At 47.3% G+C, this 115343-nt stretch carries 68 protein-coding genes and 2 riboswitches (2 of these 70 running past the window's edge); of the genes, 31 read left to right on the top strand and 37 right to left on the bottom strand.

The window, feature by feature from the left end:
• Positions 1-8758 carry the 3' portion of a non-ribosomal peptide synthetase gene (locus INR79_RS10315; protein ID WP_223094034.1) on the top strand. Its footprint begins 23 nt before the window's first position, so 8758 of the gene's 8781 nt are visible here — the last part of the coding sequence; its start codon lies beyond the left edge, outside the window; it ends in the stop codon at positions 8756-8758.
• A 65-nt stretch (positions 8759-8823) separates the two neighbouring features.
• Here INR79_RS10315 and INR79_RS10310 read toward each other — a convergent pair whose 3' ends face one another.
• Positions 8824-9933, bottom strand: a complete 1110-nt coding sequence (locus INR79_RS10310) for a substrate-binding domain-containing protein (RefSeq protein WP_022606429.1) — start codon at positions 9931-9933, stop codon at positions 8824-8826.
• An 89-nt stretch (positions 9934-10022) separates the two neighbouring features.
• On the opposite strand from INR79_RS10310, the gene INR79_RS10305 reads away from it, so the two are divergent.
• Both INR79_RS10305 and INR79_RS10300 read left to right on the top strand, forming a co-directional pair.
• On the top strand, positions 10023-11141 hold the full coding sequence (locus INR79_RS10305) for a substrate-binding domain-containing protein (RefSeq protein ID WP_022550839.1): 1119 nt from the start codon (positions 10023-10025) through the stop codon (positions 11139-11141).
• Positions 11138-13612, top strand: a complete 2475-nt coding sequence (locus tag INR79_RS10300; RefSeq protein ID WP_004402135.1) for a putative bifunctional diguanylate cyclase/phosphodiesterase — start codon at positions 11138-11140, stop codon at positions 13610-13612. Before INR79_RS10305 ends, INR79_RS10300 begins: the two co-directional genes overlap by 4 nt.
• A 66-nt stretch (positions 13613-13678) precedes the next feature.
• On the opposite strand, the gene otnI is transcribed toward INR79_RS10300, so the two are convergent.
• The gene (gene otnI / locus INR79_RS10295) at positions 13679-14458 is read right to left on the bottom strand and encodes a 2-oxo-tetronate isomerase (RefSeq protein WP_223094032.1); all 780 of its coding nucleotides are present in this window, start codon (positions 14456-14458) and stop codon (positions 13679-13681) included.
• Between the two features lie 125 nt (positions 14459-14583).
• Positions 14584-16290 carry a D-lactate dehydrogenase gene (gene dld / locus INR79_RS10290; protein ID WP_223094030.1) on the bottom strand — a complete coding sequence of 569 codons (1707 nt, stop codon included), beginning with the start codon at positions 16288-16290 and terminating at the stop codon, positions 14584-14586.
• A 478-nt stretch (positions 16291-16768) separates the two neighbouring features.
• Between dld and INR79_RS10285 the strand changes: the two genes are divergently transcribed.
• Positions 16769-17188, top strand: coding sequence for a DUF6559 family protein (locus INR79_RS10285; protein WP_223094028.1), 420 nt, complete (start codon positions 16769-16771; stop codon positions 17186-17188).
• A 38-nt stretch (positions 17189-17226) separates the two neighbouring features.
• Here the strand turns inward: INR79_RS10285 and INR79_RS10280 are convergent, their stop codons facing one another.
• The 3 genes from INR79_RS10280 to INR79_RS10270 form a co-directional block, all read right to left on the bottom strand.
• Positions 17227-17976 carry a helix-turn-helix domain-containing protein gene (locus tag INR79_RS10280; protein WP_223094026.1) on the bottom strand — a complete coding sequence of 250 codons (750 nt, stop codon included), beginning with the start codon at positions 17974-17976 and terminating at the stop codon, positions 17227-17229.
• Positions 17977-18271: 295 nt separating this feature from the next.
• Complete coding sequence (locus tag INR79_RS10275) at positions 18272-18730, bottom strand: carboxymuconolactone decarboxylase family protein (protein ID WP_223094024.1); 459 nt, start codon at positions 18728-18730, stop codon at positions 18272-18274.
• Between the two features lie 103 nt (positions 18731-18833).
• Positions 18834-19289 (bottom strand): Lrp/AsnC family transcriptional regulator, encoded by a 456-nt coding sequence (locus tag INR79_RS10270; RefSeq protein WP_004402221.1) that lies wholly within the window; start codon positions 19287-19289, stop codon positions 18834-18836.
• A gap of 148 nt (positions 19290-19437) precedes the next feature.
• On the opposite strand from INR79_RS10270, the gene INR79_RS10265 reads away from it, so the two are divergent.
• Positions 19438-20352 carry a DMT family transporter gene (locus INR79_RS10265; protein WP_223094022.1) on the top strand — a complete coding sequence of 305 codons (915 nt, stop codon included), beginning with the start codon at positions 19438-19440 and terminating at the stop codon, positions 20350-20352.
• Positions 20353-20456: 104 nt separating this feature from the next.
• Here the strand turns inward: INR79_RS10265 and INR79_RS10260 are convergent, their stop codons facing one another.
• The 3 genes from INR79_RS10260 to INR79_RS10250 form a co-directional block, all read right to left on the bottom strand.
• A complete protein-coding gene (locus tag INR79_RS10260) occupies positions 20457-21101 on the bottom strand; it encodes a copper homeostasis protein CutC (RefSeq protein WP_223094020.1) in 645 nt (214 codons plus the stop codon).
• 43 nt (positions 21102-21144) lie between these two features.
• Positions 21145-21894 carry a copper homeostasis protein CutC gene (locus INR79_RS10255; protein ID WP_223094018.1) on the bottom strand — a complete coding sequence of 250 codons (750 nt, stop codon included), beginning with the start codon at positions 21892-21894 and terminating at the stop codon, positions 21145-21147.
• 85 nt (positions 21895-21979) lie between these two features.
• A complete protein-coding gene (locus INR79_RS10250) occupies positions 21980-22696 on the bottom strand; it encodes a sugar isomerase domain-containing protein (RefSeq protein WP_223094016.1) in 717 nt (238 codons plus the stop codon).
• A gap of 165 nt (positions 22697-22861) precedes the next feature.
• On the opposite strand from INR79_RS10250, the gene INR79_RS10245 reads away from it, so the two are divergent.
• Positions 22862-23719: an AraC family transcriptional regulator gene (locus tag INR79_RS10245; RefSeq protein ID WP_223094014.1), complete on the top strand. Its 858-nt coding sequence runs from the start codon at positions 22862-22864 to the stop codon at positions 23717-23719.
• Between the two features lie 110 nt (positions 23720-23829).
• Here INR79_RS10245 and INR79_RS10240 read toward each other — a convergent pair whose 3' ends face one another.
• Positions 23830-24282, bottom strand: coding sequence for a GNAT family N-acetyltransferase (locus tag INR79_RS10240; RefSeq protein WP_223094012.1), 453 nt, complete (start codon positions 24280-24282; stop codon positions 23830-23832).
• A gap of 79 nt (positions 24283-24361) precedes the next feature.
• The gene (locus INR79_RS10235) at positions 24362-25843 is read right to left on the bottom strand and encodes a carboxypeptidase M32 (protein WP_223094010.1); all 1482 of its coding nucleotides are present in this window, start codon (positions 25841-25843) and stop codon (positions 24362-24364) included.
• 183 nt (positions 25844-26026) lie between these two features.
• Here INR79_RS10235 and INR79_RS10230 point away from each other — a divergent pair, with 183 nt between their 5' ends.
• Positions 26027-26659 carry a LysE family translocator gene (locus INR79_RS10230; RefSeq protein WP_223094008.1) on the top strand — a complete coding sequence of 211 codons (633 nt, stop codon included), beginning with the start codon at positions 26027-26029 and terminating at the stop codon, positions 26657-26659.
• On the opposite strand, the gene INR79_RS10225 is transcribed toward INR79_RS10230, so the two are convergent.
• From INR79_RS10225 to INR79_RS10200, 6 genes are all read right to left on the bottom strand, one after another.
• Complete coding sequence (locus INR79_RS10225; RefSeq protein WP_223094006.1) at positions 26656-27564, bottom strand: alpha/beta fold hydrolase; 909 nt, start codon at positions 27562-27564, stop codon at positions 26656-26658. The genes INR79_RS10230 and INR79_RS10225 overlap by 4 nt on opposite strands.
• Before the next feature lie 145 nt (positions 27565-27709).
• Positions 27710-29086: an alanine/glycine:cation symporter family protein gene (locus INR79_RS10220; protein WP_223094004.1), complete on the bottom strand. Its 1377-nt coding sequence runs from the start codon at positions 29084-29086 to the stop codon at positions 27710-27712.
• 116 nt (positions 29087-29202) lie between these two features.
• Positions 29203-29282: riboswitch (glycine riboswitch) on the bottom strand.
• A gap of 2 nt (positions 29283-29284) precedes the next feature.
• A riboswitch (glycine riboswitch) is annotated at positions 29285-29369 on the bottom strand.
• Between the two features lie 146 nt (positions 29370-29515).
• Positions 29516-30040: a hypothetical protein gene (locus tag INR79_RS10215; RefSeq protein WP_262415331.1), complete on the bottom strand. Its 525-nt coding sequence runs from the start codon at positions 30038-30040 to the stop codon at positions 29516-29518.
• Between the two features lie 212 nt (positions 30041-30252).
• Entirely contained in the window at positions 30253-31638 is a 1386-nt protein-coding gene (locus INR79_RS10210) for a TRAP transporter large permease subunit (protein WP_223094002.1), read from the bottom strand.
• On the bottom strand, positions 31625-32167 hold the full coding sequence (locus INR79_RS10205; RefSeq protein ID WP_223094000.1) for a TRAP transporter small permease subunit: 543 nt from the start codon (positions 32165-32167) through the stop codon (positions 31625-31627). Before INR79_RS10205 ends, INR79_RS10210 begins: the two co-directional genes overlap by 14 nt.
• Positions 32168-32229: 62 nt before the next feature.
• Positions 32230-33306, bottom strand: coding sequence for a TRAP transporter substrate-binding protein (locus tag INR79_RS10200; protein ID WP_223093998.1), 1077 nt, complete (start codon positions 33304-33306; stop codon positions 32230-32232).
• A 213-nt stretch (positions 33307-33519) separates the two neighbouring features.
• Between INR79_RS10200 and INR79_RS10195 the strand changes: the two genes are divergently transcribed.
• The 5 genes from INR79_RS10195 (at position 33520) to INR79_RS10175 (ending at position 37534) form a co-directional block, all read left to right on the top strand.
• The gene (locus INR79_RS10195; protein WP_223096992.1) at positions 33520-34905 is read left to right on the top strand and encodes a cache domain-containing protein; all 1386 of its coding nucleotides are present in this window, start codon (positions 33520-33522) and stop codon (positions 34903-34905) included.
• Entirely contained in the window at positions 34902-35531 is a 630-nt protein-coding gene (locus tag INR79_RS10190; RefSeq protein WP_223093996.1) for a response regulator, read from the top strand. Before INR79_RS10195 ends, INR79_RS10190 begins: the two co-directional genes overlap by 4 nt.
• 143 nt (positions 35532-35674) lie before the next feature.
• The gene (locus INR79_RS10185; RefSeq protein ID WP_223093995.1) at positions 35675-36409 is read left to right on the top strand and encodes a beta-ketoacyl-ACP reductase; all 735 of its coding nucleotides are present in this window, start codon (positions 35675-35677) and stop codon (positions 36407-36409) included.
• A gap of 196 nt (positions 36410-36605) precedes the next feature.
• On the top strand, positions 36606-36764 hold the full coding sequence (locus INR79_RS10180; RefSeq protein WP_223093993.1) for a hypothetical protein: 159 nt from the start codon (positions 36606-36608) through the stop codon (positions 36762-36764).
• 14 nt (positions 36765-36778) lie between these two features.
• A complete protein-coding gene (locus tag INR79_RS10175) occupies positions 36779-37534 on the top strand; it encodes a chromosome partitioning protein ParA (RefSeq protein ID WP_223093991.1) in 756 nt (251 codons plus the stop codon).
• A gap of 54 nt (positions 37535-37588) precedes the next feature.
• Here the strand turns inward: INR79_RS10175 and INR79_RS10170 are convergent, their stop codons facing one another.
• The 4 genes from INR79_RS10170 to INR79_RS10155 are packed head-to-tail and all read right to left on the bottom strand — an operon-like array spanning position 37589 to position 42270.
• Complete coding sequence (locus tag INR79_RS10170; protein WP_223093989.1) at positions 37589-38743, bottom strand: ABC transporter permease; 1155 nt, start codon at positions 38741-38743, stop codon at positions 37589-37591.
• The gene (locus INR79_RS10165) at positions 38740-39888 is read right to left on the bottom strand and encodes an ABC transporter permease (RefSeq protein WP_223093987.1); all 1149 of its coding nucleotides are present in this window, start codon (positions 39886-39888) and stop codon (positions 38740-38742) included. The genes INR79_RS10170 and INR79_RS10165 overlap by 4 nt, the downstream gene beginning before the upstream one ends.
• Before the next feature lies 1 nt (position 39889).
• The gene (locus tag INR79_RS10160; protein WP_223093985.1) at positions 39890-40873 is read right to left on the bottom strand and encodes an HlyD family secretion protein; all 984 of its coding nucleotides are present in this window, start codon (positions 40871-40873) and stop codon (positions 39890-39892) included.
• Positions 40870-42270: a TolC family protein gene (locus INR79_RS10155; RefSeq protein ID WP_223096990.1), complete on the bottom strand. Its 1401-nt coding sequence runs from the start codon at positions 42268-42270 to the stop codon at positions 40870-40872. Before INR79_RS10155 ends, INR79_RS10160 begins: the two co-directional genes overlap by 4 nt.
• Before the next feature lie 217 nt (positions 42271-42487).
• Here INR79_RS10155 and INR79_RS10150 point away from each other — a divergent pair, with 217 nt between their 5' ends.
• The 5 genes from INR79_RS10150 (at position 42488) to INR79_RS10130 (ending at position 49961) form a co-directional block, all read left to right on the top strand.
• Positions 42488-44047, top strand: coding sequence for a sensor histidine kinase (locus INR79_RS10150; protein ID WP_223096988.1), 1560 nt, complete (start codon positions 42488-42490; stop codon positions 44045-44047).
• Positions 44044-44730 (top strand): response regulator, encoded by a 687-nt coding sequence (locus tag INR79_RS10145; RefSeq protein ID WP_004399284.1) that lies wholly within the window; start codon positions 44044-44046, stop codon positions 44728-44730. Before INR79_RS10150 ends, INR79_RS10145 begins: the two co-directional genes overlap by 4 nt.
• A gap of 70 nt (positions 44731-44800) precedes the next feature.
• The gene (locus tag INR79_RS10140; RefSeq protein ID WP_045966637.1) at positions 44801-45763 is read left to right on the top strand and encodes a sugar ABC transporter ATPase; all 963 of its coding nucleotides are present in this window, start codon (positions 44801-44803) and stop codon (positions 45761-45763) included.
• A gap of 303 nt (positions 45764-46066) precedes the next feature.
• Positions 46067-48193, top strand: a complete 2127-nt coding sequence (locus INR79_RS10135) for a methyl-accepting chemotaxis protein (protein ID WP_223093983.1) — start codon at positions 46067-46069, stop codon at positions 48191-48193.
• Positions 48194-48749: 556 nt separating this feature from the next.
• Positions 48750-49961: a DUF3644 domain-containing protein gene (locus INR79_RS10130; RefSeq protein ID WP_223093981.1), complete on the top strand. Its 1212-nt coding sequence runs from the start codon at positions 48750-48752 to the stop codon at positions 49959-49961.
• 144 nt (positions 49962-50105) lie between these two features.
• Here the strand turns inward: INR79_RS10130 and INR79_RS10125 are convergent, their stop codons facing one another.
• The 3 genes from INR79_RS10125 to INR79_RS10115 all read right to left on the bottom strand — a co-directional run bounded on the left by INR79_RS10125 (position 50106) and on the right by INR79_RS10115 (position 53332).
• Positions 50106-51641, bottom strand: a complete 1536-nt coding sequence (locus INR79_RS10125; RefSeq protein WP_004405853.1) for a tripartite tricarboxylate transporter permease — start codon at positions 51639-51641, stop codon at positions 50106-50108.
• Positions 51642-51650: 9 nt separating this feature from the next.
• Positions 51651-52130: a tripartite tricarboxylate transporter TctB family protein gene (locus tag INR79_RS10120; RefSeq protein WP_223093980.1), complete on the bottom strand. Its 480-nt coding sequence runs from the start codon at positions 52128-52130 to the stop codon at positions 51651-51653.
• A 230-nt stretch (positions 52131-52360) separates the two neighbouring features.
• Positions 52361-53332: a tripartite tricarboxylate transporter substrate binding protein gene (locus tag INR79_RS10115; protein ID WP_223093978.1), complete on the bottom strand. Its 972-nt coding sequence runs from the start codon at positions 53330-53332 to the stop codon at positions 52361-52363.
• 226 nt (positions 53333-53558) lie between these two features.
• Here INR79_RS10115 and INR79_RS10110 point away from each other — a divergent pair, with 226 nt between their 5' ends.
• From INR79_RS10110 to queC, 10 genes are all read left to right on the top strand, one after another.
• Complete coding sequence (locus tag INR79_RS10110; protein ID WP_223093976.1) at positions 53559-53870, top strand: hypothetical protein; 312 nt, start codon at positions 53559-53561, stop codon at positions 53868-53870.
• A 217-nt stretch (positions 53871-54087) separates the two neighbouring features.
• The gene (locus tag INR79_RS10105; protein WP_223093974.1) at positions 54088-54768 is read left to right on the top strand and encodes a GntR family transcriptional regulator; all 681 of its coding nucleotides are present in this window, start codon (positions 54088-54090) and stop codon (positions 54766-54768) included.
• Positions 54765-55667, top strand: coding sequence for a methylisocitrate lyase (gene prpB / locus INR79_RS10100; RefSeq protein WP_223093972.1), 903 nt, complete (start codon positions 54765-54767; stop codon positions 55665-55667). The genes INR79_RS10105 and prpB overlap by 4 nt, the downstream gene beginning before the upstream one ends.
• A 101-nt stretch (positions 55668-55768) precedes the next feature.
• A complete protein-coding gene (gene prpC / locus INR79_RS10095; RefSeq protein WP_223093970.1) occupies positions 55769-56899 on the top strand; it encodes a 2-methylcitrate synthase in 1131 nt (376 codons plus the stop codon).
• A 17-nt stretch (positions 56900-56916) separates the two neighbouring features.
• Entirely contained in the window at positions 56917-58368 is a 1452-nt protein-coding gene (locus INR79_RS10090) for a bifunctional 2-methylcitrate dehydratase/aconitate hydratase (protein WP_223093968.1), read from the top strand.
• A gap of 52 nt (positions 58369-58420) precedes the next feature.
• Positions 58421-60307, top strand: a complete 1887-nt coding sequence (locus tag INR79_RS10085; RefSeq protein ID WP_223093966.1) for a propionyl-CoA synthetase — start codon at positions 58421-58423, stop codon at positions 60305-60307.
• A 148-nt stretch (positions 60308-60455) separates the two neighbouring features.
• Positions 60456-60935, top strand: coding sequence for a GNAT family N-acetyltransferase (locus INR79_RS10080; RefSeq protein ID WP_064669382.1), 480 nt, complete (start codon positions 60456-60458; stop codon positions 60933-60935).
• A gap of 44 nt (positions 60936-60979) precedes the next feature.
• Positions 60980-62437, top strand: a complete 1458-nt coding sequence (locus INR79_RS10075; RefSeq protein WP_223093964.1) for a bifunctional NUDIX hydrolase/phosphatase PAP2 family protein — start codon at positions 60980-60982, stop codon at positions 62435-62437.
• Between the two features lie 255 nt (positions 62438-62692).
• Positions 62693-63343, top strand: coding sequence for a 7-carboxy-7-deazaguanine synthase QueE (queE, locus tag INR79_RS10070; RefSeq protein ID WP_038143663.1), 651 nt, complete (start codon positions 62693-62695; stop codon positions 63341-63343).
• A gap of 14 nt (positions 63344-63357) precedes the next feature.
• Positions 63358-64059, top strand: coding sequence for a 7-cyano-7-deazaguanine synthase QueC (gene queC / locus INR79_RS10065; protein WP_223093962.1), 702 nt, complete (start codon positions 63358-63360; stop codon positions 64057-64059).
• Here queC and INR79_RS10060 read toward each other — a convergent pair.
• The 4 genes from INR79_RS10060 to INR79_RS10045 form a co-directional block, all read right to left on the bottom strand.
• Positions 64013-65983, bottom strand: coding sequence for a GGDEF domain-containing protein (locus INR79_RS10060; RefSeq protein ID WP_022599859.1), 1971 nt, complete (start codon positions 65981-65983; stop codon positions 64013-64015). The genes queC and INR79_RS10060 overlap by 47 nt on opposite strands.
• Before the next feature lie 256 nt (positions 65984-66239).
• On the bottom strand, positions 66240-66593 hold the full coding sequence (locus tag INR79_RS10055; protein WP_004405831.1) for a DUF2750 domain-containing protein: 354 nt from the start codon (positions 66591-66593) through the stop codon (positions 66240-66242).
• Between the two features lie 131 nt (positions 66594-66724).
• A complete protein-coding gene (locus INR79_RS10050) occupies positions 66725-67342 on the bottom strand; it encodes an OmpA family protein (protein WP_004405830.1) in 618 nt (205 codons plus the stop codon).
• A gap of 11 nt (positions 67343-67353) precedes the next feature.
• Complete coding sequence (locus tag INR79_RS10045) at positions 67354-68646, bottom strand: TolC family outer membrane protein (RefSeq protein WP_038124861.1); 1293 nt, start codon at positions 68644-68646, stop codon at positions 67354-67356.
• Positions 68647-69055: 409 nt separating this feature from the next.
• Between INR79_RS10045 and INR79_RS10040 the strand changes: the two genes are divergently transcribed.
• Together INR79_RS10040 and INR79_RS10035 are read left to right on the top strand one after the other, a co-directional pair.
• Positions 69056-81607, top strand: a complete 12552-nt coding sequence (locus INR79_RS10040) for a VCBS domain-containing protein (RefSeq protein ID WP_223093960.1) — start codon at positions 69056-69058, stop codon at positions 81605-81607.
• 924 nt (positions 81608-82531) lie between these two features.
• Entirely contained in the window at positions 82532-104734 is a 22203-nt protein-coding gene (locus tag INR79_RS10035; protein ID WP_223093957.1) for a cadherin domain-containing protein, read from the top strand.
• A 52-nt stretch (positions 104735-104786) separates the two neighbouring features.
• On the opposite strand, the gene INR79_RS10030 is transcribed toward INR79_RS10035, so the two are convergent.
• A complete protein-coding gene (locus INR79_RS10030) occupies positions 104787-105983 on the bottom strand; it encodes a class I SAM-dependent methyltransferase (protein ID WP_223093955.1) in 1197 nt (398 codons plus the stop codon).
• A gap of 120 nt (positions 105984-106103) precedes the next feature.
• Positions 106104-107507 (bottom strand): methyl-accepting chemotaxis protein, encoded by a 1404-nt coding sequence (locus INR79_RS10025; RefSeq protein WP_223093953.1) that lies wholly within the window; start codon positions 107505-107507, stop codon positions 106104-106106.
• 87 nt (positions 107508-107594) lie between these two features.
• Between INR79_RS10025 and yccX the strand changes: the two genes are divergently transcribed.
• Positions 107595-107867 carry an acylphosphatase gene (gene yccX / locus INR79_RS10020; protein WP_223093951.1) on the top strand — a complete coding sequence of 91 codons (273 nt, stop codon included), beginning with the start codon at positions 107595-107597 and terminating at the stop codon, positions 107865-107867.
• 7 nt (positions 107868-107874) lie between these two features.
• On the opposite strand, the gene INR79_RS10015 is transcribed toward yccX, so the two are convergent.
• The 6 genes from INR79_RS10015 to INR79_RS09990 all read right to left on the bottom strand — a co-directional run bounded on the left by INR79_RS10015 (position 107875) and on the right by INR79_RS09990 (position 113413).
• Positions 107875-108204 carry a TusE/DsrC/DsvC family sulfur relay protein gene (locus tag INR79_RS10015; RefSeq protein WP_004399706.1) on the bottom strand — a complete coding sequence of 110 codons (330 nt, stop codon included), beginning with the start codon at positions 108202-108204 and terminating at the stop codon, positions 107875-107877.
• Between the two features lie 114 nt (positions 108205-108318).
• The gene (locus INR79_RS10010) at positions 108319-108987 is read right to left on the bottom strand and encodes a Bax inhibitor-1/YccA family protein (RefSeq protein ID WP_004399705.1); all 669 of its coding nucleotides are present in this window, start codon (positions 108985-108987) and stop codon (positions 108319-108321) included.
• 232 nt (positions 108988-109219) lie between these two features.
• Entirely contained in the window at positions 109220-109969 is a 750-nt protein-coding gene (locus INR79_RS10005; protein WP_022550782.1) for an amino acid ABC transporter ATP-binding protein, read from the bottom strand.
• A gap of 22 nt (positions 109970-109991) precedes the next feature.
• Complete coding sequence (locus tag INR79_RS10000) at positions 109992-111089, bottom strand: amino acid ABC transporter permease (RefSeq protein WP_004399703.1); 1098 nt, start codon at positions 111087-111089, stop codon at positions 109992-109994.
• 1 nt (position 111090) lies between these two features.
• Positions 111091-112293: an amino acid ABC transporter permease gene (locus INR79_RS09995; RefSeq protein ID WP_004399702.1), complete on the bottom strand. Its 1203-nt coding sequence runs from the start codon at positions 112291-112293 to the stop codon at positions 111091-111093.
• A gap of 91 nt (positions 112294-112384) precedes the next feature.
• Positions 112385-113413, bottom strand: coding sequence for an amino acid ABC transporter substrate-binding protein (locus INR79_RS09990; RefSeq protein WP_004399701.1), 1029 nt, complete (start codon positions 113411-113413; stop codon positions 112385-112387).
• Positions 113414-113859: 446 nt separating this feature from the next.
• Here INR79_RS09990 and INR79_RS09985 point away from each other — a divergent pair, with 446 nt between their 5' ends.
• Positions 113860-114804 carry a bifunctional precorrin-2 dehydrogenase/sirohydrochlorin ferrochelatase gene (locus tag INR79_RS09985; RefSeq protein ID WP_223093950.1) on the top strand — a complete coding sequence of 315 codons (945 nt, stop codon included), beginning with the start codon at positions 113860-113862 and terminating at the stop codon, positions 114802-114804.
• 87 nt (positions 114805-114891) lie between these two features.
• Here the strand turns inward: INR79_RS09985 and INR79_RS09980 are convergent, their stop codons facing one another.
• Positions 114892-115343: the 3' portion of a YajQ family cyclic di-GMP-binding protein gene (locus tag INR79_RS09980; RefSeq protein WP_004399699.1), read on the bottom strand. 31 nt of this gene lie beyond the right edge of the window; 452 of the gene's 483 nt are visible here — the last part of the coding sequence; its start codon lies off the right edge, out of view — the gene reads right to left on this strand; it ends in the stop codon at positions 114892-114894.

Raw genomic sequence — 115343 nt, 5'->3', positions numbered from 1 at the left:
AGTTGCTTCTCACCCTGATTGCCTTGCCATTGAAGACGGTGAAAGGGCGTTAACTTATGCTCAATTGAACAGGTTAATTGGTGCATTAGCCGCTCATTTTGATGGTTTCGGTATTAAGTCGGGCGATCGCCTTGGGGTTTGTTTGCCCCGTTCCATCGAATTGGTGACGACATTGTTGGCTGCAGTGAAAATGGGCGTGTGCTACGTACCCATTGAGCCAAGCACGCCTCAAAAGCGGCGCGAGGAGTTGTACCAGCAATGCGGTATCGAAACTGTGGTGTCCGAATCAACGATTCTCTCCAAGTGGGTGCGAGAATCCGACAAGGAAGAAACAGTCGCTCTAAAGCCTATCGAGCAAGAGTTTACTGAGTGGCTAAGTAATATAAAGACACTTGAAGCGCCCGTCCCATATCGTCCTAATGCCAATAGCAACGACTTGGCGTGCCTGTTTTTTACCTCGGGTTCAACTGGAGTTCCCAAAGGGGTGTCGGTTCTGTGTACTGGAATTCAAAGCGTTGTGCATCAGCCGAACTACGTGCCGATTGAACTGGGCAGCCGAGTAGGGTGCTTGGCCAATCCAACGTTTGATGCGTTAACCTTTGAAGTTTGGGGAGCATTGCTTAATGGCGCGACCATCGTCGTCGTGAATCAAGAATCTTTGGTAAACCCAGCTCTGCTTGCCAGCAAGTTAAAACATTCTCAAATTGACGTTGCCTTTATGACGACGGGTCTGTTTAATTTGATGGCGTTGGAAGACCCACAGACACTCGCGTCCATTCAACATTTATTGGTGGGTGGAGAAGCATTTATTCCCGCCAACGCAGCGTATTTTTTTGATGCAGACAAAACCAAAAAAGCGCGCTTATACAACGCATACGGTCCAACAGAGTGCACCACGTTCAGTGCGTGTCATCCGATATTGCCTGAGCGGTTACCTGAATACATTGAATCCGGTCGCGTACCCATTGGCAAAGGCATTAACCAAACGCAGATTCACATCGTGGTTGACCGCAATCGTTTTGCACAACCCGGTGAAATTGGAGAGATTGCGATTACCGGTCCCGCTTTGGCAAAAGGGTATTTTGGCGACCAGCAAAAGACCGAAGCACGTTTCCTATTTCTTCCCTGGCTGAACGAAAAAGCGTATCTGAGCGGTGACTTGGGACGAATTAACGAGCTTGGCGAGATCGAATTTCTAGGGCGTGAAGATCAACAAGTCAAAGTTCGGGGGCATCGAATTGAACTGACTGAAATCGAACAAGTCCTTCAGTCACATTCCAGCGTAATGCATGCATCCTGTGTGCCGGTAAAAGATCAAGAAACCGACATCTACGCCTATCTGGTATTAGAAAGTGACGCCAGTAAGGAGTCTCTGAGAACCCACTTAAAGCAGCATTTGCCTGCGTACATGCTACCGCACCGATATTTTGCAATTACCAATCCTCCATTGAACAAAAACGGCAAGCTCGATCGACGCCAACTTCGTAAGATGGAAAACCGAGAAATTACCGATTCAGACAACCGCGTGATAAGCGCGAGGGCAGAGTTACTTCGGCAAGCCCCCGTATCTGGTGAGTACTTTATGTCGCTGACCAAAGAGGTTCTGCACCTGACAAGCGAACCGCATTTGGATGAAAGCTTTGTTGAATGTGGTGGCGACTCGCTGAAAGCCATGCGCCTAGTGGCTAGGCTGCGTGACAAGTGGGATTGTTCACTCAGCGTGGGCGATGTCATGTCGAGCGAATCATTGTTGTCTGTAGCGAAACAGATCGAACAGCAAGCTTTGATACCTCAAGAAGCCGGCGCAGAATGGGATTCAGAAAAGCTAGACGGTTCTCGCCATTTGGCTTCCCCCGAGCAGGCTCGCTTGGCGCTTTTGCAACATTTGAACCCAAGCTCGGTGGCGTACAACGCTCCTTATCACTTTGAAATTCAAGGTGAGTTGGATGTTGATGCATTCAAAAAAGCGTGGGAGTTCACCGTGAAACACCACGGTGCGCTGAGAAGTGCCTTTCTTCAGAGCGACGGTCAAATTGAAGTAGTTGAACGCGACTACGAAGATTCTCTGTTCGGGTGCCAATGGTTGGGAAATCAAACCCATAAGTTGGACAATGTCGCCAACGCGGTATTCGATATTGAAAACGACGCTTTGTGTCGGGCTGCCATTGCTCAATCCACCAATAAAAATACCTACCACTTGGTACTGTGTTTTCACCACTTGGTGATTGATGGCTGGAGTGTCAACGTACTGCTTAAAGCGTTGAGTGATGCATACCATTCAGTTATTAAGAATCGCTCTTTGGCAAAAAATGACGACGAGGATCTGTCTTATTCAAGGATCAATCCCATTTCTTATGCATCGTTCAGTCTCAAGCGTCAGCAGTACCACCAAAGCCGTTCAGCTCAAGTGGCGCGAGCATTCTGGCAGCAGCAAAGCAAATTCTATCCACCCATGTTATTTGGTGAAAGTGCGCCTCTTTGCCAACCCAATAATGCGGATGGCACGCATGAAATCATTTTGGATGATGACTTATGGCATGCCGCAAAACTTTGCGCCAAACAACAAGGCATCTCCTTATACAGTCTTCTTCTGGCGGCGTTCAGCCTGACCTTAAACCGCTACTTTCAGCAAGATCGTGTATCCGTTGCTTCTCCTGTCGCTAACCGTGAGGGCGGAGATTTCGAATCATTGGTGGGCATGTGCGCCAACACCTGTTTGTTCCAGGTGGATATGCCTTCGGGGTTGAGTGTCGACAAGTATCTGGCTTTGGTGAATCAAGTGGTAGTGCAAACCCAGAAACACCAAGAGATAGACTTTGGCGAAGTGGCTGCCCTGCAACGAGATCGAAACCAGGATATCATCGAAGCCATGTTGGTGTTGGAAAACACCGATACTCAAGCCCTCAATCTGGATGGATTGGCGCTCACTGCAAAAACGCTGTTTTCTGGTGAAGCCAAGTTCCCGCTCACTCTGTTCGTGACTGACTTGGATGAAAAAGCCGAATGCGTACTGGAATTTCAAGGCAGCAAACTGAATCTTGAACTGGTGAGCCAGTTTGCGCGCTCGTTTTCTGCTGTGTTGAATAATCTTGCCACGCAGCCGAATTCTGCGATTCATCTGTTGTCCGCATTCAATCAAGAACAGATGACACAGCAAATTGGGTGGGGTGAACAGCCACAAACGGAGAGCCTGCCTTGGGAGCGGCTTGATGAATGGTTTGGCTTTCAGGCATCGGTAACGCCTGATGCTCTGGCGGTTGAACTCGGTGAAGCAAGGCTAACCTACTTCGAACTGCACGAACAGAGCAATCGAATTGCGCAAGCGTTATCAGAATATGTTGAGCCAGACGGCAGCAGTATTGTTGGGGTAAGTTTTCATCGTAGCCCCGAGGTGTTGGCTGCGATACTCGGAATTTTGAAAGCAGGTGCAGCGTACCTTCCTCTTGATCCTGATTACCCAAGTGAACGGTTGGAGAGGATGATTGAGATGTCTGGGGTGGCGCTCACGCTAGGAGGCGCGCATTCTGCACTTCAACACCACTTCTCATTCAAAACCATCGCACAGCTACTTCTGGGTTTCGAAGGGCTGAACACGCCTGATAAACTCCTGAATCTCGCGGAAATGAAGACGGACAGAGCTTACGTGCTTTATACGTCAGGATCGACGGGCACGCCGAAGGGTGTCGATGTATCACACCGTTCGCTACTCAACTACCTTTCGCATTGCACCCATCATTATTACAGCGACGCTGAGCGAGCGGTGGTGTCTTCATCAATAAACTTTGACGCCACGATTACCACCTTATTAGCGCCGCTTGTCGCAGGCAAAACGGTTAAGTTAGTTGAGCAAGATGGCAACGAAATTCAATCCATTATCAATGCGCTGACGAGTTCAGAGCCAGCGGTGTTCAAGCTAACGCCGACCCACTTGAAAGCCTTGAGTTTTTACTTGGATTTAGAACAACCGCTTTTGTCCAATCACACGTTGGTCGTTGGTGGAGAAGCGTTTGATGCGATGACCGCAAAACGTATCGCAAGTTCGCTGCCCAACACCCGAATCATTAATGAATACGGGCCAACCGAAGCCACAGTGGGGTGCACTACGTACTCTTATCGCTACAAAGACATGTTCCATTCCGAGTCTAAGCTAGCTTCAGTGCCTATTGGTAAGCCGATCAGCGGCACGGCAATCTATGTGCTAAATCCATACGCTCAACCCTGTCCTGTCGGTGTTCAAGGGGAAATCTACATAGGCGGAAACGGGCTAGCGAATGGGTATTTGAATCAGCCAGATACCACTCTAGAACGTTTTGTCCGAGTGAACGTGTTTGGGGAAACTCAAAGGCTCTACAAAACTGGCGATCTTGGCTATTGGAACGAGCAAGGCGAGCTGATTTACTGCGGTCGAAACGACGATCAAGTGAAGCTCAACGGCTACCGGATAGAGCTGGGTGAGATAGAAAACGCCTTAGCCAATGTACTGACCAACGCAGCGTGTGCAGTGGTGTTAAAAACCAACTCAGAAGGGATGGAGACTTTAATCGCTTATTGCCAGATGAGTTCTGAACGATTGGCAGAGAACAAAACGCGCTACATCGAACTCTTATCTCAGCAACTGCCGGACTTTATGGTACCGAAGCTATTTGTTGCCATCAATGCATTGCCAGAAACGCCCAATGGCAAGCTGGATCGTGATGCGCTGCCTGTCCCTAAGGAATGGTTTACGGCAATCAAAGAGGTGAGTAATCAAAGTGAGATGACTTCGTCGGTTGGGCAGCGATTACACACTGTTTTCAATGAGCTGCTTGGTCGTTCCATCGACCCAGACAGTCACTTTTTTGAAGCAGGATTTAACTCTTTATCTTTGATGAAAGCGCACAGCCATATCATCAAAGATGACCAACTCAGCCAGTTGACGCCGCCGATAAAGCTGGTGGATCTGTTTGCCCATCCCAGCGTGCGTAAACTTACCGAACATGTCGAAAATACCACGCCAGCGTCGGCATCACATATTCAAAATTCTCCGTCTCAAACCAGTGATATAGCGGTTATCGGCATGGCGGTGAACTTACCCAATGCCGACAATCTAGAGGCGTTTTGGCGTGTGATTCAAAGTGGTGAAGAATGCATTCAGCGCATAGAACAACCGGATGACAATACCGATCCATCTTGGGTTTCCGTTCGTTCAAGCATGGAAGGTGTCGATGTGTTCGATGCGGGATATTTTGGTATTTCAGAGCACGACGCCAAGTTGATGGATCCGCAGCAACGCCATGCGCTGATGAATGCAGTCCATGCCTTGGAAGACGCGGGTATTCAATGGGGCAACGCTAATCCTATCGGTGTGGTAATGAGTGCCAGCGATAACACCTATGGCAGCAAAGTTTTAAGAAACAGCGAAGGAAAGTTGGATGACTACGCTTTATCTCTGCTGAATGAAAAGGACTTTATCTCAACTCGAATCGCTTACCATCTCAACCTGACGGGACCTGCGATCACCTCTCAAACAGCCTGTTCCAGTTCCCTAGTCGCTATTCATCAGGCGTGTCGTCAAATTCAAACTCAGGAGTGTGATATTGCGTTAGCAGGTGGGGTAAATGCAGATTTGGATACGCTGGAAGGCTACGCGTATCGAGAGGGGATGATCCTATCGAAAGACGGTCACTGCAAACCGTTTTCGAAACACGCTGGCGGCACAGTACCTGCGAATGGTATCGGCATGGTGGTACTGAAACGGTTGGATTTAGCCCAGCAAGATGGTGACCGAATTTACGCGGTAATCAAAGGCAGTGCAGTCAATAACGATGGCAAGGATAAAGTCAGCTTTTATGCTCCTTCTGTAAAAGGACAGGCAGACGTCATTGTTCAAGCGCAAAAAAATGCGGGTGTCACTAGCGAGCAGATGGATTACATCGAAGCACACGGCACAGGCACCAAACTGGGCGACCCAATAGAAATTGAAGCGCTAAGCCAAGCGTTTGAACGAAATCGAAGTAAAGGCGTGCAAAACTCAGAGTGTTTAACAGGTTCGACAAAAAGCCAGATGGGGCACCTTGGCAGCGCGGCAGGTGTGACGGGCTTTATCCGCACTGTACTTGCTCTTTATCGAGAGGAGTTGCCAAGGAGTACTTGGAATGACGAACCGAACCCAGACATCGACTTTTCCCGAGCAGGTCTTTTACTGACCAAAGACAGTTACGAATGGAATGGCAACAACCGATTAGCTGGCGTCAGTAGCTTTGGTATGGGAGGAACAAATGCTCATGTGATTCTCGGATCTTATGACGCAGGGAAGACTTCTTCTGTGGGGAGCCTACCGCTTACGGAGTTCCACAAAAAGCCCTATCTGAGTGATTTCTATCATCGTTCCGTGACGGCAGAACCCAGTGAACGCGCAGAGTTTGAAGACTGGTTCAGAGAGGAGTGCTGGCAAAGAGCGACGAAGGTGTCACAGAAAGAAACGGATCTGCCGACATTGGTTTACAACTCAGAACTCACTCATTGCCCTCATCTTTCAGAAGTGTTCCATGCCAATACCGTTGAGGTGACCACCATTGAAGCGTTTAAGGCGTCTTTAGAAACATTGAGCGCCGATCATACCCGTGTGAATGTGTTGTACTGTGTCGATGAAAAAAATCCTCTCTGGCAAGGTGTGGAACTTATTCAGGTTTGTCTATCTGCACCACATAATATGGAAGTCTCTCTGGTCTGCCTGCTTAAAGGCGTTGCTGATATCACAGGCGATGAAGCCCTGATACCAGAGAACAGCACAGTTATCGGGTTGGCGAATACGGTGTCAATCGAACAGCCCAATCTGTCATTGGCGTGCTTGGATGTAACCGATTCGGCATCCACTTCCCAGCTTTCAGCAGGAATTGCCACCTTGTTTGAACGAATGAAAAAGCAAACTGAAGAGAGTGCAGAGCACATAAACCTTTATGCCTTAAGAGGACGCTACCTTTGGAAACCTACGTATCAGCCATATCACTTTGAAAATGAAGCATACCGCTTTGAAAGTGAACCCTATCGCTTTGAAAATAAAGAGGTGGCGATGCCTGACTCAGGTGTGTACATCATAACTGGGGGAACAGGTGGAATAGGGCAACATCTGTGCAAGTATCTAAGCATCCTTAATGAAAATAACGTGGTGATCTCCGTATCACGCAGCGCAAGTGATTCTTCACTTTCAACTCAATCAGGTATTCAGACTGTTCAATGCGACGTCAGTGATTCCGAGCAGTGGCATACGCTTATCGATTCTGTCGCAATCACATTTGGTAAGGTAACGGGCATCGTTCATGCCGCGGGTTCTGCTGGGGGCGCTATGTTGCACTCCGCAACCGCAAGCACCATTGAATCGAGCCAGAACGCCAAAATAGCGGGTGCGCAAAACATCGTAAATTCAGCGCGCCAATATCATCCTGAGTTTGTCGCGTTCTGTTCGTCCATGTCTTCGGTTTATCCAGTGGCAGGGCAAACGGATTACTGCGCGGCGAACACGTTTTTAAATCAACTTGCCGTGTCCGAGAATCAGTCTGGATCTGTTCGATATATTTCTCTGAACTTCCCAACATGGGCAAAGACGGGAATGGCGAAAGCAGTGGAAGACACGGCGTTTGCCATCACACCAGAGGAGGGCGTTAGGGTATTTGAGCGAGCGGTTGAAAGTGGTGAGGGGGTAATTTACGTTTCTCCATTGAAACCAAAATTCGTGCAGGCGTTTTTCCATCGTTTGAATAGCAAACCTGAACGGACTTCAAATATTGAGCACTCTGATTGTGCGAACTCTAATGTGCGCGAACAACTCACTCGAATTTTTTCTGAGGTGCTGGGGATGGACGAAAGCGACATAGAAACGGACGTGTGTTTTTATGATTTGGGAGGAGACTCACTAACGGTTCTTGACCTGTTTGATGAGCTTAATGCGACATTTCCCAACCAATTTTCTCTGGCAGAACTGAACCACAATATCTCGATTGATCGTCTTGTTGAGAAGTTAGAGTGTGGAGCTCAGTCTGACAGTTTGGTGCCAGATGATGGCGAAACTGACGTTGTGATTCATCCCGTTGGCGGTGAAGTTTCTGGCTATCGATACTGGTTAGAAAATTATCCGAAAAATCGAACGGTGTTAACTCTTCGGGATCCACTTTTAGGTGACGAACGCGAGTCTCTATCTACGATTGAATCCTTAGCTGAGCATTACCATAACACTTTGAAGAGTAAGAAAGTTAGCAGAGTTATTGGTTGGTCATTTGGTGCTGTTATTGCACTGGAAATGGCGAAAAACCTCGATCCTGCTGTTGAACTGGTTTTGATTGATCCTCCTGCTTTGGATGACCAAAGGGAGACCGACCAGCAAGAACTCAATCGAGTATTTGTCAGTGAAATCATCCAGCAATATCCTGAACTTGAAGGGCAGCTTAATTCTCAAAGCTCAGTGTCAGACATCGTGAAAGCCTTGTCCCAACAAGGGCATGTTCAAGCCAGTGAACAGACTCAACAATACCTTGAGCAAATAGTGGAGACTTGCCAAAAGAATGCGGCTGCGTTGGCAACTTATCGCTCCACGCACAAAGTCAGCAATCCCACATGCCTATTTTATGCCTCTGAGCATGAAGATGAGGAGCAGCAAAGAATGCTAGCTTCATGGCAAAAACGCCTTTTGAATAGGACCGACAAATTGGTGGATGGAGACCATTATTCAATTCTCAATAATGAAGGGAGTAAAACCATGATTGAAGTGCTGCAGAGCAACTAGGAGATAGGAAAACAAAAGCCCTCTAAATGTGAAGTTTAGAGGGCTTAAAACTTTTAGGGGTTTAGCTATTCGCTGCCTGAGTAGCGGAATGCCTCACGAGTCAGGGTGTTGAGCTCCACATCGCTCATATCACTGTGTGCCACGGTGATCCTTCCCAGATAAATTAACGGAACCTCAGACGCTCGTTTCTCAAGGTAGAATTTGATTGACTCAGCCGTTGCCACGCCTAAATCGTCACTCATGCGCATGGGAGTTGCGTCTAGCTCATCCAGCTTGATTTTTTCAATCTCTTTGGCTGTACCGCCCCAACCGGTGACAAAAATATCATCCAGTTTCTTGGCTTCACGCAGCGCATCAACCGCACCCATGGTCATTGCCGTATTGGCATTGTGAACCATGGTGACCTCTGGGAAATTATCTAATATCAGGCGCACTCCATCTGCTCCCCCAAGCTTCTGGTATTGCCCAAAGTGCTCGTACACGCTTAACCATTCACCTTTATCCTCAACGCAGTCAATAAACCCCTGAGAGCGCTGAGTATCGGTGATTCCTGGAATACCGCGGTTGGCGGCGAAGCTCACGTCATTTCCGAGATGTTTAATAACATAGTCACAAAGTACTTCTGCACCCATCGCGCTGGAGAAATCGAACCAGGCATCCGGTTGGAATTCCCATTCAGGGTTTGGGGTATGGAACGCCCATATAAACGTCTGAAAGTCGGTGGATGCCGCCAGTTTTTGAATATTGCTTGATTGTAATTCCAGTTCCGAAGGACCAAAAATCACAAAATCGTAAGGAACTTCAGCATTCAAAACGGAGTTGGTGTGTTGAGTCTGAAGGGAGTGTTCGATCTGCTTGGATGTGAACTCGGTGACTTCGAACGGAAGCTTCAGAGCTTCCAGTCTTTTTGTCATTGCGGTGTAGTTTCGGACCCAAAAATCAGAAATATCCGCACTGGGATAAATAATTGCGATGCGTATCGGTTTTTCTGGTTTTTTCGTCAGCGGTTCAGGTGGAGCACTTACCGTGATCTGAAATTTCTCCAATTTACCCGCATCTATCTGATGTATCTGGGAGTTCTTAGTGTTTGAACTATCAGCAAGCCCATCCGTAGGTGAAAGTGCCAGAGTTCCGGTTATAGCAGCAAATAAAAATTTATAAATGTGATAGTTCATCACTGTTACCAATTATTAAAATATGTATTAACATTATTGTAATTATATAAAGCCGATTCTTACAAAAAGATACTTTATCGAATAAAATTATGACAAAAATCATAAGGCGAGCAGTAAGCCTGTTTGCTATTGCTTTCAGCTCATCCAGTTTTGCTGATGGTGCCGAAGGGGATTTCCTTGCATATGCGCAGGAAAAAGTTGCAAAGGCGATTGCCAGTAATCAAATTTGGGATGGTCCGACTGATGGACCACGCATTACACGAGACAAGAACATCATTTTCATCGCTTCCGATCTACGTAACGGTGGCGTATATGGCGTGGCAAGGGGGATGTCAGAAGCCATATCAAACCTCGATTGGCACCTGAGGTTTATCGACGGGCTGGGGTCTAAAGTCCGTCAGGGTGCTGCATTGAGGAAGGCGATAGGGTTTGAACCTGATGCCATTGTTCTTGGTGGAATCGATGCCCAGCGGCACCGGGAAACCCTCAAACTTGCAGAAAGTTTGGGGATTGTGGTCATTGGCTGGCACGCGACAGAGCTGGCGGGTGGGAACAAAGATCTCGGTCTGTATATGAACATCACCACCGATCCGCTCGATGTTGCGGAAGTGGCGGCGTTGCTGGCAGTTGTTGATTCTAAAGGCACCGCTAAAGCGGTGGTGTTTAACGACCCTAACTACCAGATCGCAACCATCAAAGCCAATAAGATGGCGCAGACTATCGAGCGTTGCCCGACCTGTACCATGCTCGAAATTCAGCCTCTTCCGCTTGATGAAATTGCCGAGAAAATGCCTGACACCTTCGAGTACTTGTGGAAAAAGCACGACGAACAAATCACTCATATTCTCGCCATCAATGATCTGTACATCGACTATGCGATTCCTTCTCTTGAATCAAACCTTGAGAAGGGAAAACCCGTTCCAAGCAATATATCTGCGGGCGACGGCAGTAAAGCGGCTTACAAACGCATTGATCAGGATTTCTTCCAGCTGGCTACCGTCCCAGAACCCCTTTATTTGCAAGGATGGCAAATTATAGATGAGCTAAACCGAGCTTTTCACCAACTTCCGCCCAGCGGTTACTCCGCACCTGTTCACCTAGTGACGCCCGAAAACGTCGAGGAACTGATCAACCAGGATGACACTGGTATTTATGATCCTGAAAACGGCTATCGTGACGCGTACCTGAAGATATGGAAGGGTCGATGAAATTATCTCAAGTTAGCATTACTCAGCGGATTATCTTCTCCAACCTATTGCTACTGGCTATAGTCAGTGTGGCCATATTTACGGTGATTCGCTCGCTCTACTACGTGGAGTCCACCCTGAAAACGGAAGCGTCTGAACACGTTTCAGTACTAACGGTGAACTCTGAAATCAGCCGACGCGTATTTGCTCTGACATCACGCGTGAAGTTACTGGAACAGACATTTCTGTTCAGTGAAACCACGCTTTCTGAAGAAGCGTTTAATATCGATCTACAGTTGCAACGCTTGAGAGATCTCTCTACCAACCGTGATTTTTCCAAGAAGATGGACTCGTTTATCGATAACTTCCATCGCTTTCTTGGCAGTTCGCTGGCTCTAAACCGCATTCTTAAACAGACGCAGGAAATCGACGACACGCTAGCCGAGCAGCTGGATCAGCTAGAGTTAGTGGTCGCAGACAGCAAGCTCACTAACATCCGTGAACCCGATTATATTCGTTACAACAACGAGCTAGACTTGGTGAACATGTTGCGTGAGGTGTTCCTGACCGTTGGTAAAATGGTCGGCAACATTCACAGCCGAATCACACCAGAGACTGAAAAAGTTCTGATCATCGAAATTCAAAAAGAGCTGGATATCTTCCTTCTTCATCTTGAAAACGTCGATATCGACACGCCACAAGTGTCTGCGCAGAAGAAACGCATGAAGCGCACGGTAAAACGTTACAACGCTGCTCTTCGTCGTATCAGTGCGAATTTAGAACAACGTTGGCTGGTGATGGCGGCGTTAGTCAATGCTCAGAACGAATTGCTTGCCATGGTAGAAATGACCGAAGCAAGGGTGCAGAAGCAAGCGCTAGAGCTCAGTCAGCAACTGGAACAGGAAATTGGAAAATCGCGTTTCAACGCGGTAGTGACTAGTATTCTGGCCTTCTTGTTGTCCATTTTGCTGATCAGTCAGGTGGTGAAACGCCATATTCGTAAGCCGCTGGATGACTTAAAAGAAGGCTTTGAAGGTTTGGAATCGGATGGGGCCAATAAGCCGATCAACCTAGGGCGGACCGATGAATGGAGCCACATCGAAAACGCCTTCAACAAAATGGCAGTCAGGTTGTCTGAGGCGTATTCCGACTTAAACGAAGAGAAGAAAAACTTCGACTTCCTGGCACACCACGATCCACTCACGGGGCTGGCGAACCGCTTGTTAGCCACAAAGCGTCTGGATGACGAAATCGAGAAAGCCAAAAAACAGGATAGCTCGTTCCTGCTGTTGTATCTTGATATTGATGAGTTCAAAACCATCAATGATTCACTTGGTCATGCATCAGGTGACAACTTGCTCGCCAACATTTCAGAGATCCTCGATCAACTGATTACCGATATTGGATTTGTTGCCCGAATGGGGGGCGACGAATTTATGGTGGTGCTTTCTAAGGTAGAAAGCCTTGAAAATGGTGAAGTGCTGGCAGACCGAATTAACAAGGCGCTGCGCAAACCTTATTACATCAACGATAAAACCGTGTTTGTGTCCGCCAGTATCGGTGTGTGTCAGTTCCCACAACATGGTTCGGATGGCGAAACCCTGATTCGAAATGCCGATACGGCGATGTATCACGCGAAACGCAATGGTCGTGACCAATATCGTGTCTATGCCGACAAGATGACGCTCGAAGTGACCGACTTGATCGAGACTAATGTGGGCTTGCATCAGGCGATCAAAAACGACGAACTGGTGGTGTTCTTCCAGCCTAAAATCGATCTGGATACTCAGAGCGTCGTTGGTGCAGAAGCACTAGTGCGCTGGCAGCATCCGAAGCTCGGCTTGCTTCCACCTGTCGATTTCCTTGAAGTAGCAGAAAAAACCGATCTGATTATCGATATTGATAAGTGGGTCTTCCGCGAAGTCGCGAGCATGATCACCCAGTGGCAGCATTCAGGCATTGATTTGGAAGGAATTATCTTCTCGGTCAACTTCTCGGCGAGGATGTTCTTCATGACCGATCTTGCCGACCAGTTGCAAGCCATTCTGGACGAAACAGAGTGTCGACCGGATCAGCTTCTACTGGAAATTACCGAGCGGGATATGATGCGTGATTTTGAAACCTGTGTACGTACCATCGAATCGCTTCGCTCAAAAGGCTACAAGATTGCGATTGATGACTTCGGAACGGGGTACTCTTCACTATCTGTGCTTAAAAATCTTTCTGCGGATTGCATCAAACTCGACAGAGGCTTTATTCAGGAAGTGAACTCTTCCAAACTTGATTACGAGATCACCAGCGCAGTATTGAAAATGGCGCAAGTGCTCGATTTAACGGTGATTGCAGAAGGAGTAGAAACCGAAAGCCACGTCGACGCATTGGTGAAAATAGGCTGTCGCTGTGCTCAAGGTTACTACTTCGCCAGACCTCTGCCTGTCGATGATTGGATTGGTTATCTGACCGATGATCAGAAAAAGCAGAATATAGGGTAAGTTTCCTATCTGTATAGATAAAAAGAAAGAGACCATTTGGTCTCTTTCTTTTTTCTAATCTGCTGTTTAATTTGAATAACGCCTCATCCAACCCAAGCCTTCATTTGTCGTCGTTTTAGGACGATATTCGCAGCCAATCCAGCTCTTGTACCCCATATTTTCCAGTACTTCGAACAGGTAGGGGAAGTTGAGTTCGCCTAAATCGGGTTCGTGTCTGTCTGGGACAGAAGCGACCTGAACATGCCCAATGTAATTGCCACATTTCCTAAGTAAGCGAGTGATATCGCCATCCATAATCTGAGCATGATAGAAATCAAACTGAAGCTTCACGTTTGGGCGATCAATCTGGTGGATAAGCTCAATGGCTTCTTGTTGGTGTGAGATAAAATACCCATGTACATCACGGCTGTTGAGAGGTTCAAGCATGACTTCAATACCCTGTGTTGCAAATGCATCTGCCGCGAAACGAATGTTCTTAATAAAGGTTGATACGTGCTGCTCTCGGGAGAAACAAGACTCTACGATCCCAGCCATGGCGTGGACTTTTTTGCAGTTGAGCGCTTGTGCGTAGCCTAGTGCTATTTCAACACTCTCACGGAACTCGCTTTCGCGATCGGGCAGAGCAGCGATGCCTCTGTCGCCGCTTTTCCAGCTTCCGGGTGGGAGGTTGAACAACGCCAGTTCCAGATCATTCTCTTTCAGCTTCTCCGCGATATCCCTGGCTTCATACTCGTAAGGGAAAAGAAATTCGACCGCTTTAAAACCAGCGCGTTTAGCCAGCTCAAAACGATTCGGGAAATCCACTTCATTAAACAGCATAGTCAGGTTTGCCGCGAACTTTGGCATGGGGTTGTCTCCATTCATCCGTGAATAGCGAAGTTACAATTCTAACAGTGCAGCTCATAGAAAGAAAAAAACAGCAAGCCTGAGCTTGCTGTTTTAGGATCACAATCTCGAAGGGCTGTGAGATTCTAGCCACAACAGCTGCAATTGCGTTTGTACTTGCTCATTTTCCCAATACCGGGGTTAAAGGTATTGGTTGGATCAAGTGAGTGATAAAATGCCTGCAATTGCTTTTCTGCTTCGTATAGATGCCCGACGTTGTGTTCGGCAGGGTATTTCGCACCTTTTTGGGTAAGCAATTCCAACATTTTGGCTTTGATCTTTTTGGTGTCAGCCCCTTTTTTGAAGATGTAATCCTGATGGAAAACATGACACATGAAGTGACCGTAGTAGAGTGCCATGACCATGTCGTTTGTGATTTCTTCTGGCAACTGCTCCACCCAGTCAATGTCGTTTCGGCGTAAAGCGATGTCCAGAGCGAGAATGTCTTCCACCTCTTTCGAATGGATTGTCTCATAGCGTATGGCTGCTCCTGCGGCTGCGAACCGGTGAAGCAGCGCTTTTTTACCCTCGTCAGCCGTACATTCAAAGTAGTCACAGCCATCTTGTTTAGACCAAACGTTGCCCAGATAGGCTTTTGCTTCTTCAATTCCACCATCACTCATCTTAAGAATCAGGTGATGTTCGTATTTATTCCGATAATCCAGCATGCGTTCCGGCAAATGCTGAGGGAAGAGCTTGCTCATCCAATAGAGTAGGGTATCGGGCAGGTCTTTCGAGACAAAAGGAATGCGATTTAAAACCGACTCGACCTTGGCTTTTAAAGCAAAGAACTTGGGGAGTTTGTCTGTGCCTAAATGATGGATAGAAAGGAATACATCTTTACCGTAATTTTCCGCTAAATCGAAAATGTCGCGGTGCATGTATTCGCCCATTTCCGGCAAGTTTTTGAAGTTACTCAGCATTTCACGGCGAAGCATGGTCAGCTTAGCGGGGTCGTTACAGCCAATGTAGAAAAGCTGCTCTTTCTCAGGAACCGGATAGGTATCAACACGCACTGCAAAAACAGCCAGCTTTCCGGCACAGCCACTGGCTTCAAATAATCTACGTGAGTCAGCGTTAAAACGAGAAGGAGTTTCTGCATCTACGTCTCGGACTCGTTCGTCGTATTCTCTGTCTGACGCCATGGCGTCGTTGTGAATGATTTTGCTCGCATCGAAGTTACCTGCTTCGACATTGGCAAGGATCTCTTCTGGTGTTTCTCCAAGCCCTTCAATTCCTAGGTGGTTAACGAGCACCAATTCGCCTTCTTTTGTTACCTGGCCGAACAACGCCAATTCGGTATAAGCAGGCCCCCGTTTCACCAGAGCACCACCAGAGTTATTTGCAATACCACCAACCACAGTAGCGCCAATGGAAGAAGACCCAATCACCGAATGGGGAGCTCGGTTTACTGTTTTCAGCGTTTTCTCAAGCTTGTGCAAGCTCACACCCGGTAAACTAATGATCTGCTTACCATCTTCGATTAAATGGAGCTGGTTGATACGCATGATGTTAATCACAACGACTTCTCGATCATAGTCGCTACCGCTGGGAGCACTGCCTTCCGTCAAGCCCGTTTTCGCCGCCTGCATAATCACAATACAGTTAGCTGCGACGGCTGCCTGCAATAACTTCCATTGTTCCACCAAGCTGCCCGGGAATAGCACAGCGAGTGCTTTTCCTTTACCAGATCGAAAACCCGAGCGGTAATATTCGGTTTTCTTTTCCTGGGTTAAAACGTGCTCTTGCCCGACGATATCGATGAAGGTGTTGATTAGCTCTTGGGTACTCATAGCGTCCTTTTCACAATGTGTGATCGGTTTGTTAATCGTTGTAGTGTGTTTATCTTAATTTCGAATACCAATCTGAACCAGAAGCAGACACCATATATTTGCCAAAAACGCCATTAAAGCTACACGACAGAAATGGCTGATTTGTTTGAAAACAATCAGTTAGTTAGATTTTATTTTGTCATTATTGGAATAAATAACATTGTATTTTTCCAAAAGTGACATAATTGAGTGAGTGTAAAAGTTAAATTTTATGTGAATAGAAAGTGATCTGGTGCAAGGTTTTGAGCGTGGAGACTAAGTGGATACCATTGGTGAAGAAGCGAGGTTATTTTGAATGTTAAAACTCGAACTATGCTGAATTTTGCGTTGAAATCTTCAGTCATTTTTTATTAACTGCTTGATTATTGGAATGTAAAAAAATATTTAAGCTGTGAAGTGTTAGGCTAGTGTTTCTTGTCTTTAAGGGAGTTAAAGCACAATGTTTGATTGGTCAAAAAAGAAGATTGCAAAATCGGTAGCTAAAGAAGTGACCCCTAGGCTAGCTGTAAAATACGGCATAAAAGAGCATTACTCTAAAGAGGAAATAGACTGGGCGTTAGTGGCGCTCGATAAGAAGTCTGATCTAAGCTACAGCAATTATGCTTATGGCATGATGGCTAGCCAAAGCTTATACATGTCTCTTGGTCTAAGTTCATCTTTTGGTGCTCACCCAGATTTTCATCGAGAAGTCAGCGAGATTCTCTTCAATCATCCTTCTGCAACAACAGCGGATAAATATTTGGAATATGCATCCACTCATGGTGTGAGTACACCGAAACCTGATGTATCGCATGATGGTTTTGGTTCTGCTGGTACGGAATCTGATTTTAATTCTGGTGGCGGAGATTCAAGCTTCTAAACGGATCATTCCAATAAAAAGTTAGGAGTAATAACAGGTTATCTATGATTACTTGTATTTATTCTCTCTCTCAGCCGCACACTCAATTCCCCCGGAGTGGTCAGTAAAAAGGTTTTAAATTCTCTGGTCATATGCGCTTGGTCTGAAAAGCCTTGTGCGTATGCAAAGTCGCTGAGCGATACATTCGGGTTTTCTCTTAGTTTTGCCACACTGCTATGCACTCGGCGAAGGCGCTGAAAGTATTTTGGGCTCATGCCGATCCATTCGCGGAACTGCCTTTCCACCTGCCTTTGGTTTTGTTGAAACTGCTCGCCAATTTTTCCGTTTGTTGCCAGATGGATCAGTGAAGAGCGCTTGGCAAAGCTCGGGTTGTTGAGTTCAATATTGCGGCTGCACCATCGGTATAGGGTTGATAAGAGGGCACTATGATTGGTTTGTGTTGTGAGTTGGGTATGGAGTTCAGATAAGAGTGCTTGTGAGCTGGAGGCGTCTGAAAACAAAGATGAAGGCGTCATTCCCGGGTGGAATCGCATACCACAAAGTTCGGCGTTTTCTCCTAACTCAATAAACTGTGTTTGCTTGCTGTATTGCTGAAAGTAAATAGGAGTTTTGATGGGCTCGCCTGCCATGCAGACTTCGCCACTGAGCAAGAAGGTGACTCCTGAACCTCCGTCACAATAAAGAGGTTTGGACGTCGAATCGTGCAAACCTTTTACGACTTTAGCCGACCAGATGGCTTGCACATGGTCGGCTAACTTCTTCTTAGGTTTTATGATTCGAAAATCCATTGCGTTGATAGGGTCTGTTGGCCTTTCGTGGTTAAATTTTGTTCGAGTTCTATGTGTTTTAATCGCGGCGCAAGGTCTTTAGCTTAGTCATTCTAAGCAAATACCTTGCAACAAAGAGTAAAGCGCATAGAACCGAACCCTTCGGGCAGCATTTGTGGCTCCTTTCTACTGTGTTACCGCTTATTGATGTAGAGCGACTACATCGAATAAGCGCTGCCTTGTATAAAGAACCCACAAATGGCTGCAAAAATCAGCTCGAAAGGTCAACAGACCCTAAGTGTTTTTTACCATTTGGTTAACCCGATAAGCTGCCGATTTCGGGCTTGAATGTTTTGGCAATGCGATTCCAGCTATTAATGGCATTCACAGCCAGAGTCAGAATGACGATCCCCTGTTCACCAAACACATTGAGTATCGCGGAATAGTCATCATCCGAGGCATTACCTTCTTTTATCAGAACTTCTGCCCAATGCAGTGCAGCCTGTTCTTGTTCACTATACAACGGCATTTCACGCCACGCACTTAACCCTATCAATCGGTGTTCCGATTCTCCGTTTTTAAGCGCATCTTTACTGTGCATATCGATACAAAACGCGCACTGGTTGATTTGCGAAACACGCAGTTTTACCAACTCCCAAAGTTCAACGGAAAGGTGGGGAACCTGCTCGAACTGAGCTCGAAGATAATCTTCCTGCCCAAGCAGAATCTGAAAGCCCTCTGGGGCTGCGTTGAAATAATCCAATCTAGTTGCCATATGCCTATCTCCTTCATCGTTTAGCTATAGGCTAACCAGCGTTGAAGGCGATTGATTGAAGAAATTCGACATCAGCAAAAAAGACGGAAAATCTTACTCAACCTCACACAAATATCGGCAGCGGGCTTTTACTGATCACCTGCCTTACAGAAAGGTGCGTGTGTATGTCTTTCACGCTGGTTATTCTGTGTAGCTTTCGGGTAAAGGCTTCGTACCCAGCGAGGTTAGGGCTGACGACTTCGAGCAGATAATCGTAGCCACCCGACACAATGTGCGCACTCACAACTTCTTCGATGTTTTCCAGCTCTTCTTCAAATTTTTCTATCGACTCTGCCTGGTGGTTATTGAGGCTGACTTCCACAAAAAAACTCATTGCGATGCCGACTTTTTCCCGGCTCAGGTTCGCCTGATAGTCTTCGATATATCCCTCATCTTCGAGGCGTTTAAGGCGTCTGGCGCAGGGAGAAGGAGAGAGCCCGACTCTTTCGGAAAGCTCTGCGGTAGATAAGCGTCCTTCTTTTTGAAGCACGGAAAGGATGTGGCGATCAATTCTGTCCATAATCTTCTTGGCGATTTTCGTTAATAATTGGACTAATCATGATGGAATCCACCAATCATGGCAAGAAACTGTGCCACATTCGCCGAATAAGTGCGGTTGATCTGATGAATAATTTATCTGTTCGAAATTCTTGTTCAGGTATTTTGTTATGGAAAAAGTCGCCAGCTATTTTCAATCCGCTGTAGGTTTACCAAATGTATCTCCTAATTTAAAGGGGTACGCTGTTATCACATTAGTGCTGTTTATCTGGACAGGATTTGCTCTTTCCATCCGAGCGATTGGATCGTCGCCATTGGCGACAGCGGATGTTGCGTTGATACGCTTCTTGGTACCAGTTGTTTTGCTATTGCCTTTTACCGCTCGTTACCTGGATGAAATCAAACAAATAAAAATGACCGATTTGGTTATGATTTTGCTTGGTGGTGTGCCATTTCTCTTTATTGCTTCTATGGGGGCGAATTACGTTCCTGCTGCGTATGTAGGCACTGTTCTGGCAGGAACTCCGCCATTTTTTGTCGCAGTGATTGGCTGGTTATTCTTCCGTAATGCTCTATCTCTGAAGCGAATTGTTTCGCTGGCTCTTATTATGCTCGGCGTTGCCATTATGGTTGGAGGGCAGGGTATGGGAATTTCTGGCGATTTTCTCAAGGGCATCGCGGTACTGCTAAGTGCGAGTACGGTTTGGGCTGTCTACACCATGAGCTTAAAGCGTTCAGGATTAAGCCCTATTGCTGTCACCATCTTGATTTCCTGGTGCTCCCTGCTGATAACACTTGCGCTGGTTTTAAGTGGCTCCGTATCCAGCCAGTTTGGAAACTTCTCTTTGAGTGATGCATTGCCATTTATTCTGGTGCAGGGGCTTTGTGTGGGCTTGTTTTCCACCATTGGTTATAGCTACGCCATCAGGCAGCTCGGCTCGGAGCAGGCGTCCATCATTGGATCTCTATCGCCAGCGTTAACCGCACTTGCGGCTGTGCCAGTGTTTGGTGAGGGATTATCAATCGCGATTGCAGGCGGGATAAGCTTGACCGTGATAGGGGTAATTTTGTCTAACCGTTCTTAAGGCAATCATCCGATTGTGCTCAACATGAACCTGATTCACTGCGCAGTGATGTCTTTGAATTTCTATAGGTTCTTACGGTTTAGACCCAATTTTTTGCTGGGGTGCTAAAACTCATAGTTGCCTAACTTAACGATATGCGAGCCGTGTACTTCGCTCACATTAAGTTCTCTGGCGATAGCTTCAATATTGGAGTAGTTGATACCGCCACCAGGAACGATGGTTAGCTTACCCTTTGCCATGGCTATGGTCTCTTTCAGATAGGCGATGTCGATGGGCTCTGAAATAGGGCATCCGTGAGAAAGAATATGAGAAACACCCTGCTCATGTAGCCAGTCAATCGTTTCTTGATGCTCCGATCTTGGAATACTGTCAAACGCCATGTGAAATACCGTTTTCAACCCCTCAGCAGATTCGAGCATTTTTAGCGTAGCTTCTTTGTCGATAGAGTTATTCTGGTTTAAACAACCAAAATCAATCGCATCGGCACCGAGTTCTTTGGCAAGTTTAATATCGGTCTGCATAATTTCAATTTCCTGCGGTGTGTATATAAAATTGCCTTTACGAGGTCTTATGCAGACTACTACCGGAATATTATTTTTATGTGCGTATTCAATCGATACTTTCATTACGCCATTACTGACGGTTGTTCCCTGTTCTAAATAATTATCTTTTAAGCTGATTCTGTTTGCGCCATTTTTTATGGCATCCGGTATGGAGGTGAAATTCTCCACACAAATTTCTTTGATCATAATATTTCCTGATTGTCGTTAAGTGATGAATGGGTATTTGGAACTATTTACTTTTAAAGAGGTGAACTACTTCAGAAATAGCCGCTTTATCTGTAACCGGAATCTGATAGTCATCTATATCGTTCGCCCCCATTTTGCTGTGCTCAGAGGTAAACATCATTTTCGTCGGGCGAGTCGTTTTTCCTGAAAGATGCAATTCTTTCACTCTGGTTTTCGCAGCAAGGTCTTTAGCATTACCGGCATTCACACCAGCGCCTGCCATGATGGAAATGCGGTCTCCAGCCTGCTGGACAAGGCTTGCTAACGTGTTTGTACCTAACGGGGCAGTTGCAGCAAATCCAGAAGTCAAAACCCGCTCACAACCGAGGCTGATAATGTCTTCCAACCCTTTTTCTGCGTTATTGCAATGATCAAATGCGCGATGAAAGGTGACACCGAGCTTCAGTTGGTGGGCGTAATCGCAGAGCTTTCTTGCGTGCTGCATATGAATGTGCCCTGTGGATGTTAATGCACCAAGTACAACTCCCTGCAACCCAGCCTGTTTTGCGCAGGTTATGTCTGACATCATAATGTCTATTTCATCTTCGCTATAAAAGAAGTCTCCCTGGCGAGGTCGAATAATAGCGTATACCGGGATGCTCGATATTCGCCCTGCTTGTTGCATTAATCCATAGCTAGGTGTCAATCCACCCAAAGCTAATGCTGAGCAAAGTTCTATTCGGGTTGCGCCTCCAGCAATGGCGCTATAAAGAGACTCGATATTTCCGATCGACACTTCAATTTCCATATCCATAATAAATTCCTCCATTTTCGAATGTAAATTTGATAGAATGAATAATTCTCATATCTGGTTTTATCGATATGAGCGCTTTAATTATTTACATGGACTTTAATCGTGAACCGAAGTGTTGATACACGTAGTCATTATCGAAGCCATCTACATTCTGACTGGAGAAAATTAGCGGTGTGACACCTTGTTTTAAGGCTTCTTTTTGCGATTCGACAACAAGCATATTCATGATCAGAATGCCTGCGATGCTGGAAAATGCCCCCGTTACTTTCCCGTTTACGTTACACAACCCATCACCTGGTGGCACCTGGTTATCAATGACGATATCTGCAATATCCATCAGTTTCAGACCAGAGCTATGACGGCTCGGATACTTAGACGACTGCTCAACCGAGGTTATCGCGATAACCGAATGACCTTTGGACTTTGCGATTTGTGCAAATTCTATGGGAAGTGGATTTCGCCCGGAATTGGAAATCACCATAATCACATCGTTAGGGGAGATGTTCTGATCATTCCAGATGACTTCAGCCAGCCCCGGCAGTTTTTCCATTGCCGATCCTCGGAGTGCTCCATCGTTAGTGAGCAATACCGAATCCAAAATAGCGTTGATGTTGCCAAGACCACCTGCACGAATAAATCCTTCTAAACCAATCATATGAGAATGACCCGTTCCCAGAACCTGTATCATGTTGTCTTCAACGATAGCCTGTGTGAACAGCTCCGTTGCCTGAGACAAAGCTTGCTGATTGGAGTCTACAAGCGAGGTGAGCTTTGGCAGTAAGCGGTTAAAATACTCGGACATATTTTGTTTCTCCTTTACTGTGCCGACTTATTAACCGTAACACTTCCATATTGCGTTCCTGATACTATCCTATCGACTATTGATACTTTTCTTGATTATCACTAATTGTGCGTGGTATCACTGCCAAACACATCGAAGTGATAGGTGAGTGGGAGTCGAATCCAAATGAAAGCAACGATGCAAAAAGTCCCTCAACGGGTCGGTTGGTCTTGGCGCTATAAGATGTTTGAGGAGGTGACGAAGCCAGAATATTGGCATGCCCATCAAGAATTTGAGCTCGTTTTACACAGAAACTTTCAGGGCAAATCGAGAGTTGGGCATTTTGAAGGTCAGATAGAGCACAATGAACTGCTTCTGATTGGTCCGGGTATTGCGCACAGTTTTGAATCGATAAATTCCAGTGAACAAAATCCGTGTGAAACTCACGTTATCTGGTTTCGCGAGGAATGGATTGCCAAACTCATGTACAGCTGCGTCGAACTTCGGCAGTTAGGTCCCGTGATTAAAAATGCGAGCAAAGGTGTGAGGTTTTCCGCAGACACCGCAGAAAAAGTTTTCCAGCATCTTGATAACTTCAACAGCCTGACCCCCATAGGGCAGCTTGCAGTATTAATCCAGATTCTTGGGGATTTGTGTGCCGACCAATCCCACACTACTTTGCTTTCCTATCTTTCGGAAGGGGAAAGAGAAAAAACAAACAGCAATTTCAGCCGAATTGACCAAGTCTGTAAGTACATCGACAACCATTACTCATCCGATATCACGCTAAAGAGCCTTGCGGATTACATGTACGTCAGCGAAAACACCATTCATCGTTGGTTTATTCAACACTTTAACGAAAGCTATACCTCTTACTTGATGAAGCTAAGGTTGAATCACGCATCTCAACTGCTCACAGCCACTTCTCAGCCCATAAGCTTAATCGCAGAAAACGTTGGCTACACCAACCGATCTAACTTCAACCGGCTGTTTAAGAAATACAAAGGTATGTCGCCTAGTCAATATCGGCAGAGATTTAGGTGAAATGACTTTATTTTCAAAAGAATAGCTATTGGAAATACCAGCCACCTTGAACTGAGTAACTGGCATTTTTTATTGGAAAGGTTTTTTGTACTGGTGTGAATTTCCGCGGATTAAAACTTCAGTTCAGCCATCATATCGCCCCATTCACCGATACCTGTTTCAACGAAACCTAAGCTTTTATAGAGACCTTGAGCAGCGTTGTTGGACTCAGAATAGCCAATATGAATGGTCGATGCGCCTTGCTGTTTGATTTCTTCTATGGTCGCTTTCATGGCCTGTCTGGCGTAGCCTTTGCCCTGATGTTCTTTATCGGCCATCACTCGAAATATATAGAATTCTCCGAGCTTTTCTTCTTTCGCCCATGCCGCATCGCGCCATTCGCTGTACATGATAAAACCAACAATCTGGTTATCGACCACAATGGCTCTTGGCTGATAATAAGGATGCAGCCCTGCTTGTGCCATGGACACGGCATTAGAGGAAACGATGCCTTGCTGACTGTCTGCCAATTCAAGGTTGAGAACTTCACGTAAGTTTTCGCGGGTTACTTTTTCTAGCTTCATGAGTTTCGTAAATACTATGTGTTTGAATGATTTTATTGATATTAGTTATAAAAAGAGCCGCGATTGCGGCTCTTTTCGATTACAGGTAGCGCCCTTCTAAATGCGCTTTAAAGTGCTTTGCGTTGAGCACTTCGCCTGTTGCTCGTTTCACCAAATCGTCGGTGGTGTGCAAGCAGCCTTGGCTCCATACTTTCTCTTCTAGCCAATTGAAGATAGGAGAAAGATCCTGGCTGGCGATAACGCTTTCAACGTCGACGGTTTTCTTCATGCTTGCCATCATTTGAGCGGCATACATGGCACCTAGTGTGTAGCTTGGGAAGTAACCGAAGCTGCCGTCTGTCCAGTGAATGTCTTGCATACAGCCATTGGTGAAGTTACCACGAGTATCCAAACCTAGGTAAGCTTGCATTTTCTCAGCCCATAGCTCTGGTACGTCGGTGTGCTTGATTTTCCCGTTCATCAAATCACGTTCGATTTCGTAACGAAGAATCACGTGAGCTGGGTAGGTCAGTTCGTCAGCATCCACTCGGATAAAGCCTTTTTCAACGCGAGTGTATAGCTTATGGAAGTTCTCTGCCGAGAAAGATGCGTCTTCACTGCGTTGGAATTGCTGGCGTGCTTTGTCTGCCAAAATCTGGATGAAAGGTGTGCTGCGACCAATCTGCATTTCAAAGAACAGAGATTGCGACTCATGGATCCCCATAGAACGCGCTTCACCTACAGGTAAGCCTGCAAATTTCTTAGGTAAACCTTGCTCGTAGCGCGCGTGACCCGTTTCGTGCACGGTACCCATCATTGATTGGATAAAGTCGTTTTCATCGTAGCGAGTGGTCAGGCGAACATCGGTTGGAACACCACCACAGAAAGGGTGGACACTTTCATCAAGACGACCGTGATTAAAATCGAACTGCAATAGCTTCATGACATCCAAGCCCAGTGCCTTTTGGTCTGCTGCGCTAAATGTGCCTGTAGGCAGAATCATCTCTTCTTTGGCTTGCTTGTCGATGACTTGGTTGATCAACTCAGGAAGCCAGCTTTTCACATTGCTGAACACCGTTTCCAGGGCTTCCGTTGATACGCCAGGTTCGTAAAGGTCGAGCATTGCATCGTAAGGCGTTTTTCCCGTTGCTTCTGCGCGGATTTGCGCTTCTTCCTGAGAAAGCTTCACTACTTCAGCCCAGTTCTTTTCAAAGCCTTCCCAGTCGTTGTCTCCACGTTGGGTACGCCATGCGTGTTCACACTTAGAACCTGCGAGTGACTGCGCTTCAACAAGATCGTCTGGCAGCACGGTTTTTTGTTGCCAGATGCGTTTCATTTCCGCAAGGCTGGCTTTTTCATCAGAACTCAAAGACTCGGATTCGGCTTTGTCGAACCACTCCGCCAGTTCTGGTTTGGTAGAAAGTTGGTGCAGGTGTACAGAAAGCTCAGCCAACGCTTCAGAACGGGCTTCGTTACCACCAGAAGGCATCACAGCGGCGGCGTCCCAGCTACAGATCGCATCAAGGTGTTCAAAGCGAGATATTTTTTGGCAATGTTTTACCAATTTATTGTAGTAACTCATGGTTTTCCTTGTTACATGGTTGGTGTTTTGACGGAGCCAACTATACCAAGCCTCGCGCATAATCGCATGGAACAAAATCGTAAATATTTTTTGTCCTGTGACCTGAGCCAAGCCGCTCAAAATTTGGGACTGAGGGTGATTTGGGGTATAAATTCACATCGAGCGAATTGATATGGAAATACGATGCAAATCCTGAATATTGAAGCCTTTTTAATTGCGATTACCATTCTGACGTTAACGCCGGGTTTAGACACTGCACTGGTGATCAGAAACACCACAAGGGCAGGGAGTCAGCATGGTTTTCTTACCAGCTTCGGGATTTGCTGTGGTTTGTTTGTTCATGCGACGTTTTCTGCCATCGGAATTTCCGCCATTTTGTTGCAGTCGGCAGAGTGGTTTATGGCGTTGAAGATGGTCGGAGCGGCGTATCTGATTTGGTTGGGCATCAGTTCGATTCGCGCAGTGTTTGGAGCACATGGGAACACCATGACAAGTGCTGAGAAAACGGGTGATGTATCCAGCTTAATTGCACTAAGAGAAGGATTCCTTTCCAACGTTCTTAACCCCAAAACGGCGGTGTTTTACCTTGCATTTCTGCCTCAGTTTATCGATCCACAAGGCAGCGCACTGACTCAATCCATGTTGATGGCGACCATTCATTTTGTGATTGCCATGGTGTGGCAGGGCGGGTTAGTAGTTATGGTCAATAAAGCCAAACAACTGCTGAAAAGTGAAAGCTTCTTAAAAATCATAGAAGGTGCCACAGGGCTGGTGTTGATTGGCTTGGGTGTTAAATTGCTGGTCGACGAGCGTTAAGGCTGGCAATCAAGTAAAAAATCTACCACCAGTTGATTGATAAAGTCGGTGTGGATCAGCAACAAATCGTGACCTGCACCATCTATTGTTTGTACCTCTATTTGCTCATTTAATGCTTTAATTCGTGATTCGGCTTCTCTGGAAGAGTAAATAACGTCATCTTCTGCCAGAATTATTTTGGTTGGGATATCTAAGGTTTTTATTTCCTGATTATTTAAAGGTTCTGCTTTAGGTAACGCTTTAGGATTAATGGGAATAAAACTTCTTGATGATATATCAAAGTCTTGTATAACCGATGAAAATAACTCAGGGTTTTGATTGAATAAATTTTTAAATACCCATTTGAAATAACGGTTTCGAACAAATTTAAATGGGAAAATATGCATTAGCATACTTCGAAATTGATACTTGTTGTCCAAAGGAAGAATAGAACCTGCGGGCGCAACCAGTACCATCTTGGCAATGGATTCTTGTCTTTGTTTTGCGTAGTGACTAGCAAGCCAACCCCCATGACTTGAGCCCAGAATGTGAATGGGTGCGGTAATGCCTAAACCCTTAAGTAATTCGTCTATCCATTTTGCAGCATCATGCTCATTTTTAATGGGTTTGTCTGGAATACTCTTCCCTAAGCATCCAAGGTGAATCAGTCCATCAATGGCATAGGTACGGAAGTGCTTGGAAAGTGTTTCAATATTTAATAACCATTGCAAAGAACAAGTTCCAGCCCCATGAAATAGAATCAATGGAGGAGCGTTTTTATCTCCGTTAATTCGAACATTAGTGATACCAAAATCGGTTTTTATTTGAAGTTCTTTATAGGGCTTTGACCAATGTATTAACTGGGATTGGTAATAATTTAAATATTTTTCTTTGTGCTGTTGGCTTTTAAATGGGAAGTGGTTCATAAGTTATTCTCCTAAGGTGTTTAGAGAATAAACTAAAGAAATATTTTTATAAGATCTAAATAAATTTTAAAATTATTTTCTAATTGATATTTTCTATGAAAATAAAAAAGCCCGGATTTTATCCGGGCTCTCAATGGTTATTTTATTAGTTTTGATGTTTTGCCACTAATTGTGAAGGCTCCGCAACTTTTTCAAAGAAGAGTCGGGTTTCTTCTAATACAACGTGTCGTAAAGCAATCAGACCGATCAGGTTAGGAATAGCCATCAAGCCATTCACGATGTCGGCAATCAGCCAAATCATATCCAGCTTCAGGAAGGCACCAGATGCCACCAGTAAAACAAACACAATCTTATACGGCAGAACCGCCTTGGTGCCCATTAGGTACACCACGCAGCGTTCACCGTAGTAGTTCCAGCCCAAAATCGTCGTGAAAGCAAAGAAGATAAGCCCGACGGAAACCAGCATCGGACCAAAGGTTTCTGAACTTAGCCCCATTGCGAAAGCGGAGGTCGTCATTTCTGCACCCGCCAAATCACCTTGCCATGCCCCCGTCAGAATCAGAGTTAGACCCGTCATGGTGCAAATGATAATGGTGTCGAAGAAGGTGCCCGTCATCGAAATCAGCCCTTGCTTCACACAAGAATCGGTTTTCGCGGCTGCCGCTGCAATAGGCGCGCTTCCGAGACCAGATTCATTCGAGAACACACCGCGTGCTATACCAGATTGAATCGCCAGCATAATGCTTGCACCCAAGAAACCGCCAGTAGCAGCCGTGTTGGTAAACGCAGAGTTCAGTACGAGCTGAATGGCAGGAATGACTTGGTCGGCATTCATTGCCAGCACGCTCACGCACGCGCCAATGTAGAGCAGAGCCATTGTCGGGACGACTTTACCTGCGACGCGTGCAATGGACTGAATGCCTCCAAGCGTGACGAAAGCAACAAGAAGGGTTAGAACAACGGCAGAAATTTCACGCGGTAAGCCAAATGAAAGCTGCGTGGCATCCAATATCGCGTTAACTTGAGGAAAGGTTCCGATACCAAAACACGCCACACCCAAAGCAAAGATCGCGAACAGAGACGCCAGCCACTTTGATCCAACACCGTCACGCAGATAGTACATAGGACCGCCGACCATCTGACCTTTGCTGTCCTTCTGGCGGTACTTCACGGCAAGCAAGCACTCAGCGTATTTGGTCGCCATTCCAAACAGAGCGGCAAGCCACATCCAGAAAAGTGCGCCCGGTCCACCCAATTTGATTGCGGTTGCGACACCCACAATGTTACCGGTGCCGATAGTCGCGGAAAGGGCAGTGCACAAAGCAGCAAAGCTGGAGACATCCCCATTGCCAGAAGACGGATCTTTGCCAAACACCATTTTCAGTGCTTTCGGTAAGTGGCGGAACTGAATCAGGTTCAGTTTGAATGTAAAGTAAGCGCCTGTTCCCACCAGCAGTAAAAGCAGTGGCGGTCCCCAGACCAGATTATCAATGGTAAGTAAAATAGAATGCAGTTCTTGCATGATTTCCCCTTAATTACAACAACATAAGGAGAAGAGAGAAAGGAGGTTTCTACAAAAGCAGATCCCAAAAAACGGATGATTTTCCCAGTAATGGGTTAAAAATGTTGCCTTTCACTCCTCTGTCCTTTTGCCTGAGAGTTTCACTTCTTTCGAAGCTTGCTCCTTCGGCGACCGATTTAACGGTTCTCTCCAGAGGTTCCTCCAACGACAGTCCACTTTGCCTGAAATAATTAATTCTTCGGCGGACATACACTAGGGTATGTCTCTCTCCTGTTCATCTTCACTGGAACAAAAGTCTTTCGACTTTAAGCTGCGCATCGTACAAAAAGAAAGGGGGATTGTCAGTAGTGAAAAATCTGTTTGCTTAATTGATGAGCAATGCAAACGATTGGATGGGATGATGATTTTTTAGAGGAACCAGTGATGCCCTCAAGATCCTGAATAAATGATCGGGGAGTTTAAGATAAGCTCTCTCATGTGCTGACGATTGTGCGTGGGATGTTCTAGATACATGGCGTTTAAGAAGGCCAGTACATCTTCACCTGTCTGCTCGTAAATAATATTCAAGTCTGCACCGTTTCTGACCAACCAGTTAAACCCTTCCAGGTCGTCTTGCAATATTGTGCTGTGAATAGGGGGCATATTGAGACCATCCGTCGGGTTTGGCTGATTGATGTCTACCCCTGATGAGATGAGCTGCTTGGCGATCAAGAACCGTGTTTCTGTATTTGCGCTTAATATCGGGCTAATGCCGTATCCTCTTTGCACAATGTCTTTCAGCTCAGAAGATACGCCGAAAACGTAGAAATATTGGTAGCAGCCTTTTTCGCTTAGCAAGCTGACATCTGCTCCTAAGGCACAGAGCATTAGCCTTTCTTCGGAAACAGAGAATTTAAAAGTAGTAGCGATAACAACAGAGCAAAACAATGCTGTAGCCAAGATTCTCTTCAACATTCAATGACCATAGATTGGGTAGGTTCTAAATGAGTTCGGTTAGTGCGAGATACTGCAAATATGCACTTTGCTCTGCAATCGAAATCATGGTTTCGGGTGGAATGTTACGATGCACTCTTTCTTTCAATGTAACTGATAGAAGCCATTTGCAATTTAGAGACAACAGAGGGTCACGAGCCAGCCTCCAAAGGGGGAGGCTGACGGTTTGAAAATTATCCGTAGGCGACACTCGGGAACCACAAGACGAGCTGTGGCCAAACAACCAAACAGATAAGAGCGATAAGCTGAATAACGATAAAAGGGATAACGCCGCGATAAATGTCCCTGAGTGCAACGCCATCTGGGCAGACGCCTTTTAAATAGAACAACGCGAAACCAACTGGAGGCGTCAGGAAACTGGTTTGCAAAGCCATGGCAACCAGCATAACAAACCACACCAAACTGGGGTTGTCGACCACACCATGGCCGTCTAATTCAATGCCTAAGCTTGAGATGACCGGAGCCAATAAAGGTAACGCAATCAAAGTGATCTCAATCCAGTCCAAGAAGAAGCCAAGCAAAAACACAATCATCAGGATAAAGGTGATGATTCCGTATGGTCCGAAAGGCAAGCCACTCAGGAATGATTCGATGAGTTCGTCTCCTCCCAACTCTCTCAGCACCAAAGCGAAGCAGGAAGCTCCAAGGAAAATCATGAAGATGTAAGCGGTGGTGCCATAGGAAGCAAGAAGCACTTCTTTCAACACTTTCAGGTTCAGTTTCCTATTGTACGCCGCGAGCAATGTTGCCCCAAGAGCACCAATGCCTGACGCTTCCGTAGGTGTGGCGACGCCGGCAAATATGGAACCTAGCACGCACAATATCAACACCACCGTTGGAGTGATGTCTTTGAAAACCTGCAAGATCAAATTCCAGTCGACAGGCTCTACATCGTTAGGGACGGGGGCTTTATCTGGCGTTACTTTTCCAACAAACAGGATATAAAGAATGTACAGGCTACCTAACAATAATCCGGGCATGATGGCCCCCATAAACAGGTCGCCAACAGAAAGCCCAAGCTGATCCGCCATGATCACAAGCATGATAGAAGGTGGCAGTAAGATTCCCAGTGTGCCAGCGGAAGCCACAGTACCAAGCGCAAGAGGAAGGTGATAACCCTGTCGCATCATACTGGGCAGCGACATCACGGTAAGGAGCACAACCGATGCGCCAATAATGCCTGTCGACGCGGCGAGAATAATGCCGATCGCCATAACGGTAATCGCCAGACCTCCATGCACCTTGCCAAACAACGCCTGCATAGACGCCATCAGCTTTTCGGCAATGCCCGATTTGTCGAGCATGTTTCCCATAAAAATAAACATGGGCAGGGCAACCAGAATCCAGTTATCCATAATCTTGTAGATACGGTTGACCACCAGACCCAGACTGGTGTAATCGAGCCCGGTAAACGTATCCAGATAGATATCGGCAAAATAACCTACAGCAGCGAATATGACGCCGATTCCCCCTAAAACATAAGCAACGGGTATCCCTGTGAAGAGCAGCAGGATAAAAGAGCCAAACATGGCGATGACGATCCACTCATTTGCTTCCATGCGTGCCTCCTTTAAATAATGTTTCAATGTTGCGCAGAAGCCTTGCAAGCATGGAGAGAAGCAGAAGACTAAAGCTCAGCGGAATGACACTTTTAATTAGCCAGCGATAAGGCAAGCCGGATGGTGAAGCAGAGCTTTCGTTCACCCGCCAGGACTCGTACGCGAAATCGTAAGAGTGAAGAATCACGATAATGACAAAAGGAATGGCGAGAAACGTCAGTCCAAAGAAGTCGACAAGGGCTTTTCTGCGCTCAGAAAATTTGTGGTAGAACAGGTCGACGCGAACATGAAGGTTTGTCACCTGAGCGTATGCGGTGCCAAACATCACGGCGGTCGCGTACAAATGCCACTGCAACTCTTCCAGTGCAATTTGTCCGTTTGAAAACACTTTCCTGAGAACCACCTGAATGATGATTACGGCAACTAAGGCAAAGTTGGTCCATGCCAGCCATCGGCTGACGGCGGTAATAAACGTCTCTATTTGTTGATAAAGCGGGGGTGTTGGGGTCATAGCAAGCACCTTGTTCATTGGTTACTCCTTACAGCAAATGGTCGGCATCGAGCACCGACCATTCAGCCCAATTCACAGGGTTATTGCTGGTTCTGTGTCGCGCGAGGCAGGAAGCCGTTCGCCTGCCACAGCGCATAACCTTCGCGGAACTCGCTTAGGTCTTTCCACACTTTGGCAAAAAACGGGTCTGCGGCGACTTTTTCATCGACCACATCCAGCCAGGTCGTGCGGAACAGGTTCAGCATCTCATCGTTCCAGTATCGGATTTCCACACCTTGCTCTTTTGCTTTCTGCATGGCGGAGAACTGAAGTGCTTCACCTTCTGCAATGGAATAGGTCATGGTTGCCATGCAGGTGGTCTCTACCGATGCCTGCTGACTGTCACTCATCTTGTTCCAGGTATCTTTGTTGATCAGAAGTTCGAAAACCGTCGATTGCTGGTGCCAGCCCGGGAAGTAGTTGTATTTCGCGACCTTATGAAAACCCAGTCGCTGGTCGATGGCTGGCTGAGAGAACTCAGATGCGTCTATCGCCCCTTTTTCTAAGGCACCAAATATCTCTCCACCCGGTAGCTGAACAGTGCCCACTCCCAGTTTTTCCATCACCGATGCGCCCAGACCAAAGAAGCGCATGTTTAGCCCTTTCAGATCTTCAGGCTTTTCAATCGGTTTGCGGAACCAGCCAGAGGTTTCCGGAGAAATAATGGCACAAGGGAGCACTTTAACGTTGTATCCCCCCTGATCGTACATTTCCTGATACAGCTTTAAGCCATTGCCAAAGAACAGCCACGCCATATATTCACCCGCTTCAGGACCAAAAGGCACGGCAGAAAACAGTGCTGATGCGGGCAGCTTGCCTTGCCAGTAGCCAGCTGTGGAATAACCTGAATTCACCTTGCCGGTAGAAACGGCATCCAGAATTTCGGCGGGATTCACCAGCTTACCTGGTTCGTAGATTTTCATCTTGATGGTGCCGCCCGATGTTTTGGTGATGTGGTCGGCATACCATTGAATCGGGCTGCCCAGTGCAGGAAGGTGGCTGCCAAACGCAATAGGGGTCTTTAGCAGGACTTTCTTATCCTTTGCGTGAGCTGAAATAGCAAGGCTGGTAGCGGCGATAGCGAGTGTGGTTGAGATGGCGACTTTTCTGAACGTCATGGGGCTCTCCTTAGTCAGGTTACTATCCGTGTAAATACCAAGAAATGTGAACGCGGCGTAATCACTTTTGTTAACGCAGTGTTACATTTGATGCTAAGTGTAGAGACGGGACAGATTCCTCTCTATTGGGATAACTGCGCAAATTTTGTCGGTAAAAAGTGCAGTTTTCCGAACAAAATGTCAGTAAAACTACGTACTGTTCTGGGTGAATTAATGGGATTAATCAGTAACCGAAGACTCTCGATAAACATCATTTTGCTGTCTATCGTCCCCCTTGTTCTGGTGGTGATTGTTGTCGCTACGATTCTTTTTACTCAAGCAAAACAATTGGTTGAAGAGCAGGTCTCGCTTACTCGAAACAATGTACTTGCCGTGAAGAAACAAGAATTGAAGCAGTACGTAGAAATGGCAATCAAAAGTATCGAGCCTTACTACCAGGATGAAAGCCTGCCACCGGAAGTTGCCAAGCAAATCGTGACCGAAAAATTGAGCCAGCTCACGTATGGAAGCGACGGTTACTTCTTTGCCTATACATGGGACGGCGATGCACTGGTGTTGCCTTATCAAACAGAGCGAATAGGAAAAAACTGGTGGAATGTTGAAGATGTTCAGGGCAAAAAGCTGTTGCAGGAATTGATACGAGTCGGGCGAGAGGGCGGTGGATTTGTCGATTATCTGTGGCATAAACCGTCGAAGAAAGAGCCGCTGCCCAAACTCAGTTATGCTGTTTCACTGGATAAATGGCAGTGGATGGTGGGAACAGGGGTGTATTTGGACGACATAGAACAACAAGTTGCCCATATGGAAAATGGATTCGATGAAAATATTGGGAAAACCAGCACCGCGCTGTTTGTGGTGATGTTTATCGCCATTTCGGCGATTGCCGCACTTGGGGCGTCGCTCAACCTGAATGTACGTCGCCTGGCGAACCAGCAGTTAAGCATTTTGAATCAGCAGATTATTGATTCTCAGGAAAATGAAAGGCACCGGGTGTCGCGCGAGCTACACGATGGGGTGAATCAACTTTTAGTGGCAGCGAAATACCGTTTAGACAACGTGTCTAAAGAAACCGATGACGGGAAAAAAGAGCAGGAGCTGGATGCCAGCAAAGACGCGATGGAGCTGGCGATTGTTGAACTTAGAAGGATCTCGCGGGATTTAAGACCCCCTCAACTCGACGATTTAGGTCTGGTTGCGGGTATAGAAGCTTTCATCAATGACCTGCGAGAGCGTTCTCAGCTTGAACTGATTTTCGAACATGACATCGAAGGCGTCGATCTTCTGCCGGAAGTGGAGACCACTCTCTACAGAGTAATGCAGGAAGCACTGCACAATGTAGAAAAACATGCCAACGCTCAAGGAGTTGACGTAGTAATGCAGCGAGAAGGGAAGCAGTTAATCTTAACCGTCAGTGACGATGGCAAAGGCATTTCTACCAAAGCACTTAAGAACGGAAAAAAAGTGAAAGCCACTTTTGAGCACATGGGGTTACAAAACATGAAAGAGCGTATTCAGGCAATTGGAGGCTCATTCAATGTCACCAGTACCCCAGGGGAAGGAACGGAAGTACGCGTAAGTTTGAACATGGAGTTTGTATGATTAGATTGGTATTGGCGGATGATCATCGCCTTATGCAGGATGGTCTGAAATCTCGCCTTGAACGGGAAGACAACCTCGACATACTGGCGTGTGTCGGCACCGGAACGGACGCACTGGAAACCACACTATCTCTGAAACCTGACGTTTTGCTACTGGATATCAACATGCCCAACCTTAACGGGATTGAGGTGTTGGAAAAGTTAGAAAGTAGGGCGTCCAAAACGGGTGTCATCATGCTTTCCATGCACGACAGCCGCGACTATGTGGTTCGCTCGGTAAAAGCTGGGGCGAAAGGGTATGTGTTGAAAGATGTCGGGTCGGAAGAGCTGGTGATGGCGATCAATCAGGTCGCGCAGGGAAGGTCTTACCTTTGCCCTCAGGCATCCGATCGCTTGCTGGAGCAAATCAATGAAAAGCCTCAGCCGAAAGATGACACGCTGTCGAAACGTGAATCGGATGTTCTCAAGGCGATTGTAGACGGTGCCTGCAATAAAGAAATTGCCCACTCCCTGCATATCAGTGTTCGTACAGTCGAGACCCACAGGTTAAGGATCAAAAAGAAACTAGGAGCAACGTCAACCGCCATGCTGGTTAAGCTCGCACTTGAAAAAGGGCTGGTACATTGAAATTTAACTCGCGGGTTCAGTATTTAATCCTATGATTAGAACAGTACTAAAAACTGGATCGCGACGTTTTCACGCTGGATTTTAAGCCCAAATTGACCTCTGGCAGTGAAATGCGAATGGATTAGCCCACGAGAGGACACTCAATGTTAAATAATAAAATATGTGTTGTAACAGGTGCTGCCCAAGGAATAGGAAAAGCCATTGTTGAACGCTTTGCGGAGCAAGGTGCACAGATGGTTTATGCCCTTGATATGAATGAACAGGTGTTGCAAGAAGCATTTTCTTCTCATAACAACGTCAAACCCGTCACCGTTAATATCTGCGATCGTGAAGCCATAACCGCTTTGGTTGATCAAATTCGCAGTGAGTTCAGCCGGATTGATGTGCTGGTTAACAATGCTGGCATCACACGAGACGGTCTGATAGACAGATTGACAGAGCAGGACTGGGATCAGGTGATCGACGTGAACCTGAAAGGTGTCTTTAATCTGACTCAGGCAGTTGCTCCCATCATGATTGAAAACAACCACGGTTCCATTGTAACCATGTCTTCGGTTGTTGGAACGGATGGGAACATTGGTCAGACTAACTACGCCGCCACTAAAGGCGGGGTGATTGCGATGACCAAAGGCTGGGCAAAAGAGTTTGCTCGTAAAGGTGCACAGGTTCGAGCAAATTGCGTCGCCCCAGGTTTTGTTGAAACACCCATGACGGCGGATTTGCCTGAAAAGGTGCTGGATATGATGAAAGGCAAAACCCCGCTTGGTCGAATGGGGACTCCAGAAGACATCACCAACGGTGTCGAGTTTCTTGCCAGTGACAAAGCCAGCTTTATTACGGGGCAGGTACTAAAGATTGACGGTGGGCTAGTCATCTAAACCATTCCTCCATTCCGGTAGCTCAATTGCAACTGGCTTCTATCAAAACCGATCAACATGGCAATGTTGGTCGGTTATTAGATTAACTTCGTACAAAACCCCAGCAGTTCAACCATCTATCTGAAATTTTCGGACAGAGTGTTTACGTTATCTACCCGAAAAAGTGGTATAACAGACACAGGGTAAGGAGAAAGATATGACCAGATTAATTGCAATTGCAGCACTGATAGCCATCGCAGTGCTTCTATTTCGCTATAGAACCAATGAAAAGATACAAAAGGGCGTCATTCTTGCATCAATTATTGGGTTTGTAATCTACGTTGTATCGGTCGTAGTCACAGAGCTGGTCACATGACGCCGGAGTAAGAAATGGTAGACAAGAATATCCAAGACGAACGCGATGACGATCAGGAAGAAGAAGTTGTCATCATAGAAGAGCGCAACAAGTCTTCGTATCTCTATATCACAGTGGCAGCCGTATTGGGTTTAGCCATTGGTGGTTTGGGCGGAGCCGTTGTGACTCAAAGCAGTTGGCAGGATGCCTACCTTTCTCAGGAAGAAAAACTTCAAGCGCTGGAAGGCGAAAAAGCGCAGTTGAAATTGCAGTTAGACAACTACGATAAGGATACATCCGAATCTTTAAAAGTAGAGTTAAACAACCAGTCAGATGAAATCACTGAGAAATACGAAGCTCAGATAAAAGAATTAGAAACCACTGTCACCGAACTTGAAAAGGTGAACTTAGAGCAGGAAGCTTTAATCGCTCAGCAGGGCTCACAATTAGAAGAGCTGGGGATTTCGAATCAAAGGTTGAATCGGCAGGCAGATTTGCAGGCGTCAGTATTCGAGCGTTCTCGCGAAGTGTTCCAGCGTGAAATGGCCATTCGTCAGGAACTGGAAAGCCTGTTAAAAGAGCAAAAAGAGCTATTGCCTCAAAAAGAAAAACTTGCCAAAGAATGTGATGAATTTTTGGCGGGCACTTCATGGGATGCCTCGTCGGACGCGTGTGATCGCAGTGATGATGTGAATTCCAAACTGAGCCAGATAACACAAATGATCGAAGTTCACCGATTGGATCTTGAACAAATCAAAGCTTTGTCTGAAGGACTGGGTCTAGGCAACTGATGATATGAAATAGGAAGAACCCCACCATTTGGTGGGTTTCTTCGTTTTAAGCCGTTAATTTATCAAAGGTGACTGCTTTATCGGGAGTGGTTGCATTTTGAGTTTCAACCAGGCGAGAAAGCTCCATATCGCCGCTAAAATCCAGAGCTGTGCGACCACGTCTTTTATCTGCCATATTTCTGCACCCATCTGGTTGATTTTCAAAAAGCCTTGAATGGCAGGTGAACTTGGCAAAACGTTCGCCAGCCAGACCAGTGGAGCAGGGATACTTTCCAAAGGCCAGATAAACCCAGCCGTAAATATCAATGGCATTGAACTGACCAAAACCAACAGTGTCACCAACTCAACGCGAGGCAGAATACCCCCCAGCACAATGCCAATCGAGCCCGCTCCAATCAGAAATGGTACAAGTAAGATAAACAAATCACCAATACCTGCCAGTCGATTGATCTCATAGAAGTTGAAGCTAAAACCAAAGTAATACAGGCTAAGCGCAACATAGAGTAGACCAAAGATCACGATTCTCGTTAGAGTCAGCTCAGTGGCAGAATACTCGTTCCAATAGCCTTTTCGGTTTCTCTGGCTTGCCGTCAGGATGCCAGTCCCCATGATCAGTGTCTGGTGTAGAATCAACACAAACACAGCAGGAACGACGTAATCGACATAGCCCATTTCAGGGTTGAACGTCGGCTTTAAGTTCAGATGCACCGGAGAATAGAGCTCAGCGGCTTGAGACAAAGGCAAGCCATCGGAAACCAATTTAGCCACTTTAGCTTTCGCCGCCAGGGTACCGGAAGCCTGAGCTAACCCCTCGACTACAGTGCCGAAAACTAAGAAGTAAGATGCATCGCCAGCGTAAGAAAGCACTGGGCTTTTACCCAGCATCATATCGCGGTAGAAATGCTCAGGAATCACCAAAATACCACTGACTTCGTGAGCCAGAAATTGCGCCTTTGCGTCTTCAACTGTATGGGTTCTGGATACAATGCTCACCTGTGGTGTGGCATCCACCATGCGTTCTAGCTGATAACTGGTTTGGCTTTTGTCTAAATTCACAACCGTAATCTGTTGCTCCTGCGCAACCTGATTAGCGTAAGGTAGTGGGTAGAGAAATGAATAAAAAAGTGTACCGCCAAATACGGTTAGAACAATTGCAGGGTGGCTGAAGATGGCTTTTAGCTCATCACGGATCAACTGGAATACATTCATCGCAATACCACCTGCTTTGATTTCTTCTTGATAAGAATGAGTAACATCACGAATGGGATAAGGTAACCCAACATTGGAACCAGCTCGTTCAGTGTATCGAGAAAGCTTGCTCCGTAATTAGACTGGTAAACATGGGCTTCGATGTAATGACTGACAGGGAGCATTGATCGCCATGCCTGCGCCCATTGATTCATTTCAGTCACAGGGAAGGTAATGCCCATAAACGCAAAGCTAGGGGCAGTGAATGCGCCGGCAAAACTCGTTGCACGAGTCGCATCCAAACTTATGAAGAAAAACAGGCTCCCCATAATCATACAAGCCAGCACCATCAGAACTTGAGCGATAAACAACACCGCAACGTTACCGTGAAACGGCCACTTCAAACCAAGGTAAAACCACGCCAGCATGCCCAACCCTTGCAGCATAAACACCGGAAAGTAAGGGGCTAGTGAACTCATCACGTGGCGAACAGGCGACTGCCCCAACCATTGTGCTGGTCCCCGCAAGCGCAGATTCGCAGCCAATACCATAACCGTGCCTACCACTATGGCGATCTGCCAGATAGCGGGGACAACGGCGCCAAGCAAAAACTGGCTGTAGTTAGTATTGCTATTAAACAAAGGGGTAATCTGGCTGCGGCTGGGCAGGGCGCTTCCCAATGCCTGTGAGGGTGTGGTGTCACCTTTAGCCAAGGCTTTACCTGCTTCAACTTTCGCGTTAAACGTGCCTTGAGCTTGCAGCAGTGCTGAATTGATCAGCCGACCAATCAGAATGTACTGCGTATTGACGAAGGCAGACACTTGCGGCGGTTGGTTTAATGCGGTTTGCTTAAAGCTATTACGTGGGATCACCACATAACCGTAGATGTCTCCGGATGTGAGTGCCTGACTGGCAGACAAGGTATCTGGATAACTAGCCGTGATTTTCAGGCTCGGAGAGGCGTCGTAATGCCTGATAAGCTGATGAGAAAAAGCGGTATTGTCTAAGTCAACGATGCCAATCTTGAGGTCGCGAGCCAATCCCTGAGCGAACACCGCCCAAATGATAAAAGCGACAACGAGTGGAATCCAGGTCATGGCAGACAAGAGCCACTTGTCTGCTTTAACGATCTCCAATTGCCCCGATAATCGGGTGAGCGTATTCATATTAGAGATTCTCGATAACCACGCTCATGCCCATGCGCAGTCCTTCCACTGGTTCTGCCGGGCGAGCTTCTACCTCAAAAGTTCGCATGTCAAAGCCTTGGCTGGAATCGGTCGAACGCCAGGTGGCAAAATCGCCCATAACCGCCACGTGAGAGACTTTGAACGTCACGTCTTTGCCAAGTGCCGGAACATTGGCAACAAATTCTGTGCCTTTCGTAAATTGGCTTAGCTTATCTTCGCGAACGTTAAATACTGCCCATGCGTCCTGCATGTCCAATACAGTGACAACAGGGAAGCCCTGCGGTGCCAGTTCTCCCGGGCTAAGCAATACCTGAGACACTTCACCCTTAAACCAGCTACGAATTTTGGTGTCGGCGGCAAATGCTTCTACCTCTGCGACTGCGCCAGCCGCCATTCTGGCTTTTTCGGCTGCCGCGCGTTTGGTTTCATCTCGCGCTCCTTCTTTCGCCAATTCGTACATCTGGTAAGCCGCGCTTTCGGTGTATTTTGCTGCTTGCCACTGGGTTAGCGCTTCGTCCCTTTTTTGCTCCGCCACAACGCCGTCTTTGTACAGGTTATTGATTCGGTTGTAGGTCTTTTCCATCAAATCAGATGCGGCTTTGGCTTTTTGCCACTGGTCTTTCGATGCCTGAATCTGTTGCTCTCTCGCCCCTTTTTCGGCTTCTTCTGCCAGCGCGCCAGCGGCTTCTTTACTTGCCAGAGCCTGTTCAAGCTTCGCATCCAGTTCAGGGCTATAGATAGTGAAAATAAGATCGCCATTTGCCACTTCATCACCTTTGCGCACCATCACCTTATCAATACGACCTGCCACTTTGGAGGAGATGTTGTACTGCTGCGCTTCGATCTGCCCTTGCAAACGCATCGGCTGTTCTTCATATGCGACGTTAAAGCTGTGAACCAGCCATCCACCCAAACCCAAGGCAACAATGCCCGCGACCACAGGTTTTAATAGATTTTTTTTCATGAATGGTTCTCCAAAATAGCTCGGTTTTCGTATTGTTCGAAGGTGTTCATTTCATTGCTCAGGGCAAGCAGTTTATTTAAGGCAATCAGGTAGTTGAAACGAGCGGCATGCTGTTGAGTACGAATGCTCGCCAGATAAAGCTGAGCATCGACCACTTCCAGAGAGTTGGATAAACCTTGTGAAAATGCCCGCTGACGAAGTTTGAGGTTCTCTTCCGCCAGATTCAGGCTGGAATCGAGCCCGTTAACTTCTTCTTTAGCCTGTTCGGCTTCCAGATAGGTTTTTTCGACCAGCACCTGCAAGTCTTTTTTGGCTTGCGCTTTGAGGTACTGCACCTGCTGGACTGCACTGTGCGCTGCCTGAGAGCGATCGGAGCGACCAGAAGAATCAATAAGAGGAATGCTCACACCCACGCCGACCATCCAGTCTGGTTTCATCTGACTGGCAAGGCTTTCGTGCTCGTATACTGTGTAGTTCCCGTACAGGTAAACGTTGGGGTAGTACTTGCCGTCTTCGGCTTTAACCAGGTTGCTTGCCTGCTGCGCTTTGGCATCCAGAAGCTGCAAACCCGGGTAGGTGTTCAGAGTTTGATCAACGAATGCAGAAAGCGGCGGCAAGGCATCGTTGATGAAAAGCTGGCTGTCCAGCTCGACGCTGTCGACATTCAATAGTTTCGCTAACGCGGTTTTGGCAATTTCAAGATCGCGCTCAGCTTTTTTCCTGTCGACTTTGGCTTTATCGAAGGAGGCTTCTGCCTGCAAGCGCTCGACTTTCGCTATCTGACCCTGCTTCTCCATTTTCAATGCAAAGTCGCGGTGTTTTTCTAATCCTTTTTCAACCGCCTGACGTGTTTCGACCACTTTCTCTGCTAAAACCACACTGAAATAGAACTTGGTCAGATCTTCATATTTTGCCTGACGTTCCATTTCTAACTGGCTACGAGCTTCTTCGGTTTGCCCTTTTGCGATTTCCTGAGCTGCAGTGATTTTGCCGCCAGTAAAAATCGGCCATACCGCTCGAATGGAGGAGGAGAAAATGTCTTTTTCAGTAATGGTCGATGTAGCACCACCTAAGCTCTGAATTACACTTGGCGGCAGCATATGGGCTAATCCAGAAAGGTCGACGTTGGAGCTCTCGGCAATTTGGTGCGCAGAGAGGGTTACATCGTCATCCAGTCGGGTGTAATTCGCTGAAAGCGTTACCTTTGGCAGGTTAAGGCTGTCTTTGGATGCCTGTAAATGTTGGTAGCGTTCTAGGTTGGCTTGAGAGGCGGAAAGGGAGTCGCTCTGCTGCTGAACGATTTGCCAAGCCTGATCAAAGTTGACGGGTTGAGCAAATGCCGACAGAGGCTGGGTGAGAAGTGCGCCCAAAAGTACAACCAGAGGTCTTTTGTTCATCATTAAACTTACCACTTAAAATTTGAATTAGAGTTTATACTCTAAAAAATAGCTGTGCAACTGGATCCTATACTTAGCAAAAGGTCTGAAGTTCAAATTCTTGCGGTGACTAACGGAAGCGATGTTTCGAGTTTGTTAAAGTTATGTGCTGAAATTAAGAGGGACGATTTTGTTTAGTTGGAAAAATCTGAGCTTTCGCCGCAGGTTATTGATTATCATGACTTTGTCGGGGTTGATTGAGCTACTTATCCTGACCGCGGCGGGATTCGCCTATATTAAGCATTCCCAGCAAGAAGAAATGGGCTACAAAGCACTTGGCATTGCGCAGTTTCTGGCGCAGTCACGTTCCGTTGTAGACATGGTCGAAAGTGAGCAGGTGGGAGAATTACCACTTGAATTTCGAGAGCTTACGGAACTGATCGGTGCAACTTTCATTGTAATTGGTAATAAAGAAGGCATTCGATTGATTCACCCAGTTGAAGAGCGCGTTGGCAAGCCGATGAAAGGGGGCGATAACGCAAGAGCACTGGAACTTGGTCAGTCTTATGTGTCTTATGCCGAGGGTTCGTTAGGTAAATCGGTTCGGGGTAAAACCCCTGTCATTGATCAACATGGAAACATCATCGGGGTTGTTTCTGTTGGGTATTTGCTCGACAGTCTGCAAGACAGAATTGAACCTTATTTAGCGTTTCTAATTGCCATGGCTTTGCTGGTAGTGATCGCCAATGCTGTGTTATCAAACTATGCGTCCCGACGTTTTCAAAAAGCCATTCTTGGATTTGAACCTGAGGAGATAGGACGACTGTATGTCGAACTGGATGTCACCATGAGTACCATCAAGGAAGGCGTTATCAGCATCGACAATGCCGGAACCGTTCGATCAATCAACAAAAGTGCGTGTGAAATACTCAAAATCGACCGAGAGAATGTGCTGAATCTGCCGATGAAAGATGTCCTTCCCGATAGCGATTTGGTGGATATTCTAGCAACCAAAGAGCCTCAGCATGACATAGATCTCTATTTGAATGATCAGCGCATTGTTGCCAACCGAAACCCCATTATAGTCAAGGGCGAAGTGGTCGGAGCCGTGTCCAGTTTCCGTCGAAGGGACGAAATAACCGAGCTGACCAAACAACTTTCTCAAACCCGTGAATACGCCGATATGCTTCGGTCACAAACTCACGAACACAGAAATAAACTCAACACCATCAGTGGGCTGGTTCAGTTAGGAGAAACCGAACAGGTTCAGAAACTGATAGGACAGGAAACCGCACATTATCAGGCGTTAATTGGCTTTATCCGAGATGCAGTGAAAGATCCATTAGTAGCTGGCTTACTCTTGGGAAAAACAGAGCGTGCCCGTGAACTCGGTCTTATGCTGGAAATTGATGCTGGTACACGATTAGAGCAGTTGCCTGAAAATATCATTGCAGATGATCTGGTCACGATTCTGGGGAATTTAATCGACAACGCATTCGATGCCATGATCGCAGAACGCGAGAATAGAGTGGCAAGCAATGTGTTTGTATCCATCAGTGACTACGGGACAGAAATCATTCTGGAAGTGGAAGACACAGGATGTGGTTTGCCAGAAGACATTAACGTATCCAGACTGATAGAGAAAGGCGTTTCCAGCAAGGCGAAAGCCAACAGGGGCGTGGGGCTTTATCTGGTCAGCAAGTTAGTCAGCCAGTATGGCGGACAGCTGGAGCTGGGAAATGGTCCGACTCAGGGAGCAAGAGCGACGGTGTATATACCAAAGGACAAAAGAAAATGACGACGAGTACGAAGGTAATGATCATCGAGGACGATGAGGGCATTGCTGAGGTGCACAACAGGTACTTGAATCAGATTGGCGGTTATGAAGTGGTTGGTATCGCCACTTCTCAAACCGAAGCCGAAATGCAGCTTGAACTGTTGCAACCAGAACTGGTCATACTCGACGTTTATCTGCCAGACGGCAACGGGCTGGAGATCCTTCGACAGGTTCGTCAGCAAAAACAGCATTGTGACGTTATTCTTGTCACCGCCGCGAGAGATGTGGACACGCTGCAGGAAGCCATGCGGGGTGGTGTGGTCGATTACTTACTGAAACCGGTGATTTTTTCCCGTTTAGAAGCGGCGTTAAAGAAATATCAGGCACAAAAACAAGAGCTGGAAACGGTGTCGGATCTTGATCAGAAGCTGGTGGACAAAATGCTGCAATCCAGTTCGCAACAAGAGCCCGCAAACAATCGCCTGCCTAAGGGGATTGATGGTGTAACACTGGATAAAATCCGCCATCTCTTCGTGGGGGATACCCAGCTCACGGCGGATGAAGCCGGGGTGAGAATCGGTGCCAGCCGCACCACAGCCAGACGTTATCTCGAATATCTGATCAGTTCCGGCGAACTTGAAGCCGATGTTCATTACGGCTCAGTCGGAAGACCAGAGAGAACCTACCGAAAAATTCTACGCTAACTTTCATCAAATCTTATGAGCCCTGACTTTTTGTCTAAACTTGTAAAAGACATAACGTTAGGGCTTTTATATGAGAAATCACATCGTTGTTCTTCTGGCATTACTCTTTGCTTTTCCGGGCTTTGCTAAGGAGCTCGTTTTTATTCACAGCTATCACTTTGAGTATCCTTGGGTCAAAGAGTATCGGGAAGGGTTCGAGAGCGAAATAGGTGCGATGACGATCCATGACTTCCAGATGGATACTAAGCGCAAACCCGCCGAGCAATTTCCTGCAATCGCAGATAAAGCGTGGGAGTTTATCCAGCAACATGATCCTGATGTTGTTGTGGTGTCCGACGACAACGCCCTCAAGTATTTAGGTCCTCGCCTGATAGACAACAAAATTCCGACTTTCTTTCTAGGTATTAACGCAAATCCGAGAAACTACATTTCAATCACGCCCACTATTTCTGGGGTACTCGAACGACCCTTGATGAAACGCTCGGTGTATATGATCAGCAAAGTACTGCCAGAGGTGAAAAACATACGCGTATTGATGGACGATGCCGCAACCTCACACGCCATACTGGAGACCTCTTTCAGCAATAAACTCAATCAGGATATCAACGGGATTACCGTTCACACCAGCCTGGTCCCTAATTACGAGAGTTGGGAAAGTAACGTGTTGGAATCCAAGAATCAGGGCTACGACGCCATCATCATCGCCAATTATGCCGCTTTAAAAGATGAGTCTGGTAAGCACTATTCTCTGGATGAAGTGAGTGCATGGACGAGTGAAAACTCGCCGTTACCCATTTTTGCGTTTTGGTCCTATTCAGTTGGTCCGGGTAAGGCGATTGGTGGGTTAAGCATCAGCGCGTTAGAACAGGGTATTGAAGTGGCGAAGCTGATTAATCAGTTTAATGAAAAGGGAAACATGCCAACGATCACGACCCCGAAGAAAGGCGCGTTTATCTTTAGCCAGACAGAACTGGAACGCTGGCAGCTACAAGTACCGAGTGATATTGAGAAAAATGCCGAAATGCGAAAATGATTGAGCTGCTAGTTAAAGAATTATGATTTATTCCTCGCAGTTTTCATACACACGTCATGGTTCTGATGAGTCATAGTGTTAACATAGTGTAAAACATAAATAAGCAGGGAAAACCTGTGATGTAAACAAAGGAGTGGCACCTAGGTGTTCAGTGCTGAAAGCACCGATCATCGAGACAGAGGCAAAGACCAATGTCGTAGGTGTGTGCTTGAAGTGACGAAGTTTTGCTTCAGGCACAAAGGCGTATTTAACAAACATTATTTCAGCCTTCGGGCTAAACCGTTAAACGCCTAGGAGTTACAAATGAGCGATCTACGCAAGCGAAGTTCGTTGTCTGTACAATGGAAAATCACCCTGTTGTCTGGGGTATGTTTGGTACTGACTTCGATTGCCTTGATTGGTTTTTCAGTTTTTAACGCAATTCAAAATCAAACCGTCATCAAAGGGAAAAGTACTGAGTCCGTTGTATTAAAATCTCAGCAGCTATTGAACGCCGAATCCCGATCTAACGCTGCCCAAGTCCAGAAATATTTAGATGAAGCTACTTACCGCGCAGAAATGCTCGGTGACAGTGCGCTGTTTCTGATCCAAAACGCACAAGAAAACTTTACTGCCAGTGAAGTGCTGCGTAATGCGCTGAACGAACTGGTGGAGCGTGCCGTTAATCAGTTTCCTACGATTCAGGGAGCGTACCTGGTATTCGAAGTCGACAAGGTTGACGGAGAAGACAAGTATTACAAAAACGCCGGTGAACTTGGCTCTAACGAAGTCGGACGTTTTTCCCCGTATTGGGCAAAAAGCAAAGAGGGCGACAAAGCCGTAGTACGACTGATAGGGGAGAATGAACTCTCCGATCCAGCCAACGGCGAGAAGTATTCATGCCCACTCAATACTGGCGGCGCGTGCGTGTCGAGCCCCAAAATTTCTGAACAAGGTGCGCTTACAGCTTCCATTTCTGTCCCGTTAAAAAGAGACGATGAACTGGTGGGTGTACTCGGCATCAATTTAAGCTTGGACCAGCTTAATCAATCCATTTCAGAAGCGGACGAAGCCCTGTTTGACGGGCAGGGTGAGATCGCGATTGTTTCCTTGGATGGCACGCTTATCGCCAGCGATGTGATGCCCGACAAAGTCGGTTTTCCTTACAAAAGCAATCACGTATCAGACAGCAAAATGACCGATTTCTTGTATGGAAATCAAAGCCAGGTCAGTTGGAGCAAAGATGAAAACTGGCTAACAGTTTTCTCTCCTATTCAAATTGCCAATCAGAGCTGGGGTGTGTTGATAGACGTACCAAAAGACAGCGTTCTAGCTGATGCGAACGCTCTGGACGCAGTTATCAAGGGGCTGGTTGAAGCTGGCATTGTTACTGAAATCTCTTTTGGTGCTTTATTTGTCGTCATTGGTTTGGTCGTGATTAGCGTATCTTCATCTCGCTTGGTAAAACCTATACGTGAAGTTGTCGCTCGGCTCCATGACATTGCGTCGGGAGAAGGGGATCTAACGCAGCGCTTAAAAGTCACGTCTAACGACGAAATCGGTCAACTGTCCTCAGAATTTAATCAGTTTTTAGAAAAGCTGCAGACGATCATCCGGGATCTGGTCAATACGACGGAAGTGGTGGGAGAGCTGATTGAACAGTCGAAACGTTCTGCCACAGTCATCCGGGACAGCAGTGACTCCCAGTTTAAAGAAACGGACTTAGTGGCAACGGCTTCCGAAGAAATGACGCAAACCGCGACCGTCGTGGCGCAAAATGTTCATTCAGCGGCTGATGCAGCCAATCAGGCGAGTGTCGCAGCCGTTTCTGGTCATGAAGTGGTTGAGAAATCTTACAGCGAAATGACCAGGTTGGTGGAGAAGATGCAAACCGCTGTACCCACAGTAGAAGCTTTGGCAAGCAACAACGCCAGCATTACTGAGATCCTGACTGTGATAGAAGGGATATCCGAGCAAACCAATTTGTTAGCTTTGAATGCGGCGATAGAAGCAGCAAGGGCAGGTGAGCATGGACGAGGATTTGCAGTGGTGGCAGACGAAGTTCGAAGCCTGGCGAGTCGCACTCAGGAATCGGTAGGAGAAATTCGCGAAGTCATTGGCAAAGTCGAACTTGGCACCAAAGACGTGGTCAGTGCGATTCAGGAAGGAAACGACCTTGCCAATAATACCTCTGTCTACGTTCGCAACGCTGTGAATGAATTGGAATCGATAAAGTCGGCGATTCAGGCTATCACCGAAATGAATAACCAGATCGTGAATGCAACCGAGCAACAGCAGCAGGTATCCAGCGAAGTGAACCTCAACATCGCAAACATCCGAGATCTTAGCGCGGATATATTAAATCAGGCACAGTCGTCCGACTCAGTCGTATCCGAAATTACTGAGATGTCGCATCTGCAACAAACGCTGGTCAGCCAGTTTAAAGTGTAACAATGATAGCTCGATAACCATTGGAAGAACTAGCTAAGTTCCATTGTTCATCTATCACACGAAAGGCTTCTGGTTTCCCAGAAGCCTTTTTCATGTCATACATCTATGACGTTTTTTTGTATTCGTTGAAAACCTGCTTGTGACCAGTAAGGGCAGGGAAAAATATCGTTCTCAATTGTTCTGCGAACATGAAGTTTAGAAGTTTATTAATTATTACATATTAAGCTCGCATTTTGAGTTTTAGTTGAATTAAATGCTAGGAATTTCATTTCTTTTTGTAATGGCATTGTGGTAGGTTTATGAGCGTTGTTGATTATGTTTTTGCTGGCTTATGAAGGTAAGACTAGAACTGTTTTACGAATTAGTTAGGTCAAAAATTTGAATAATACGATTTTTACTTAAAACCTATACAATTTGCGGCTTTTCCCACTTTCTACAAATGTAATCAAAGTAAAAATATCAATATTTACATGTGGATAAGTTTTTTAGATATACCGATTTATTTATGTTGTGTGGCTGTTTGTGGGACGGGTTAAGCTTTTGGAGGAAAATCTACATGGTCAGAAAGGGTATGCTTCTGCAATTACTGGAAGTACTTCGAAATCTGGAAGAGAAGGGCTCTGAATTTACGGCAAAAGAAGTGGCAGAGTCGGTTGGTTATAGTGTTAGTTCTGTAAATAAATACTTCAATGAAAAGCTCAAAGGTGGTTATGTTGTAAAAGTGAACCGTTCTTTGTGGAAATGCTGTGGTATTAGCCAACTTTCAAATGATGAGTTTTTGAGGCTAATGTCTCAAAGCCTAAACACCCATTCTAAATCACCTGACGAAATTTTATCGGATCAGCTCATTAAACGAAGTCATGACGCCTTTACACTAGCGCTTGAAGTTTACAACCGTCCTACGCTAGGAAATCGCGTCGAAGCATTTACTATTATGATGGTAAATGCTTGGGAACTCATGCTTAAGTCAGAACTTGCAAAGAGGGATGGTGCTGCATGCATTTTCAAAGAAGGCGACTTTAGCATAAGTATTCGAGAAGCCATGTGTAAGCTTATCGAGTCATCTGATAATGTAGCTAAAAATTTAGAAATCTTAATCGATTTAAGGGATCATGCAATTCATCTACTCATTCCTGAGCTACAACCACAATTGTCTCGTTTGTTTCAAGCTACAGTACTGAATTACCAAAACAGGTATAAAGCGTTAATGGGTAATAGCCCATTAGCAGGTCAGAGCGTAGGTTTATTGAGCCTCATCGTTGATGGCAGTGAACCTGAAGTAGCGGTAATTAAGGAAACCTACGGTGAGCTAACGGCAAGTCAAGTTAAAGAGTTTCTTGGTAAGTTCACAGAAATGGCTCGTGAATGTGATTCGGATGAATTTTCTATTTCTGTAGATTACAAGCTAGCATTGACTAAAAAGTCTTCTGCAAGTGACCTGTCATTATCATTAAGTGATAGTGGTGAGAGAGCCATTATAATTAGAGAAACAAAAGATCCAGATATAACCCATCCATACCATCAAAAAACGGCTATCGAAGAGATTAATCTTCGTCAGAATATAGTCAAAATTACGAGTTATTCGTTTCAAGCTGTTGTTAAAAAGAACAAAACCCAAAAAGCTAAGCGCTCCAATTATCATTATGAATTAGATGGACGTCATAGGTATTCCGAAGCTTTCATTGAGTGGTTTGTAAATAATCTCAATCAGGAAAATTGGCTGGATGGTGCATTAAAAAGCTACCGAAACAAACGGAAAAAAGCTTAATAACTCGAGGAACTTTGAATTTACTCATCTTTACAAGAAAAGTCCACCTACACTCAAAAATTTGTTCTCAACTAATTTCTGCTTTTCAAAAATAAAAAGGCTTCTGGTTTTCCAGAAGCCTTTGTTTTGCACTCATTTCGATGATTAATCTTGATGAGTAGGGTTTGCTACATTGCGCTGTTTTAGGTAATTGATGAACTTCGCCGCAATAGGACCAAGCAATACAGCAACCGCCAGACAAGCGAATACAGCTGTGATTGGGCGCTCCCATAAGAAGCTCAACTCACCGTCACTGATCATCAGGGCACGACGCAAGTTCTCTTCCATCAATCCCCCCAAGATAAACCCGAGCAATAACGGAGCGAGCGGGAAGTTCGCCAACCTCAGAGCAATCGCCGCCATTGCGACCAGTAGCATGATAAACACGTCCACCGTATTGAAGGACACCAAGTACACACCAGTGATTGAGAAGAACAGAATCATTGGAAGAAGTACGGTACGAGGCACCATCAACAGTTTAGAGATGTACGGGATTAGTGGCAGGTTTAAGATCACCAATACGATGTTACCAAAGTACATGGAGATGATGACCGACCAGAATACATCTGGGTGATCCACAAACAAGCGAGGACCCGGCTGAATACCGTAAGCAATCAAAGCACCCAGCATGATTGCAGTAGTACCTGAGCCCGGAATACCCAACGTAAGCAGAGGAACGAACGAGCCGCTAGATGCCGCGTTGTTCGCCGATTCAGGCGCAACCAGACCACGGATACTGCCTTTACCAAATTCCTCACGTTTTTCTTTTGGTGCCAGGTTACGCTCCATACCGTAACTCAGGAAGGCTGCGATTGTGGCTCCGGCACCCGGAAGAACGCCGGTAAAGAAGCCAAGAAATGAAGATCGCAGAGATACAGGTGCGACTTCTTTTACTTCTTCTTTAGTGACTTTCATGCTGCCTAAGTTGTCGAGCTGGTTGCTTTCTTCAGCACGAGTATCCTTCTGCGGTTTTAGGATGCCCATAAGGGTTTCACCCAGAGCGAAAGTCGCCATAGCAAGCAACAAGAAGCTAAAGCCATCCATCAGGTCTGTTAACCCAAAGGTAAACCGTTCCACGCCGACACCTTTGTCGATGCCCACGGTAGACAACATCAAGCCAAGAATGGTCATCATCCAAGCTTTCAACACTTGTCCTTTTCCAGCAAAGGCAGCAACGGCAGACAAGCCAAGAAGCATCAAGGCAAAGTAGTCAGACGACTGAAAGCTTAAAGAAACGCTTGCCAGGGCAGGAGCCGCAACCAAAAGCATGATGGCGGACAGCGTACCTCCAGTAAAAGACGAGTAAGCGGCGAGTGCCAGAGCTTTACCTGCCATGCCTTTCTGCGCCATTGGGTAGCCGTCGAATGCCGTAACCACGGTAGAAGAACAACCCGGAGCGTTGATTAAGATTGATGAAGTTGAACCACCAAATACGGCGCCGTAATAGACGCCTGCCATCAGAATCAAGCCGGAAGCAGGGTCAAGACCGTAACTGATTGGGATCATCAGCGCGATAGCCGAAATAGGGCCAAGACCGGGCAACATGCCGATAAAGGTACCCACAAAACAGCCAACGATCACCATCATGATGTTCATTGGCATTACTGCGGTAGAGAGACCCGCTAAAATTCCATCTAACATGTCATTCTCCTACCAGATAGAAAACAGAACACCGGGCTCTAGATAGATATCTAAGCCTTGTGTCAGCAACAAATAGAACGCGATGACGAACGGGAATGAAGCACCAAACAGAATGGATTTTCTTCTTTCACCCAACAGGTAGAAACCGATCATCAGGAAGAAACCAGTGGCGAGCACGAAACCCACGTAAGTCAGACCTACGCCATACATTGCCATCAACACTAAAAAGCCGATCAGCAATTTCCAGTTGAAGCCAAGGGTTGCAACACTTTCTTCGTCTGGCTGCGCAGTCACAAGAAGCATCAGGGACAGAATGACACCGACAGCCGTCAGAAGAGTAGGGAGGGTGCGAGCGGTAAAGGGTTCGTACTCATCACCGGGGAACATAGGGATTTGCGTGGTTTGATAGCCGTAACATAAACATACGACCAGAAAGATCATCGCACCCACGCGGTCACGACAAAATAAGTTGGTGGGCTTAGCAGACATAGCTCAATCCTTTGTTTTGATGTAAGGAAAAGAGCCGCATACGCCTAGTTAATCAATTTAGTTGTGATGAAACCGATAAAGCAGCACCACTTGAGGGATAACTAAATAAACAAAGGAGTTTGGCGTTTTACAGCGTACGCGGCAAAGGGGCTACCAATCCATTTTAAAGAGCAGAATAAACTACAGCCTATTAGGTTTTCTCTACGCCTCTCAACGGATTGGTAAATGCTTTACTTCAGGAAACCAAGTTCACGCATTAGTGAACCCATTTGTTTTTCCTGATCTTCCAGGAACTTGTAAAAGTCTTGGTCTGGCTTGTAGTTGTCGATCCAGCCATTACGGTTACGAACGGTTGCCCACTCTTTAGTGGTGTACATCTTAGACAGTGCCTCGTTGTACTCATCAATCTTGGCTTGTGTTGTGCCCGGTGCTGCAAAGAAGCCACGCCAGTTTGCAAATACTGTTTCGTTACCGTATTCCGTCAATGTCGGAACTTCAGGTGCAGCAGGAAGACGCTTAGGAGCCGTTACCGCTAAGATTTTTACCTGACCGTTTTTCGACATTTCCAGTACTTCACCTAAACCGGTAGACAGAAGCTGAGTTTCGCCAGAAAGTAGGGCAGCCATTGCTTTACCGCCAGCATCGTAGGCAATGTAACGAACCGCTTTGGCATCAAATCCTTCGCCTTTAAATGCCGCTGCTACGACAAGATGGTCCATGCTGCCGCGTGCAGATCCACCAGCAATTTTTACTTTACGAGGATTGTCTTTGAAATCCGCAACTACTTCTTTCCAGTCGTTGTACTTGGAATCGGCAGGTGCCACGATCGCACCGTAATCTGCAATGGTGGCTGCAACAGGGGTAAGGTCACGGAAAGATTGAGGGAAAATACCTGTTAACGAGCGAATAACGATGGGTGTAGAGTTCACCATAAGAGTGTCTTCTTGACGCTCCGCCGTTTCGATAAGGTGCGCAATGGCTTTACCGCCGCCGCCACCAGACAGGTTTTGGAATGAAACTTTGTCGACAATGTCAGATTTTACCAATGCATCACCCGTACCACGCGCGGTCATATCCCAACCGCCACCAGCACCGCCAGGGATCAAGAAGTGGATCTTCTCCATGTCTGCTGCAAATGCGCCGAAAGAAAAGCTTGCGGCTATCGCTGCAGCGGCAAATGTGGGTCTCAGTACCTTTATCATGTCACGTTCCTTATGTGGTTAAACTCATTCTTTGATGAGATTAATTGTTATGTTTATGTTGCCATTTAGGGCTGGTTGTTAACTTAATGTGCGTGACCGATATTGCCCAGATAGAAGACTTAAAAAGAATAAAAAACAAAAAATGAATTAAGTTCATATTGTTCACGAGAATTATAGTTAGATTGATCGCATCATAGGAACGATGAGTATGGTGACGTGTAACTGTATGTATAAAATAGAAAAAATAGCTTATGGAGAGATGTTGTTGTTTAATCTTGTTTATCTTATTTCGTGGCTTTCAATTGTGGCAGGTGTGTGGTTGGTTAGTTTGAATGCTCGACCACACTTATTACAAATTGCTCCATTTGTACTAGCTCTTATATTGGTGGCGTTTGTTGCAAAATATGGGAAAAAGTCGCTAATTGTTGTTCTTTGCGTTGCTGCGATACTTGGATTGATAGTTGGATCTCTACAAGTAAATGGATTGATTTCAATAGGACACACTGGTGTCATGGAAATACCCGCTGATAGAAAATAGTCATTTCCTACCTGTTAGCCGTACTCGTAAACACCGAGTACGGTTGTTTTTCTAATTCTTCATACAAACCTCTCGTTTCATTTCTCAAAACACGCAAGTTAAATTAGGTCGCTTATTCGACATTAGTCTAAATTGTCGACAATCCGCTTGATCTAATAGCTTTTGGTGGCTAAATTTTGATCTAAATATGTAGATTGTTGACAATATTGAGATTGAAATGTCGATAGAAGCACCAGAAAAAGAAGCCACCAAATCAGAAAACCTCACCAGTAGCTTGGTGGAAGCGATTGTTGAAGGGCAGATTGCTCCCGGCAGCAAAATCTCGGAACCCGAACTGGCAAAGCGCTTTAATGTGAGCCGAGGGCCGTTGCGTGAAGCCATCATGAGGCTGGAAGGTCTGGGGTTGATAGAGCGAATTCCTCATGTTGGGGCTCGCGTTATTCACATCTCCCTTACTCATTTGTCGGAGCTTTATGCAGTGCGTGAGGCTCTAGAAGGCATGGCGGCGAGGTTAGCGGCGAGATACATCACAGACGAAGAAATCGAAGGTTTGAGTCAATTATTGTCGACACATTCCGATCACATCGAACAGGTAGAGGGGTCTTCTTACTTCCACCAGCATGGCGATTTCGACTTCCATTACCGGATTATTAAAGCCAGCCGAAACAGCAAGCTTGTCACCTTACTTTGCGATGAGCTGTATCATCTGCTTCGGATGTACCGATACCAGTCTCCACGCTCGCATTCTCGCCCCGAACAAGCGCTGGAAGAACATAAATTCATACTCAAAGCCATTCAAAACCGAGACGAAGAGTTAGCGGAAATGCTGATGAGAAGACACATCTCGTGCAGCCGCCAGCTTATCGAACAACAAATTCAACAAGAGAGTGAAGCATGACGGAAGAGAAAGCCTCACCAGGGAAGAAGTTTCGCTTAGCAGTCGAAAACCATCACCCACTGCAAATTGTCGGCACCATCAATGCGTATTGCGCCATGATGGCGAAGAATACCGGGCATCAGGCGATCTATTTGTCTGGCGGTGGCATTGCCAATGCTTCCTATGGTTTGCCCGATCTTGGCATCACCACACTTAACGATGTGCTGGTGGATGTGGAGCGCGTCACTAACGCTTGCGATTTGCCTTTGTTGGTGGATATCGATACCGGGTTTGGTGGCGCATTTAATATCGCGCGCACTATCAAGTCGATGGAGAAAGCAGGCGCGGCGGCAGTACATATGGAAGATCAGGTTGCTCAAAAGCGATGCGGTCACCGACCAAACAAAGCCATTGTGACCACAAATGAAATGACGGATCGCATCAAAGCTGCAGTGGATGCCAAAACCGATTCTAACTTTGTTCTTATGGCAAGAACCGATGCACTCGCAGTAGAAGGAATGGACAGTGCAATTGAGCGCTGCATAGCTTATGTGGAATCGGGCGCTGATATGTTGTTCCCAGAAGCATTCGTAGAACTAGACCAATATCGGGTGCTTTCAGATGCGTTACGACGTCACTTTGGGGAATCTATCCCAATTTTGGCCAACATTACGGAGTTTGGTCAAACCCCGCTTTTTGGTGGGCAGGAACTGGCAGAGCATTCAGTGGACATGGTGCTTTACCCTCTCAGCGCTTTCCGTGCCATGAATAAAGCAGCAGAAATGGTCTATTCCCATCTATTAAATGAAGGCAATCAAGAAGCATTGGTTGACCAAATGCAAACTCGAAAAGAGTTATATCAACACCTAAATTACCACGACTATGAGGACAAGCTAGACGAGCTGTTCGCAGAAAAATAGGGTTTCGACCCACTCAAATCCAATAACGTGAAGCGGCTGGCGCACCAATCAACCTAAAAATATAAGGATTGGGCAAAAGCCACAATGACAAGGAGTCTGTCATGACAGATAAACCACTTGGCGGCGCAGGGCTGCGGGGGCAGAGTGCGGGTTCTACTGCACTGTGTACCGTAGGAAAAAGCGGAACAGGCTTAACCTACCGCGGGTACGACATTACCGATCTTGCCAACCATGCGGAGTTTGAAGAAGTTGCGTATTTGCTGTTGCGCGGAAAGCTGCCGAATCGGCAAGAGCTTAGCGAGTATAAGGAGTTACTCCGTTTATTGCGTGGCTTACCAGAACCACTAAAAGAAGCGCTGGAGCTTTTGCCTGCCGAAGCGCATCCCATGGATGTCATGAGGACGGGGTGCTCTGTGTTAGGGAACCTCGAAACCGAAAACACCTTTGACGACCAGCTTTCTGCGACCGAAAGAATGCTGGCGCTTTTTCCAGCCATTATTTGTTACTGGTATCGCTATTCTCACGATGGAATAAGAATTGATACCGAAGATCGCTCAGAAGACAGTATCGGCGGCTACTTTCTCAAAATGCTGACCGATGAACCTGCCTCTGACCTGCACAAGCAGGTGATGCACTGTTCTCTTATTCTGTATGCCGAGCACGAGTTTAATGCCTCAACCTTTACCGCAAGGGTATGTGCATCGACTTTGTCGGACATTCATTCCTGCGTGACGGGTGCGATTGGCACTTTGCGAGGTCCATTACATGGTGGCGCAAATGAAGCTGCTATGGCGATGATCGAAAACTGGCAAACCCCTGAAGAGGCAGAGCGAGAAATTCTTGGCATGCTGGAGCGTAAAGAGAAAATCATGGGCTTCGGTCATGCCATATACCGCGAGAGCGACCCACGTAATGCGCTGATTAAAGCTTGGTCGAAAAAGCTATCAGACGCGGTCGGGGATACTCGCCTTTACGCCGTGAGCGAGCGGGTTGAATCGGTTATGAAACGCGAAAAAGATTTGTTTTGTAATGCCGACTTTTTCCATGCTTCTGCTTACCACTTTATGGACATTCCCACCAAGCTGTTTACCCCGATTTTTGTCATGAGCCGACTGACAGGTTGGTGTGCGCATGTGTTTGAACAGCGGGAGAACAACCGAATCATTCGCCCAAGTGCCGATTATATCGGTCCAGAACATCAAGAATGGCTGCCAATCGACCAGCGTCAATAGAATTTAAGGAAAAAGAAATGACACAAAACGTAGAGATTAACGAACGCCCGGCACCCGATGATCTTCTGGTGGAAGTCGCAGAATACGTGAGTAACACTGACATTCAATCCGAAGAAGCGTACAACACGGCGCGAAACTGTCTGATGGATACTCTGGGGTGTGGTTTGCTGGCGCTTCGTTTCCCAGAATGTACCAAGCATCTCGGTCCGATTGTTCCAGGCACTACGGTTCGGCATGGTGCACGAGTACCGGGCACGTCTCATGAACTCGATCCAATCACTGCTGCGTTCAATATCGGCTGCATCATCCGCTGGTTAGATTTTAACGATACGTGGCTGGCAGCAGAATGGGGGCATCCATCAGATAACCTTGGCGGTATTTTAGCTACAGCAGATTATCTGAGCCGAAGCGCAGTGGCGGAAGGTAAAGCACCGTTGACCATGAAAGATGTGCTTACTGCGATGATCAAAGCTCATGAAATTCAGGGTGTGCTGGCTCTTGAAAATTCCTACAACCGAGTGGGCTTGGACCATGTCCTATTGGTACGTGTTGCTTCAACAGCTGTGGTTACCAAAATGCTGGGTGGCAGCAAAGAACAAATCATTGATGCGGTGTCTCAGGCTTGGGTAGACGGTTGTGCACTTCGTACTTATCGTCACGCACCGAATGCTGGCTCGCGAAAATCCTGGGCAGCGGGTGACGCGACTTCTCGCGCTGTTCGCCTTGCGATGATCACCATGAAAGGCGAAATGGGTCTGCCTTCTGTCTTAACTGCGCCTAAGTGGGGTTATTACGATGTGCTGTTTAATGGCGAGTCGTTCAAAGTCAGCCAGCCATTCAGTAGCTACGTGATGGAAAACATTCTGTTCAAGATTTCATTCCCCGCAGAATTCCATTCTCAAACTGCGGTGGAATGTGCCGTAGCACTTCATAACGAAGTCAAAGACAAAGTGGATCAGATTGCGAGAATTGAGGTGACCACGCATGAGTCTGCGATTCGCATTATTTCTAAATCAGGCAACTTAGCGAATCCAGCTGACCGTGACCACTGTTTACAATACATGATTGCGGTGCCACTGCTTTACGGCGACTTGGTTGCAGAACATTACGAAGACAGTTTCCATCATGGCGACCCCCGTATTGATACGCTGCGTGAGAAAATGATGATCATCGAAGACTCTCGTTACAGCCGTGAATATCTGGAGTCGGACAAGCGTTCTATCGCTAATGCGATTCAGGTGTTTTTTGAAGACGGTTCGTCCACCGACAAGATAGAAATTGAATACCCAATTGGTCACCGCCGACGCCGCGAAGAAGGGATTCCAGTATTGGAGCAGAAGTTCCTACGCAATCTGCAAACTCGCTTCCCGGCTGGTCGTTCGCAGCAAATCTTTGACCTATGTAAAGACCAACAAGCACTCGAAAGCATGCCCGTACATGAATTCATGAGCTTGTTTGCCATTAACTAACCGAAATGTGGGGTCAATAGAGACCCCACATTTCTTCTCGGAGGAAGAACGGATGTCTACCTACGAAAAAGAATACCAATTTGCGTGTAATGAACCCGAAGCGTTTTGGAAGAAACAAGCGCAAAATCTCGATTGGTTTCGATTCCCTGATCAAATCCTTAGCAAAGATGAGCACGGAATCGATCGCTGGTTTGCAGACGGTGAAATAAACACCTGTTGGCTGGCGTTGGATTACCACATTGAGCAGGGGAATGGCGATAAAACAGCATTGATCTATGACTCTCCGGCCACCAAAACCAAACAGGCGTACACCTACAGTGAACTCCATAAAGAGGTGTCACACGTTGCAGGTATGTTGGTAAAACATGGAGTAGGCAAAGGTGATCGGGTGGTGATTTACATGCCAATGATCCCCCAAGCCGCGATGGCAATGTTGGCTTGCGCCAGAATTGGTGCCATTCATTCGGTGGTGTTTGGTGGATTCGCCCCAAACGAACTGGCGGTAAGAATTGAAGACGCTGAACCAAGAGTAGTGCTGACGGCATCCTGCGGGATTGAAGTGAACAAAGTACTGGCGTACAAACCCATCGTTGATAAAGCCATTATGGACAGCCGCTGGAAGCCCTCGTCGGTGATTGTGTATCAGCGTCCGGAATGTGTAGCTAATCTCTCCCATGAAAGAGATAGGGAATGGCAAAGTGAGCAAGAGAGTGCGCCAAATACCGATTGCGTATCACTAAAATCGACCGATCCGCTTTATATCCTCTATACCTCAGGAACAACGGGAAAACCCAAAGGTGTTGTTCGGGATAATGGCGGTCACGCGGTTGCAATGAAGTACTCCATGTCTTGCGTGTATAACCTGAGCCAAGACGGTGTGTTTTGGGCAGCGTCAGATGTGGGTTGGGTTGTTGGTCATTCTTACATTGTGTACGCCCCGTTGATTCACGGTTGTACAACGGTTTTGTTTGAAGGAAAGCCCATCAAAACACCTGATCCCGGTGCATTCTGGCGAGTGTGTGAAGAGTATAAAGTGAATGTGTTGTTTTCTGCACCAACGGCGTTTCGAGCGATTAAGAAAGAAGATCCAGATGGCAACCACGTTAAGCTTTACGATTTAAGCAAGCTTCAAAGCATATTTATGGCAGGTGAAAGGCTTGATCCTCCGACGCAAGCTTGGGTCGAGAATTGCACCTTAAAACCAGTGATTGACCACTGGTGGCAGACTGAAACGGGTTGGGCGATTGCGGGTAATCCAACCGGTATAGAAATGCTTAAGGTGAAACACGGCAGTGCGACAAAGCCGATGCCGGGATATCAAGTATCGATTTTGGATGAGCTTGGTGACCAGAAAGCGCCAAACCAACAAGGGTATGTTGCGATAAAACGCCCACTGCCTCCCAGTTGCTTACCAACTATCTGGCGAAATCACGACAGGTTTGAAAGTGGCTATCTGTCGCAGTTTGAAGGCTATTATGTGTCTGGTGATGGAGGTTACCTAGACGAAGACGGTTATCTCTTCATTATGGGCAGAGTGGATGACGTAATTAATGTCGCGGGTCATCGCCTGTCTACTGGTGAGATGGAGGAAGTAGTTGGCGGGCACCCTGCTGTGGCGGAATGCGCCGTAGTTGGAGTTCACGACGATTTGAAAGGGCAAACCCCGCTTGGCTTTGTGGTGCTTAAAGACGGTGTCGCCATTTCAGATGAGAATATTCAAACCGAACTCGTTGGTAAAGTTCGTGAGGAAATTGGGGCGGTAGCGTGTTTCAAAAATGCATTGGTTGTCGACAGATTACCCAAAACCCGATCAGGTAAAATTTTGAGGCGGGTCATTCGTCAAATCGCTGATGGAGAGCAGTATACCGTGCCATCTACGATTGACGACCCAACCAGTTTGAACGAACTGGAAAGGGTGATTCACCCAGCTAAAAAATAACCCAACACAGACGCGCCAATTGGCGCGTTTTCATTTGTTAGTGTCTGTGAAACAAGAAATTCCATTTTGGCACTGCACCTTGTTGTGTCTTATGTATATACTTACAAAGTCAACAGACCCTAAACATACGCTTTATTTCCATAAACTTATGAGCACTTATCGTATTCGCGCTGCCCAAGTTGAAGACTTGGAAGCACTCAACAAATTCATGTACCAATTACACGACTACCATCATCGTGAGACCCCCGATTTATTCAAATCACCGGAAGAGGTTGAACAAGAGAAAAGTATCTCTCGGTATATCGATGATCCTGAGTGCTTTGTTTATGTGGCGGAGGACAGCGAACAATCGCTTGTGGGCTTTGTATCTGGCCACTTTTGTGAGTTGCAGTCGTCAATCATGAAGCCTGTAACCATGGGCAGTATTGACGAAATCTTTGTTACTCCCGAACACAGAAAAACCGGAGTGGCTCAGATGCTGTTCGAACGTCTCGAAACAGCATTTAAAGAGTGTGGAGTGAAGCAAATGTTTGTTGAGGTCTGGCACTTTAATGAAGCTGCTTTAAACTTTTATAACAAACTGGGCTTGAATCATCATATTCATTGGATGCGTAAGCCTCTGATTTAAAAAATTTAACCCATATTTCAAACTAATCACAGGGATTGCTCATCGTGACACCTCGTCATCTCTTTTCTTATTTGGCGCTTGTTTTATCTTTTTTCGCCAGCTTTACCCATGCTTCCTCTGAAACACCACCTAAGTACAAAGGGGCACTTTGCTTAATTGCCAGCCATGACGGAAAAATTGTTATGGTTCGCGAGGCTATCACAGGTCAGCTTTCCATTCCCGGAGGTCATGTTGAGGAAGGGGAAGACCCAGCCAAAGCTGCTGAGCGAGAAGCCTGGGAAGAATCCGGGCTGGTTGTTACGGCGATAGGTAAACTGGGTGTTTTAGGGAATGCGGCATTGTACGATTGTGTGTCTGATTCCCCTGTGGTGGCTTTCAACCACAAAGACGAAGGTGGTCACAATATTGTTCCGGCATGGTTTGCTCCTCACTACGGAATAGAAACCAAACAGGTTGTATTGGCACACATCGCAGAGGTCAATAAGGCGAATTACCGTTACCCGTCTCAAATCGATGCACTTCAATACTATTCCGAAAAAGCCGCAAGACAAAAAGTGGCGTACATCGATGACATTGTAGAAGCTGCGATTCCGTTTCATCAGAAAGAAATTCGTTATATTAAAGCCCTGCAAGAGGGGGTATTGAGTGCTTCGACTGCGTTGTTGCCGTACATTCATTCCTTCTTCTACGTTGGGGACATTCTTGCCAGCCCCTGGATGCTGATCGTACTGATTCCGGCAGCATTTATGGTATTTGGTCGTTACTTTGGCGCTGAGCTTTTGTTCGCCGTGGTGAGTGTGGCGGTGTTAGCGCTGGTTGCTCAGGTCGGTGTTGGTTTTGCGAGACCTCATGCCTTTATGCCGGAGCTTATGTTGGGTGACACCTTTGGCTTTGGAATGCCGAGCATGACGAGCGCACTGATGGTCACTGTACTGGGGCTGTTTTATCTGCATGCAACCCGTGAATACCCAATTGAAATGGTCAGGCGCTATTTGCCAACGATTGTGGTGCTCGTCCTGTTTCATGGTTTATCGACCGTTTATCTGGGTGCTCAGTACTTCACCGACGTTCTGGCAGGGATGGCGTTAGGGGGAATGGCGGTTTGGCATTTCAACAGACTGGATAAAAAAGACGAAGTACATACCGGTGAGATCCTAAGTAGTGCCTCCGTTTGGTGGGTTGCCGTAGTCATTATCGCTGTTTTGGGTACATTGTGGCCAAGACCGGATTTTGCGTATTGGTTTGCCACATCCATCGCAATTGCTTCTGTGTTTACGTTCCTCAAGCCAAAAGTGGAGTCCAGACATCGCAGCGTTAAACATATCGTAACCGTCATTTTCATATTGATGTTTGCCAACTTACTTTACAGCGTTGTGAAAACATTCCTGAATTACAGCTCAATCATCGCTTTAGTACTGGAGGCGTCTCGCTACCCGGTATTGGTTTTGATATTCGCGATTACCCAACTTCGTGAAGGGAAAGATCAAACAGAGAAGAAATAGTTAGGCTAGAAATAAACAGAAATCGTTATAGACCCTATAAATAGAGCCCATTTGGGCTCTATTTTTTTGTCGGTTGGTCGGTATTTTTACAAAGGCTGGCATGTTCGTTAGAAGTGCGTATAATCCGGCAGTTCGCTGTATGAGAAGGGCAAATTTGCCTAACCAGCTTGTCTAGTCTGCTTTGCGAGACTAGTAATTAAAACTCAATCAAAAAGAAGTATTGTCGTGTTGAATAGCCAGTATAAAATCAACGAAATGTTTGAAACCATTCAGGGGGAGGGCACCTTCACCGGAGTGCCATCTGTATTTGTCCGTTTGCAAGAATGCCCAGTCGGTTGTGCGTGGTGTGACACCAAGCAAACCTGGGAAGCAGAAGAACAAGATCAGGTCCCCATTGGCGACATCATGATTAAAACGGCAGACTCACCTACCTGGTGTTTTGTCTCTGCTGGCGACATCGTTGAGCAGTATCAAAAACACGGCTATACCGCCAAAAACATCGTCATCACTGGTGGCGAACCCTGCGTTTATGACCTTGTTGCACTTACAAAGGCATTTGAGGATATTGGCTGCCAATGTCAAATCGAAACCAGCGGAACCTTCGAAGTTAAAGCCACTGATTCCACTTGGGTGACGGTTTCCCCTAAAATTGCCATGAAAGGCAAGCTGCCTGTTTTGGTATCTGCTCTTGAAAGAGCGAACGAGATCAAGCATCCGGTTGGTACTCAGAAAGACATCGATCAGCTAGATGAATTGATTGCCAGCGCCGATGTGTCGGATGAAACCACCATTGCGTTGCAGCCAATCAGCCAGAAGCCAAGAGCAACTAAGCTTTGTATCGATACCTGCATCGCTCGTAACTGGCGCCTGTCTGTTCAGACTCATAAATATTTGAATATCGCTTAAACCGAGGATTTATCATGAAAAAAGCAGTCGTAGTATTCAGCGGTGGACAAGATTCGACAACGTGTTTGGTTCAGGCGATCAAAGATTTTGATGAAGTTCATGCAATTACGTTTGATTATGGTCAGCGTCATAAGCTTGAAATCGAAGTGGCGGAGCAACTTGCTAAAGATCTGAAAATTGCCGCGCACAAAGTCATGGACGTCGGGCTTTTGAATGAACTGGCTATCAGCTCACTAACGCGAGACGACATTCCTGTTTCCCACGAATTACAAGAGAATGGCTTGCCAAACTCTTTTGTTCCTGGGCGTAACATTTTATTCCTGACTCTTGCCGGTATTTACGCTTATCAAATCGGTGCTGAAACAGTGATCACTGGAGTGTGCGAAACCGATTTTTCAGGCTACCCGGATTGCCGCGACGAATTTGTGAAAGCGATGAACAAAGCCTTAGTGTCTGGAATGGATAAAGCGCTTGAGATCAAAACCCCTCTGATGTGGTTGAACAAAGCGGAAACCTGGGCACTGGCAGACCAATACGACGCATTGGATCTGGTTCGCCAACATACTTTAACCTGCTACAACGGCGTGATTGGTGATGGTTGTGGAGATTGTCCATCTTGCGACTTGCGTGCAGCAGGTTTAAATGAATACCTCGACAACAAAGACAGTGTTATGCAGTCGTTGGTGTCGAAGCAGAATGGCGTATCGCATCAATAGGGTCAGTGTAAGCATCAACAATGCAGTTTCTGCCATTGAGTTTTGCCTGATACAGTGCCTGATCCAAAATTGAATAGAGCACATCAAAGTCGCTGAGCTTTTCTGATGTAGACAGGTAAGAGAAGCTCGCGGTTAAATTCAGAGTCTGATGGTCTTCCGACATAAAGGTTTTAGACTCAATCAAATCCCGCATTTTTTCTACTTTTACCCACACTTGTTCTTCGGGAACATCGGTAAGAAGCACCATAAATTCTTCACCACCGATTCGACCGATACTGTCTCTTTCACCTAGCTGAGACGAGATGGTTTTTGCTACATGTTTTAGCGCGATGTCTCCGGTAGGGTGACCATAGTTGTCATTGATGTCCTTGAAATGGTCGAGATCGAATAGCACTAATACATGCTTTAAATCTGGAGAGGAACTTTGTGGTTGCCGGCGGATTTTTTCTAGAATCGTTAGTCGATTGTAAGTGTGTGTTAACGAGTCCTTTTCCGCGGTTTGACGGGTTCGTTTGTTTGCATACAGTATCCCGCCAATGATCAAAAACAACACCACCATAAACATTCGGTTCATTAGATCGCGCTGAGTTAAAGACTCCAACTGATGCTGTTGCTCTGTGTTTTTCAACACCAGTTTTGAGTTTTCCAGTTCTTCTTCAAGCTTGCTTTTACTTAAATCCAGCGCTTCAAACGCATTTTGGTTTTCTCGGTCGCGCTTTTGTATTTCCAACTCATGAAAACGTTTGTAACTCTCTAACGCTTGCGAGTAGTTACCTGTTGTCTCCTGAATTTCCGACAGCAGTTGTAGCGAGTCGGCTTCGTATTTAGGCAGCTCGTCTATTTTGGCCAATTCAGTTGCCGTTTCAGCGTACTCAATGGCTACGTTATACACTTCACGAGTCAGATATTCATTCGCCAGACTTAACGCGATGCTGATTTTCATCTCTAGATTGTTTTGGTCTTCAGCCATATCCATCGCTTGGTGCAAGTAGGCGTTGCTGAGGTCGTGATGCCCCAGTTCGGTATTCAGTTGCCCAAGACCAATATAGGTGAGTGCCATGCCGTACTGGTGATCCAGCTTTTTGAGGATTTGCAGAGACTCTTGATAGTGTTGCTCGGCTTTGTCTAGCTGCTTAGCTTTAAGGTATAAGCTGCCTAAGCTATGTAAGATCTGGGCCCGGGCAAGTGGCAGAGTATTTGGTTCACTGCGCAATTCCAGAGATTTGAGTAAGTAGGTTTCCGATTCTTCGTACCTGCCCATATCAGACAGCAGATTGCCGATGTCGTTGTAGTTGCCTGAATTATCGTGGTAGTCCTTGGAGTTAGAAATGATTTTGAAATACGTTTCCAACGCGACTTTGTAGTCACCTAAATGGGCATAGTTATTGGCTAACAGACGGTAGGCATCCCTTAAAGGAATAAAAGGGTCCGTTAATTGCTCAAGGTGAGCGGAAATCGAAGAGCAATAAAACTTGGCGCTATGATGTTCACCCATGCGGCTAAGGAGCAGACAAAGGCGGTACTCAATTAGGGCGCGACTTTGATAATCGTGGGTGACTTTAGTCTGGTTAATGAGGTTTTTATACTTGGCATATGCCGCTTTATTGTCGTGCTTTACTTCATCATTCAGTGCGGCAACTAAGGTGTGCTGAAACTTATCATAACTTGTTGGTGTATCGGGTAATTCACTGTAATAGGGTTGTTTTCTAAGCGTATAAAAACGGTGGATTTGTGTTGATATATAAAGCTTTTCAGCGTTGTCGGGCAGGATGATATAACGCTCTTGAAGCATCATAAGTGCAGCATGTTCATCACTCTGAAGTTTTTTAGAATACAGTGCGTTCCAGGCTTCACGATCAAAAGCAAATGAAGAGGTGGAAAGGACTAATGCGATGATGCCTGAAAGTAGCGTGAGTTTTCTCACTTATGCTCCCGAGTGAGTATAAATTGACTGCGCCATTTTACGTTCATCGCATAATGGTGGTAGTGCAAATGTCACCTTTTGAAACAGAAAATGATAATTGTGCAAAAGAATGGGCAAATAGTTGAGGTGAGCCGAAAATTATAGGTTTGAATATATATAAATACAGTTTCACTTTGTGAAACTAGATTGGTTTCAGAAAAATAAAAAGCTCGGAAAATTAATTTCCGAGCCAGAAGTACTTATTTTAATTGTATTGTCATTTAACGTACAATTTTGCCAAATCTGAAGGTTCCATTTCCTTACCTTCTAAGGTGGCATTCCAGTTTGTACCAACTAAAACACCATCTTCTGCTAAAGTAAGCAGCCAGTCTTCAGCAAAAATATCGAGTGGAATTTCCAGTACCTCAAAATCTGCCCACTCTTCAACGTTATGAAGTTCAGCATCTTCTTTAGATGACCAGAATGGCATTACTTCGCTGTTTTCAAACTCTGTTGAATCACAAGCCAGCCATCCATCTTCATTTTTCAGACCCCAAACCAGCTTGGTTTGTTTTGTCTCTTCAATGAACAGATTTAGGTTAGACTCGATATCTGAAGTCAGTTTTGTCATCGGGATTTTCCAATACAAGTGATAATTGCGGCAAAGGGTAGCATTTCAGAAGGGATTTTACACGGTAAATAAGACAGAAATAAAAAAGCCAGACTCTATGGAGGCTGGCTTTGAGGTCTGAGCGTTTGAATTTACTTTTTCTTAGTAGTGAAAATGTTCCACTCGTTGATGACTGAGCCTTTGTACCCCACAACAGTCGCGACTACGCGGCGGTTGAGTGCATGGCTAACCTGGCTTTCACCCAAGTCATCTAATACCGAATCACCAAAACCGATGGTTTTAATTCGTGTGTGGCTCACTCCATAGCTGATCAAAGCCTCTCGAACGGCTTTCGCTCTGCGCTTAGAAAGATCCAAATTGTGTTCTGCGTTACCTGTTTTACTGGCAAATCCCTGTAGCTCAATTGAAGTTTCAGGGTAAGCATCCAAAAACTCAGCCATGGTGCGAATCTGGGTAATAAAGGCTGGTGTGATTTCATCTGAGTCGTTGGCAAACAAGACTTTTAGCTGCTTTTTATCTTCCGACTCAATGTAGGTTTCACACCCATCATTGTCTACGCTAGCGCCACGAGGTGTACCAGTACACAGGTCACGGGCGTTCACTACGCCATCGTAGTCATCATCACTTAAATCAGCAATTTGGTCAGACTTTGGTACGTCAATATAATCGTATTCGTCATCGCTCTGATTGGCGGAAGCGTGCCAAGATAGTGTAAGCAGAGCTGAACACGCTATTGCTAGATACTTCATTCATTCCAACCTTAATATTCTACAGATTCTTTCCACTCGTCTGGTACTTCAACCAGAAGAGAGTCAAGCAGGTTTCCGGAAGCATTCATGACACGATATTTAGCCAATTGCTCTGCATAGTGTGCATCAATGTATGCTTTACGGGCTTCAAACAATTCGTTCTCGGTGTTGAGTAAATCAAGAAGAGTACGTTTACCAATTCGGTATTGCTTTTCATAAGCAATAACCGTTTCCGCAGCGGAGTCAACGTGGTCTGCCAAGAATTCTTTCTGTTGCAAGGTCAGATCCAGTGCACTCCAGGAAAGCTGGAGGCTTTCTTTAATGGTGCGAAAAGTTCTGTCACGGAGATCTTTTGACTTATTTAACTGGTAGGCAGCGCGCTCAGAGTTGGCACTGTCGGAGCCGCCGTTATACAGGTTGTAACGCATACGAAGCATTGCAGTTGCTTCATCTGCCTGACCACGTACACCCCCAGCATCTTCACGCCATGTGCCGGATGCCTCGAAAGAGAATGTAGGGTAGTTCACACCTTTTGATTGGTCATACTGGAAACGCGCGGCTTCAACGTCTGCTACCGCAATGCGAATAACAGGGTGATCACCGTATGCATTATCCAATGCTTCTGCAAAGGTCAGTGGAATGGACGTTTCATCCGCTCTTGGGAAAATAAGACCCTGCGGAGTCTGTCCTACTAAGCGGGTGAACTGAGTGTGCGCATCAAAGATATTGTTCTGTGCTGCGAGCAAGTTGCCGTGTGCTTTAGCAATACGCGCTTCAACCTGAGAAACATCCGCTACAGAACCAATACCAGACTCGGCTCTACGCTTGATGTCTTTATAGATCTTTTTGTGAACAGCGAGATTGCTTTCAGAAAGTGCCAGAATTTCTTCAGACTTAACGGCTTCTAGATAAATCTGAGCAACTTCAAGCGCTTTATCCTGAGCACTGGCTAATAATTGCAGTCTCATGGATTCAGCTTCAGCAGCTGTTCTATCTATATTATTAAGTGTGGCTGAACCATCCCAAATAAGCTGAGTAAAAGTTATAGTTGCTTCTTTTCTCGTCAGGTCAGTTGTTTCGCTATTTACCGGAGCTGGGTTTACATGTTCAAAACCAATTCCAGCGTCTAGATCAACTTTTGGAAGATATGCACCGCTTGCCGCTTCGTTATCTTTTCGATAACTCATGTAATCGTTGAATGCACTCTTTAATTCTGGGTTGGTGGCGAGCGTAATGGCCACGGCTTGCTCCAGCGTTTGAGCATAGACACTTGTGGCTAAAGAACCAGCAAGCAAACAGCCAATGGCACCTATATAACGTCCTTTCACTTTACCTCTCCAGTCGTGTTAATTCTTGATATGTTTATATATTATCCCAATTATAGTCTCATTTTTGAGATGCATGCAAAATACAAATTATTGGGTGAGCTATATATTGCGATATTTATTAATCATAAGCCATTGAATGTTTTCACAGACAAACACTTATATTCGCTTGTTCTCATTTTTGAAACAGATAACTATCAATAAATACATATACTTAAAAGGGTCGAATATTATAGGTTGAGACACTTAGAAGCAATATTATCAGTTTGAATTTTTAAGCCTTTTACGAAATTATATTGCTCTAATTCTTAACCTTCCACTTGTTAATTTAATACTGCGATATTGGATAGAAATTCGTAGTGTTTTTACTTCTTTGGGAGTAGGGAATATGGCTTCTTTTTCGTCTTTATTTTCTGCAGGCTTGTCTGCACTGGGTAAAGTAATAGTGATAGATGTAGAGGGGAATTTAAAAACTGTCTCCGAAGATTATTCACTTTTACCTGGCGAAGTATTTGTAACTATTGATGATGAAGTGGTTTTGGCTGAGCTTCCTGCGAAAGAGGGAGAGCCCGAATTATCTACCGATATAGACCAGATATTGTCCTCAATAGAGGCGGGTGAAGACCCTACTTTACTTGTGGAGTTTGCCACCGCAGCGGGTGTAGAAACACCAACGCAAGAAAAAATTATAATTATTGATATTGCGGGCAACATCAAAATTGTTCCTGCTAACACAGTGTTGTTACCTGGTGAAGTGGTACTTGAAGATGAACAGGGTTATTTACTGTTTTCCGAGAGCGATTTACCAGATACAGCGATACTGGATGAAAGCGGTGAATTGCGCACATTGGACACCGACCCTGAGATAGATCAGATTTTCGCCGCGTTAGAGGCAGGGGCTGACCCGACTCAGATTGAAGAATTGGCACCTGCAGCCGGTGGAGGCGCAGCGGGTTCATCTATTGGGACGTCTGGGGAAATCGAACGTACTGGCACGCAAGTGCTTGCGGCTACGTCTTTTGACACCTCTGGTTTAGCCAGTCAAGGGTTATCCGAAACTCAAAGTCTTTCACTTCTTAATCTTCTGCAGATCGCGGCAGTAAATCAGTCTCCCGTCGCTCAGAACAGCAGCGCAGCTCTTGATGAAGATACCAGCATTTCTGGACAGGTTTTGGCAACAGATGCCGATCTACCTGCTGGTTCTACACTGACATACGCGACTACATCGACAGCGACTGGACTCACGTTTAACAGCGACGGTACTTACACGTTTGATGCTTCCAGCTATGACTCATTGTCTGAAGGTCAAATCCTCGTCATCACGGTGCCTTACACCGCGACTGACAATCAGGGAGCAACAGGTAGCGGTACGCTAACCATAACCATCACGGGTACTAACGATGCGCCTGTCGCTCAGGCTGAATCTTTCTCAGTGAATGAAGATGAAACCTTCTCAGGGCAAATGGACGCTACTGATATCGACCTTCCTGCGGGCAGCGTTTTAAACTTCTCTATTACTGACACAATTGAAGGGTTGACCTTCAATACTGATGGTTCTTATACCTTTGATGCCAGCAGTTACGATTACCTTCAGGAAGGGCAAACACAACAAATTCCTGTCGTAGTAACCGTAACCGATGAAGCTGGCGGAACCGATACAACAATATTGACCATTACCATCGTGGGTACTAATGATGCGTCTGTTGTGTCGGCAGATACTCGTACTCTGACTGAAACAAACAGCGTCCTTACCTCCTCTGGCACATTGACCAGTACTGACGTTGACGGTCCAGACAATAGCTTTACCGCCAACACCATTACTAATGATTTTGGTACTTTTACTATTGATGCCAATGGTAATTGGACGTTTTCATCAAATGGCGCGTTTGATCATCTTCGCCAGGGCGAAGAAGCAAGTTTCATTTACCCGGTAACCACCACAGATGGAACAGAAACCACGGTTACAATAACTATTCAGGGTACAAATGACCTTCCTGTTGTTGAAGAGCGGTTAGGAGGTTGGATTCAAGAAGATGAGACTACACCAATTGTAAAGAACTTAGTTGTTCAGGATCCAGACAACACGAATCACGATTTTGAAGTGGTGGGTGGAATTGACCCTGCTGACAGCGTCGGCGTATTCAAAATTAACTCAGATGGCGTCTGGACGTTTGAACTGACTCCGGGTAAAGCTGATTACTTAAAAGAAGGGCAGAAGCTATTTGAAACCTATCTGGTGAAAGTTACTGACGAAGACGGTGGTGAAATCATTGTTGAGGTTACGGTTGGCATCGTTGGTACTAACGACGCTTCAGTGGTGTCCTCCGATTCGGTAACCTTAGTCGAGACCGATAGTGTATTAACTTCCTCTGGCACTTTGACTAGTACAGATGTTGATGGACCAGACAATAGCTTTGTCGCCAACAGTATTACCAATGACCTTGGCACATTCACCATTGATGAAAACGGAAACTGGACGTTTACAGCAAGCAGCACGTTTGATCATCTAAGAGTTGGTGAAGAAAAAACATTTACCTACCCAGTTACCACTGCGGATGGTACGGAAAGCTCGGTGACTATCACCATTCAAGGCACGAATGACCTTCCTGTTGTTGAAGAGCGTTTAGGGGGCTGGATCCTTGAAGATGATGCTGGGCAACTCGTTAAAAACCTCATTGTTCAAGACCTTGATAATGACAATCATACCTTTGAAGTTGTCGGCGGAATTGACCCGGCAGACAGTGTTGGCGTATTCAAAATTAACTCGGATGGCGTCTGGACGTTTGAACTGACACCAGGTAAAGCTGATTATCTGAAAGAAGGTCAGAAGCTTTTCGAAACTTATAAAGTGAAAGTGACCGATGAAGATGGCGGCGTAACGATTGTTGATGTAACGGTCGGTATCGTAGGTCAAAATGACGCCGCTGTTGTTTCTTCAGATGTTCGCACTTTGGTTGAAACAGACAGCGTACTTACTACGTCAGGTACATTAACCAGTACAGATGTAGATGGACCAGATAACAGCTTTGTTGCCAACTCCATAACCAATTCTCTTGGTACGTTTACGATTGATGAAAACGGTAACTGGACGTTTACGGCTAGTGAGACCTTTGACAGCTTGCGAGTGGGAGAAGAGCTTTCTTTCACTTACCCGGTTGAAACTACCGACGGCGCAACCAGCTCGGTTGAAATCATCATTCAGGGTACGAACGATCTTCCTGTTGTGGAAGAACGATTGGGAGGCTGGATTCTTGAAGATGATTCTGGGCAACTCGTTAAAAACCTCGTTGTTCAGGACCTCGATAATGACAAGCACACCTTTGAAGTAGTAGGAACGCCAGCAACGGTCGTCGGTACTTTTGCTATCAATAGCGATGGCGTGTGGACATACGAGCTAACTCCGGGGGCGGCGGATTACTTAAAAGAAGGTCAAAAGCTCTTTGAAACCTATCAGGTGAAAGTCACTGACGAAGACGGTGGCGTGACGATTGTTGATGTCACGGTTGGTATCGTTGGTCAGAATGATGCCGCTATCGTTTCTTCCGATTCTGTTACGCTTGTCGAAACAGACAGCGTTCTTACATCTTCCGGTACTCTAACCAGTACAGATGTAGATGGACCAGACAACAGTTTTGTCGCGAGTTCCGTTACTAATTCACTCGGAACGTTCACCATTGATGAAAATGGCAACTGGACATTTACAGCAAGCGGCACTTTCGACCATTTACGAGTCGGCGAAGAGGCGACATTTACTTACCCGGTCACTACTACCGATGGGGCAACCAGCACGGTCGAAATCACGATTCAGGGGACGAATGATCTTCCGGTGGTGGAAGAGAGACTGGGTGGCTGGATTAGTGAAGATGAGACGACACAAATTGTCAAAAATCTTGTTGTGCAAGACTTGGATAATGACAACCATACTTTTGAAGTCGTCGGTTCTGTCCCTGGTGCTGTAGGTACGTTTGTCATCAACAGTGAAGGTGTGTGGACTTATGAGCTGACTCCAGGTGCCGCAGACTACCTTAAAGAAGGGCAAAAACTGTTCGAAACGTACCAGGTGAAAGTCACTGATGAGGATGGTGGTGTAACCATCGTTGATGTCACCGTAGGTATCGTCGGCCAGAACGATGCCCCTGTAATTGATTCGACCATCAGTGTGACGGGCAGCGTTGCAGAAGATACGGCGGGTAGTAGTGTAGCAACAGGTCAGCTTGTTGCCACTGACCCAGATAATGATACGGCACCAAATACGGATCTCACGTGGTCTGACATTACAACCAATCTTTCTCAATACGGCAATTTCGTTATCGATTCGGGAACTGGCGAATGGACGTTCCAGATAGATAATACGCTACCAGCAGTTCAAGCCTTGTCTGAAGGTCAGTCGGTGACTGAAACCTTTACTGTTCAGGTGAGTGACGGAATGGTAACCGATACCCAGGAAGTCGTCATTACCATCACGGGCACCAACGATGCACCAGTTGCTCAAAACGCGTCTGTTGGCGTGGATGAAGATGCGAGCATTACTGGCAATGTGACGGCGACAGATGTCGACCTTCCACCAGGTTCTTCTCTGAATTACGCGACAACATCTACAGCAACTGGGCTGACGTTCAATTCAGATGGTTCATACAGCTTCGATGCTTCCAGTTATGATTCGCTGTCTGAAGGGGAGACTCTGGTCATTCAGGTTCCTTACACCGCGACGGATGAGCAGTCTGCCGTAAGTAATACAGGCATGCTCACCATTACCATAACCGGGACAAATGATGATCCGGTTGCTGACGCTAAAGTGGTTGATGTTCAGGAAGACGCTTCAATCAGTGGTCAAATGACAGCAACTGATGTCGATTTGCCTGCAGGGGAGTCACTGACATTCAATACGACCAGCACTGCGACCGGGCTAACTTTTAATTCGGATGGTAGCTATACATTTGATGCCTCTAGCTATGACTATCTTCCTGCGGGACAAGTGCTTGAAATAGTAGTACCTGTAACCGTAACCGATGAAGCAGGTGGAACCGCAACCACCACTCTTACCATCAAAGTAACGGGGACAAACGATGCAGCCGTTGTAGATAGCGCGACCAAAACGTTACAAGAGACAGATGCAGCGCTCACTACTGGCGGTACTCTGACCAGCACGGATGTTGATGGCACAGACAACCGCTTCAATGCGTCCACAACTAACGGAACCATAGGTACATTCTCAATTAATGCCAATGGTGTCTGGACGTTTGTTGCGAGCAAAGCCTTTGATGAATTAAACGTTGGCGACAAAGTAGAAGAAACTTACAACGTCACAACCGAAGATGGTACACCTACCACTGTTACTGTGGTAATTGAAGGTACTAACGATGGTCCGGTGATAGATGAAACCACGGGGGTTTCTGGCACCGTCAAAGAGGACGTTGCTGCGAGTGCAACTGCTACAGGAACACTGGTCGCTACCGATCCAGACAACGACACCGATCCAAACCAAGATATGGTGTGGACAGACGTTACGACAGGCTCTCCGACTTACGGCAGCTTCTCGATAGATTCAGGCACTGGTCAGTGGACATATCAAATCAATAACTCACTGAGTGCCGTTCAGTCGCTTGCCGAAGGGCAAACTGTGACTGAAACCTTTACCGTTCAAGTCAGTGATGGTTCAGCGACAGATACTCAGGAAGTGACAGTCACTGTAACGGGAACCAATGATGATCCAGCGGTCACGGGCGGCAAGTTCGCTGATACCGTGATTGAAGATTCTCAAACCACGGCTTCCGGTGCTATTACGTTTGATGATGTCGACACATTGGACACTCATACCTGGGTTGTATCGGGTGGTGGAACAGGTACATACGGAAACCTGACCATAGATAATGATGGTAACTGGCAGTACGTCTTGGATGCGGTTAAATCAAACAGCTTGCACGAGAATCAGAAAGAAACTGAAACTTTTACCGTGACCTTGAGTGATGGCAAAGGTGGAACCGTTTCTAAAACCATCGAAATTTCAGTGGTTGGTAGCAATGATCTGCCGTCTGTAACAGGCGGAACAACTGGCGATGTAGAAGAAGATAATGCCGCCAAACAAAATGCAACGGGCACGTTAGCAATACAGGATCCAGATGTACCGGACAACGCTGCGTTTACTTTGCTTGGTAGTGATACTCAGACTTACGGTTCGTTCTCAATAGACAAAGACACCGGTGAATGGGAGTTTGTGCTCGATAACTCCGCAGCACAAACTTTGTCTGAAGGGCAGGAAGTCACGCATACCTTTACGGTTCAGATAGAAGATGATTACAACGGAATTGTAACGCAAGACGTTGTTATCACTATCAAAGGTGATAATGACCAGCCTTCCATATCTGGTACACAGTTAGGTCAGTTGAAAGAAGATACTACGTTGACAGCGACCGGCTCGATGGACGTTGCCGATGTCGACCTGAATGATGTTCATAGCTGGACCATGAGTAATGGTGGTGTGGGCAAATACGGCTCCATTTCTATTGATGCTAATGGTGACTGGACATACACCCTTAACAACAGCAGTAAGCGTGTTCAGCAACTGGCAGAAGGTCAGAAAGCCCATGATTTCTTTACCGTCACGGTTAGCGATGGTCAGGGCGGAACAGACAGCAAACTGATTACCATTGAAGTGACGGGAACCAATGATGTACCGCGTTTGGGCGGTTCCCGCGTTGGCACCGTTACTGAGGATGGCACGCTTTCGGTTTCTAAACAGTTGAAACCTAGTGATGTGGATAAAACGGATACCCATCAATGGGAGGTCACTCAGTATCATCCAGATAGCCTGGGGACATTTGTTCTCGATGCGAACGGAAAATGGACCTTCACTCTGGATAACGATAAAGCCGATGATCTGGATGAAGGAGACAGAATTCGCGAAGAATACTGGGTAAAAGTGACTGATAACCACGGAGCATCAACTACCAAGAAAGTGGTCATCACAATCGAAGGGACCAACGACATTCCAGCACTGGATGGCGATTTAGCGGGAGAGGTAACAGAGGATACTCAAACCACGACCACAGGTCAGTTGTTGGATGGCGATCCGGATGCGGACGATTCTCACACCTTTGCAGTGCTCAACCCTCAAGGCTTGTTTGGTGAGCTAACGGTAAATTCTGACGGCAGTTGGAGCTACGATCTGACCAATACCAATAGTCAGGTGCAGGCACTGGCGGTGGGCGAAACGCTGACTGATACCTATCGCGTCACCGTAACCGACAGTCATGGTGAGAAAACAGAGAAGAACTTAGTCATCACCATTAAAGGTAATAACGATGACCCGGAAATAACCGGTAAAGTTTCTGGGACCGTGATTGAAGCAACGGCAGGTCAATTAGAGACAGACGGTCAGTTGGCAGCACTAGATGTGGACACATCCGATACCCACACTTGGTCGGTGACTGCGCCAACGGGCACTTATGGTTCACTCTCGGTAGACCCTAATACTGGGAAATGGACGTATGTTCTGGATTCAGGAAAACCTGCGACGCAGGCGCTGGATGCTGGTGAGGTTGCTCAGGACAAATTTACCATCGAAGTCGATGATGGCAATGGTGGTACAGCAACCAAAGAAATTGTCATTAATGTCGTGGGTACAAACTCAGACCCAAGTATTGTTGGTGATGATACTGGCGACATAAAAGAACTCGCTGGTACATCTACACCTACCACACCGAATACCACAACAGGAACGCTGGGTTCTGGCGATCCAGATGGTGACGACTCACACACATGGATGGTGGTTGATCCAAGTGGCACCTATGGCACATTGTCTATAGACAGCGATGGAAAATGGACCTTCACCCTCAATGATGGTTCAAACGTGGTAAATGAACTTGATGAAGGCGATACAACAACGGATACCTTCACTGTTCGTGCGACCGACAGCTTCGGTCAGCAGAGTGAATCCCAGGTTGTCATTACCATTGAGGGTACCAATGATGCACCAACGCTTAATGGAAGCGCACTTTCCAAAACCGTAACGGAAGATGGTGCAAGCTCCGTATCTGGTCAATTGAATTCTGGTGATCCAGATAAAGATGATGGAGCTGAATTCGGTATCTCTGGTGCACATCCTGCCGGAGAAGGTACCTACGGCAACCTTGTTGTCGACTCGTCAACAGGGCAGTGGACCTATACCCTTAAAGATCCAAACTCACCAGCGATTCAGGAATTGTCTCCGACAACCAGCCTGACAGAGACATTTACCGTGTTTGTTAAAGATGACGCAGGTGAAATGGTCTCCAAACCGCTCACTATTACGATTGCTGGTACAAACGACGAACCTGTGATTTCAGGTGATACAGAAGCAACCTATAAAGAAGATACTGGCACGGGTTCAAGTGTTTCGTTAACCGGAGCACTGAATATAACCGACATCGATAAAGACGTTGCTAGTGGTTCGGATACCGATACCGTCGATTCCGCAAAAATTGTTTCCTCTACCTTTGCAGGCAATCTAGGCACACTCACCATTGATGCGGCAGGTAACTGGGAGTATCTCATCAATAATGACTCGCCACAGGTTCAGGGATTGCGTGAGGGAGAAACTTACGTGGAAACCTTCACCATTCTTGGTGAAGACGAGTTTGGCGCCATTGTCAGCAAGGACCTGGCAATTACGGTTAAAGGAACGAATGATATTCCAGAAGTCTTTGGTGATAACGCCGGAACGGTAACCGTTACTAAGTCTGAAACCGCAAAGGGTATGGTACTGGCGACGGATGTAGACTCACTGGATGATGTGAAAGCCTGGACGGTTGAAAGTGGTGATGGCACATACGGTGTCCTAAGCATCGACGGGACAACAGGCGAATGGGTCTACACGATAGACAGCACCAAATCGATGCCTGGTCCGAACGACACGGCAACGGATACGTTTTATGTCAGGGCAGAAGATCTTGATGGCGGTGTGTCAGAAAAGTTCGCTATTGTCATCAATGTTCAAGGTTCAAACTTCCCACCAGTTGGCGGAGGTGGCAGCCCAACGAATGATCAGCCTGATATTGGTGGAGACATTACAGGTTCAGTTACGGAGGATTCGCTAACTGCAGAATCTGGACAACTGACGGTGACTGATCCTGATACCGGAGACAGTCACACATGGAGTTTGATTAATTCGGGCGGTACAGCAGAACCAGATAATAAGTTGGAAGGCACGTATGGTACGCTTGAGCTCAATCCGGCTACAGGCAAGTGGCATTATGTACTTAACAACAATGATCCTGCGGTTCAAAACCTCAAACCGGGTGAGACGGTGCAGGAAACATTCACAGTTAAGGTGACGGATTCTTCTGGCGAAGCAAACGATTCAGATACGCAGACCATCACCATTGATGTTGTTGGTAGTGCTGATCATGTCGAAGTTTCTAATCCGGTTATTGAAACGGCTGTTGTTAAAGAAGATGCCGTTACTACCGATTCCGGAACGCTCACTACCCCAGCTGGTCTCGGAACGGGTACCTGGCATCTGCCAAGTGGTGTAGGTCAGTTTGGTACATTAACTCTGGACTCTTCCGGTAACTGGACATACAACCTTAACAGCGCTAACCCTACAGTTAACCAACTGAAAGAAGGTGCGAAGCTTACAGAAACATTCGAAGTAGTGGTTGTTGATCAGTATGGTAAAACGACGGTTGATGCAAGTGGAAACCCCATCAAGCTTCAGGTCGAAATTGACATAACCGGTACTAACGATGCGCCAAATATTACGGGTGAGTTAACCAACAGCATTGCGAACAGTGATTCTGATGGAAAAATTACCGGTGATTTGAATCCTGGAGACCCAGATGTTGGTGATACACACACTTGGCGTCTACCAAATGAAACCGCTTCAAATGAAGAGGAAGGCACTTACGGTAAGCTGATTCTTAACCCAACAACGGGTGAGTATGAATACCAGTTAGATAGCAGTAACAACACGGTTAAGAATCTAGGTCAAACAGAAACTCTAACAGAGACTTTTGACGTCATTGTTAAAGATGACAACGGACTCGAATCTACCGATACCGTCACTATCACGATTACTGGTTCGAACGATGCTCCAGTTATTACGGGAGCAACGACAGGTACAGCCGAAGAAGACAGTGGTATAGCAGCGTCTGGCAAGCTGAATGCGGTAGAAGCGAATACCGATGATAGTGCGAGCTTTATCGCCAAAGAAGGTGCGAACGCACTGCAAGGAACCTACGGTAAGTTTGAAATCGATGCAGATGGTAACTGGACATACAACTTGTTCGACGGTCAGCCTCATATCGAAGAGCTGTCTCCAGACAGTTCTATTACTGAGTCCTTTATTGTTACTGCGGTCGATAGCTTTGGCGTGACCACCAGAGAAACAGTCACAGTCACCATTACTGGTACTAATGATGATCCTGTTGTTTCCGGTGATTCAACGGGCGTGGTTGCAGAAACGGCGGTTACAACGGCAACCGGTCAGTTGGTGACAGCAGATGTCGACGATAATGATACCGCGACTTACAGCGTAACGACGGTTGCTTCTTACGGTACTTTGAGTGTGAACCCATCTACAGGTGCCTGGGAGTACGTCGTTGACAGTAACAACGCAACCGTAAACAGCCTTGGTAAAGGTTCTTCAATCACCGATACGGCAGAGATTACGGTTACAGATAAGTTCGGTGGTACGGATACCATAACGGTAAATATCACCATCAACGGTGAAAATGATGCGCCTTCCATTTTTGGCAATCTTGCAACCGATACGGACGCAGAGGCGCAGGAAGAGTCAACAAGGACTGTGACTGGGCAACTGCAGTCTGGCGACCCGGATATGTTGGATTCTCCAGACACCCATACGTGGGAAGTACTCAACGACAATTCTCCTTATGGCAGTATGGACGTTGATCAAAATGGTGAATGGACCTTCAATCTCGAAAACAGTCATGCAGACATCCAGAAATTGGGAGCAGGTGAAGAGATTGAAATTCAGTATCAGATAAAAGTCTCTGATCAGCATGATGTCAGTGATACGCAGACTGTCACTATTACAGTAAAAGGTACCAACGATCTTCCTGTCGTTACTGGTCCTGTTACTGGAGCAACTGCAGAAGACGGAACAAGCGCCGCGACGGGAGATTTGGATGTATCTGATATTGATGAAAATGACACTCACACATGGAGCGTGTCAGGCAGCGATGTCGGAACGTATGGCAGCATTTCGGTAGATGCGAATGGTGTTTGGACTTACACATTGAATAACGCCTCGGATGCGGTTCAGAATCTGGCGGCTGGTCAAACTGAGCAGGATACCTTCCAAATCTCTGTGTTTGATGGCACGGATACGGTGACCAAAACGGTGACGATTGATGTTACTGGCTCAAACGATACCCCAAGTATTACTGGCGATACTTCCGATTCCATTTCACAAGACGCAACCGCATCGGTAACGGGCGACCTGAATGTGTCGGATAAAGACCTGTCGGATACTCATAGCTGGTCTATCGTTGGTTCTGATACCGGAAAATACGGCGAACTGAGTTTGAATACGTCGACAGGTGAGTGGGAATACAGCATTAACAATTCACTTGCAGGCAGTAACGCGCTTGGACAGGGACAGACAGAAGACGAAGTCTTTACCGTTATGGTTTCTGATGGTCAGGGTGGGACAAAAGAGCAGGATGTAACCATTACCGTTTCAGGTCGAAATGATGCACCTCAGGTTACGGCAGTTGTGGTAGCAGGAACGACAACGCTTGGCTTCACAGCATCTGCAACTGGTAGTTTGACCGCCACTGACCCAGATACCAATAACACATCACTGACTTGGTCGGTTTCTAACCCAAGTGGTACTTATGGCAACTTAAGCATCGACCAGTCCGGGCAATGGACTTACAGCATCGATGAGAGTAAGCCAGATACGGCAGACTTGGTGGCGGGCGTCACTAAGACGGAAACATTCACCATTGAAGTAGAAGACAGTCACGGCGCTGTTTCTACTGAAACGGTAACCGTAACGGTTAACGGTTCGCTATTTGATGGCACTCCTACGACTGGAAATGACATTCTCATTGCAACGGATGACGATGAAATCTTCTACGGGGATCCAAAAGGAAGTGCAGTGGCGTCGCAAGATACCTTTGTTTGGCAGCCCGGTTCTCTGGGCACTCCGGCAGGGCACGACATTATCCGAGAGTTTGATGTGAGTAATGACAGACTTGATTTAAGCGCAATTGTGGCTGCTGACAATGTTTCTGGATTGAGTGATCTGACTTCAAATCTGTCACTTTCTGAATCTTCCGGAAATACTTACTTGAATGTGAGTAATGGCTCTGGAACCATTCAGACCATCGAATTAGAAGGTATTGGCTTAGGCAGTCTGTTGTCTCATGCCTCTCCGGGCAGTTTGTCACCGGAAGAACAGATCGAGCGCTTGTTGGACAATGGAAGCCTGATATTGAGCGACAACATCGGTGATAGTAATGCCAATACCATTAGTGGTGATAGCTCTGCTGATAGTCTGTTTGGGTTATCAGGTAATGACATATTAGACGGTGACGGCGGCGATGACTTGATCGCTGGTGGCAGTGGGAATGACATCCTTACAGGTGGTGCAGGCAACGACTTGTTCATTTGGTACAAGGGTGAAACTGACAGTGCAGCCAGTCACGATCAAATTACCGACTTTGAACTGTCGGGAGGTGACAAACTCGATTTAAGAGACATCCTTCCAGATACTGTCGATGGCAACAGTCTGTCTTCTTTGCTGGGGCATATCTCCGCCACAGTATCTTCAGACAGTTCTACACTAGAACTGGTTGTTACACCTGAAAGTGGCATGTCACAAGCGATCGACGTCGTAATTGGTAACGCTGCCGACTACGGTTTATCGATGACATCTACTTCCAGTGATATCGTCAATGAACTGATGAATAACAATGCATTTAAATGGGACTGATAAATAAACTCATTCCCCTTAAATAGCAAAAGCGCAAGACTTGGTTTTTACATGCTGAGTCTTGCGTTTTTGGTTGCAATTGAGATAACCAAATTAAGCTGTAAATGCATCTCGTAAACGTTTGCTCTGTAATTGAAACCCTTTCAGTTACTCACTATTTCGAACCTGAAACCTGCACTAATTTATCTGGCATCCAACAAAAATATACCTTCTTTATGGATTGTTTATAAATTCATTTTTTAGTTCTTTTCTAATGCTTTAAGTATTAGAAAATTGATCGTTTTATGATCTCAAGATCCTCAGCCTTAATTATCAGGTTGAATAAAAATTTGGAAAGAGAGCAGACAAAATACTCCTGAAAAAGATTAGTAATGCGTGGTTACAGATAAATATTCTTATTAATCGATTATTAAAAGATGTTAATAGAAATCCTAATAAGAAATAATGAGTTAGCTCTATTAAGAGTTTTACTCACTCTGATGAGTATCAAAGCAGAGTTTTCTATGAACCATTATTGAGAATTTATTCTCAATAATGAGAATATCAATCAAATAAATCTTTAGTATGAGTAGAATTTATCAATAAGTTACCGATACAGATAACTAATAGTTTTGTAATTAGCTCGATTCGCAAATTGATATTCAGTTCTTATTTTAGGAACAGTATGAAAAATACTCTTAATAATGGTCATTGAATCATTAAGTTAAATTTTTAAACAACTATTTACGATTGATGCAAAATTGAAACACCTTAAGTTTGAGAGCTGGCTCATAAACTTGAAAGAGTAATGAATGAGACATTGCTTCAAACATTTGCTTTTGTGGAGTTAGTTCCATATAGGTGTTAAATTATTAGTTTAACTAATAAAAATCTAATGCGTTATTCATCCTGGCGGAAATACGCAAACAAAAATTAGAGGTTAGCATGGATTCTATTCAGTCTCTTTTATCTTCAGCGATCGCAGGTGTTGGTCAAATGATTGTTATTGACCAGCAAGGAAACATTCGAGTTGTTCCAAAAGGAACCCCACTTTTACCCGGAGAAGTCGTTCTTGAAGCCGACGGTGCGTCCAAAGACGGTGCGGCACCACGAGCGGGTATTGTTGACGATAATCAAGACATCAACCAACTTGAGCTTGATGAAGACATTCAAGAAATTTTCGCAGCCTTAGAAGGCGGAGAAGACCCAACTCAGTTGGACGACGAATTCGCAACTGCTGCGGGTGACGCTTCATCGGGCTCAAGTTTAACTACATCCGGTGAAATCGAGCGTATTGGTGCGCAATCCATTGCAGAAACATCGTTCGATACAGGCAGCTTTGAACGCCAGGGGCTGTCCAGAACCCAAAGCCTGACACTTCTAGAATCCTATCGAATCTTGCTAACCGCCACGACCGATTCGGGTCCAGAAGGTGCTCCTTCTGTTGCTATTCCCGAAGCGGTGAACTCTGTTAATGCTGAAGAAGCAGAGGATGGTGTCGATCTACTAATCACAGTGCCAGCAGACACAACGATTGAAGACACCATATTTGTCGAAGTTTCGACACCTACTGGTGAATCTGTCTTCATTGAAGTTCCCGTTCCTGATGACTGGGATGGAACCTCTCCAATTGTTGTGACTATTCCGTCAGGAAATTTAAATACAGATGGGAGTTACACGGTAACATCTGAAGTGTTTAAGCCAAACGGAGATTCAACCTCTACCAGTGCACCAGTTACTTTCGATTTAGATACAACACCACCGTCTACACCAACAGTGACCATCACAGAAGATGCAAATAACGATGGAACGCTAAGTGATGATGAATTAGACGGTCAGGTAACAGTCACTGTTCAAATCCCGTCCGATGCAGAAGTTGGCGATGTATTAAAAGTGACAGGACAGCCTGACACGATCATCACTCAAGACATGATTAACGCTGGTTCAATCATCTTGGAGTACGACAGACCAGCCGATGGTGAAACCCTTGACATAACAGCCACTATTACCGACCAGGCAGGTAACACCTCTACAGCTGGCAACGATAGTGTTGTAACAGAAGACAATACACCAACAGGTGCACCAACCGTTCAGATTCTTGATGATGCCAACAATGATGGCATCTTAACCTCTGATGAAAATGACGGTTCGGTGGATGTTCGAATCACACTACCAGAAGGTGTGAAAGTCGGTGACGTTCTTAAAGTGACTGGGCAGCCAGATATTGTCATCAATCAAGAACAGATCGATGTCGGATTTATCACTGTCAGTTACCCAGTTCCCGAGCAAAATGAAACACTAACAGTAAACGCGACAGTAACAGACTCGTCAGGTAACGTGTCCGCAGCAGGCAGTGACTCGGTTACTGGTGAGAACATCAATGATAATCCAGTAATTGGCGATGAAAATGGTGATCCTGTTGGTGACTCAATTACTGTATCTGTTAACGAAGATACTACTAAGTCAGGTAAGTTAACCGCTTCGGACGTTGACGGAGACGACCTGACGTTTTCAAAAGGCACAGATCCATCCAATGGGACTGTTACTGTTGACGCAGATGGGAACTGGTCTTACACACCGAATGAAAACTACAACGGAAATGACAGCTTTACCGTTGTAGTCAGTGATGGAAACGGTGGTACAGATACCATCACTATCAATGTTGAAGTCGCAGCAGTTAATGACGACCCAACAGCGACCGCTGAAAACGTTGAAGTTAATGAAGACGCAAGCGTAACAGGGCAGATCGAGGCATCTGATGTCGATCTTCCGGCTGGAGAATCTCTGACTTTTACAACTGATGAAGTTGTGAAAGGTTTGACACTAAATTCAGACGGTTCGTATACATTCGACGCAAGTGAATATGATGATCTGAAAGAAGGTCAGGAGCTCGTCATTAGTGTGCCTGTTACTGTTACAGACGATGCAGGCGGCAGCACTACAACAACACTCACCATTACCGTGACTGGCAGTAACGATCCTGCTGACGTAACGGCGGGTGTTGCAAATCTCACAGAATCCGATTCAGTATTGTCAGCAAACGGGAAACTTGAAAGTACCGACCCCGATGGTAACGACAATACGTTCAAACCTACAACGATCAATGGTACCTACGGTATGCTGACTCTTCAGGCAGATGGTACCTGGAACTTCGAATCCCACACGGCTTTGGATGAGCTGGACGCAAACGACAAGGTAACGGAACAATTTGTTGTTGAGACCGAAGACGGAACAAAAACCACCATTGACATCAACATTCAGGGAACCAACGATGCCCCTGTTGTTGAAACTCAGACTCAAGCCTGGATTTTCGAAGACGACACATCAAAGACCGTAAAAGGCTTTACGGTTAATGACCCTGATGCCAGTGACAGTCATACTTTCACCATTGTTTCCCAACCAGATACCAGTCTTGGTGAATTTGAAATGCGAGCAGACGGCAGCTGGACGTTTGTTCTAACCGATACCGAAGCCGCTGATAAACTGCCCGAAGGTCATAAGCTCAACGAAGTTTACCAAATCGAAGTCAAAGACTCTCAGGGTGCGACAACAGTCGTAGACGTAACGGTAACCATCATAGGTAAGAACGATGCTGCCGACGTCACTGCAGCATCAAAGACACTTACAGAAACCGATGCAGTGCTAAGAACCAGTGGCACTCTGACGCACACCGATGTTGATGGTGCGGATAATACCTTTAAAGCCGACACTATAGAAGGTGATATCGGCACACTCTACATGCACAAAAGCGGCGAATGGCAGTTTGTTGCTGATGGCACATACGATCATCTAGACGATGGCGAACACGTTACAGAAACCTTTAACGTCTTTACCGAAGATGGCACACCAACAACCATCACCATCAGAATCGACGGCACAAACGACGCACCAGTTGCAGTCGCAGATACCGCTACGACGCAAGAAGATAACACTGTAACTATTGACGTTCTTGCAAACGACACGGACGCCGAAGATAACGCCTTAACAATCAAAGAAGCTTCTGTTCCATCAGAACAAGGCACCGTCGCCATAGTCGACGGAAAAATTGTCTTCACCCCAGCCGACAATTTCAACGGCGAAGCAACAATTACCTACACAGTAACCGATGGTAAGTTGGATAGTGAACCTTCTACAGTGAAAGTGACCGTAGAAGCGGTTAATGACGAAGTAGGTCCAGTGACAGACAGCAATGTCGCGGACAACACAGTGAGTGAAAACGCGGGCGTGGGCACGGTGGTGAACATCACAGGTGTGGCGACCGACGCAGACGGTGACAAAGTCACGTACAGTCTGACGAATGACGCGAATGGTCTGTTCACGATCGACCCAGAGACAGGTGTGGTGACGGTCGCGAAGGACGGTCTGGACTACGAAACGGCGCAAAGTCACACGATCGAAATCACGGCGACGTCGAGCGACGGTTCAACGAGCAAAGAAACCTTCACCATAGGTGTAGAAAACGCGGACGGCACGACGCCGGGCGAAGGCGATACAGACAATGCGGTAGGTCCAGTGACAGACAGCAATGTCGCGGACAACACAGTGAGTGAAAACGCGGGCGTGGGCACGGTGGTGAACATCACAGGTGTGGCGACCGACGCAGACGGTGACAAAGTCACGTACAGTCTGACGAATGACGCGAATGGTCTGTTCACGATCGACCCAGAGACAGGTGTGGTGACGGTCGCGAAGGACGGTCTGGACTACGAAACGGCGCAAAGTCACACGATCGAAATCACGGCGACGTCGAGCGACGGTTCAACGAGCAAAGAAACCTTCACCATAGGTGTAGAAAACGCGGACGGCACGACGCCGGGCGAAGGCGATACAGACAATGCGGTAGGTCCAGTGACAGACAGCAATGTCGCGGACAACACAGTGAGTGAAAACGCGGGCGTGGGCACGGTGGTGAACATCACAGGTGTGGCGACCGACGCAGACGGTGACAAAGTCACGTACAGTCTGACGAATGACGCGAATGGTCTGTTCACGATCGACCCAGAGACAGGTGTGGTGACGGTCGCGAAGGACGGTCTGGACTACGAAACGGCGCAAAGTCACACGATCGAAATCACGGCGACGTCGAGCGACGGTTCAACGAGCAAAGAAACCTTCACCATAGGTGTAGAAAACGCGGACGGCACGACGCCGGGCGAAGGCGATACAGACAATGCGGTAGGTCCAGTGACAGACAGCAATGTCGCGGACAACACAGTGAGTGAAAACGCGGGCGTGGGCACGGTGGTGAACATCACAGGTGTGGCGACCGACGCAGACGGTGACAAAGTCACGTACAGTCTGACGAATGACGCGAATGGTCTGTTCACGATCGACCCAGAGACAGGTGTGGTGACGGTCGCGAAGGACGGTCTGGACTACGAAACGGCGCAAAGTCACACGATCGAAATCACGGCGACGTCGAGCGACGGTTCAACGAGCAAAGAAACCTTCACCATAGGTGTAGAAAACGCGGACGGCACGACGCCGGGCGAAGGCGATACAGACAATGCGGTAGGTCCAGTGACAGACAGCAATGTCGCGGACAACACAGTGAGTGAAAACGCGGGCGTGGGCACGGTGGTGAACATCACAGGTGTGGCGACCGACGCAGACGGTGACAAAGTCACGTACAGTCTGACGAATGACGCGAATGGTCTGTTCACGATCGACCCAGAGACAGGTGTGGTGACGGTCGCGAAGGACGGTCTGGACTACGAAACGGCGCAAAGTCACACGATCGAAATCACGGCGACGTCGAGCGACGGTTCAACGAGCAAAGAAACCTTCACCATAGGTGTAGAAAACGCGGACGGCACGACGCCGGGCGAAGGCGATACAGACAATGCGGTAGGTCCAGTGACAGACAGCAATGTCGCGGACAACACAGTGAGTGAAAACGCGGGCGTGGGCACGGTGGTGAACATCACAGGTGTGGCGACCGACGCAGACGGTGACAAAGTCACGTACAGTCTGACGAATGACGCGAATGGTCTGTTCACGATCGACCCAGAGACAGGTGTGGTGACGGTCGCGAAGGACGGTCTGGACTACGAAACGGCGCAAAGTCACACGATCGAAATCACGGCGACGTCGAGCGACGGTTCAACGAGCAAAGAAACCTTCACCATAGGTGTAGAAAACGCGGACGGCACGACGCCGGGCGAAGGCGATACAGACAATGCGGTAGGTCCAGTGACAGACAGCAATGTCGCGGACAACACAGTGAGTGAAAACGCGGGCGTGGGCACGGTGGTGAACATCACAGGTGTGGCGACCGACGCAGACGGTGACAAAGTCACGTACAGTCTGACGAATGACGCGAATGGTCTGTTCACGATCGACCCAGAGACAGGTGTGGTGACGGTCGCGAAGGACGGTCTGGACTACGAAACGGCGCAAAGTCACACGATCGAAATCACGGCGACGTCGAGCGACGGTTCAACGAGCAAAGAAACCTTCACCATAGGTGTAGAAAACGCGGACGGCACGACGCCGGGCGAAGGCGATACAGACAATGCGGTAGGTCCAGTGACAGACAGCAATGTCGCGGACAACACAGTGAGTGAAAACGCGGGCGTGGGCACGGTGGTGAACATCACAGGTGTGGCGACCGACGCAGACGGTGACAAAGTCACGTACAGTCTGACGAATGACGCGAATGGTCTGTTCACGATCGACCCAGAGACAGGTGTGGTGACGGTCGCGAAGGACGGTCTGGACTACGAAACGGCGCAAAGTCACACGATCGAAATCACGGCGACGTCGAGCGACGGTTCAACGAGCAAAGAAACCTTCACCATAGGTGTAGAAAACGCGGACGGCACGACGCCGGGCGAAGGCGATACAGACAATGCGGTAGGTCCAGTGACAGACAGCAATGTCGCGGACAACACAGTGAGTGAAAACGCGGGCGTGGGCACGGTGGTGAACATCACAGGTGTGGCGACCGACGCAGACGGTGACAAAGTCACGTACAGTCTGACGAATGACGCGAATGGTCTGTTCACGATCGACCCAGAGACAGGTGTGGTGACGGTCGCGAAGGACGGTCTGGACTACGAAACGGCGCAAAGTCACACGATCGAAATCACGGCGACGTCGAGCGACGGTTCAACGAGCAAAGAAACCTTCACCATAGGTGTAGAAAACGCGGACGGCACGACGCCGGGCGAAGGCGATACAGACAATGCGGTAGGTCCAGTGACAGACAGCAATGTCGCGGACAACACAGTGAGTGAAAACGCGGGCGTGGGCACGGTGGTGAACATCACAGGTGTGGCGACCGACGCAGACGGTGACAAAGTCACGTACAGTCTGACGAATGACGCGAATGGTCTGTTCACGATCGACCCAGAGACAGGTGTGGTGACGGTCGCGAAGGACGGTCTGGACTACGAAACGGCGCAAAGTCACACGATCGAAATCACGGCGACGTCGAGCGACGGTTCAACGAGCAAAGAAACCTTCACCATAGGTGTAGAAAACGCGGACGGCACGACGCCGGGCGAAGGCGATACAGACAATGCGGTAGGTCCAGTGACAGACAGCAATGTCGCGGACAACACAGTGAGTGAAAACGCGGGCGTGGGCACGGTGGTGAACATCACAGGTGTGGCGACCGACGCAGACGGTGACAAAGTCACGTACAGTCTGACGAATGACGCGAATGGTCTGTTCACGATCGACCCAGAGACAGGTGTGGTGACGGTCGCGAAGGACGGTCTGGACTACGAAACGGCGCAAAGTCACACGATCGAAATCACGGCGACGTCGAGCGACGGTTCAACGAGCAAAGAAACCTTCACCATAGGTGTAGAAAACGCGGACGGCACGACGCCGGGCGAAGGCGATACAGACAATGCGGTAGGTCCAGTGACAGACAGCAATGTCGCGGACAACACAGTGAGTGAAAACGCGGGCGTGGGCACGGTGGTGAACATCACAGGTGTGGCGACCGACGCAGACGGTGACAAAGTCACGTACAGTCTGACGAATGACGCGAATGGTCTGTTCACGATCGACCCAGAGACAGGTGTGGTGACGGTCGCGAAGGACGGTCTGGACTACGAAACGGCGCAAAGTCACACGATCGAAATCACGGCGACGTCGAGCGACGGTTCAACGAGCAAAGAAACCTTCACCATAGGTGTAGAAAACGCGGACGGCACGACGCCGGGCGAAGGCGATACAGACAATGCGGTAGGTCCAGTGACAGACAGCAATGTCGCGGACAACACAGTGAGTGAAAACGCGGGCGTGGGCACGGTGGTGAACATCACAGGTGTGGCGACCGACGCAGACGGTGACAAAGTCACGTACAGTCTGACGAATGACGCGAATGGTCTGTTCACGATCGACCCAGAGACAGGTGTGGTGACGGTCGCGAAGGACGGTCTGGACTACGAAACGGCGCAAAGTCACACGATCGAAATCACGGCGACGTCGAGCGACGGTTCAACGAGCAAAGAAACCTTCACCATAGGTGTAGAAAACGCGGACGGCACGACGCCGGGCGAAGGCGATACAGACAATGCGGTAGGTCCAGTGACAGACAGCAATGTCGCGGACAACACAGTGAGTGAAAACGCGGGCGTGGGCACGGTGGTGAACATCACAGGTGTGGCGACCGACGCAGACGGTGACAAAGTCACGTACAGTCTGACGAATGACGCGAATGGTCTGTTCACGATCGACCCAGAGACAGGTGTGGTGACGGTCGCGAAGGACGGTCTGGACTACGAAACGGCGCAAAGTCACACGATCGAAATCACGGCGACGTCGAGCGACGGTTCAACGAGCAAAGAAACCTTCACCATAGGTGTAGAAAACGCGGACGGCACGACGCCGGGCGAAGGCGATACAGACAATGCGGTAGGTCCAGTGACAGACAGCAATGTCGCGGACAACACAGTGAGTGAAAACGCGGGCGTGGGCACGGTGGTGAACATCACAGGTGTGGCGACCGACGCAGACGGTGACAAAGTCACGTACAGTCTGACGAATGACGCGAATGGTCTGTTCACGATCGACCCAGAGACAGGTGTGGTGACGGTCGCGAAGGACGGTCTGGACTACGAAACGGCGCAAAGTCACACGATCGAAATCACGGCGACGTCGAGCGACGGTTCAACGAGCAAAGAAACCTTCACCATAGGTGTAGAAAACGCGGACGGCACGACGCCGGGCGAAGGCGATACAGACAATGCGGTAGGTCCAGTGACAGACAGCAATGTCGCGGACAACACAGTGAGTGAAAACGCGGGCGTGGGCACGGTGGTGAACATCACAGGTGTGGCGACCGACGCAGACGGTGACAAAGTCACGTACAGTCTGACGAATGACGCGAATGGTCTGTTCACGATCGACCCAGAGACAGGTGTGGTGACGGTCGCGAAGGACGGTCTGGACTACGAAACGGCGCAAAGTCACACGATCGAAATCACGGCGACGTCGAGCGACGGTTCAACGAGCAAAGAAACCTTCACCATAGGTGTAGAAAACGCGGACGGCACGACGCCGGGCGAAGGCGATACAGACAATGCGGTAGGTCCAGTGACAGACAGCAATGTCGCGGACAACACAGTGAGTGAAAACGCGGGCGTGGGCACGGTGGTGAACATCACAGGTGTGGCGACCGACGCAGACGGTGACAAAGTCACGTACAGTCTGACGAATGACGCGAATGGTCTGTTCACGATCGACCCAGAGACAGGTGTGGTGACGGTCGCGAAGGACGGTCTGGACTACGAAACGGCGCAAAGTCACACGATCGAAATCACGGCGACGTCGAGCGACGGTTCAACGAGCAAAGAAACCTTCACCATAGGTGTAGAAAACGCGGACGGCACGACGCCGGGCGAAGGCGATACAGACAATGCGGTAGGTCCAGTGACAGACAGCAATGTCGCGGACAACACAGTGAGTGAAAACGCGGGCGTGGGCACGGTGGTGAACATCACAGGTGTGGCGACCGACGCAGACGGTGACAAAGTCACGTACAGTCTGACGAATGACGCGAATGGTCTGTTCACGATCGACCCAGAGACAGGTGTGGTGACGGTCGCGAAGGACGGTCTGGACTACGAAACGGCGCAAAGTCACACGATCGAAATCACGGCGACGTCGAGCGACGGTTCAACGAGCAAAGAAACCTTCACCATAGGTGTAGAAAACGCGGACGGCACGACGCCGGGCGAAGGCGATACAGACAATGCGGTAGGTCCAGTGACAGACAGCAATGTCGCGGACAACACAGTGAGTGAAAACGCGGGCGTGGGCACGGTGGTGAACATCACAGGTGTGGCGACCGACGCAGACGGTGACAAAGTCACGTACAGTCTGACGAATGACGCGAATGGTCTGTTCACGATCGACCCAGAGACAGGTGTGGTGACGGTCGCGAAGGACGGTCTGGACTACGAAACGGCGCAAAGTCACACGATCGAAATCACGGCGACGTCGAGCGACGGTTCAACGAGCAAAGAAACCTTCACCATAGGTGTAGAAAACGCGGACGGCACGACGCCGGGCGAAGGCGATACAGACAATGCGGTAGGTCCAGTGACAGACAGCAATGTCGCGGACAACACAGTGAGTGAAAACGCGGGCGTGGGCACGGTGGTGAACATCACAGGTGTGGCGACCGACGCAGACGGTGACAAAGTCACGTACAGTCTGACGAATGACGCGAATGGTCTGTTCACGATCGACCCAGAGACAGGTGTGGTGACGGTCGCGAAGGACGGTCTGGACTACGAAACGGCGCAAAGTCACACGATCGAAATCACGGCGACGTCGAGCGACGGTTCAACGAGCAAAGAAACCTTCACCATAGGTGTAGAAAACGCGGACGGCACGACGCCGGGCGAAGGCGATACAGACAATGCGGTAGGTCCAGTGACAGACAGCAATGTCGCGGACAACACAGTGAGTGAAAACGCGGGCGTGGGCACGGTGGTGAACATCACAGGTGTGGCGACCGACGCAGACGGTGACAAAGTCACGTACAGTCTGACGAATGACGCGAATGGTCTGTTCACGATCGACCCAGAGACAGGTGTGGTGACGGTCGCGAAGGACGGTCTGGACTACGAAACGGCGCAAAGTCACACGATCGAAATCACGGCGACGTCGAGCGACGGTTCAACGAGCAAAGAAACCTTCACCATAGGTGTAGAAAACGCGGACGGCACGACGCCGGGCGAAGGCGATACAGACAATGCGGTAGGTCCAGTGACAGACAGCAATGTCGCGGACAACACAGTGAGTGAAAACGCGGGCGTGGGCACGGTGGTGAACATCACAGGTGTGGCGACCGACGCAGACGGTGACAAAGTCACGTACAGTCTGACGAATGACGCGAATGGTCTGTTCACGATCGACCCAGAGACAGGTGTGGTGACGGTCGCGAAGGACGGTCTGGACTACGAAACGGCGCAAAGTCACACGATCGAAATCACGGCGACGTCGAGCGACGGTTCAACGAGCAAAGAAACCTTCACCATAGGTGTAGAAAACGCGGACGGCACGACGCCGGGCGAAGGCGATACAGACAATGCGGTAGGTCCAGTGACAGACAGCAATGTCGCGGACAACACAGTGAGTGAAAACGCGGGCGTGGGCACGGTGGTGAACATCACAGGTGTGGCGACCGACGCAGACGGTGACAAAGTCACGTACAGTCTGACGAATGACGCGAATGGTCTGTTCACGATCGACCCAGAGACAGGTGTGGTGACGGTCGCGAAGGACGGTCTGGACTACGAAACGGCGCAAAGTCACACGATCGAAATCACGGCGACGTCGAGCGACGGTTCAACGAGCAAAGAAACCTTCACCATAGGTGTAGAAAACGCGGACGGCACGACGCCGGGCGAAGGCGATACAGACAATGCGGTAGGTCCAGTGACAGACAGCAATGTCGCGGACAACACAGTGAGTGAAAACGCGGGCGTGGGCACGGTGGTGAACATCACAGGTGTGGCGACCGACGCAGACGGTGACAAAGTCACGTACAGTCTGACGAATGACGCGAATGGTCTGTTCACGATCGACCCAGAGACAGGTGTGGTGACGGTCGCGAAGGACGGTCTGGACTACGAAACGGCGCAAAGTCACACGATCGAAATCACGGCGACGTCGAGCGACGGTTCAACGAGCAAAGAAACCTTCACCATAGGTGTAGAAAACGCGGACGGCACGACGCCGGGCGAAGGCGATACAGACAATGCGGTAGGTCCAGTGACAGACAGCAATGTCGCGGACAACACAGTGAGTGAAAACGCGGGCGTGGGCACGGTGGTGAACATCACAGGTGTGGCGACCGACGCAGACGGTGACAAAGTCACGTACAGTCTGACGAATGACGCGAATGGTCTGTTCACGATCGACCCAGAGACAGGTGTGGTGACGGTCGCGAAGGACGGTCTGGACTACGAAACGGCGCAAAGTCACACGATCGAAATCACGGCGACGTCGAGCGACGGTTCAACGAGCAAAGAAACCTTCACCATAGGTGTAGAAAACGCGGACGGCACGACGCCGGGCGAAGGCGATACAGACAATGCGGTAGGTCCAGTGACAGACAGCAATGTCGCGGACAACACAGTGAGTGAAAACGCGGGCGTGGGCACGGTGGTGAACATCACAGGTGTGGCGACCGACGCAGACGGTGACAAAGTCACGTACAGTCTGACGAATGACGCGAATGGTCTGTTCACGATCGACCCAGAGACAGGTGTGGTGACGGTCGCGAAGGACGGTCTGGACTACGAAACGGCGCAAAGTCACACGATCGAAATCACGGCGACGTCGAGCGACGGTTCAACGAGCAAAGAAACCTTCACCATAGGTGTAGAAAACGCGGACGGCACGACGCCGGGCGAAGGCGATACAGACAATGCGGTAGGTCCAGTGACAGACAGCAATGTCGCGGACAACACAGTGAGTGAAAACGCGGGCGTGGGCACGGTGGTGAACATCACAGGTGTGGCGACCGACGCAGACGGTGACAAAGTCACGTACAGTCTGACGAATGACGCGAATGGTCTGTTCACGATCGACCCAGAGACAGGTGTGGTGACGGTCGCGAAGGACGGTCTGGACTACGAAACGGCGCAAAGTCACACGATCGAAATCACGGCGACGTCGAGCGACGGTTCAACGAGCAAAGAAACCTTCACCATAGGTGTAGAAAACGCGGACGGCACGACGCCGGGCGAAGGCGATACAGACAATGCGGTAGGTCCAGTGACAGACAGCAATGTCGCGGACAACACAGTGAGTGAAAACGCGGGCGTGGGCACGGTGGTGAACATCACAGGTGTGGCGACCGACGCAGACGGTGACAAAGTCACGTACAGTCTGACGAATGACGCGAATGGTCTGTTCACGATCGACCCAGAGACAGGTGTGGTGACGGTCGCGAAGGACGGTCTGGACTACGAAACGGCGCAAAGTCACACGATCGAAATCACGGCGACGTCGAGCGACGGTTCAACGAGCAAAGAAACCTTCACCATAGGTGTAGAAAACGCGGACGGCACGACGCCGGGCGAAGGCGATACAGACAATGCGGTAGGTCCAGTGACAGACAGCAATGTCGCGGACAACACAGTGAGTGAAAACGCGGGCGTGGGCACGGTGGTGAACATCACAGGTGTGGCGACCGACGCAGACGGTGACAAAGTCACGTACAGTCTGACGAATGACGCGAATGGTCTGTTCACGATCGACCCAGAGACAGGTGTGGTGACGGTCGCGAAGGACGGTCTGGACTACGAAACGGCGCAAAGTCACACGATCGAAATCACGGCGACGTCGAGCGACGGTTCAACGAGCAAAGAAACCTTCACCATAGGTGTAGAAAACGCGGACGGCACGACGCCGGGCGAAGGCGATACAGACAATGCGGTAGGTCCAGTGACAGACAGCAATGTCGCGGACAACACAGTGAGTGAAAACGCGGGCGTGGGCACGGTGGTGAACATCACAGGTGTGGCGACCGACGCAGACGGTGACAAAGTCACGTACAGTCTGACGAATGACGCGAATGGTCTGTTCACGATCGACCCAGAGACAGGTGTGGTGACGGTCGCGAAGGACGGTCTGGACTACGAAACGGCGCAAAGTCACACGATCGAAATCACGGCGACGTCGAGCGACGGTTCAACGAGCAAAGAAACCTTCACCATAGGTGTAGAAAACGCGGACGGCACGACGCCGGGCGAAGGCGATACAGACAATGCGGTAGGTCCAGTGACAGACAGCAATGTCGCGGACAACACAGTGAGTGAAAACGCGGGCGTGGGCACGGTGGTGAACATCACAGGTGTGGCGACCGACGCAGACGGTGACAAAGTCACGTACAGTCTGACGAATGACGCGAATGGTCTGTTCACGATCGACCCAGAGACAGGTGTGGTGACGGTCGCGAAGGACGGTCTGGACTACGAAACGGCGCAAAGTCACACGATCGAAATCACGGCGACGTCGAGCGACGGTTCAACGAGCAAAGAAACCTTCACCATAGGTGTAGAAAACGCGGACGGCACGACGCCGGGCGAAGGCGATACAGACAATGCGGTAGGTCCAGTGACAGACAGCAATGTCGCGGACAACACAGTGAGTGAAAACGCGGGCGTGGGCACGGTGGTGAACATCACAGGTGTGGCGACCGACGCAGACGGTGACAAAGTCACGTACAGTCTGACGAATGACGCGAATGGTCTGTTCACGATCGACCCAGAGACAGGTGTGGTGACGGTCGCGAAGGACGGTCTGGACTACGAAACGGCGCAAAGTCACACGATCGAAATCACGGCGACGTCGAGCGACGGTTCAACGAGCAAAGAAACCTTCACCATAGGTGTAGAAAACGCGGACGGCACGACGCCGGGCGAAGGCGATACAGACAATGCGGTAGGTCCAGTGACAGACAGCAATGTCGCGGACAACACAGTGAGTGAAAACGCGGGCGTGGGCACGGTGGTGAACATCACAGGTGTGGCGACCGACGCAGACGGTGACAAAGTCACGTACAGTCTGACGAATGACGCGAATGGTCTGTTCACGATCGACCCAGAGACAGGTGTGGTGACGGTCGCGAAGGACGGTCTGGACTACGAAACGGCGCAAAGTCACACGATCGAAATCACGGCGACGTCGAGCGACGGTTCAACGAGCAAAGAAACCTTCACCATAGGTGTAGAAAACGCGGACGGCACGACGCCGGGCGAAGGCGATACAGACAATGCGGTAGGTCCAGTGACAGACAGCAATGTCGCGGACAACACAGTGAGTGAAAACGCGGGCGTGGGCACGGTGGTGAACATCACAGGTGTGGCGACCGACGCAGACGGTGACAAAGTCACGTACAGTCTGACGAATGACGCGAATGGTCTGTTCACGATCGACCCAGAGACAGGTGTGGTGACGGTCGCGAAGGACGGTCTGGACTACGAAACGGCGCAAAGTCACACGATCGAAATCACGGCGACGTCGAGCGACGGTTCAACGAGCAAAGAAACCTTCACCATAGGTGTAGAAAACGCGGACGGCACGACGCCGGGCGAAGGCGATACAGACAATGCGGTAGGTCCAGTGACAGACAGCAATGTCGCGGACAACACAGTGAGTGAAAACGCGGGCGTGGGCACGGTGGTGAACATCACAGGTGTGGCGACCGACGCAGACGGTGACAAAGTCACGTACAGTCTGACGAATGACGCGAATGGTCTGTTCACGATCGACCCAGAGACAGGTGTGGTGACGGTCGCGAAGGACGGTCTGGACTACGAAACGGCGCAAAGTCACACGATCGAAATCACGGCGACGTCGAGCGACGGTTCAACGAGCAAAGAAACCTTCACCATAGGTGTAGAAAACGCGGACGGCACGACGCCGGGCGAAGGCGATACAGACAATGCGGTAGGTCCAGTGACAGACAGCAATGTCGCGGACAACACAGTGAGTGAAAACGCGGGCGTGGGCACGGTGGTGAACATCACAGGTGTGGCGACCGACGCAGACGGTGACAAAGTCACGTACAGTCTGACGAATGACGCGAATGGTCTGTTCACGATCGACCCAGAGACAGGTGTGGTGACGGTCGCGAAGGACGGTCTGGACTACGAAACGGCGCAAAGTCACACGATCGAAATCACGGCGACGTCGAGCGACGGTTCAACGAGCAAAGAAACCTTCACCATAGGTGTAGAAAACGCGGACGGCACGACGCCGGGCGAAGGCGATACAGACAATGCGGTAGGTCCAGTGACAGACAGCAATGTCGCGGACAACACAGTGAGTGAAAACGCGGGCGTGGGCACGGTGGTGAACATCACAGGTGTGGCGACCGACGCAGACGGTGACAAAGTCACGTACAGTCTGACGAATGACGCGAATGGTCTGTTCACGATCGACCCAGAGACAGGTGTGGTGACGGTCGCGAAGGACGGTCTGGACTACGAAACGGCGCAAAGTCACACGATCGAAATCACGGCGACGTCGAGCGACGGTTCAACGAGCAAAGAAACCTTCACCATAGGTGTAGAAAACGCGGACGGCACGACGCCGGGCGAAGGCGATACAGACAATGCGGTAGGTCCAGTGACAGACAGCAATGTCGCGGACAACACAGTGAGTGAAAACGCGGGCGTGGGCACGGTGGTGAACATCACAGGTGTGGCGACCGACGCAGACGGTGACAAAGTCACGTACAGTCTGACGAATGACGCGAATGGTCTGTTCACGATCGACCCAGAGACAGGTGTGGTGACGGTCGCGAAGGACGGTCTGGACTACGAAACGGCGCAAAGTCACACGATCGAAATCACGGCGACGTCGAGCGACGGTTCAACGAGCAAAGAAACCTTCACCATAGGTGTAGAAAACGCGGACGGCACGACGCCGGGCGAAGGCGATACAGACAATGCGGTAGGTCCAGTGACAGACAGCAATGTCGCGGACAACACAGTGAGTGAAAACGCGGGCGTGGGCACGGTGGTGAACATCACAGGTGTGGCGACCGACGCAGACGGTGACAAAGTCACGTACAGTCTGACGAATGACGCGAATGGTCTGTTCACGATCGACCCAGAGACAGGTGTGGTGACGGTCGCGAAGGACGGTCTGGACTACGAAACGGCGCAAAGTCACACGATCGAAATCACGGCGACGTCGAGCGACGGTTCAACGAGCAAAGAAACCTTCACCATAGGTGTAGAAAACGCGGACGGCACGACGCCGGGCGAAGGCGATACAGACAATGCGGTAGGTCCAGTGACAGACAGCAATGTCGCGGACAACACAGTGAGTGAAAACGCGGGCGTGGGCACGGTGGTGAACATCACAGGTGTGGCGACCGACGCAGACGGTGACAAAGTCACGTACAGTCTGACGAATGACGCGAATGGTCTGTTCACGATCGACCCAGAGACAGGTGTGGTGACGGTCGCGAAGGACGGTCTGGACTACGAAACGGCGCAAAGTCACACGATCGAAATCACGGCGACGTCGAGCGACGGTTCAACGAGCAAAGAAACCTTCACCATAGGTGTAGAAAACGCGGACGGCACGACGCCGGGCGAAGGCGATACAGACAATGCGGTAGGTCCAGTGACAGACAGCAATGTCGCGGACAACACAGTGAGTGAAAACGCGGGCGTGGGCACGGTGGTGAACATCACAGGTGTGGCGACCGACGCAGACGGTGACAAAGTCACGTACAGTCTGACGAATGACGCGAATGGTCTGTTCACGATCGACCCAGAGACAGGTGTGGTGACGGTCGCGAAGGACGGTCTGGACTACGAAACGGCGCAAAGTCACACGATCGAAATCACGGCGACGTCGAGCGACGGTTCAACGAGCAAAGAAACCTTCACCATAGGTGTAGAAAACGCGGACGGCACGACGCCGGGCGAAGGCGATACAGACAATGCGGTAGGTCCAGTGACAGACAGCAATGTCGCGGACAACACAGTGAGTGAAAACGCGGGCGTGGGCACGGTGGTGAACATCACAGGTGTGGCGACCGACGCAGACGGTGACAAAGTCACGTACAGTCTGACGAATGACGCGAATGGTCTGTTCACGATCGACCCAGAGACAGGTGTGGTGACGGTCGCGAAGGACGGTCTGGACTACGAAACGGCGCAAAGTCACACGATCGAAATCACGGCGACGTCGAGCGACGGTTCAACGAGCAAAGAAACCTTCACCATAGGTGTAGAAAACGCGGACGGCACGACGCCGGGCGAAGGCGATACAGACAATGCGGTAGGTCCAGTGACAGACAGCAATGTCGCGGACAACACAGTGAGTGAAAACGCGGGCGTGGGCACGGTGGTGAACATCACAGGTGTGGCGACCGACGCAGACGGTGACAAAGTCACGTACAGTCTGACGAATGACGCGAATGGTCTGTTCACGATCGACCCAGAGACAGGTGTGGTGACGGTCGCGAAGGACGGTCTGGACTACGAAACGGCGCAAAGTCACACGATCGAAATCACGGCGACGTCGAGCGACGGTTCAACGAGCAAAGAAACCTTCACCATAGGTGTAGAAAACGTCGATGATACTCCAACAGGAAAACCAACCATCACCAACATCACCGATGATTCAGTGAATAGTGACTACTCTGAGGTGACTCTGCATGGTACGGGTAGTGAAGTCGGTAATACTATTGAGGTATTTGCTAAAGATTCTGACGGTAACTATATATCTATTGGTATAGCTACCGTCCAGGCTGATTTGAGTTGGACCCTCGATATTTCGAGTATCAGTGTTACACCGATCAACGACAATGAATTCATGTTTGCTAAGGAAACGGATTCTGCTGGAAATGTGAGTGAGGCATCCGATACCGTTCATTACTACCATGGCAGTTTCGATCCAGCTGCTACGGAGTCTTCTGACGACTACGTACTTCTTGGTGGAGGTCGAGATGATCTACAAATGGTTTCCGATGACGATAATGACTACTTTGTCGCGGATGGTGGTGCCCACGATGACAAGGCAATCTTCTCTGATTCCATTGAAAACTATGTGATCAGTGTTAACAGTGCTGGCGAGATTGTAGTATTTGAGCCATCTGAGAATGATACGAACGTATTCCGAGAGTTTGAACGCTTTACGTTTGGCGATGAGACTTACACCGTCGAACAGCTTCTGAAACCTACGGTTACCATTACCAGCGATGTGAATGACGACGGTGTTCTTTCAGGTTCTGAAGTCGAGTCATCTGTAAGCTACAGAGTTGCTCTTCCTGCTGGTGCAGCAGTGGGCACAGTTCTGCTTGTAACACTTCCTTCCGGAGTTCAGTCTATTACTCTTACAGAGCAGCAGATTGAAGATGGTCATGTAACTGGTTCTTACATTACACCATCAGAAGGTAGTGATTTCACTATTAGCGTTTCTATTACACACGCGAACGGTCAGGAATATACGTCGTCTGATTCTGTGCATGTGAATGAAGCTCCGGAAGTTAATGATTTCACAGTGTCTTCAACATCTAGTGTCTTCAATATTCCTTTCTCTGGAAATGCGACGGATACAGAAGATGACAGCAGTGCTGATAAGACGACAGACATAGTAGTGACCGAATTACCACAGTTCGGTAGCCTTTACGTCATTAACGAGGATGGTTCGAAAACGAAACTGGAAGTTGGCTCGGTTGTCGCTGATTCTGCTGTCGTTAAATATGAACTTGATAGTGATGTAAATGAAAATCTAAGCTTCGATTCGACAGCATTCAACAATGATACGCCAATCAATAATTTGTCGCAGATTGCTCTGGATAGCGGAGTAGTTATCACCGGTGGTGTTGTTGGCAATGATGGTTCACTTACGCAAGGTACCCTGAATTACGATAGTGATGTAAATGAAGCCGGTATTGGTGTAAATGGTGGTGAAATCGAAAGTGGTAACAAAGAATACGTTTCCATCGACTTCGGTGACAATGTCAATGTTACTGAAGCTAACGTATCTTTAGCGAGCCTACATGGACACTATTCAAATGCAGGTTTGGGTATTGATGCCAAGGTTCATATTGAGTTATACAAAGATGGCGTTCTGCAGACAACTGTAGTTGTAGACTCTTCTAGCGACATCGTAAATTCTCAGTATGTCGCGAATCTACAGCTTGATGGTGGCTTCGATGAAATCCGCATGACTACCACAGCGAACCAAAACTCCAACTTTACGTTAACGGGCGTCGAGGTTGTTGACTCTCAAATCAATGATGAAATTGAGTATAAAGCGGTAGATTCAGATGGTCAGGAAAGTGATGGAACAGCTACTGTCGATATCAGTATCCCTAGCTCTGAATCCGCCCTGGAACGTGCTCCAGTCGTAAACGGAGACGCTGATTTTGGTAGCTCGGATGAAGATAATGCATTCATCATTGACGCAGCTAAACTTCAAATCCTGCTCAATACTGCTACCGACGAAAATCAGGATGACTTGTTCATTTCTTCACTGTCTGTAGATGAGTCTAAAGGTGAGCTGGTCGTTACCACTAACGCTCAAGGCGAGGTGACAGGAGCTGTATTCTATCCAAATGAAGACATGGCGGCTGAAGAGATCAAGTTCGACTTCACTGTTAGTGATGGGAAACTATCAGACACTGGCTCTGCTTATTTAGACGTAGCGCCTGTAGCTGATGCACCTGAAGTGGATGTGTCAATTACAGGAGATGCAGAGCGAAATTACGATGACTTCCCAACATGGGGTATATCGACGGAAGATTTCCAAACAGGAAACTTTGATAAGTCACAGTTTAATATTGCTAACGAGAAAACGGACAGTAAAACCTGGGCAGAAACGATACATGGCACATCGGGTAATGACTACATTGTGAGTACCCATGGTGGAGGTGACTCTATCTATGGAGATGTTCACCAAAATTACCACAACGATGGTGACGATATCTTGGTGGGCAGCGATGATACTAATGGTGAATCTCTGTATGGAGGTAATGGAAAGGATATCCTCGTTTCTGGACTGGGTGTTGACTCTCTACACGGAGGCACAGGAGCAGATATTGCGATTTTGCCTGGTAAATCTACAGACTACACAGTGACGAAAGGATCGGGCTATAGCTCTAACGATAAGTGGTTTGATTTCACTAGTGTAGAGAATGGCGTTGAAATCACTAAGGCTCTGCATGACATCGAGACGGTTCAGTTCGAAGACGGTATATACACACTGAATTCAACAACGGGTGAACTCGTTCTTGTTGAGCCAACTTCGACAGAATACCCATTGGAAATTGAAGCGTCACTAAATGACACCGACGGAAGCGAATCACTGAGTCAGATCGAGATTTCTGGTCTAGTGCAAGGTGATGTCTTGAAAGGAAGCGATGGGTCTGTTCTAGGTACAGCGGGTTCGGATGGCACTATCACTTTGACCGGTTCTTGGGATTCTGATGCCACCAAAGTTACCCTGACAGGATTAACTTTAGTTTCTTCTGCATCTAATGCATCTGAAATAACGGTTACCGCTACTTCTCAGGAAGGAAGTGATACATCGAATACCGCGACAGCAGATGACTCAATTGTGTTGAGTGATTTTGTGGGAACAACCATTGGGGGAGACGGGCAGACTTACACTACCGGAGACACTCATGACACTGTAGTAGGTGACACAACAGGTACTGTGGTTACTCATGGTCAGGACTACAATATCGCCTTCATGGTTGATACATCCGGGAGTATGGGTAGCAGTAATATTGATGACATCGAAGACCAGCTGGAGAAGGTCTTTGAAAGTTTGATCAACAGTGCTAAAGGTGAGCACTCTGGAACGGTTAACGTCATGCTGGTCGATTTCGACACCCTCGCACATACCAGCGTGAGCGTAAACCTAGCGGATTCAGATGCGAAAGATAAGCTAGAAGACGTATTGGATAGTCTCAGATCTGGAGGCGGGACAAACTATGAAGATGCATTCACTGTGACAAACAATTGGTTTGAAACAGTGAAGACAACGCATCCAGATGCAAACAATATGGCTTACTTTATCACCGATGGACGCCCGACTTATTACACTACTGACGTTACCGATCCATTGGTTTACAACAGCAGCTACAACAGTAACGATCGAGCGTTGAGTGATATCCTGGGCAATTCAGATTATGTTCCTGGTCAATCTTATTCATACCAAGGCAAGTTGATTATTGATACGTATGGAAGAGTTTATAGCTATAACTCCTGGTCAAGCGACGCGACTTTCCAAGGCTATATGCGTCCAGATGGCACGGGTGAGCATGAGTTTGTTCAAATCGCTGGTCCAGGGTACTACGCAGACAGCAACACGATTTCGAATGCGAATTCAGGTTTTGACTTACTTGAAAACAGCGGAGTCACTGTTGAAGCGATAGGTATCGGGAATAGCCTTGATGAAAATCAGTTGAAAGACTTTGATACTGATGGCAACGTTCAGGCGAATGTTGATGCTGATGATCTAGCTGAAGCGATTCTGGGGTATTCAGAAGATAAGCTTCCGGGTGAAGATACCATTGATGCTGGTGCTGGCGATGACATTCTGTTTGGTGACTCAATCCACATGGCAGGAGTAAGCAGTCAGGGTTATGAAGGTATTAAAGAGTATGTTGCTGGCAAACTGGGTGTAGTTGAGGTATCCGATGCGCAAGTTCATAACTACATCACTGAAAATGTGAATGAGTTCAACCAATCTACCGACAAGGATAAGGCTGATACCTTATATGGTGGTTCTGGTGATGACATCATGTTTGGTCAGGGAGGCAATGATTCACTGTACGGTGGAGCAGGTAATGACATCCTGTTAGGCGGGTTAGGCAACGATATCTTAACTGGTGGTGACGACGCTGATGTGTTCAAGTGGGTTAAAACTGATTTGGATGGCAGCACGGACCGTATTACCGATTTCCATATCGATGATGGTGATAAACTGGACTTAAGCGATCTGTTCTCAGATTTATCTGATTCAGAAGTAACGTCCTTGCTAGACAACATTAAAGGTTCTGTGGATGGCGATGACAGCGGATCAAGCATTACTGTTAACAAAGATGGAAATTCAGTCACGATAGACTTTGACGGTGTGTCGGCGACAGATTTGACCAACAACTTAACCACAATTCTTTTGATTAAAGACGATTGATAAAAATAAAAAATGCCGGGATAAAAATCCCGGCATTTTTTAACGTCTGATTTTACAGAACCTTACATGCAAAACCTTTAAGGTAAAAACCTTCAGGGTACGCGGTGTCGACTGGATGGTCGGCTGCCTGTTCAAATCTTTCAACAAACTTTACGCTTCTACCCGCATCAACAGCTGCATCTGCAATGATCTTCTGAAACAGATCGTTTTCCATCAATCCTGAACACGAATAGGTGAGTAGTGTGCCACCTGGCTTTAAGATTTGCATCGCCAGCATGTTGATGTCTTTGTACCCACGGCAAGCGCCATTAAGCTGAGATTTCGACTCGGCAAACTTAGGGGGATCCATAATAACAACATCAAACATTGTGCCTTGATCCCGGTATTCACGAAGAAGCTTAAACACATCGGCGTTAAGAAAGACTGCACGCTTTTTAGAAACATCAAAACCGTTTTGTTCTGCATTCAATTTAGCGGTATCTAGAGCTGGCTGAGACACGTCTGCATTAATGACTCGGCTCGCTTCTCCTTTCATTGCGTACAGCCCGAATCCGCCCGTGTAAGAGAAGCAATTCAGTACTTCTTTGCCTTTTACATACTTCATCGCCTGTTGGCGACTGTCTCTTTGATCAAGGTAAAACCCTGTTTTATGCCCGTTTACGATATCGACGTTAATTTTTACGCCATTTTCTTCAATCGAAACAAACTTAGGCGGCAGTTCGCCATGTAATACACCAACGGTTTCTTCTAAACCTTCTTTCTTGCGTACAGAGACATCAGAACGCTCGTAAACGTTGTGATTTGGAAAACAGGCAACCAGAGCTTTGACCAGATTTTCTTTATGATATTCCGCACCGGCACTCAATAGCTGACATACCAAGTAGTTGTCATACTTGTCGATGGTAATACCTGGAAGACCATCTGATTCAGCGGCAATCAAACGGTATCCAGTGAGACCATCTCTTTCAATGATGTCTTCACGGAGCAACTGAGCATCATTCAAACGTTTTTCAAAGAACGCTTGATCGACTGAATCCGATTTATCGAAAGTCCAGACACGGGCACGAATTTGAGATTTTGGTGAGAATGCTGCTTTTGCTAACCATTGACCATTGTGAGAATAAACGTCCACGGTTTCACCTAAGCCAGGCTCTCCAGTCACTTTCTCGATACCACGAGAAAAAATCCATGGGTGCTTGCGACGCAAAGATTTATCGCGTCCCTTTGCTAGGTGTATAGCTGGAGTCATAATTTTGCCTGAAGTAAAAATAGGATAGGGGCGGTATTTTGGGACACCAAAAGGGGAATTGCAAACGGTGATGGAAATAAAAAAGGGCTGCACCTGCAGCCCTTAGAAATCAAAATTGAATTACGCTTTCAATCCGGTGAGCAACTTTTCCATTTGGTTACTCTGATTTCTCAGGCTTTCAATATTGCTATTGGCTGACTGAATTAGATTGTTGACCTCTGCTGACTGGTCGCGAATGGCTTCGACGCTAGAAGCGATGCTGTCTGCCACAACGCCTTGTTCTTCAGCAGCGGTTGCAATTTGAGTACTGCTGTCAGAAATAACTTCATTCTTTGATGACAAGCTTCCTATCTCTGTATCGACTTCGTTCATCAACGATTGACCTCGGGATGCATTTTCAACCGTGACTTCCATTAGTTTCGTCAGAGAAGAACTATTGTTTTGAAGTGACTCAATCATCGTTTGGATCTCAACAGTAGCCTGCTGTGCTCGCCCTGCCAGATTTCTGACTTCATCTGCAACTACGGCAAATCCGCGACCTTGTTCTCCAGCCCGAGCTGCTTCTATCGCAGCATTCAGCGCGAGAAGGTTTGTCTGTTCGGAGATTGAACCAATGGTTGCGACTACTTCATCAATTTGTGCCGCATTGGCATCAAGTTCTGCAACAGCCTGAGCTGCTGACTGAATTTCAGTACTAAGGCTAGAAATTGACGTCAGAGTATCGGCAACCTTCTTTTGTCCACCTAAGGCAACGAGTTTTGCCTCTTCTGTTTGAGAGCTTGAATCCTGCGCTAACGAAGCGACTTCACGGATAGTTGTTGCCATTTCCTCAGACGCACTAGCCAAAGAATCAAGGTTCGACTGTTGCTGAGTAGAGATTCCATAGCTGGCAGTTGAAGACTGATTCAGCTCTGAACTTATTTGTTGCATTAGCGCGACAGATTCTTGCATCGCCAGCACTAGCTTTTGTTCACGCTCAGAAACTTTATCTATGTTAATGGCAATGACGCTAAATTCGTCCCTTACTGGGAAGTAATTCATTCGGTTAGTCAGGTCGCCATTGGATAGAGTGGATAGCGCCTTGTTTGCGGAGAACATTGCTCCACCAATGAAGGTCATAATATAGTAGACACCAAGCGCGACGATTAGCAGGCTTACCAAAATGGACGTCAGTTGTATGCCCGAAAGAGACGAAACAAGGTCACTTGATGGACCTGCGATCAACGAGAATTGCCCGTCCGACGTAGAAACAGAGTTAGATCCCGAACCAAGCTGGATATTAGGTGATTGAGTAATAATGGAATGAACGTCTTTCTTATTTAGCTCAGAATTCTCAATTAGACTCGTGACTGTTTTCAGTTCCTGCGCAATCGTTTGCTCGACAAGTCGATTAGCAGCATGGTTAAGAACAGAAGATACAATGATAATCGCGAGAGTGGGAAGAAGAAAAAGCAGATAGAACTTCTCTTGAATTTTCAGATGGATAAGGTACTTATCTATCCATCGAAACGGTATTTTTTTCATGAGTAAAGCAGTTCCTTTTGTGAACATCTAACGGAGTTTTATTGATGGTTCACACTATACCATTCAATAAATTGAAGGAATATATACATGTCTCAAAAGTCGATAAAGTTTTTCGTTAAAGGATTAGTACAGGGAGTCGGTTTTCGTTACCACACTGCACATCAGGGTCTTAAACTGGGCTTGGCTGGTTACGCTAAAAACTTGAATAATGGTGATGTGGAAGTATTGGCAAGCGGGCAAATGAGCCAAATCAATGAGTTGGCATTGTGGTTAGAAAAGGGACCAAGAACGGCTAGGGTAGATTCGGTGATAGCCAGTGAAGTCGAATTTGAAGCTCACACTGGCTTTGAAATATTGTGACGAAGTGTTACAAGCATTTTGCTGGTTTAGGCAGACCAGCTAATTTGGTTGCTTGCTTTGCTGGACCCTGACGAAATAGTTTAAAAAGGTACTTGCTGTTTCCTTTTTCTGGTCCGTGCTCCTTTTCTATTGCCTTTACTAACATTCGTACAGCAGGTGAGGTATTAAACTCTTCATAAAACTTACGAACAAAACGAATGACTTCCCAGTGAGCTTCTGTCAGCTCGATTCCTTCTTTCTCTGCAAGTAAAGGCACCAGCTCTTCATTCCAGTCTTGGTGATTACACAAGTAGCCTTGTGCGTCAGTCTCGATTTGTTTTCCTTGATATTCCAGCATAGTCATCAATCATAGAAAATTATGGTCGCGTAGATTAGCGCAGTTAACTTCAAGTTGAAAGTACAAAAAAGCCCGGCTTTAAAAGCCGGGCTTAGAGTAATTCTCGGACGCGAATTAGTCGTCGCTCATTATGCCTAAGATGCTCAACAGGCTAGTGAATAGGTTGAGAATGTTCAGGTACATAGAAATTGTTGCGCTGATGTAGTTTGTCTCTTCACCTCGTACGATTCGACTTGTGTCGTAAAGAATGAAGCCCGAGAAAACTAGCGCAGACACACTACTGATTACTAGGTGAGCCAGGGTTGAGCCTACAAAGATGTTAATAATTGCCGCAACAATAACGATAATCAAACCCGCAATCAGGAAGTTACGCATGAAAGAAAAATCTTTCTTAGTGTTGATTGTGTATGCAGACAAACCTAGGAATACCATACCTGTTAAACCAAGAGCCTGAGCAATAATCATTGGACCATTCGGGATGGAAGCGTAGTAATTAAGCATTGGACCAAGTGCACCACCCATTAGGGTCGTGAACACAAATGTCCATACTAGACCACTTGATGAGTTTACGGCTTTTGGCATAACGAAGAATAGAATACCGATTGCGGCAACTTGCATTACAATCGCGGCAATAGGCGGGATTTGCATTGCCATAGTAGCGAGCGCTGCAATGGCACTTGTTACTAGCGTAAGTGAAAGTAGGAAGTAAGTATTTCGCAATACCTTATTGGTTTGGATCAGACTCTCTGTGTGGCGAGAATTTGATACTATTGGACCGTTCATAATGTTCCTCATCAGGTGACACGTTATTTATAAGACATTTATGGCGCTTAAAGTTCCAAAAATCAAGGGCTCGCAGCGTCTCATGTCTAAAAAATGGTACGAATTATAAAGAGATATGCATTAAACTGTTTGTAACAATTTGTTAATGCTAAGGCTCATAGAGTTTTGCCTCGAGATTAAACGAAAAAATAAGGCGGCAAATGCCGCCTTATCAATACAATGAATCTTACCATTAATGGTGAAGAATCTGACTCAAGAAATTCTGAGTTCGGTCGGATTGAGGGTTTTCGAAGAAATCCACTGGATTGTTTTCTTCAATGATCTCACCCGCATCCATAAAGATAACTCGGTCAGCAACTTCTTTCGCGAAACCCATTTCGTGAGTTACACAAAGCATGGTCATCCCTTCACCAGCAAGCTCTACCATTACATCCAGAACTTCACGCACCATTTCGGGGTCAAGTGCAGATGTCGGCTCATCAAACAGCATGACTTGTGGACTCATGCACAATGAACGTGCAATGGCCACACGCTGCTGCTGACCACCAGAAAGCTGACCTGGGAATTTGTCTGCCTGATCGGGGATCTTCACGCGTTCTAGGTATTTCATCGCAATCGCTTCGGCTTCCTCTTTAGGCATTTTCTTAACCCAAATTGGTGCCAGCGTGCAGTTCTCCAAAACCGTCAGGTGAGGGAAGAGGTTAAAGTGCTGGAAACACATACCCACTTCACGTCTAACAGCTTCGATGTTTTTTAAATCTTCAGTCAGCTCTGTTCCTGAAACAATGATTTGACCTTTCTGGTGTTCTTCTAAACGGTTGATGCAGCGAATCATTGTAGACTTGCCGGACCCTGAAGGACCACAGATAACAATTTTTTCACCCTTCTTCACGTCCAGGTTTATGTTCTTCAATACGTGGAACTCGCCGTACCACTTATTCATGTCCTTCAACTGGATCATGTATTCTTCTTGTTGCGTCATAATACGTCCTTGAACCTGTTAATTATCGTTTGTGACCGGTATGAAGTTTGTTCTCTAGCCATATCGAGTATCTCGACATGCCAAAACAGAACACCCAGAACACTAACGCGACAAATACGTAACTTTCTGTGGCGAAACCTAACCATTCAGGGTCGGTGTTCGCTGCCTGACCAATACCCAGTACGTCAAACATACCAATGATAAGTACAAGACTGGTGTCTTTAAATAGACCAATGAAAGTATTAACAATTGATGGAATCGTGATTTTAAGTGCTTGAGGCAGAATAATTAACCCCATTTTTTTCCAATATGACAATCCTAGGGCGTCTGCCGCTTCATATTGTCCTTTTGGAATAGCCTGAAGACCACCACGGATTACTTCTGCCATGTATGCTGCACTAAACATTACCACACCGATAAGTGCGCGTAGCAATTTATCTGTTTCTGAACCTTCAGACATAAACAAAGGCAGCATAACAGATGCCATGAATAGGACGGTAATCAGTGGAACACCACGCCACACCTCAATGTACACAGTACACAGACTTCGAATGATCGGCATTTCCGAACGTCTACCCAATGCTAGTGCCACACCGATTGGAAGCGATACAATGATACCAACCAAAGCAATGATGAGCGTGACTAGCAGACCACCCCATTTGTGGGTATCGACCACTTCAAGACCAAACACACCACCGTACAGTAAACCAGCGGCCAGGAATGGGTATACATTAACGAAAAACAACCAGATCCAGGTTCTTTTTGGCGTACCTTCATAAGCCAGCAGTGCAACGAAGATAGCTAGTGTCGCAAAGAATAGCTGAGGTCTCCACAGCTCTTCTGCAGGGTAGAACCCATACATAAACTGGTCCCAGCGGACACTGATGAATACCCAGCAAGCTCCGTCGCGGGTACAGTCTTCTCGGGTAAGCCCTGTCCAGTCTGCTGAAAGAAATGCCCAGTCGACAATATTCCAAGTGGCGACAATGGTTATATAACCCAAAATCAAGGTAACAATAGAGTTAACCGGACCGTTAAAAAGATTTTTTCTTGCCCAGCCAACAACGCCTACTGTGTTAGCCGGCGGTGGAAGGTCGGGCTGAAATTGATGCTGCTTCATACTATCTCTCCACCAATGCTACTTTGCGGTTGTAGACATTCATCAACGCAGACGTCACCAGGCTCAGGGTCAGATAAACGGCCATTGTCATGGCAATAATTTCAATTGCCTGACCAGTCTGATTGAGAGTGGTACCTGCGAATACTGACACCAAGTCTGGGTAACCAATAGCCATCGCCAAAGATGAGTTTTTGGTTAAGTTAAGGTATTGGCTAGTCAGTGGAGGAATAATGATTCTTAAAGCTTGAGGAATGACGACAAGCTTAAGCGTTTTCGAACGTGGAAGCCCAAGTGCCATTGCTGCTTCAGTCTGACCATGGCTTACTGCGTTAATACCAGATCGAACGATCTCAGCAATAAATGATGCGGTGTAAACGCTCAACGCGATCAACAGTGCTGCAAGTTCAGGGAGAATGGACACACCACCCCGGAAATTAAACCCTTTCAGTACTGGGTATTCGGCGCTGATGGGCATACCAGCAAGCAGATAGGCAATAAAAGGAAGACCGACAATCAACCCAAAGCCAATCAGTCCAACAGGCGTCTGTTGCCCCGTTAACTTTTGTTTATTCTTCGCCCAGACACTGATCACGATGGTGGCAATAATACCAGCGATCAATGCAACGAAGATAATACCACTGCCGTCTTCGAAAACCGGGCTAGGCATGTACAAACCACGAACGTTCAGGAATATTGCTTCGCCTAAACTGATACTTTGTCTTGGGGATGGCAGAGCCTGAAGAACAGCAAAGTACCAAAAGAAGATTTGCAGAAGTAGGGGAACGTTGCGGAATACTTCGATATAAACCGCTGCGATTCTACTGACAAGCCAGTTACTGGATAACCTGGCAATACCAACAAAAAATCCAAGAACCGTCGCGACTATGATCCCGAGAACAGATACGAGAGCGGTGTTTAAAAGACCAACAACAAAAGTTCTGCCGTAAGAGAAGGTTTCATCATACTCGATCAGAGTAAGGCCAATCCCAAAGCCTGCTTCCTGTGAAAGAAAATCAAAACCAGTGGCAATGCCCCGAGCATCAAGATTACTCAGTGCGTTGTTGATAATGGTGTAGAAGAAACTCGCCAATGCGGTAACAGCAATAACCTGAAACACAATTGAGCGAAACGTAGGATTATAGAGAAGATTTGTGTTCTGTGCCGGTTTATCCGAGCCAGTCACTTTTTTATCAGTAGGTTGCATACAACTATAACCTCAAATCCATATAGCTAAATCTATGTAACAAAAGGGCGGCAAACACCGCCCTTTTTATTTAATTATAATAATCAGTAATTTAGCGGATTGGTGGCGCGTACATAAAGCCACCTGCATTCCACAGTGCATTCACACCGCGAGAAATTTGAAGCGGAGAACCTTTACCTACAGTGCGCTCGAAGCTTTCGCCGTAGTTACCTACTTGCTTAACGATTTGGTAACCCCAATCGTCAGCCAGACCAAGACCTTTACCCTTAGGACCGTCTACGCCAAGAATACGCTTAACGTTTGGATCTTTAGATTTCAGCATCTGGTCAGCATTCTTAGAAGTAATGCCGTATTCTTCAGCGTTAACCATTGTGTTAAGAGTCCACTTCGCGATGTTAAACCAAACATCGTCACCCTGACGTACAACAGGGCCTAGAGGCTCTTTAGAGATGATTTCAGGAAGAACGACTGCAGAAGCCGGATCTTTCAGGTTCAGGCGAAGTGCGTACAGACCAGATTGGTCAGTTGTAAGAACATCACAACGGCCGGAGTCGAAACCTTTTGAAGTTTGTGCCGCTGTATCGAATACAACTGGCTTGTAAGACATGCCCTGGTTGCGGAAGTAATCAGCCAGGTTCAACTCTGTTGTCGTACCAGACTGAACACATACAGATGCGCCATCCAGTTCCTTAGCACTGCTGATACCAAGATCTTTCTTAACCATGAAACCTTGACCGTCGTAGTAGTTTACGCCAACAAAGTTCAGACCAAGAGCCGTATCACGGTGCAATGTCCAAGTGGTGTTACGAGATAGAACGTCAATTTCACCAGACTGAAGTGCGGTGAAACGTTCTTTTGCAGTTAGGGGTACGTATTTAACTTTTGACTTATCGCCCAAAACTGCAGCGGCTAGTGCCTGACAGTATTCAACGTCAATACCTTCCCATTCTCCTTTAGAGTTAGGGTTAGAAAATCCTGGTAGACCGGTACTTACTCCACACTGGAGGAAGCCCTTAGACTTAACCTTATCTAAAGTGCCATCTGCTGCGTGAGCGGTGGTTGCCATCATGGCGGCTGAAGCAGCAACTACGGAAGCAAGAATAGTGAGTTTCTTTGCCATTTGAATCCTTCCTGTATCATCCATGTAAAACCAATCGAAATCGGTTCACGTTAAGTTGTGTTAGTGTTTTATGCTGTTGTGGTAGCAGTACGGCACGCTATTCACACAGCTATTTATAAGCGTAGGAAAGGATTTGAAATTTCTCAAATTATTAATTTAAAAGAATTTTTGAGTGCAATTGCAAATCCGGACGTATTTAGAATGACGAAATGTAATACGAATGTAAATAGTGCAAGAGCGCTACAAAATTGTGCGTTAGAGTTTTTATTGCTGTCAGAGGTCATTAATTAGCCATTGATATTGCTATGAAATTATTTACTAGATGATATATCTCGCAATAAGTAGAAATTTGAATGATGATCTCTGGATGAATATTGACCACATATCCCTAATGCCCCCTTTTTGTTAGTATTAGGGAATCACGAAATTCATTGCAAAGGAATAGGATGCGATATTTCCCGTTATTTTTTGACTTAAATCACAAGCCAGTATTGGTAGTAGGAGGGGGAGAGGTTGCATCTAGAAAGGTAGATTCACTGCTCAGAGCTGGTGCAGACGTTACGATCATTTCTCCAAAAATTGACCCTTATCTCCAAAAGCTGGTCGAAGAGCAAAAATGCCATTGGGTAAAAGCCTTTTACAGCCCGGATATGATGACAGATTATATCCAGATTTGGGCAACGACCGATAACCCAGAACTGAATCATAAAGTTCATGCAGATGCCAAGCATAAAGGCATCATGGTGAATGTAGTTGACGACCAACCATACTGCGACTTTATTACGCCATCTATGGTTAACCGTGGTCGAATTCAAATTGCCATTTCAAGTGGTGGGGCGTCACCAGTACTGGTTCGAAACATTCGCGAGAAACTGGAGTCGCTGTTATCTCAGAACATCAGTCTGCTGGCTGAATTTGCCGCATCTAAAAGAAACAGCATCAAAGAATCGCTTCCTTCGGTAGATTCACGTAGGAAGTTCTGGGAAGCGTTCTTCTCAGATCCTAAGCTAGATACTGTTGAAGACAGGGCATATCTTGAAGAGTTGTACGAAGCGCGCCTGAATGACACGGACTATGACAGCGGATCTATGACATGGCTGGAATACAGTGATGATGTAGAGTTGATGTCAATTAAAGGACTAAGGCTGATGCAACAGGCTGAGCTTGTCTTAGCGCATAAAGATTGCCCGTTTGAATTTGTTGATTTGTGCCGTCGTGATGCGGAGCGAGAAACATTTTCTAGCTATGCTGAGCTTTCTGCCAAGCTCGCACATTCTGAGATTCCTTCTCTTCGTGTTGTGGTTTTCTTCCCGAAAGGTGAACAACACAATCCAGAGCTCAAGATTCTGGCTCAAAACCAGACTTTGATAGAGATTGCCTCTACAAGATAGAAAGCAGATAAAACAAAAGGCTTCATTCAATGAAGCCTTTTTAAAAAGTTAACTGCAAATTGCGAGATATCCGCTTGAAAAGCTGAGTTAGTCTCGGAAGTTTTCGTATTGGAAAGGCTGACCGAGGTCTGACTGCTTAATCAGAGCAATCACAGCTTGCAGGTCGTCACGCTTTTTACCCGTTACGCGTACTTTCTCGCCCTGGACAGCAGCTTGAACTTTTAATTTGGCGTCTTTGATTGCCTTAACAACCTTCTTCGCCATCTCTTTGTCGATACCTTGCTTGAAAAGTACCGTTTGGTTCCAGGTTTTACCTGTTGCATCCGCTTTCTGTGAGTCCATTGAGTTTACATCCACCCCACGTTTGGTGAGATTACCGCGTAAGATGTCTCTCATCTGCTTTAACTGGAACTCTGCTTCTGCACTAAGTTTTACAGTTTCGTCTTTCAGCTCAAAGCTAGCTTCAACGCCACGGAAGTCGAAACGTGTAGCCAGCTCACGATTGGCATTATCTACCGCATTACGAAGTTCAACGGTGT

Origin of the sequence: Vibrio sp. SCSIO 43132, from assembly GCF_019904195.1 — a bacterium.
GTDB classification, from domain to species: domain Bacteria; phylum Pseudomonadota; class Gammaproteobacteria; order Enterobacterales; family Vibrionaceae; genus Vibrio; species Vibrio nigripulchritudo.
Note: the sequence above shows the minus strand (reverse complement) of the source record. Positions and strands in the feature narration are given on the sequence as shown.

What these genes read in the sequence shown, in the direction of transcription:
- INR79_RS10270 (WP_004402221.1), bottom strand. Translation starts at nt 19,289, where the DNA reads ATGGACAGAATTGATCGCCACATCCTTTCCGTGCTTCAAAAAGAAGGA.
- queE (WP_038143663.1), top strand. Translation starts at nt 62,693, where the DNA reads ATGTTTGAAACCATTCAGGGGGAGGGCACCTTCACCGGAGTGCCATCT.
- INR79_RS10050 (WP_004405830.1), bottom strand. Translation starts at nt 67,342, where the DNA reads ATGAAGTATCTAGCAATAGCGTGTTCAGCTCTGCTTACACTATCTTGG.
- INR79_RS10215 (WP_262415331.1), bottom strand. Translation starts at nt 30,040, where the DNA reads ATGTTGAAGAGAATCTTGGCTACAGCATTGTTTTGCTCTGTTGTTATC.
- INR79_RS10120 (WP_223093980.1), bottom strand. Translation starts at nt 52,130, where the DNA reads ATGTCTGCTAAGCCCACCAACTTATTTTGTCGTGACCGCGTGGGTGCG.
- dld (WP_223094030.1), bottom strand. Translation starts at nt 16,290, where the DNA reads ATGAGTACCCAAGAGCTAATCAACACCTTCATCGATATCGTCGGGCAA.
- INR79_RS10200 (WP_223093998.1), bottom strand. Translation starts at nt 33,306, where the DNA reads ATGACGTTCAGAAAAGTCGCCATCTCAACCACACTCGCTATCGCCGCT.
- INR79_RS10310 (WP_022606429.1), bottom strand. Translation starts at nt 9,933, where the DNA reads ATGAACTATCACATTTATAAATTTTTATTTGCTGCTATAACCGGAACT.
- yccX (WP_223093951.1), top strand. Translation starts at nt 107,595, where the DNA reads ATGTCTCAAAAGTCGATAAAGTTTTTCGTTAAAGGATTAGTACAGGGA.
- otnI (WP_223094032.1), bottom strand. Translation starts at nt 14,458, where the DNA reads ATGCCAAAGTTCGCGGCAAACCTGACTATGCTGTTTAATGAAGTGGAT.
- INR79_RS10025 (WP_223093953.1), bottom strand. Translation starts at nt 107,507, where the DNA reads ATGAAAAAAATACCGTTTCGATGGATAGATAAGTACCTTATCCATCTG.
- prpC (WP_223093970.1), top strand. Translation starts at nt 55,769, where the DNA reads ATGACAGATAAACCACTTGGCGGCGCAGGGCTGCGGGGGCAGAGTGCG.
- INR79_RS10250 (WP_223094016.1), bottom strand. Translation starts at nt 22,696, where the DNA reads ATGTCCGAGTATTTTAACCGCTTACTGCCAAAGCTCACCTCGCTTGTA.
- INR79_RS10170 (WP_223093989.1), bottom strand. Translation starts at nt 38,743, where the DNA reads ATGAATGTATTCCAGTTGATCCGTGATGAGCTAAAAGCCATCTTCAGC.
- INR79_RS09990 (WP_004399701.1), bottom strand. Translation starts at nt 113,413, where the DNA reads ATGGCAAAGAAACTCACTATTCTTGCTTCCGTAGTTGCTGCTTCAGCC.
- INR79_RS10140 (WP_045966637.1), top strand. Translation starts at nt 44,801, where the DNA reads ATGAGAAATCACATCGTTGTTCTTCTGGCATTACTCTTTGCTTTTCCG.
- INR79_RS10255 (WP_223094018.1), bottom strand. Translation starts at nt 21,894, where the DNA reads ATGGATATGGAAATTGAAGTGTCGATCGGAAATATCGAGTCTCTTTAT.
- INR79_RS10185 (WP_223093995.1), top strand. Translation starts at nt 35,675, where the DNA reads ATGTTAAATAATAAAATATGTGTTGTAACAGGTGCTGCCCAAGGAATA.
- INR79_RS10105 (WP_223093974.1), top strand. Translation starts at nt 54,088, where the DNA reads ATGTCGATAGAAGCACCAGAAAAAGAAGCCACCAAATCAGAAAACCTC.
- INR79_RS10005 (WP_022550782.1), bottom strand. Translation starts at nt 109,969, where the DNA reads ATGACGCAACAAGAAGAATACATGATCCAGTTGAAGGACATGAATAAG.
- INR79_RS10280 (WP_223094026.1), bottom strand. Translation starts at nt 17,976, where the DNA reads ATGGATTTTCGAATCATAAAACCTAAGAAGAAGTTAGCCGACCATGTG.
- INR79_RS10040 (WP_223093960.1), top strand. Translation starts at nt 69,056, where the DNA reads ATGGCTTCTTTTTCGTCTTTATTTTCTGCAGGCTTGTCTGCACTGGGT.
- INR79_RS10030 (WP_223093955.1), bottom strand. Translation starts at nt 105,983, where the DNA reads ATGACTCCAGCTATACACCTAGCAAAGGGACGCGATAAATCTTTGCGT.
- INR79_RS09995 (WP_004399702.1), bottom strand. Translation starts at nt 112,293, where the DNA reads ATGCAACCTACTGATAAAAAAGTGACTGGCTCGGATAAACCGGCACAG.
- INR79_RS10240 (WP_223094012.1), bottom strand. Translation starts at nt 24,282, where the DNA reads ATGAAGCTAGAAAAAGTAACCCGCGAAAACTTACGTGAAGTTCTCAAC.
- INR79_RS10010 (WP_004399705.1), bottom strand. Translation starts at nt 108,987, where the DNA reads ATGAACGGTCCAATAGTATCAAATTCTCGCCACACAGAGAGTCTGATC.
- INR79_RS10090 (WP_223093968.1), top strand. Translation starts at nt 56,917, where the DNA reads ATGACACAAAACGTAGAGATTAACGAACGCCCGGCACCCGATGATCTT.
- INR79_RS10125 (WP_004405853.1), bottom strand. Translation starts at nt 51,641, where the DNA reads ATGTTAGATGGAATTTTAGCGGGTCTCTCTACCGCAGTAATGCCAATG.
- INR79_RS10130 (WP_223093981.1), top strand. Translation starts at nt 48,750, where the DNA reads ATGGTCAGAAAGGGTATGCTTCTGCAATTACTGGAAGTACTTCGAAAT.
- INR79_RS10260 (WP_223094020.1), bottom strand. Translation starts at nt 21,101, where the DNA reads ATGATCAAAGAAATTTGTGTGGAGAATTTCACCTCCATACCGGATGCC.
- INR79_RS10015 (WP_004399706.1), bottom strand. Translation starts at nt 108,204, where the DNA reads ATGCTGGAATATCAAGGAAAACAAATCGAGACTGACGCACAAGGCTAC.
- INR79_RS10235 (WP_223094010.1), bottom strand. Translation starts at nt 25,843, where the DNA reads ATGAGTTACTACAATAAATTGGTAAAACATTGCCAAAAAATATCTCGC.
- INR79_RS10195 (WP_223096992.1), top strand. Translation starts at nt 33,520, where the DNA reads ATGGGATTAATCAGTAACCGAAGACTCTCGATAAACATCATTTTGCTG.
- INR79_RS10085 (WP_223093966.1), top strand. Translation starts at nt 58,421, where the DNA reads ATGTCTACCTACGAAAAAGAATACCAATTTGCGTGTAATGAACCCGAA.
- INR79_RS10055 (WP_004405831.1), bottom strand. Translation starts at nt 66,593, where the DNA reads ATGACAAAACTGACTTCAGATATCGAGTCTAACCTAAATCTGTTCATT.
- INR79_RS10265 (WP_223094022.1), top strand. Translation starts at nt 19,438, where the DNA reads ATGGAAAAAGTCGCCAGCTATTTTCAATCCGCTGTAGGTTTACCAAAT.
- INR79_RS10110 (WP_223093976.1), top strand. Translation starts at nt 53,559, where the DNA reads ATGTATAAAATAGAAAAAATAGCTTATGGAGAGATGTTGTTGTTTAAT.
- INR79_RS10225 (WP_223094006.1), bottom strand. Translation starts at nt 27,564, where the DNA reads ATGAACCACTTCCCATTTAAAAGCCAACAGCACAAAGAAAAATATTTA.
- INR79_RS10155 (WP_223096990.1), bottom strand. Translation starts at nt 42,270, where the DNA reads ATGAACAAAAGACCTCTGGTTGTACTTTTGGGCGCACTTCTCACCCAG.
- INR79_RS10150 (WP_223096988.1), top strand. Translation starts at nt 42,488, where the DNA reads ATGACTTTGTCGGGGTTGATTGAGCTACTTATCCTGACCGCGGCGGGA.
- INR79_RS10080 (WP_064669382.1), top strand. Translation starts at nt 60,456, where the DNA reads ATGAGCACTTATCGTATTCGCGCTGCCCAAGTTGAAGACTTGGAAGCA.
- INR79_RS10035 (WP_223093957.1), top strand. Translation starts at nt 82,532, where the DNA reads ATGGATTCTATTCAGTCTCTTTTATCTTCAGCGATCGCAGGTGTTGGT.
- INR79_RS09985 (WP_223093950.1), top strand. Translation starts at nt 113,860, where the DNA reads ATGCGATATTTCCCGTTATTTTTTGACTTAAATCACAAGCCAGTATTG.
- INR79_RS10245 (WP_223094014.1), top strand. Translation starts at nt 22,862, where the DNA reads ATGAAAGCAACGATGCAAAAAGTCCCTCAACGGGTCGGTTGGTCTTGG.
- INR79_RS10135 (WP_223093983.1), top strand. Translation starts at nt 46,067, where the DNA reads ATGAGCGATCTACGCAAGCGAAGTTCGTTGTCTGTACAATGGAAAATC.
- INR79_RS10180 (WP_223093993.1), top strand. Translation starts at nt 36,606, where the DNA reads ATGACCAGATTAATTGCAATTGCAGCACTGATAGCCATCGCAGTGCTT.
- INR79_RS10305 (WP_022550839.1), top strand. Translation starts at nt 10,023, where the DNA reads ATGACAAAAATCATAAGGCGAGCAGTAAGCCTGTTTGCTATTGCTTTC.
- INR79_RS10285 (WP_223094028.1), top strand. Translation starts at nt 16,769, where the DNA reads ATGTTTGATTGGTCAAAAAAGAAGATTGCAAAATCGGTAGCTAAAGAA.
- INR79_RS10160 (WP_223093985.1), bottom strand. Translation starts at nt 40,873, where the DNA reads ATGAAAAAAAATCTATTAAAACCTGTGGTCGCGGGCATTGTTGCCTTG.
- INR79_RS10175 (WP_223093991.1), top strand. Translation starts at nt 36,779, where the DNA reads ATGGTAGACAAGAATATCCAAGACGAACGCGATGACGATCAGGAAGAA.
- INR79_RS10115 (WP_223093978.1), bottom strand. Translation starts at nt 53,332, where the DNA reads ATGATAAAGGTACTGAGACCCACATTTGCCGCTGCAGCGATAGCCGCA.
- INR79_RS10205 (WP_223094000.1), bottom strand. Translation starts at nt 32,167, where the DNA reads ATGAACAAGGTGCTTGCTATGACCCCAACACCCCCGCTTTATCAACAA.
- INR79_RS10000 (WP_004399703.1), bottom strand. Translation starts at nt 111,089, where the DNA reads ATGAAGCAGCATCAATTTCAGCCCGACCTTCCACCGCCGGCTAACACA.
- INR79_RS10190 (WP_223093996.1), top strand. Translation starts at nt 34,902, where the DNA reads ATGATTAGATTGGTATTGGCGGATGATCATCGCCTTATGCAGGATGGT.
- INR79_RS10165 (WP_223093987.1), bottom strand. Translation starts at nt 39,888, where the DNA reads ATGAATACGCTCACCCGATTATCGGGGCAATTGGAGATCGTTAAAGCA.
- INR79_RS10145 (WP_004399284.1), top strand. Translation starts at nt 44,044, where the DNA reads ATGACGACGAGTACGAAGGTAATGATCATCGAGGACGATGAGGGCATT.
- INR79_RS10275 (WP_223094024.1), bottom strand. Translation starts at nt 18,730, where the DNA reads ATGGCAACTAGATTGGATTATTTCAACGCAGCCCCAGAGGGCTTTCAG.
- INR79_RS10300 (WP_004402135.1), top strand. Translation starts at nt 11,138, where the DNA reads ATGAAATTATCTCAAGTTAGCATTACTCAGCGGATTATCTTCTCCAAC.
- INR79_RS10210 (WP_223094002.1), bottom strand. Translation starts at nt 31,638, where the DNA reads ATGGAAGCAAATGAGTGGATCGTCATCGCCATGTTTGGCTCTTTTATC.
- INR79_RS10230 (WP_223094008.1), top strand. Translation starts at nt 26,027, where the DNA reads ATGCAAATCCTGAATATTGAAGCCTTTTTAATTGCGATTACCATTCTG.
- queC (WP_223093962.1), top strand. Translation starts at nt 63,358, where the DNA reads ATGAAAAAAGCAGTCGTAGTATTCAGCGGTGGACAAGATTCGACAACG.
- prpB (WP_223093972.1), top strand. Translation starts at nt 54,765, where the DNA reads ATGACGGAAGAGAAAGCCTCACCAGGGAAGAAGTTTCGCTTAGCAGTC.
- INR79_RS10220 (WP_223094004.1), bottom strand. Translation starts at nt 29,086, where the DNA reads ATGCAAGAACTGCATTCTATTTTACTTACCATTGATAATCTGGTCTGG.